This is a genomic window from Escherichia sp. XD33 (genome assembly GCF_019375075.1).
GTDB lineage: Bacteria > Pseudomonadota > Gammaproteobacteria > Enterobacterales > Enterobacteriaceae > Enterobacter > Enterobacter flexneri_A.
Genome location: NZ_JAENDM010000016.1, coordinates 1 through 100,958 on the forward strand (window position 1 = coordinate 1; position 100,958 = coordinate 100,958).

Below are 100,958 nucleotides of genomic sequence, written 5' to 3' on the forward strand. Positions count from 1 at the left end.
TGTAGGTGGGCCAGTTGGTGATTTTGAACTTTTGCTTTGCCACGGAACGGTCTGCGTTGTCGGGAAGATGCGTGATCTGATCCTTCAACTCAGCAAAAGTTCGATTTATTCAACAAAGCTCATTGGCGAACAAAGTATTTTGGAGTAATCATAAATCACTGCTTTTTAAAACTCTTGATGGAGATATCATATCTTTATTATCAGATTGGGGAGAGATGCTATTCCTTCTTATACTGTATTGTCTCGGCAGTATGATAATTGTCTTAATTTTTGATTTTATCGCTGAATATTTTTTATTTATGAAAGATATGAAAATGGATAAACAAGAAGTTAAAAGAGAATACAAGGAGCAAGAAGGAAATCCAGAAATTAAGTCTAAACGCAGAGAGCGCATCAGGAAATTCTTTCTGAGCAATTGAAGTCTGATGTCAGTAATAGTCGTTTGATGATTGCCAACCCTACTCACATTGCAATAGGGATATACTTTAAGCCACATCTTTCACCTATTCCATTGATTTCTGTAAGAGAAACTAATGAGGTAGCCTTAGCCGTAAGGAAATATGCAAAGGAAATCGGAATACCAATTATCACAGATAAAAAATTAGCACGAAAAATTTATGCTACCCATCGTCGCTACGATTATGTTAGCTTCGAAAATATAGATGAAATATTACGTCTTCTGCTGTGGCTTGAAGATGTGGAGAATGCTGGACAACCTGTTCCAGATGAACAGCTCTCTTCAGAAGATAAATTCATTGAAGGTGAAGAGAAAGAAATCGAGAATAAAGACGATAATTTAAAAAATTAAACGTCTGTCGTAGTCAGAAATTTATAAGAATCTACACGCAAAAACCGTGTAGATTCATTATTTAATGAGTTAAACGATCTTATGAAATGACAAGCAATTGATACATACTCATCTCTTTATAAGCTGGAACTGTAGTAACCTGTGCAAATTCGCGATATAGCTTTTGCTCCAGTTCTGCTGAAGATATATATTCCGGGTGTTCGCTAAAGAACTGTCTTGCATCTACTATCGCTTGGGATTCGCCACTTCTTTTATTTTGATTCTCCTTTAATGAATTTTCTCTGGTGCATGCAGAGAGCAACGATATCAGCGCGATGGTTATTATGATTTTACTATTATATCCTACTAATGACATATCAACTTTCTCTTACGCAAGATTGGAGTTTAAAATAATGTTTATCCCATTCACAGAGTGCTATAAACAACTCAACAGTACCTTTTATGTTAAGTTTATTTAGGGCTCTTATTTTGTGATATGATACTGTTTTATAATCAATTCCTTTAATAATGGCTATTTGTTTTAACGAGTAAGAAACACATAACCGCAGGATATCTATATCATCATGGGTAAGTGGTTCTTGTGTGGGATACACATTTTGTGTATGAAGATTCGAAATCAGGAAATGCGTTAAATCAGATAATCTAATATTCTTATTGATCCTGATGAAATTGTTGCTTAAAAGGATGTTTACAGGTTCTGTATTTGGTTTGAGATTTCGATGTTGATACTCATCAATAACAACGAACGAATGCCCAAGATCAACCAACGCAACTAAATTGCTGTAATATTCTTTTTGGGATGCTAATAATGCATTAGTGCCTACAGTGAAGTAGACATCACTGGAAAAGACTTGCATATGCCAACCTGTACTCTAAAATCATTTAGGGTAAATATTACGTGTAAAAGTTAAAATAAGAGTAATTGTTATATTTGCTTAACATTGAGGGAATAGGGTTTATACCTTAAATTGTAAATAAAGTTATGCATAGAGGCATTTAAAATAGTCCTCGAAATTATAATTTTTTATTCTGTATCATCATATTTTGGTCATGAAATTTCCGTCTTGTTACACTACTCTAAACTAGAGCTTATGGAATTAGCGGGGGGTATTCATGGAAAATAATGATAAATTCTTATCACAAGACTTATTGGAATCTTATGCCATTCGTTTGTTGAGCGGACCATTGAATGGATGCGAGTATGAAATACTTAATGGGCGTCTACTTGTTATCATTGGTAATGATGTTTCGTTAGGAAGAAGTGATGCTTTTTCTGAGTTACCAGAAAACACAATAGTCGTTCCTTATGGCGAGCTTACAGGTAGTTTTGAGATAATAATTACTACCGACCCTGATATAGTAGTAACAATCAGAGAATTAACAGCACAAGAACCTGAAGATAGAACGTTAACATTCAATCAGCAAGTAGAAGTTTTAGGTCTCAAATTTGCTGTAAAAGAAAAAAATGAAGTTTGGCAGTATTCATTGCCAGGCATTATTGAAAATAACATTATTTCTACAAAACAACATTTCTTTAGCAGTAAGCTGTTTAAGTATGTAATGCTTTTTTTTCTTTTTGCTATCATTTTCTTTGCTTTTTATATTGTTAATGCCAGTAATGATCCGCAGCTGAGACATATCGATAAAATTCTTGTAAACAAAAACAGGAATTATGAAATTTTATATGGTAGAGATCATGTTATCTATATCAATACCAATAGTTTGGATGAAGCAGTCTGGGTCAAACAAGCACTGGAAAAAAATCAACCTGGAAAGCCAGTACGGGTGATAAATCCTGATGATGAATCGATACGAATTTTTTCATGGCTTGCTGATAATTTCCCTGATTTACAATATTTTAAACTTCAGCTATTAGATGCCAGTAATCCCAGACTGACCGTGAGTAAGCAACGGAATGCTATCACACAGCAACTAATCGACAATCTTATTAAAGGGTTACTACAAACTATGCCATATGCCAGCAATATAAGTATTGCGGTATTAGATGATAATGTATTGGAAAGTCAGGCTATTGAAACATTGTCAGCGATAGGTCTTTCTTATGAAAAATATAAAACAGCTAACAATGTGTATTTCAATATCATTGGTACGTTAAGTGACAGTGAATTAAATAAAATTAATAACTATGTTGACGAATATTATAAACAATGGGGTAAACAATATGTAAGATTTAATGTGAATTTGAAAAATCAGGACACAAATAATAGTTCATTTAGCTACGGAGATAACCGATTCGAGAAGTCTCAAGGTAGCAACTGGACGTTTCAGGAATAATTGAGGAGGACTTATAGCAGATTGGAATGGTTATATTATGGATATCAGCAAACAATTTGATCAGGGCGTTGATGATCTGAACCAGCAAGTTGAAAAAGCGTTGGAGGTTTTAGCAACCAATCCCTCCGACCCGAAATTTCTTGCCGAATATCAAAGTGCATTAGCTGAGTATACATTATATCGAAATGCGCAATCTAACGTTGTAAAAGCGTATAAAGATCTTGATTCAGCAATCATACAAAACTTCCGCTAAACTGGATAAGGATTTTATTATGTCAGTAAGCAATATGCCACCTATTGATAGAGCTGAGCAATCAACTGCTCATGAAATACAGCAAGCGAAAGTGATTGATTTAAATGACCGGGTTCTCAATCTTGACAACCCGGGTGATAAAATGATCTCCGCTTTTGCCAACTATGCTGTACAAACTGAAAATTGGCAGCAAAATGCGTTACAAGCATTAAGGTCTGATAAAAAGGGGTTAACTCCTGAAAAATTATTAGTCTTGCAGGATCATGTGCTTAATTATAATGTCGAGGTTTCATTGGTGGGAACATTAGCAAGAAAGATTGTCGCTGCAGTTGAGACGTTGACCCGCTCATGAAATATATATCATTATTATTGTTTATCCTGCTGTTGTGCGGCTGCAAGCAGCAGGAATTATTGAACCATCTTGATCAACAGCAAACTAATGATGTCCTTGCTGTTTTACAAAGACATAATATTAATGCTGAAAAGAAGGATCAAGGCAAAACTGGATTCTCAATCTATGTTGAACCAACGGATTTTGCTTCTGCGGTGGATTGGCTAAAAATCTACAATCTCCCGGGTAAGCCTGATATTCAAATATCGCAGATGTTCCCTGCAGATGCACTCGTTTCATCTCCACGAGCGGAAAAAGCAAGGCTATATTCTGCTATTGAGCAGTGGTTAGAGCAATCTCTCAAAATTATGGATGGCATTATTTCTTCGAGAGTACATGTTAGTTACGATGTTGATAATGGCGATAGTGGTAAAACTGCTTTACCAATTCATATTTCTGTACTTGCAGTATATGAAAAAGATATCAACCCAGAAATAAAAATAAATGACATCAAGAGATTTATTGTTAATAGTTTTGCAAGCGTACAATATGAAAATATTTCTGTTGTATTGTCAAAACGAAGAGACATTATTGAGCAAGCACCAACATATGAAATTAGCGAACTTGTTTTTGCTTATGATAAGGCTATGCCGGTTTCTATCTTACTTGCATTAATATCCGTAGCGACTTGCTGGCTGTTATGGAAGTATAGGGCCATTCTAACTAATTTAGTCAGGTTGAAAATTAAGTAGACATATGAGAGCGTTATGAATCTTGCCCTAAGAAAGATTATATATGATCCAATTAGTTGTATTCATCCTCAACGAGTAAGCTTGAATAATACACCTATTAACAATCCGGTGCTTAGATCTATTACCAATGAAATGATTGTTCTGCAGTACAATCTTTCAGTTGAACATTTTAATCTGAATAGTTCACTTATTTAATACATAAACAATTGGAATTTATTTCCATTGATCTGTTTATTCAGTGGTTATCACTTTTATCGAGAAAGGTTTGCAGAACGCGGATTTTTTTATAAGGTTCCTGCTGTGCTAAGGGATTATTTATCAGCTATACCGGTGGAAATAAATGAAAAGGCACGATACAAACCCGGCATCGCTAACTATCACAATATCATCACATGTGGTTTTTCAACGTTGTTACCCTATATAAGGCAACAACCATTGGCAATGCAGCAATGATTTAATTTATTATTTCCTGATTTTGTTGATCACATACAATTGCCGTTACCACTTGCATCAACTCTTTTAGAGAGAAATACATTTTATGCGAAAAAAAATAGAGATGAGCTTGATAAAATCTCCTGCAAATGGTGTTGTGATTAAAAAAAATTTCTGATGGATTGAAAGAAATAGTTTCTCTTAAAGAAAATATCCTTATTGAAACCAACGCAAAAATTCAGAGCATTGAGGTAAAGAGAGAAGAAAAATTTATTCAAGGTTATTATGATGGCTATACAAAAGGCATTATTGATGTGATGGATAATTTTATACCCTTGATAAGCTTGTTGAGCTCAGAACTAGAAAAAAAAGAATAAACATGATAAACGATCTGAAGAGTATATTGTTAAAATCCTCAGAGGAAGTTGATGTTTTTATCAAAATTTTTGAAAGTTGGAGAAAAAAATTACCGGCAATATCAGGTCCTGTAAATCTCTATATACCTACCAGTTTCAAAGATAAGTATCTTGAAGTAGAGTCATATTTTGTCGACAAATCAATATGGAATGTCCATATTACATTTCATGATGATAAGCGTTTTGTGTTTTTTACCGATCAATTTATTGCTGAATTTAGTCCGCAGGAATTTGTGGATAATTGTGAGCAATATTTAATTAATAATCATTGTTTCTCCCCTGACAAGGTTAACGAAATCTGCGAACAAGCCAGACATTATTTAGTTGAAAAAATGTTTGAAACACATTCTTTGGATATGAATAATTCTGTTTTGGCAAGCCCTGAGGACTTATAGCTCACTGGCTCAGGTTTAATGATTTGAATATAATCTAATTGTAATATTTTAATCATCTCATTATTTTTTAATGCCTGTGGTATTTTTTTACGCAAAAATTTTATTTTTAATAATATTTCATTATTATTTCATCAATGTATTCTTTGGATTTTGCTTATAATAATGGAAGGGATGATTATAAATGAATACGTTAAAGCATTTACACTCAGGATGAATATATGGGAAAAATTAAAATTGTAGTTTCAGATCAGCAGCCGTTTATGATTGATGGGATAATTGGATTTCTCGGACATTATCCTGATTTATATGAGGTTGTTGGGGGCTATAAAGATCTGAAGAAAGCTATAGCGGAGTGTAACAAATCTACAGCCCAAATATTTATTTTAGGAGAATTTGCAGGTGGAATGATGGGGTCCGAACTCGTAAAATGGGTTAAATCGCATAAGATAGATGCTCATATTATTACATTTGTAGCAAAGATGCCGTATATTGATTCAATAAAATTGCTTGAAGCAGGTGCGAAAGGATGCGTATGGAAAACCAGTCACCCGGCGAAACTAAATCGTGCTATTGATTCGATTAGTAATGGTTACACTTATTTTGATAGTGTACATATGGATTGTGAAAAAATATCTTCCAGGTATTCCTCTGATAATCAACTTACAAATCGTGAGTCAGAAATATTACAACTCATAGCTGATGGTAAAACAAACAAAGAAATCGCTAATTTCTTGCAGTTAAGCAGGAAAACAGTCGAAACTCATAGACTCAATATCATGAAGAAATTAGATGTTCACAGTGGTATCGAGTTGATCAAAACAGCTTTACGTATGGGTGTTTGCACTATATAAAAAAAAGAGGCTTTAGGCTCATTTTGCTGAAGCCTTACGATTGTCTAGTTCATTAAGCCTGGTATATACAATATATATTTTGGGGCATATTGCTGTCTCTTTTTTTGGTTATCCATTGCAAAACCCGCATTATAAGTCCCCAGGCATTGCCACGTTACTCCACAACGTGAAAAATGGTTATATAAAATCTCGGTTCCTATTTTAATGTTCAGACAAGGGTTATCTAACAAATCTCGTTCATCTTTTATTATTCCACGTTTTTTTAACAGGGGAATATGCATCTGGTTTATCTGCATTAACCCATAATCTAAACTCTTTATATTGTTATTCTTATCTCTGTTCTTGCCTATGCTATCCTTTTTTAGATTGCTTTCAACAAGAGCGATAGCTTTAATTAAATTTGGTTCGATTCTGAACATTGTTCCTGCTTCATTAGAGCAAGAGTTGCTGGCGAAAGACTGTTTGTAATAAATATACAAAACGTGAAGATGGTTAAGAATTTAACTTTTGGTGAGTGCATATTTTTTCATGTGTGAGGATTGAATGAAAGGAACGAGATACTATTATAAAAGTATCTCGTTATGATTTATTTGGTCAATCGTCTACCATTCAATTTTATAGTAAGGTGAGATAGGATTATCTTCTGAATACATATCATTTTGAAAAGACGCCATCCATGTTGAAACTATAAATGCTTGTATTTGATCTGTATCAGTAGCACTGGTGTTGATGTGTTTATCTAATGATACGACTTCATCACCCGTTGCATTCGCTATATTTGAACTTTGAGATAAATTATTGATACCGATTGGATTAGTCATAAAGCTCCCTTTTTTAATTGTCCAGGCCAATGGTCTTTACATCATACTTTTAACTCTAGAGCATTTTAAATACCTTGCAATAAGGTGAATATCTTAGATATTTTTATCTCTGTTGTTTAAATAACAAGTTGCATACATCTAAATAATAAAATTGCGTCAATAAAAATTTATCGCATACAAATTCTCGTCAGCTGCTTTAATTTCAAAATGTTGTCAATTATAACTCGATGGCTTTCACTCTCAGTTTCTTTATAGTAGAGTTTAATGTTGTTTTTGAGCGGGTTAGGCACATACATATCTACACATTCTTTTATCACAACTGCTTTTCGTCTTCTGGGTTCGAGTTGTAGTGATTTGTCTATACAAATCCTTGCCTCTTCAATTTTTTCATTATGAAAGTGGACTAGTGCCCTATAGTAGTAGAGAGAGGCTATATCAGTTGAGTGTATCTTAGCCTGTTCAAATAAGATATGAGATACTTTTGCTTGTCCAGACAGACCAGTTATCAGTCCCATAATAGCTAAAATTTTTCCATCGACAGTGGTTATGTCTGATACATAATCTAAAAGCTCTAATGCTTTTTGAGCAGCAAGTTCAAGTTCACTTTTTCCATGAAGTGCCAAAGACATATGGCATTCCGCTAGAAGGCAATAACATTCTGTTTTTAGCGTCTGTATATCACTTTTATTTTGTAATCTATCAAATATAGTCATGGCCCTGTAAATGCTTTCAGGGGTGAAGTCGTAAAGTTCTTTCTTTCCGGCTAACATTTCATCTGATAAATAATGATTCTTATATCCTTGGTCCTGCTTAGCTAATCTTACAGATCGTTCTGGTTTATGTACCGTTTGAAGGATATTATCTATAATAAATTGTGATGTATTATGTAGTTCATCAACAGGGAGATGATTACTGGCGATGAGGAAAAGGTTTTTAGCGTCGATCAACTCAATGTATAAAGTGTTCACTGCATTATTCTGGTTTATTCTTCCTGTAACGAAATAATCTGGCTTGAATCTGCTCAAGAATGAATTTTGAGATATGTGATCATTACAAAAATTTGTCGCAGCCATCGGATAGGTATAGAGACCATCGATTTTTTTATTTGAAATGATTTGCACTAATTCCTGATTAAGTATTAATGGATCCAGTGTATTCAATGAAGTAGTGAAAGGGAATATAGCTATGGAATAGTCTGAAGTATTATCTTCATTAATTTTAGTTTTGAAAACCTGCCCGCTGAAACGATAACCTTTCCGGTAGATTGTTTCTATGCAACGATCATAGCCAATTTTTTCAAAAATGCAGCGCAAAGAATAGATACGTCTTGTCAGGGACTCGTCACTAACAATAATATTTTTCCATACTGATTCGATGATCATATCTTTCAGTACAACATGACCAGCGGATTCAAGTAATACTATTAATACACCTAACTCTTTCTGTGGAATATAAACTTGCTCATTTCCTTGAGTAAGAATTCCATCTTCCGTGAGCGTTAATCCCTCAAGAAAATGATATGAGAATTTATTTTCTAAGTCCATTAGTTAACCTCTATGAAAAAATTGGTTTCTTGCATCCTGCTTAAGCAATAGAAATTATGGCTATTCATATTTATGTGTCATTAACGCTACAGGAAATTACATTCGACATATCTATGGTTGTGTTCACTAATTTATCTTAGGGATTCAGTGATGTAATCTGAAATAGCCTTATTCAATTTTGATAAAGTAGATTGTTCTCTAGCGCATTGAAAAATAATGATTTATAGTATGCTCTTAACTGTTTTAAGATGCTGATTTAAGAAAACATAAGAGGTGCTGGTTATAGTGGTTAACTGCACTATAACCAGCAAATTTAACCAAATGATTGTAATGCTTAGCCATTATCTTCTGAATTATCGTTTAAGAGTTCAATATATGCCTGCGCTTTACTCTTAACACTATCATCCTCACAATTGTTAATAATGTGATAGAAACATTGCATTGCGTTATCGATATTTTTAGCCCCAATCTGACATTGACCCATACGATAAATAACTGAATAGTCATCATACGGGAAGTAATTGTAACTTAGTTTGTAAAGGTCATATGCTTGTTGATATTTCTTTTTGGGCTGACATACTGATGCAAAATCTTTTAGATACTCATGATTTTCGAACGCATAAATGCACAAGAATTTATAATAAATTTCTGCGTCCGTTATATTACCCTTTTCATGGTAGTCGAATGCATATGCATATATTCTATCAAGGATATCAGGAGTTAAACCATGTAGTAATGCCAGATTTTCTCCTTTCGATAATGCGTGTTTTAGTTGATTTGCCCATTCATCACTATTATTGAATATTTCAATTGTTTCTGTGCTCATAATATTCCTCTGTGATGTGTCTCGTGATGCCAAATTATTATTGATTGACTCATTGATATTTTTATATTTATCTTTTTTAAATTATGAGTTTTAAGCTTGCATTGCTTATGGTATATTTTTTATTATTGGTAAAAGTACTGTTCACTACAAACTAATAACATCATTAGTTGTTTTACTAATATTCACCTTATTAGTTATCTTAATTACGACATTACATAAATGCCTTAATGTGTATGACCTGGATTCATAGTATCAATTGCCATTTTTTCAATGAAAATTAAAAAGGGGATTTTTGAGAAGGGTAGAATGTCGTTTGTTTTTTTCTTTATTATGTCTGGTGACGCGGGGGGATAGAACGTCTGTGCATATAGTAGTGAATTTATTCAGGTCTACATTATTCTCTATTTTGGTCAGTTTTATGAGTTCATTTACAGCCATACTCATTAAATCATCTGTTATCGAAAATTTATATATGCTCATAGCAGATAATATTGCTTGCTGAATTATCTCTTCAGAAATATCCGCTATCTTTATTGACAAATCATGTGTTAGATATTTTCCTCCAAGAGATTCTTGTTCAATATAATTTAAACCAGACCCCATTGTGATTTTAACTGGATTAACGGATTTCTCTTCATTTTTCTTATTTTTGTTCTCCTGATCAGGAACTAATGGTTGCAGTGGTAGGCTATTATTAATATTTCGTGGCTTCATTTTACATTTCTCTCATTTGATTAGAGCAAAATCCGAATTCGCAGCTTCTGATAATGTCAAATATCACCTTTTCTCATGCTTTATTCTATCAAAAATCGCTCATTTTTACTTTTTTTACCATAATGTTACTAAGTAGCATCGGCAATTTACATAACTTACACGTTGTTTTTTATATCTCGAAAAAACAGATAGATAGTGTGCGCACTCGAAATGATATTGGTAACATAAATAGCTTTATTCGTGATAAACATCTCAAAAGATTTCCTTTATTATATTCGAAATTCATTTGATCAAGGTTATCACCTTATGGAGACGTTACGTAGAATGACTATATTTGTTATCGGCACATTAGGGGTATTAATTTTAGTATTGATGGAAGGTGATTATTGAACAGTAACATCGAGTCACGGTAAAAATGTGAGGTATACAATGGACATTGAATTTTCGCAGATTCATGAAATGGTCTATATGCATGATATTGTAAATTCGGACTCGAAAAAGAAACCAAGGATTCCGTTAAAAAAATTCCTTAATGCTGAGAATGTTCTCACGCAAACAACATCATGGACATTAAAATCAAGATATGTGAATGTTAATTCTGTCAATAAAGTCAACGTAAAGAGTAAAGTTAAAAACAGTTATATCTCACGATCTGTCAATGATGAGTTTAGTTTAACAGATGATGAAATCAATTCTTTTAAAGAAACGTTAGTCCTTTCCTCTATTGATTCACTGAGTAAACTGGTTCTTAATAATCCTCTTTCTGTATTGTTTACATCGACTGTACGAAGGAATAATAATCGAGCTAAGATGAATGTCGAGTTTGACTCATGGATTTGCACCAGATGTTGTTGATACATGATATTTTACATTGCAAGGAGATGTCTAAAATGAAAGATGTTGATCAAATCTTTGATGCTTTAGACTGCCATATACTGCGAGAATATTTAATTTTATTGTTTTATGATTAACGAGGTTCCATCTTTTTGTTATCTATTTTAGTTTACCTTGCACAATGCATTATTGCTCTGTTACCAATGCTCAAAATAAAAGCATGCTTACCTTGCTTTAGTATATTATAGCTTACACTTTTTTCTGGAAAGACATAAAAATCAGGAATAAGTTGTGCAAGTCTATCATCATCAACTTGATCCATAATCTCAAACTTATTAACTTTCTTTGATGTTAAATGGGCTGTGTCATAGTTTTCAATCCATGTGTATTCAATATTTCGCCGTATTGATTTACTTTCTCTGTTACCTTGTTGCCAGGTTCCACTCAACGCAACAGTTCCTGTTTTATTTTTTTTGTTATACATAAAGTCGATGGTAAGATTTGCTCGTCCCTGGTCATTAAAAATTACCCAATTTGCAGTGCATGTTTCGTTATATATCATTTTTTCTGCAGTGTAAGAATAGACAGTGAAGAGAATAAACCCACTGATAAAAACTAAAATAAATAATAAGTTTTTTTTATAATCAATCACGATTAACCTCACGGTAAGACAGGGTTAAACAGTTTGCCACTTCATGTTGGTTATAGTTTTTATTGCATGCCATAACAATCATCCCCGGTGAGGATTTTGCAAGAGGGAAGTATAACCACGGATGTTTTTTACAGTTAATCCCCGAATCCAGTATCCGTGTTTTATATTTATCGAACTCTTTCAACCCATCAATTGTATCTTCTGTTACATTAAAATGGCAGCCATTAATTTCCGCAACAGTCTTGTAATCCTTGAAAAATGGCTTCGGTTGATTATTATTCCATAGCCAATATGCAGAATATGCGCCTATGACAAATGCGCTCAACATAATTAGATGACTTTTTATATGTTTGAGGATTTTGTTATTGAAATTCTTTGCGCCACCAATGCTCTCTTTGTATCCCGCATTAACTTTTATGGCAGGTGGGGCATTGTGTGTATGTGCGTCTGTTGACGAGTTTATTACATGATTTTGTATGTTAATGTCATTATGGATCTTGAATCCTCTTCTCGGCACGGTTGCAATTAGCGAGTGGGTAGTATCACCAACAGCGCGAAATCCGCGTCTGATAATGGATATGTTCTGATATAACGTGTTAGTAGGCACACGCATACCTTCTTCTTCCCAGACTCTGGTGAAAAAATCTTGTTGTGCAACCACATCAGGAAAAGCTTCAAGTAGAAGTGATAAACATCGACTGGCTGGCGTTGTCAGAACGACGTTAAGATCGGCGTTATGTACCGATATTAATTTTCGGTGCTCAGGCCAGAACTCGATATTATCGTTAATAATCCAGTACATACGTCAATAAACACTAAATCAATCGAAATGGAGATCACATAGTTTGCTAAGTATATTGGTATTTACGGCATAAATATATATTAATTTTATATTTATCATGATGATTGAAATGAGGCTTTAATGTTGCAACGTAAAACTTTACGTAAATTAACATGGTTAACATTTATGCCACTATTGTTTGTAAATTCATATTTCGTAATGCTTCTGAATTTTTCGTGTGATGGTTTTAAATACTATGGTGTTTACTCTTGAGGGGACGGCCTATTTATAAAATACGGACATTTCAATAAATGCCCGTATAAACAGAGTATGATTCTGGCTGGTCGTTGAGTATCAATGTTGGACCGAATGTGAACGAATAAATAATTCGTTTATTTTACCACCCATTCTCTTTTCGATTCGTTGCTTGTACGCGTAGATGCTACGGATATCCATATCCAGAACTTCAGCAATCTGATATGGATTATAACCAGAAACCATATACCCCATTATGGTGAATTCCATCTGAGTTAATGTGTTACCTCTGGTAAATGATAAATAACGACCAATAAATAGTTGTCTGATCTTTTCATTGGCAACATCAAGACCATCATCATTATATATGACAGCAGATATTGCTGAGTTGTGTTTTCGCCAGTAATTAGCTAACGATTGCATATTGCGGTCGCTGACTAAAACAATCCCCATGTCAGTACTTGCAAGATAGTCAATCCAGTCTTTTTCAAGGAATAGACGTAAAAAACTTACTGAAAAATCGACAAAAATATATCCGCTTAATCTCGCATTGTGGTTTTTTGTTAAGATACCTTCTACCACACCACGATTAAAATATGAACTTTCTTCGGGCCACATACAAAAACACGAGTTTGCGCAATACTGCAAACGCGGTGACTCTTCTGGCATTATTTGGCAATGCATTGAGCAACTATTGCATGTAAGACTTTTATAACGACTACAAAGCCCCATGTTAAGAACCTCCCTATCCGCATATAATTGCATAATTTCATTGGTTATTGATGATGTCAATACACCATGATTTTGTAATTTTGCCGGGAAAAATTGCGATTAATCTGTATTTGCTATAATTCTGAGTAAGGCATTTAAAAATGCATTTCTCGTTATCAAATATGATTATGTTTCACTGATTTAATCTTGCATGGTTGAGAGCGGTCCAGATAACTATCTCATGGTATGAGAATATCTATATCGCAAATTGTTTTTGAATGACCAGAAGATATCTTGCGAATCTAAGTTATGCATCTTAAATAGTCTTATTTAAGATGTTCAGATCTCTTTGTGTGTTTAACTAACTGATAATACTAGGATATGACGAGAGAAGTGATAGGGTGGAATAATAACAAATGAATATTATGAAAAATGGAATGGTTCAAAATTGTAGCAATTTTGAACCATCCACAACTGATATTAGCTAAAGAACATTACCGATACGCACAGGATACCCACGATCAGCGTAATCAGATTTCCGATGGAACGCCAGGGTTTAAGCGCCGGGATGAGATACGTTGACAGCGTAGGCATGATGAAAAGTATCATGGCAATGAGCGGGCCGCTGATCGCGTAAATCATCGAAATCGCGTTCGGGTTAATGCAACAAACAATGAAGGTAATCAGCGATACCAACATAATTGATAGTGCGCGGTTAAATGCACGACTTTTCTTTACACCAACCTGCTGTAGTGTTGTTTTGACGACCTCTGTGGCACCTTCAATAACGCCAAAGTACGTACCCAGGAATGATTTCGACATCGCAACTACTGCGACAATAATCCCGGAAATTGACAACCATGCTGGGGCGTTCGGCAGCATAGAAAGCGTCGATAAAATGGTGACCCCTTCTTCTTTAGCAGCTTCAATATACGAAGGTGGAATAGAAAGCAGGCAGCTAAAGACAAAGAACAGTACACTTATGCAGATGATGAGATAAGCGACTTTCATAATTTTTTTGCATTTATCCATAGCGTGTTCGCCATATTTTTCACGTCTGTCTATGGCAAACGTAGAAATAATGGGCGTATGGCTAAAGGCGAAAACCATCACGGGAATCGATATCCATATCTGGTGAAGGGTATTCTGATTGAACTCTACCTGGGTTGTTAATAGATCAGGTTGCCAACTACCGACAAGGTAAATGGAAAGAAATAAGAAATAGGCAATCAATGGGAATACCAAAAATCCCATTACCCGAATAGTGGCATGACGTCCCATCAGAAAAATGAGATTCAGAATTAATACAACACCCAGACTCACCAACATACGGATGCGAAGATCAATAACCATATGCTTTGCCAGCTGTTCCGTAAGTGAGTTGGTAATTGCCACTGCATATATCAACACGACGACAAAAAAGGCGATGAAGTACAGCGTGGTAATCAGATTACCAATCTTCTTGCCATAGTAGTGTGTTACCGCGCCCGTTATCCCTTCACCTGCTGATGTTTTTGATGAGAGGATGAACTGGCACAAGGCTTTATGTGGCCAATATGTTAAAGGCCAGGCGACCAGAGCAGTAATAAACAGGACCACAGCCCCTGCCGAACCTAACTGAATAGGAAGGAAGAGCGTGCCTGCACCAACGGCTGTGCCGTAGAGCGCGAAACTCCACAGAGTTTCTTCTTTAGACCAAATATTAGACATTATCTGAACGTATCATCTACAAATTAAACAAAATGGAGGGCAATTTACCATAAACCAGGTTAAGTATGGGAGATTAACGCCCTATCTACCCCTCTATTGGTGGGTTAGTGGTTGCAAACCTTACGTGCCAGTTATGTCTCTGACTGCTGCTCAGGCATATTTCCTTTGTGATAAAAATCACTTTTTTTAAACAATTAAGATAACTGTAATTAACAATCATTTACTATTGCACTGTTAATTGGTGCGAGGTTGTGATGAAAGACGTTGTGATTGTCGGGGCGTTACGGACACCTATCGGCTGCTTTCGTGGTGCGTTAGCGGGTCATTCCGCCGTGGAACTTGGTAGTCTGGTCGTGAAAGCGTTAATAGAACGTACCGGCGTTCCTGCATATGCGGTGGATGAAGTAATTCTTGGTCAGGTGTTGACTGCAGGGGCAGGGCAGAATCCGGCAAGGCAATCGGCTATTAAAGGTGGTCTGCCTAATAGCGTTTCTGCAATCACTATTAATGACGTTTGCGGTTCCGGGCTTAAAGCACTGCATCTGGCTACTCAGGCGATACAGTGTGGCGAGGCTGATATTGTCATCGCCGGTGGCCAGGAAAACATGAGCCGCGCACCACATGTTCTGACTGATAGCCGCACCGGTGCACAGCTTGGCAATAGCCAGTTGGTTGACAGTCTTGTGCATGATGGGTTGTGGGATGCCTTCAATGATTATCATATTGGTGTCACCGCCGAAAATCTGGCTCGCGAATATGGCATCAGCCGTCAGTTGCAGGATGCTTACGCACTTAGCTCGCAACAAAAAGCGCGAGCGGCGATTGACGCCGGACGATTTAAAGATGAGATCGTCCCGGTAATGACCCAAAGTAACGGGCAGACGTTGGTTGTTGATACCGATGAACAGCCACGCACTGACGCCAGCGCAGAAGGCTTAGCCCGTTTAAATCCTTCATTTGATAGTCTCGGTTCTGTGACAGCGGGTAATGCATCATCCATAAACGATGGCGCAGCTGCGGTAATGATGATGAGCGAAGCCAAAGCACGAGCGTTGAATTTACCCGTGCTGGCCCGCATTCGCGCATTTGCCAGCGTTGGTGTAGATCCGGCATTGATGGGAATTGCGCCGGTGTATGCGACCCGCCGTTGCCTGGAGCGTGTAGGCTGGCAGTTGGCTGAAGTCGATCTTATCGAGGCTAATGAAGCGTTTGCTGCACAGGCGCTTTCGGTTGGCAAGATGCTTGAGTGGGATGAGCGTCGGGTCAATGTCAATGGTGGCGCGATCGCACTCGGTCACCCGATAGGCGCTTCCGGTTGCCGAATCCTGGTTTCTCTGGTTCATGAAATGGTGAAACGTAATGCCCGCAAAGGACTGGCAACGCTTTGTATCGGCGGGGGCCAGGGTGTGGCATTGACCATTGAACGTGACGAATAGCTCTGCATTTCCTCCTTACCGATAAATATCTGCCGTCATTAATCTGTTGAATAATGATGGCTGGCAAGTCGACATACATTTTCTGGGCTCCCTCATTTTTCCATTCTCATGACATATTCGTGATCGACACTGCACTTTTTTTAATCCTTAACTTAAAAATGAAACATTGTTTTATTTTTAATTGAAAACCCTAGCCCATGGGCATATCATCCCTTTATAGAGAAAACGAAACAGTGTTTCACTATCGTTTTCTATTTTCACGCTTCACTGATTATCGGAGGTTGATGTGGACGTAAGACAGAGCATCCACAGTGCGCACGCAAAAACGCTGGATACCCAAGGGCTGCGCAATGAATTTTTGGTTGAAAAGGTATTTGTCGCCGATGAGTACACCATGGTTTACAGCCACATTGACCGAATTATTGTTGGCGGCATTATGCCGATAACTAAAACGGTTTCCGTTGGCGGGGAAGTTGGTAAACAACTCGGCGTAAGCTATTTCCTTGAACGTCGCGAGTTAGGTGTTATCAATATTGGCGGTGCCGGTACGATTACTGTCGATGGCCAATGCTATGAAATCGGTCACCGCGACGCCCTGTATGTTGGTAAAGGTGCAAAAGAAGTTGTCTTTGCCAGTATTGATACCGGCACTCCGGCGAAGTTTTATTACAATTGCGCACCCGCGCATACGACGTATCCCACCAAAAAAGTCACACCGGACGAAGTATCTCCAGTCACGTTAGGCGATAACCTCACCAGTAACCGTCGCACGATTAACAAATATTTTGTCCCGGATGTACTGGAAACCTGCCAATTGAGTATGGGGCTGACGGAGCTGGCTCCGGGTAACTTGTGGAACACCATGCCGTGTCACACCCACGAGCGCCGGATGGAAGTTTATTTCTATTTCAATATGGATGATGACGCCTGCGTTTTCCACATGATGGGGCAGCCGCAAGAAACGCGTCATATTGTGATGCATAACGAGCAGGCGGTGATCTCCCCGAGCTGGTCGATCCATTCCGGTGTCGGAACCAAAGCTTATACCTTTATCTGGGGCATGGTCGGTGAAAACCAGGTCTTTGATGATATGGACCATGTGGCCGTTAAAGATTTGCGCTAGTTGTGGGCATAAACGAATAAGGTATTGTTATGATTTTAAGTGCATTTTCTCTCGAAGGTAAAGTTGCGGTCGTCACTGGTTGTGATACTGGACTGGGTCAGGGGATGGCGTTGGGGCTGGCGCAAGCGGGCTGTGACATTGTTGGCATTAACATCGTTGAACCGACTGAAACCATCGAGCAGGTCACAGCGCTGGGGCGTCGTTTTTTAAGCCTGACCGCCGATCTGCGAAAGATTGATGGTATTCCAGCACTGCTGGATCGCGCGGTAGCGGAGTTTGGTCATATTGATATCCTGGTGAATAACGCCGGATTGATTCGCCGCGAAGATGCTCTCGAGTTCAGCGAAAAGGACTGGGACGATGTCATGAACCTGAATATCAAGAGCGTATTCTTCATGTCTCAGGCAGCGGCGAAACACTTTATCGCGCAAGGCAATGGCGGCAAGATTATCAATATCGCGTCAATGCTCTCCTTCCAGGGCGGGATCCGTGTGCCTTCTTATACCGCATCAAAAAGCGGCGTGATGGGTGTGACGCGATTGATGGCGAACGAATGGGCTAAACACAACATTAATGTTAATGCGATAGCCCCGGGTTACATGGCGACCAACAATACTCAACAACTACGGGCAGATGAACAACGTAGCGCGGAAATTCTCGACCGCATTCCAGCTGGTCGTTGGGGACTGCCGAGTGACCTGATGGGGCCGATAGTGTTCCTTGCCTCCAGCGCTTCAGATTATGTGAATGGTTATACCATTGCCGTGGATGGCGGTTGGCTGGCGCGTTAATTCATTCTTCTTACTTTTATGACCCTGCCGCATGGCAGGGTTTTTTATACCTGTAGATCATCATAATCCATATCATGGTTATGAAATAATCCATATTAATTATCAATTAATGAACTTTATGAATTTTATCTGCTGTAAAATTAGGTGGTTAATAATAATCTCAATAATTCAACTTAATTTGAAAATTGGAATATCCATCACATAACGACATGTCGCAGCAATTTAATCCATATTTATGCTGTTTCCGACCTGACACCTGCGTGAGTTGTTCACGTATTTTTTCACTATGTCTTACTCTCTGCTGGCAGGAAAAAATGGTTACTATCAATACGGAATCTGCTTTAACGCCACGTTCTTTGCGGGATACGCGGCGTATGAATATGTTTGTTTCGGTAGCTGCTGCGGTCGCAGGATTGTTATTTGGTCTTGATATCGGCGTAATCGCCGGAGCGTTGCCGTTCATTACCGATCACTTTGTGCTGACCAGTCGTTTGCAGGAATGGGTGGTTAGTAGCATGATGCTCGGTGCAGCAATTGGTGCGCTGTTTAATGGTTGGCTGTCGTTCCGCCTGGGGCGTAAATACAGCCTGATGGCGGGGGCCATCCTGTTTGTACTCGGTTCTATAGGGTCCGCTTTTGCGACCAGCGTAGAGATGTTAATCGCCGCTCGTGTGGTGCTGGGCATTGCTGTCGGGATCGCGTCTTACACCGCTCCTCTGTATCTTTCTGAAATGGCAAGTGAAAACGTTCGCGGTAAGATGATCAGTATGTACCAGTTGATGGTCACACTCGGCATCGTGCTGGCGTTTTTATCCGATACAGCGTTCAGTTATAGCGGTAACTGGCGCGCAATGTTGGGGGTTCTTGCTTTACCAGCAGTTCTGCTGATTATTCTGGTAGTCTTCCTGCCAAATAGCCCGCGCTGGCTGGCGGAAAAGGGGCGTCATATTGAGGCGGAAGAAGTATTGCGTATGCTGCGCGATACGTCGGAAAAAGCGCGAGAAGAACTCAACGAAATTCGTGAAAGCCTGAAGTTAAAACAGGGCGGTTGGGCACTGTTTAAGATCAACCGTAACGTCCGTCGTGCTGTGTTTCTCGGTATGTTGTTGCAGGCGATGCAGCAGTTTACCGGTATGAACATCATCATGTACTACGCGCCGCGTATCTTCAAAATGGCGGGCTTTACGACCACAGAACAACAGATGATTGCGACTCTGGTCGTAGGGCTGACCTTTATGTTCGCCACCTTTATTGCGGTGTTTACGGTAGATAAAGCAGGGCGTAAACCGGCTCTGAAAATTGGTTTCAGCGTGATGGCGTTAGGCACTCTGGTGCTGGGCTATTGCCTGATGCAGTTTGATAACGGTACGGCTTCCAGTGGCTTGTCCTGGCTCTCTGTTGGCATGACGATGATGTGTATTGCCGGTTATGCGATGAGCGCCGCGCCAGTGGTGTGGATCCTGTGCTCTGAAATTCAGCCGCTGAAATGCCGCGATTTCGGTATTACCTGTTCGACCACCACGAACTGGGTGTCGAATATGATTATCGGCGCGACCTTCCTGACACTGCTTGATAGCATTGGCGCTGCCGGTACGTTCTGGCTCTACACTGCGCTGAACATTGCGTTTGTGGGCATTACTTTCTGGCTCATTCCGGAAACCAAAAATGTCACGCTGGAACATATCGAACGCAAACTGATGGCAGGCGAGAAGTTGAGAAATATCGGCGTCTGATTTCACGGGCCGGATGTGCTGTACATCCGGCCCTTTTTTCGTTAATAGAGATTGGGCACTTGGCCGTTGAGGCGTTTGTCTCGTTCCTTATTCAGCCTTGTTGCGGTAACACACATCAGGAGAGAGGAATGAAAACAATTGGTTTGCTGGGAGGAATGAGCTGGGAATCCACCATTCCTTACTATCGTTTGATAAATGAAGGCATTAAACAGCGGCTTGGTGGGCTTCACTCTGCGCAAGTGCTGCTACATAGCGTCGATTTTCATGAAATAGAAGAGTGCCAGCGTCGCGGGGAATGGGATAAAACCGGGGACATTCTGGCTGAGGCGGCGCTTGGCTTACAGCGGGCGGGCGCAGAAGGTATTGTGTTATGTACCAATACGATGCATAAAGTGGCGGATGCCATTGAGTCACGTTGCACTCTGCCTTTCTTACACATTGCGGATGCCACCGGACGTGCAATTACCGGGGCCGGAATGACTCGTGTGGCGCTGCTGGGTACGCGTTACACCATGGAACAGGATTTTTATCGCGGGCGGCTGACGGAACAATTTTCCATCAATTGTCTTATTCCTGAAGCGGATGAACGGGCGAAAATTAATCAGATTATTTTTGAAGAACTGTGTCTGGGGCAATTTACCGAAGCGTCACGCGCTTATTATGCGCAAGTGATTGCTCGCCTTGCAGAACAGGGCGCACAGGGCGTCATTTTTGGCTGCACAGAAATTGGTTTACTGGTGCCAGAAGAGCGCAGTGTTTTGCCTGTGTTTGATACCGCGGCGATCCATGCCGAGGATGCTGTCGCTTTTATGCTGTCGTAGCTGACGACAAAATAGCGTCAAGAGAAGTGACCAGTTTCGGTAACCCCGCTTGTAAATGCCCACTAAACGCCTGAACCAGCGCTGATGACGGGCGGTGCAGGGGGCGGATCAGGCTGACGGTGAACGGAACCGCAATACTGAACCGCCGCACCACTAAACCGCTTGCCGCATAATCTAGTGCGGTGAGCGGGTTAACCACCGAAACACCTACCCCCGCCCGTACCATTGCGCAGACTGACGCGGCGCTGTGGGTTTCTACGATCATGCGTCGTTTAACCTGATGTTCAGTAAATAGCTGATCCAGCAACTGGCGATAGCTGTCAGTACGGGAAAGGCTGATGTAGTTCTCACCCTGAAAATCATCCGGCGTTAATACCTTTTTTACCGCCAGCGGATGACCCGGAGGTAACACACACACTTCATCTAAAGAGAGTAATTCGGTACGTTCTGTTCCCGCAGGCGTATGGAGCGTTTCAGTGAGTCCTAAATCATGACGCTGGGCCGAGAGCCACTCTTCAAGTAGCGGTGATTCCTGGGGCACGATATTTAAGCTGACATCGGGATAACGTGCCAGAAAGGGTTGCAGGAGCTGCGGTAAAAAAGATTGCGAAAAGACCGGCAGGCAGGCAATAGACAGTTCTCCCTGGCGAAACTCGCGCAGACTTTCTGCGGCGCTGACAATGCGATCCAGTCCGTACCAGGATCGTTGCACTTCTTCAAACAGACGCAGTCCTTGCACGGTAGGATGTAATCGCCCACGTACGCGCTCAAACAATTTCAGCCCGATCACCTTCTCAAAGCGCGCAAGTTCGCGGCTGACGGTTGGCTGTGAGGTGTGTAGCAGGTGTGCCGCCTCAGTCAGGCTTCCGGCGGTCATTACCGCATGAAAAATTTCAATATGACGTAAGTTAACGGCGGCCATTAGCGCTCTCTCGCAATCCGGTAATCCATATCATTTTTGCATAGACTCGACATAAATCGATATTTTTTATTCTTTTTATGATGTGGCGTAATCATAAAAAAGCACTTATCTGGAGTTTGTTATGCCACATTCACTGTTCAGCACCGATACCGATCTCACCGCCGAAAATCTGCTGCGTTTGCCCGCTGAATTTGGCTGCCCGGTGTGGGTCTACGATGCGCAAATTATTCGTCGGCAGATTGCAGCGCTGAAACAGTTTGATGTGGTGCGCTTTGCACAGAAAGCCTGTTCCAATATTCATATTTTGCGCTTAATGCGTGAGCAGGGCGTGAAAGTGGATTCCGTCTCGTTAGGCGAAATAGAGCGTGCGTTGGCGGCGGGTTACAATCCGCAAACGCACCCCGATGATATTGTTTTTACGGCAGATGTTATCGATCAGGCGACGCTTGAACGCGTCAGTGAATTGCAAATTCCGGTGAATGCGGGTTCTGTTGATATGCTCGACCAACTGGGCCAGGTTTCGCCAGGGCATCGGGTATGGCTGCGCGTTAATCCGGGGTTTGGTCACGGACATAGCCAAAAAACCAATACCGGTGGCGAAAACAGCAAGCACGGTATCTGGTACACCGATCTGCCCGCCGCACTGGACGTGATACAACGTCATCATCTGCAGCTGGTCGGCATTCACATGCACATTGGTTCTGGCGTTGATTATGCCCATCTGGAACAGGTGTGTGGTGCTATGGTGCGTCAGGTCATCGAATTCGGTCAGGATTTACAGGCTATTTCTGCGGGCGGTGGGCTTTCTGTTCCTTATCAACAGGGTGAAGAGGCGGTTGATACCGAACATTATTATGGTCTGTGGAATGCCGCGCGTGAGCAAATCGCCCGCCATTTGGGCCACCCTGTGAAACTGGAAATTGAACCGGGTCGCTTCCTGGTAGCGCAGTCTGGCGTATTAATTACTCAGGTGCGGAGCGTCAAACAAATGGGGAGCCGCCACTTTGTGCTGGTTGATGCCGGGTTCAACGATCTGATGCGCCCGGCAATGTACGGTAGTTACCACCATATCAGTGCCCTGGCAGCTGATGGTCGTTCTCTGGAACACGCGCCAACGGTGGAAACCGTCGTCGCCGGACCGTTATGTGAATCGGGCGATGTCTTTACCCAGCAGGAAGGGGGAAATGTTGAAACCCGCGCCTTGCCGGAAGTGAAGGCAGGTGATTATCTGGTACTGCATGATACAGGGGCATATGGCGCATCAATGTCATCCAACTACAATAGCCGTCCGCTGTTACCAGAAGTTCTGTTTGATAATGGTCAGGCGCGGTTGATTCGCCGTCGCCAGACCATCGAAGAATTACTGGCGCTGGAATTGCTTTAACTGCGGTTAGTCGCTGGTTGCATGATGACTTGCCTCCAGCGACGGAGTTGACACTGAATGACGACGTACCAGCGTCGGACTAAAGACATTAGTGATTTCCGGGAGAGGGCGATTATCCGCCAGCGCCAAAGCCAGTTCGGCAGCCTGGGTCGCCATCGTCACGATTGGGTAACGCACGGTGGTCAGGCGCGGACGCACATAGCGTGACACCAGCACATCATCAAAGCCAATTAACGAAATCTCACCCGGTACATCAATACCATTATCATTGAGAACGCCCATCGCACCCGCCGCCATTGAATCGTTATAACAGGCTACCGCAGTGAAATTTCTTCCTCGTCCCAAAAGCTCGGTCATTGCCTGTTCGCCGCCGCTTTCGTCTGGTTCGCCAAATGTCACCAGCCGGTCATTGGCCGCAATACCACTTTCAGCAAGGGCATCGTAATACCCTTGCAGACGATCTTCGGCGTCAGAAATAGAGTGGTTAGAGCACAGATAACCAATGCGGGTATGACCTTGCTGAATTAAATGACGCGTTGCCAGCCAGGCACCGTAACGATCGTCCAGAGCAATACAACGGTTTTCAAAGCCAGGCAGGATACGGTTGATCAGCACCATACCGGGCATTTGTTTCATTAATGAGGCTAAATCAGCATCCGGGATCATTTTGGCATGGACGACCAACGCAGCACAGCGATGGCGGATCAGTTGCTCAATGGCCTGACGCTCTTTTTGTTCGTTGTGGTAACCGTTGCCAATCAATAAAAAATTACCGGTGTGATAAGCCACCTGTTCGACCGCTTTCACCATTGCACCGAAAAACGGATCGGAAACATCACCAACGACCAGACCGACCGTTTCAGTGGTCTGCTGCGCCAGCGCACGGGCGTTGGCGTTCGGGTGATAGCTAAGAGACTCCATTGCACTATGCACAGCCAGCCGGGAAGCTTCGCTGGCTTTGGGTGAATTATTAATGACGCGGGAAACGGTGGCGACTGAAACGCCTGCCAGTCGGGCTACATCCTTTATGGTCGCCATGAAAATACCTTAGTGGGTAAACGCTTACATTCTTTCAGTGTTACGGAAAACGCCCGTTGGTTCAAGGGGTGGCGTGTTTTCATCGTGGGAATGTGAGCCAAACGCAAATAAGTAAGACAAAAAAAGAGATTGCAAACCTTTGGTTACACTTTGCGAAACGCTGTTGCGATTGACCGCTGGTGGCGTTTGGCTTCAGGTTGCTAAAGTGGTGATCCCAGAGGTATTGATAGGTGAAGTCAACTTCGGGTTGAGCACATGAATTACACCAGCCTGCGCAGATGCGCAGGTTTTTTTTGCCGGTCATCAATCTGTAACAGTAACCGACAATTTACACACCTCGTTGCATTTCCCTTCATTCCTTTGCGTTTTCTCGCTGGCGAAGAGTCGTCGTGCAGACCACAATCAAGATCCCAGAGGTATTGATTGGTGAGATTATTCGGTACGCTCTTCGTACCCTGTCTCTTGCACCAACCTGCGCGGATGCGCAGGTTTTTTTTCGCACCTAATTTACTGTCGCTCGCGTTCTTTATCTCGTGTAATCTCCCTCCATTCGCTTTTACTGAATCAGAGCAAAGGGAGTTGGAATGCTTTTTAGCTTTTTTCGAAATTTGTGCCGTGTTTTGTATCGCGTTCGCGTTACGGGTGACACCCAGGCACTGAAGGGCGAGCGCGTTCTAATTACGCCTAATCACGTCTCTTTTATTGATGGCATTTTGCTTGGACTGTTTTTACCTGTGCGTCCAGTGTTTGCCGTTTACACCTCAATAAGCCAACAGTGGTATATGCGTTGGCTGAAATCATTTATCGACTTTGTTCCTCTCGACCCGACGCAACCTATGGCTATTAAACATCTGGTACGTCTGGTGGAACAGGGCCGACCAGTGGTGATTTTCCCTGAAGGACGCATCACCACGACAGGCTCGCTGATGAAAATCTACGATGGCGCGGGTTTTGTCGCGGCGAAGTCTGGTGCAACGGTTATTCCTGTGCGTATTGAAGGGGCGGAACTTACGCACTTCAGCCGCCTGAAAGGTCTGGTTAAACGTCGCTTGTTCCCGCAAATTACTCTGCATATTTTGCCACCAACGCAGGTGGCGATGCCGGATGCGCCGCGTGCCCGTGACCGTCGCAAAATCGCTGGCGAAATGCTGCATCAAATAATGATGGAAGCGCGAATGGCGGTGCGCCCGCGTGAAACGCTGTACGAATCTTTACTGAGTGCAATGTACCGCTTCGGAGCCGGGAAGAAATGTGTCGAAGACGTCAACTTTACCCCAGACTCCTATCGCAAATTGCTTACGAAAACGCTGTTTGTTGGACGCATCCTTGAAAAATACAGTGTTGAAGGCGAACGCATCGGCTTAATGCTGCCCAATGCAGGCATCAGTGCGGCAGTGATTTTTGGGGCCATCGCCCGTCGCCGCATGCCCGCAATGATGAACTACACTGCCGGGGTAAAAGGGCTGACCAGTGCTATTACGGCGGCTGAAATCAAAACCATCTTCACTTCCCGCCAGTTTCTCGATAAAGGCAAACTCTGGCATCTGCCGGAGCAACTTACTCAGGTGCGCTGGGTCTATCTGGAAGATTTAAAAGCAGATGTCACCACTGCCGACAAAGTATGGATCTTCGCTCATTTGCTGATGCCGCGTCTGGCACAGGTTAAACAGCAGCCGGAAGAAGAGGCGCTGATCCTTTTTACCTCCGGTTCTGAAGGCCATCCGAAAGGCGTCGTCCATAGCCATAAAAGCATTCTGGCGAATGTCGAGCAGATTAAAACGATTGCCGACTTCACCACCAACGATCGCTTTATGTCGGCGTTACCGCTGTTTCACTCCTTTGGGCTGACGGTAGGCCTGTTTACGCCACTGCTTACAGGTGCAGAAGTGTTCCTTTATCCAAGCCCGCTGCATTACCGCATTGTGCCGGAGTTGGTGTATGACCGCAGTTGCACCGTGTTGTTCGGCACCTCGACTTTCCTCGGTCACTACGCGCGTTTCGCCAACCCGTATGACTTCTATCGTCTACGCTATGTGGTGGCAGGCGCAGAAAAATTACAAGAAAGTACCAAACAGCTTTGGCAGGATAAATTTGGCCTGCGCATCCTTGAAGGCTACGGCGTGACCGAATGCGCGCCTGTCGTTTCTATCAACGTACCGATGGCGGCGAAACCCGGTACGGTAGGGCGTATTCTACCAGGAATGGATGCGCGCCTGTTGTCGGTCCCTGGTATCGAAGAGGGCGGACGCCTGCAACTGAAAGGGCCGAACATAATGAACGGCTATCTGCGGGTGGAGAAGCCAGGTGTACTGGAAGTGCCCACCGCCGAGAATGTTCGCGGCGAAATGGAGCGCGGCTGGTATGACACTGGCGATATTGTGCGTTTTGACGAGCAGGGCTTTGTGCAGATTCAGGGCCGCGCAAAACGCTTTGCCAAAATTGCAGGCGAAATGGTGTCGCTGGAAATGGTGGAACAACTGGCACTTGGTGTTTCGCCAGATAAAGTCCATGCCACTGCGATTAAGAGCGATGCCAGCAAAGGCGAGGCACTGGTGCTTTTCACCACAGATAACGAACTGACGCGCGATAAGTTGCAACAGTATGCCCGCGAGCACGGCGTGCCGGAGCTTGCTGTACCGCGCGATATTCGCTATCTGAAACAGATGCCATTACTTGGCAGCGGCAAACCTGACTTTGTCACGTTGAAAAGCTGGGTAGACGAAGCGGAACAACACGATGAGTGAGTCAGTGCACACTAACACTTCGTTGTGGTCGAAGGGGATGAAAGCGGTTATCGTGGCGCAGTTTCTCTCTGCGTTTGGCGATAATGCCCTACTGTTTGCCACTCTGGCGTTACTGAAAGCGCAGTTCTATCCGGAGTGGAGCCAGCCCATCCTGCAAATGGTGTTTGTAGGTGCTTACATTCTTTTTGCGCCGTTTGTCGGGCAGGTGGCGGATAGCTTCGCCAAAGGCCGGGTGATGATGTTTGCCAACGGCCTGAAGCTGCTGGGCGCAGCCAGTATCTGCTTTGGTATCAATCCGTTTCTCGGCTATACGCTGGTGGGTGTTGGTGCTGCAGCCTATTCACCGGCGAAATACGGTATTCTCGGCGAATTAACCACGGGTAGTAAGTTAGTGAAAGCTAACGGTTTAATGGAAGCTTCTACCATAGCGGCGATTTTGCTCGGTTCCGTAGCCGGTGGTGTGCTGGCTGACTGGCATGTCCTCGTCGCCCTGGCCGCATGCGCACTGGCCTACGGTGGTGCGGTCGTTGCCAATATCTACATTCCCAAACTGGCGGCGGCGCGTCCGGGGCAGTCCTGGAATCTCATCAACATGACCCGCAGTTTCCTGAATGCCTGCACCTCGCTATGGCGCAATGGTGAAACGCGTTTTTCGCTGGTGGGCACCAGTTTATTCTGGGGAGCGGGTGTCACGCTGCGTTTCCTGTTGGTGCTGTGGGTACCGGTGGCGCTGGGCATTACCGATAACGCTACGCCCACCTATCTCAACGCGATGGTAGCGATTGGTATCGTGGTTGGCGCAGGTGCGGCAGCGAAGTTAGTTACGCTGGAAACCGTGTCACGCTGTATGCCAGCCGGGATTTTGATTGGCGTGGTGGTACTGATTTTTTCCCTGCAACACGAGCTGCTGCCAGCCTATGCCTTGTTGATGCTGATTGGCGTGATGGGGGGCTTTTTTGTCGTTCCGCTCAATGCGTTGCTACAGGAGCGGGGTAAAAAAAGCGTCGGGGCGGGGAATGCGATTGCAGTACAAAACCTTGGCGAAAACAGCGCCATGTTGTTGATGCTGGGCATTTACTCGCTGGCGGTAATGATAGGCATCCCGGTCGTGCCCATTGGCATTGGCTTCGGTGCGCTGTTTGCGCTGGCAATAACGGCGCTGTGGATCTGGCAGCGCCGTCATTAATATTTAACGCCGGTTTTAACCGGCGTTAATCTTATGGTGCCGGATAAGTATAAACCTGATGCACCGCTTCAATTTCAGCTAATACGTCTTCGCTTAACTCCAGATGCAAACTTTCGATGTTAGTTTTCAGCTGATCCATCGTGGTTGCGCCCAGCAGAGTGCTGGCAACAAACGGTTGACGGCGTACAAACGCGAGCGCCATCTGAGCAGGGTCCAGGCCATGACGTCTGGCGATATCAACATACGCCGCGACGGCTTTTTGCGTTTGCTCACCGCTATAGCGGGTGAACCGACTAAAGAGCGTATTACGTGCGCCAGCGGGTTTTGCACCATTGAGATATTTCCCGGTCAGCGTGCCGAAACCCAGGCACGAATAGGCCAGCAGTTCGACCCCTTCATACTGGCTGACTTCTGCCAGACCTACTTCAAAACTGCGGTTTAACAGACTGTAAGGGTTCTGAATGGTGACAATACGCGGCAGATCGTGTTTGTCCGCCAGATGCAGGTAGCGCATTACGCCAAATGCAGTTTCGTTCGACACGCCGATATAACGAATTTTTCCCGCGCGTTGGTACTCTGCCAGTGCGTCCAGCGTATCCAGTAGCGAAACCGCAGGCGCAGAATCCGTCCAGCTATAACCGAGTTTGCCGAAGCAGTTGGTCGGGCGCTGCGGCCAGTGCACCTGATAAAGATCGAGGTAATCAGTCTGTAGGCGCTTGAGGCTGTCATGCAGCGCTTCGCGGATATTCTTCCGATCCAGCGCCTGATCCGGGCGGATGCCCTTGTCATTATTGCGCGACGGTCCGCTCACTTTGGAGGCGATAATTAACTTTTCGCGGCTGCCATGTTTCGCCAGCCAGTTGCCGACGTAGGTTTCGGTTAACCCTTGCGTTTCGGGGCGCGGAGGTACTGGGTACATTTCGGCAACGTCGATAAGGTTAATGCCCTGAGCGACGGCATAGTCGAGTTGTGCGTGGGCGTCGGCTTCGCTGTTCTGTTCACCAAACGTCATCGTGCCAAGCCCCAGCGTGCTGACTTCCAGCGAACTGTGGGGTATACGGTGATATTGCATAGCCGTTTCCTTTTTATAATCACGACATAAGGAATATAAAAATGGCAGAGGGAAGGGAAAAGGGAAAGAGAAAAATCTTAAGGCCAGCCGGATGCTGACCTTATTTGTTAACGTTCAATAATTTGCGAAACATCATCACGGTTAATTTGCATCGCGTTACCTTGCTGATCGTGATAACTCACCAGCCCGGTATCATCATCAATTTCAGGTTTTCCATCGGTCAAAATCATACGGCCATCTTTGGTCGCCATGACGTAATCACTGGAACACCCGGAAACAGCAAACGCCAGTCCGACTGCAGAAATTATTACTGCCCATTTTTTCATCCGGTTATCCTCATTTGGCCTACCTATGATAATAGTCTGTTTATAAACCGACGTTATATATCTTGAAAGCAGGAAAATCTTAAACTGTGAGGGTAAAAGGAGTGAGTACGCCCTCCCGCAGGAGAGCGTACGGAGTATCAGAGCGGATTCTTTTTGTTGCGAATCAAGTTGAGGCTTTCAACCGCAATAGAGAAGAACATCGCGAAGTAGATGTAACCTTTCGGTACGTGGATGTCGAAACTTTCCAGAATCAGGGTAAAGCCCACCAGAATCAGGAAAGAGAGCGCCAGCATTTTTACCGAAGGATGGCGTTCGACAAAATCACCAATCGAGCGCGCGGCGAACATCATCACGCCTACGGCAATCACCACGGCTGCCATCATAATAAACAGGTGATCTGACAGACCCACAGCCGTAATCACCGAGTCGAGGCTAAAGATAATATCCAGCAGCATAATCTGCACGATAGCGCCGAGGAATGATGAAACGCGTGTTTTCAGCCCTTCTTCTTCACCTTCAATGGATTCGTGGATTTCCTTGCTGGCTTTCCAGATAAGGAACAAGCCACCCAGAAGCAGAATCAAATCACGGGCAGAAATTTCCTGACTGAATATTGTAAAAAGCGGATTTGTCAGGCGCGTAACCCAGGCGATTGATGCCAGCAGCGCCAGACGCATAACCATGGCTCCCGCCAACCCCAGACGGCGCGCATGAGCACGTTGTGCTGTGGGAAGCTTTGCCACCACCAGAGAAAGGAAAATAATATTGTCGATCCCAAGAACGATCTCCAGCAGCGTCAGCGTACCGAGCGCAAGCCAGGCGTTAGGATCGGTTATCCATGCAAATAACATCTAAAAAGCCCTGCCAAAAAAATGAAGCGGTAATTATATGCCCGGAAAGCGGCAGGTCAAAGCGATGGCTACTGGATCAGAAAATGACGGGCCAGTAGTGCACTGGTGAAATTCTTCTTCAAATAAAAGCCGCGTGGCAGCGTCAGAATCCGTTCGCCCCGGGCACCAATGGCTTCGGTAAGCGCTTTCGCATTCGCTGCTTTCGGTCGTATCTGTAAATACTCCCCGTGACGAGCGGTAATCCGCTCAACCTGACCGAGAACAATCATATCCATTAATTCTTCCCAGTCTTCGCGTAGCTGCCGGTCTTCCTCTTCATTCGGGCTCCACAGCAACGGTGATCCAACGCGACGCTGCGCCAGCGGGATGCTGCGCTCGCCTTCAACCGGTATCCACAGTACGCGTTTGAGTTTGTGGCGCACGTGGCTGGTTTCCCAGGTCACCCCGCTATTGCCCGTTAACGGGGCAACACAAACGAATGTTGTTTCCAGCGGACGACCAAGACTATCCACAGGGATAGTTTTAAGTTCCACGCCCAGAGCAGCAAAATCTTGCTCAGGTTTACTCCCTGCGCTGGCACCTAGCCAGATCTCCAGTAACACGCCAATCCAGCCTTTATCGCGTTTTAAATTCTCTGGCGTAACCAGCCCGACAAGTGCCGCCAGTTCTCCCAATGTATAACCAGAAAGTTGCTGTGCTTGCGCTAACAACTGTTCTTCAGTTTCGGGAGGAGAGAGCAGTGGGCGAGGTTGGGACATGTCATGATACCTTGATTAAAAAACAAACAGCAATTATGTGCCGAATATTCGCAGTGTAACTTTTTCCACATGCGTTGTTCAATTCTCTGATTTATATTGCTTTTTAGGTTGCCGGTAATCGAGTTGCGCAACACTGCAACGGGTTTTCCAAATCTGGTCACTGAAAATAAACAGGATCTTACACCATGTTATCCACAGAAAGCTGGGATAACTGTGAAAAACCTCCACTACTGTTTCCATTTACAGCCTTGACGTGCGACGAAACTCCAGTTTTTAGTGGTTCAGTGCTTAACTTAGTGGCACATTCTGTGGATAAATACGGCATTGGTTGATCTTTCGCCAACCCGTAAATGAGAGGTGTGACCTGGGTCACGAATTACTCTTTTTCATTACTAAAATTACATGTAATGCATTGACTGATAATGAATATTTTAAAATGTCTATATCGGGCTTATTCAGAATGCTCCGGGTTTTCCCGTAGTAATTCCGTAGTTCTTCACAACTCTATCCACAGAAAAGGTGAATAAAAACGGCTATCCACCCCTTCCTCTGTTTATAACTCTGCACATAACTGTGAGTTATTCAATTGTTATTAGTGTGTAATGCCCTGCAGAGAGTGGTTTACCGTCTTCCTGGAGTATGAAACAATCATTCGTATATAAAGCTTTATTTTGAGGTAGTCCGGTGATTGATGACGATGGCTACCGCCCAAACGTAGGTATCGTGATTTGTAATCGCCAGGGGCAGGTAATGTGGGCCCGGCGATTTGGTCAGCACTCCTGGCAATTTCCGCAAGGCGGAATCAACCCCGGAGAATCCGCAGAGCAGGCGATGTACCGTGAATTGTTTGAAGAAGTAGGATTAAGCCGCAAAGACGTTCGAATCCTTGCTTCAACGCGTAACTGGTTGCGCTACAAATTACCGAAACGTTTGGTGCGTTGGGACACGAAGCCGGTTTGTATCGGCCAAAAACAAAAATGGTTTCTCTTGCAGCTGGTGAGCGGCGATGCAGAAATCAATATGCAAACCAGCAGTACACCAGAGTTTGACGGCTGGCGATGGGTAAGTTACTGGTATCCGGTCAGACAGGTGGTGTCATTTAAACGTGATGTCTACCGTAGGGTAATGAAAGAGTTCGCGAGTGTGGTGATGTCACTGCAGGAAAATACGCCAAAACCACAAAACGCATCTGCTTATCGACGTAAAAGAGGTTAAGTCACGCCAATTATGCTCACTCGCCTGCGCGAAATAGTCGAAAAGGTAGCCAGCGCACCACGCCTGAATGAGGCGTTAAATATTCTGGTTACCGACATCTGTCTTGCGATGGATACCGAGGTCTGTTCGGTCTACCTGGCCGATCATGATCGACGTTGTTACTACCTGATGGCGACCCGGGGGCTGAAAAAACCACGCGGTCGCACTGTAACGCTCGCGTTTGATGAAGGGATCGTCGGCCTGGTTGGCAGGCTGGCGGAACCGATAAACCTTGCAGATGCGCAAAAGCACCCCAGCTTCAAATACATCCCCTCCGTAAAAGAAGAACGTTTCCGCGCGTTTTTAGGCGTACCAATTATTCAACGTCGCCAGTTGCTTGGTGTACTGGTGGTACAGCAACGAGAGTTGCGCCAGTATGACGAAAGTGAAGAATCCTTCCTGGTGACGCTTGCCACCCAGATGGCAGCTATTCTTTCTCAGTCGCAGTTGACTGCCTTGTTTGGGCAATATCGCCAGACGCGAATCCGCGCATTACCGGCAGCACCTGGTGTGGCGATTGCCGAAGGCTGGCAGGATGCCACGTTACCTTTAATGGAACAGGTGTATCAGGCATCAACGCTGGATCCGGCTCTGGAACGCGAACGACTGACCGGGGCGCTGGAAGAAGCGGCAAACGAGTTTCGCCGCTACAGCAAACGCTTTGCCGCCGGTGCACAAAAAGAAACGGCGGCTATTTTCGATCTTTACTCGCACCTGCTTTCGGACACCCGGCTGCGTCGCGAATTGTTTGCCGAGGTTGATAAAGGCTCGGTGGCAGAGTGGGCGGTAAAAACGGTCATTGAAAAATTTGCCGAACAGTTTGCCGCGCTAAGTGATAACTATCTCAAAGAGCGGGCTGGCGATTTACGTGCGCTGGGTCAGCGATTGCTGTTTCATCTTGATGACGCTAATCAAGGGCCGAACGCCTGGCCGGAACGTTTCATTCTGGTGGCAGATGAACTGTCAGCGACAACGCTTGCTGAGCTGCCCCAGGATCGCTTAGTCGGTGTTGTCGTGCGAGATGGCGCAGCCAACTCCCATGCTGCGATCATGGTACGTGCGCTGGGGATCCCTACCGTGATGGGCGCGGATATTCAGCCTTCGGTGCTGCATCGTAGGACGCTGATCGTTGATGGCTATCGCGGTGAATTGCTGGTCGATCCGGAGCCGGTACTGCTGCAAGAATATCAGCGGCTAATTAGTGAAGAGATTGAGCTTAGCCGTCTGGCGGAAGATGACGTCAATTTACCCGCGCAGTTAAAAAGCGGTGAGCGTATAAAAGTCATGCTCAATGCTGGTTTAAGCCCGGAACATGAAGAAAAACTGGGCAGCCGTATTGATGGCATCGGTCTTTATCGCACTGAAATCCCATTCATGCTGCAAAGTGGTTTCCCGTCGGAAGAAGAACAGGTGGCGCAGTATCAGGGGATGCTGCAAATGTTCAATGATAAACCCGTCACCTTGCGTACGCTGGATGTCGGAGCAGATAAGCAGCTGCCTTACATGCCGATCAGCGAAGAGAATCCATGCCTGGGTTGGCGTGGGATTCGCATTACGCTCGATCAGCCGGAGATCTTCTTGATCCAGGTGCGGGCGATGCTGCGTGCTAATGCCGCTACGGGCAACCTGAATATTCTGTTGCCGATGGTCACAAGCCTCGATGAAGTTGATGAAGCACGCCGCCTGATTGAACGTGCCGGACGTGAAGTCGAGGAGATGATCGGTTACGAAATTCCCAAACCACGTATCGGCATCATGCTGGAAGTGCCGTCAATGGTATTTATGCTGCCGCATCTGGCAAAGCGGGTCGATTTCATCTCTGTTGGCACCAACGATCTGACTCAATACATTCTGGCCGTTGATCGCAACAATACCCGGGTGGCGAACATTTATGACAGTCTTCATCCTGCAATGTTACGAGCTCTGGCGATGATCGCCCGGGAAGCGGAAATACATGGAATCGATCTCCGTTTGTGCGGTGAAATGGCGGGCGATCCCATGTGCGTGGCAATCCTCATTGGGCTTGGGTATCGCCATCTGTCTATGAACGGACGTTCTGTAGCGCGGGCAAAATACCTGCTGCGGCGCATTGATTATGCCGAAGCAGAAAATCTTGCGCAGCGTAGTCTGGAAGCGCAACTGGCGACCGAAGTTCGCCATCAGGTTGCAGCCTTTATGGAGCGTCGCGGCATGGGCGGGCTGATTCGCGGAGGGTTATAGCGCGGATCATATACATATCTTTTAACGGTATCCGGCAACCAGCCAGGTCCCCTTGTGCTATTATTCGCACCTTTGGAGCGCCTGAAACCTGCGGCGCGCATTTCAATCGCTGTTCTCTTTCAGCGAAATAACAAGAACTTGTGGTGACAGATGACCAGTAGCTATCTGCATTTTCCGGAGTTTGATCCGGTCATTTTCTCAATAGGACCCGTGGCGCTTCACTGGTACGGCCTGATGTATCTGGTGGGTTTCATTTTTGCAATGTGGCTGGCAACACGACGGGCGAATCGTCCGGGCAGCGGCTGGACCAAAAATGAAGTTGAAAACTTACTCTATGCGGGCTTCCTCGGCGTCTTCCTCGGGGGACGTATTGGTTATGTTCTGTTCTACAATTTCCCGCAGTTTATGGCCGATCCGCTGTATCTGTTCCGTGTCTGGGACGGCGGCATGTCTTTCCACGGCGGCCTGATTGGCGTTATCGTGGTGATGATTATCTTCGCCCGCCGTACTAAACGTTCCTTCTTCCAGGTCTCTGATTTTATCGCACCACTCATTCCGTTTGGTCTTGGTGCCGGGCGTCTGGGCAACTTTATTAACGGTGAATTGTGGGGCCGCGTTGACCCGAACTTCCCGTTTGCCATGCTGTTCCCTGGCTCCCGTACAGAAGATATTTTGCTGCTGCAAACCAACCCGCAGTGGCAATCCATTTTCGACACTTACGGTGTGCTGCCGCGCCACCCATCACAGCTTTACGAGCTGCTGCTGGAAGGTGTGGTGCTGTTTATTATCCTCAACCTGTATATTCGTAAACCACGCCCAATGGGAGCTGTCTCAGGTTTGTTCCTGATTGGTTACGGCGCGTTTCGCATCATTGTTGAGTTTTTCCGCCAGCCCGACGCGCAGTTTACCGGTGCCTGGGTGCAGTACATCAGCATGGGGCAAATTCTTTCCATCCCGATGATTGTCGCGGGTGTGATCATGATGGTCTGGGCATATCGTCGCAGCCCACAGCAACACGTTTCCTGAGGAACCATGAAACAGTATTTAGAACTGATGCAAAAAGTGCTCGACGAAGGCACACAGAAAAACGACCGTACCGGAACCGGAACGCTTTCCATTTTTGGTCATCAGATGCGTTTTAACCTGCAAGATGGATTCCCGCTGGTGACAACTAAACGTTGCCACCTGCGTTCCATCATCCATGAACTGCTGTGGTTTCTGCAGGGCGACACTAACATTGCTTATCTACACGAAAACAATGTCACCATCTGGGACGAATGGGCCGATGAAAACGGCGACCTCGGGCCAGTGTATGGTAAACAGTGGCGCGCCTGGCCAACGCCAGATGGTCGTCATATTGACCAGATCACTACGGTACTGAACCAGCTGAAAAACGACCCGGATTCGCGCCGCATTATTGTTTCAGCGTGGAACGTAGGCGAACTGGATAAAATGGCGCTGGCACCGTGCCATGCATTCTTCCAGTTCTATGTGGCAGACGGCAAACTCTCTTGCCAGCTTTATCAGCGCTCCTGTGACGTCTTCCTCGGCCTGCCGTTCAACATTGCCAGCTACGCGTTATTGGTGCATATGATGGCGCAGCAGTGCGATCTGGAAGTGGGTGATTTTGTCTGGACCGGTGGCGACACGCATCTGTACAGCAACCATATGGATCAAACTCATCTGCAATTAAGCCGCGAACCGCGTCCGCTGCCGAAGTTGATTATCAAACGTAAACCCGAATCCATCTTCGACTACCGTTTCGAAGACTTTGAGATTGAAGGCTACGATCCGCATCCGGGCATTAAAGCGCCGGTGGCTATCTAATTACGAAACATCCTGCCAGAGCCGACGCCAGTGTGCGTCGGTTTTTTTACCCTCCGTTAAATTCTTCGAGACGCCTTCCCGAAATTTTGCAACGTCCTGCAACGGCGTAAATAGTCCGGAAGATGCGCCGAAGAAATAGAAACTGGCCCTCGTCTTTTTTTCTCCTCGCTCCATACTGCCGGCATGAAAACACAACGTGGTTATACGCTGATTGAAACGCTGGTCGCGATGCTGATTTTGGTCATGCTAAGCGCAAGTGGACTCTATGGCTGGCAATACTGGCAGCAGTCGCAACGGCTATGGCAAACCGCCAGCCAGGCGCGGGACTATTTGCTCTATTTACGTGAAGATGCCAACTGGCATAACCGCGACCACAGTATCAGCGTTATCAGGGAGGGGACGTTATGGTGCCTTGTGAGTTCCGCTGCTGGGGCCAATACCTGTCATGGCAGTTCACCATTGGTCTTTGTGCCACGCTGGCCCGAAGTCGAAATGAGCGACCTGACACCTTCGCTTGCTTTCTTTGGCCTGCGCAATACCGCATGGGCCGGGCATATTCGCTTCAAAAACTCAACGGGCGAGTGGTGGCTGGTGGTTTCGCCGTGGGGAAGACTCCGGCTTTGTCAGCAAGGAGAAACAGAAGGATGCCTGTAAAAGAGCAAGGTTTTTCTCTGCTGGAAGTGTTGATTGCTATGGCGATCAGTAGCGTATTGTTGCTGGGGGCGGCACGCTTTCTGCCTGCGTTACAGCGTGAAAGTTTAACGAGCACCCGTAAGCTGGCGCTGGAAGATGAAATCTGGCTGCGGGTATTTACCGTCGCGAAGCATCTCCAGAGGGCGGGTTATTGTCATGGCATCTGTACCGGCGAAGGGCTGGAAATTGTCGGACAGGGTGACTGTGTCATTGTGCAGTGGGATGCGAACAGTAACGGTATCTGGGATCGCGAACCGGTAAAAGAGTCCGACCAGATTGGATTTCGTCTGAAGGAGCATGTGCTGGAAACGCTACGCGGTGCGACATCCTGTGAAGGTAAGGGCTGGGATAAAGTCACTAATCCGGATGCCATCATTATCGACACTTTTCAGGTCGTACGTCAGGATGTCAGCGGCTTCTCGCCGGTGTTGACGGTTAATATGCGTGCTGCCAGTAAGTCTGAACCGCAAACCGTGGTGAATGCCAGCTATAGCGTGACAGGATTCAACCTGTGAACCGCGAAAAGGGTGTTTCGTCACTGGCTCTGGTCCTGATGCTGCTGGTTTTGGGTAGTTTGCTATTACAAGGAATGAGCCAACAGGATCGCAGTTTTGCCTCTCGCGTGAGCATGGAAAGTCAGTCATTGCGCCGCCAGGCCATCGTTCAGTCGGCGCTGGCGTGGGGAAAAATGCACTCCTGGCAGACGCAGCCAGCAGTTCAGTGCTCGCAGTACGCTGAAACCGATGCCCAGGTTTGTTTGCGTTTACTGGCAGATAATGAAGCCTTATTGATTGCCGGTTATGAAGGCGTTTCGTTGTGGCGAACAGGCGAAGTCATTGATGGAAACATTGTTTTTTCGCTACGCGGCTGGAGCGATTTTTGTCCGCTGAAAGAGAGGGCGTTATGTCAGCTTCCCTGAAGAATCAACAAGGCTTTAGCCTGCCGGAGGTAATGTTGGCGATGGTGTTGATGGTGATGATTGTCACTGCGTTATCGGGTTTCCAGCGAACATTAATGAACAGTCTTGCCAGCAGAAACCAGTACCAACAGCTCTGGCGGCATGGCTGGCAGCAAACGCAACTGCGCGCGATTTCGCCACCTGCCAACTGGCAGGTCAACCGAATGCAGACATCGCAGGCGGGATGTGTCAGCATCAGCGTTACGCTAGTTTCACCCGGGGGCAGAGAAGGCGAGATGACCCGCCTGCATTGCCCGAATCGTCAGTAGTCAGGAGCCGCTATGTTAAGGGTCTACCATTCCAATCGTCTGGACGTGCTGGAAGCGTTGATGGAGTTTATTGTCGAACGCGAACGGCTGGACGATCCTTTCGAACCAGAGATGATTCTGGTGCAAAGTACCGGTATGGCGCAGTGGCTGCAAATGACCCTGTCGCAAAAGTTTGGTATTGCGGCAAACATTGATTTTCCGCTGCCAGCGAGCTTTATCTGGGATATGTTCGTCCGGGTGTTACCGGAAATCCCCAAAGAGAGCGCCTTTAACAAACAGAGCATGAGCTGGAAACTGATGACTCTGCTGCCGCAATTGCTGGAGCGCGAAGACTTTACCCTGTTGCGGCATTATCTGACTGACGATAGCGACAAGCGAAAACTGTTCCAGCTTTCCTCAAAAGCGGCGGACCTGTTTGACCAGTATCTGGTCTATCGCCCGGAGTGGCTGGCACAATGGGAAACAGGACATTTGGTTGAAGGGCTGGGAGAAGCACAGGCCTGGCAAGCGCCGTTGTGGAAGGCGCTGGTGGAATATACCCATGAACTCGGACAACCGCGCTGGCACCGCGCCAATCTCTATCAGCGCTTTATCGAAACGCTGGAGTCCGCGACGACCTGCCCGCCGGGGTTACCTTCGCGCGTCTTTATATGCGGTATTTCCGCGTTACCGCCTGTTTATCTCCAGGCGCTCCAGGCGCTGGGTAAACATATTGAAATCCATCTCCTGTTTACCAACCCCTGCCGTTATTACTGGGGCGATATTAAAGATCCTGCTTATCTGGCGAAACTGCTGACCCGTCAGCGTCGACACAGTTTTGAAGATCGCGAATTGCCGCTATTTCGTGATAGCGAAAATGCCGGGCAGCTCTTTAACAGCGATGGTGAACAGGATGTCGGCAACCCGCTGCTGGCTTCATGGGGTAAGCTTGGGCGCGACTACATTTATCTCCTTTCTGACCTGGAGAGCAGCCAGGAGCTGGACGCCTTTGTCGATGTCACGCCAGATAACCTGCTGCATAACATTCAGTCTGACATTCTGGAACTGGAAAACCGCGCCGTTGCGGGTGTGAACATCGAAGAGTTTTCCCGTAGCGATAACAAACGCCCGCTTGATCCACTGGATAGCAGTATCACATTCCACGTTTGCCATAGCCCGCAGCGTGAAGTTGAAGTTTTACACGATCGCTTGCTGGCGATGCTGGAGGAAGACCCGACACTTACTCCGCGCGACATCATCGTGATGGTGGCTGATATCGACAGCTACAGTCCGTTTATTCAGGCAGTGTTTGGTAGCGCACCTGCGGATCGTTACCTGCCTTACGCCATTTCCGACCGTCGTGCGCGGCAGTCACATCCGGTACTGGAAGCGTTTATCAGCCTGTTATCACTGCCTGACAGTCGCTTTGTGTCAGAGGATGTGCTGGCGCTGCTGGATGTGCCGGTGCTGGCGGCGCGGTTTGACATCACCGAAGAAGGGCTGCGTTATTTACGCCAGTGGGTCAACGAATCCGGCATTCGTTGGGGGATAGATGACGACAACGTTCGCGAGCTGGAACTCCCCGCCACCGGACAACACACCTGGCGATTTGGCCTGACGCGTATGTTGCTGGGCTACGCGATGGAGAGCGCGCAGGGCGAGTGGCAATCGGTTCTACCTTATGATGAATCGAGCGGCTTAATTGCAGAACTGGTGGGGCATCTGGCTTCACTGCTAATGCAGCTAAACATCTGGCGTCGCGGGCTGGCACAGGAGCGTCCGCTGGAAGAGTGGTTGCCGGTTTGTCGCGATATGCTCAACGCCTTCTTCCTGCCGGATGCGGAAACCGAAGCGGCGATGACGCTGATCGAACAACAATGGCAGGCGATTATCGCCGAAGGTTTAGGTGCGCAGTATGGCGACGCGGTGCCGCTGTCACTATTGCGTGATGAACTGGCGCAGCGTCTGGATCAAGAACGTATCAGCCAGCGTTTTCTCGCCGGACCGGTTAACATTTGTACTCTGATGCCAATGCGTTCAATTCCGTTCAAAGTGGTTTGCCTGCTGGGAATGAACGACGGCGTTTATCCACGTCAGCTTGCGCCATTGGGCTTTGACCTGATGAGCCAGAAACCGAAGCGTGGCGACCGTAGCCGTCGCGATGACGACCGCTACCTGTTCCTGGAAGCGTTAATTTCCGCGCAGCAAAAACTCTATATCAGCTATATCGGGCGTTCCATTCAGGATAACAGTGAACGTTTCCCGTCGGTACTGGTGCAGGAACTGATCGACTACATCGGGCAAAGTCATTATCTACCGGGCGATGAAGCGCTCAACTGTGATGAAAGCGAGGCAAGGGTAAAAGCGCATCTTACTTGCCTCCATACCCGGATGCCGTTTGATCCACAAAACTACCAGCCAGGCGAACGACAAAGCTATGCTCGTGAATGGCTACCTGCGGCCAGCCAGGCTGGTAAAGCACATTCTGAATTTGTTCAGCCGCTGCCGTTTACCTTACCGGAAACCGTGCCGCTGGAAACGCTACAACGATTCTGGGCACATCCGGTGCGGGCGTTCTTCCAGATGCGTTTGCAGGTGAACTTCCGTACTGAAGACAGCGAAATCCCAGACACCGAGCCATTTATTCTGGAAGGACTTAGCCGTTATCAAATCAATCAGCAGTTATTGAATGCACTGGTTGAGCAGGATGATGCCGAACGCTTGTTCCGCCGCTTCCGGGCGGCAGGGGATTTACCGTATGGCGCTTTTGGTGAAATTTTCTGGGAAACACAGTGCCAGGAGATGCAGCAGCTTGCCGACAGAGTCATTGCCTGTCGCCAGCCGGGGCAGAGTATGGAAATTGATCTCGCCTGCAACGGTGTGCAGATAACTGGCTGGTTGCCGCAGGTGCAGCCGGATGGCCTGTTGCGCTGGCGTCCCTCTTTATTAAGTGTGGCGCAGGGAATGCAACTTTGGCTGGAACACCTTGTCTACTGTGCCAGCGGTGGTAATGGCGAAAGTCGCCTTTTTCTACGCAAAGACGGTGAGTGGCGTTTTCCGCCGCTTGCAGCCGAACAGGCTTTGCATTACCTCTCACAACTGATTGAGGGGTATCGTGAAGGAATGTCCGCGCCATTGCTGGTGTTACCTGAAAGTGGCGGCGCGTGGCTAAAAACCTGTTATGACGCGCAAAACGATGCCATGCTGGATGACGATTCCACGTTGCAAAAAGCCCGTACGAAATTCCTTCAGGCTTACGAAGGCAACATGATGGTGCGTGGCGAAGGTGATGATATCTGGTATCAACGGCTCTGGCGGCAATTAACACCAGAGACAATGGAGGCCATCGTTGAACAGTCGCAACGTTTCCTGTTACCGCTGTTTCGCTTTAATCAGTCATGAGTGCTGTATAAAAATTGCGCAATTCATTCGCTTACATTATGATGCGCACCAGTCACGGACTGATGGATATATAGACATAGGCTGACTCGTGCAGCACAAGATTAAATTCTGGCAGATGATTTGCGTTAACCTGTTGAATCTGGCCAGAAAATAAAGTTGATTATGAGGTCCGTGAATGCCCCGCAGCACCTGGTTCAAAGCATTATTGTTGTTTGTTGCCCTTTGGGCACCCTTAAGTCAGGCAGAAACGGGATGGCAGCCGATTCAGGAAACCATCCGTAAAAGTGATAAAGATAACCGCCAGTATCAGGCTATACGTCTGGATAACGGTATGGTGGTCTTGCTGGTTTCTGATCCGCAGGCGGTTAAATCGCTCTCGGCGCTGGTGGTGCCCGTTGGGTCGCTGGAAGATCCCGAGGCGTACCAGGGGCTGGCACATTACCTTGAACATATGAGTCTGATGGGGTCGAAAAAGTACCCGCAGGCTGACAGTCTGGCCGAATATCTCAAAATGCACGGCGGTAGTCACAATGCCAGCACTGCGCCGTATCGCACGGCTTTCTATCTGGAAGTTGAGAACGACGCCTTGCCTGGTGCGGTAGACCGCCTGGCCGATGCTATTGCTGAACCTTTGCTCGACAAGAAATATGCCGAACGTGAGCGTAATGCGGTGAACGCTGAATTAACCATGGCGCGTACGCGTGACGGGATGCGCATGGCACAGGTCAGCGCAGAAACCATTAACCCGGCACACCCCGGTTCAAAGTTTTCTGGTGGTAACCTCGAAACTTTAAGCGACAAACCTGGTAATCCGGTGCAGCAGGCGCTGAAAGATTTCCACGAGAAGTACTATTCCGCCAATTTGATGAAGGCGGTTATTTACAGTAATAAACCGCTGCCGGAGTTGGCAAAAATGGCGGCGGACACCTTTGGTCGCGTGCCGAACAAAGAGAGCAAAAAACCGGAAATCACCGTGCCGGTAGTCACCGACGCGCAAAAGGGCATTATCATTCATTACGTCCCGGCGCTGCCGCGTAAAGTGTTGCGCGTAGAGTTTCGTATTGATAACAACTCGGCGAAATTCCGTAGCAAAACCGATGAATTGATTACCTATCTGATTGGTAATCGCAGCCCAGGTACACTTTCCGACTGGCTGCAAAAGCAGGGATTAGTTGAGGGCATTAGCGCCAACTCCGATCCTATCGTCAACGGCAACAGCGGCGTATTAGCGATCTCTGCGTCTTTAACCGATAAAGGTCTGGCGAATCGCGATCAGGTTGTGGCGGCTATTTTTAGCTACCTCAATTTGTTACGTGAAAAAGGGATCGATAAACAATACTTCGATGAACTGGCGAATGTGCTGGATATCGACTTCCGTTATCCGTCAATCACCCGTGATATGGATTACGTCGAATGGCTGGCAGATACCATGATTCGCGTTCCTGTTGAGCATACGCTGGATGCAGTCAATATTGCCGATCGGTACGATGCTAAAGCAGTAAAGGAACGTCTGGCGATGATGACGCCGCAGAATGCGCGTATCTGGTATATCAGCCCGAAAGAGCCGCACAACAAAACGGCTTACTTTGTCGATGCGCCGTATCAGGTCGATAAAATCAGCGCACAAACTTTCGCCGACTGGCAGAAAAAAGCCGCCGACATTGCGCTCTCTTTGCCAGAGCTTAACCCTTATATTCCTGACGATTTCTCGCTGATTAAGTCAGACAAGAAATATGACCATCCAGAGCTGATTGTTGATGAGTCGAATCTGCGCGTAGTGTATGCGCCAAGCCGTTATTTTGCCAGCGAGCCAAAAGCCGATGTCAGCCTGATTTTGCGTAATCCGAAAGCCATGGACAGCGCCCGCAATCAGGTGATGTTTGCGCTCAATGATTATCTCGCAGGGCTGGCGCTTGATCAGTTAAGCAACCAGGCGTCGGTTGGTGGCATAAGTTTTTCCACCAACGCTAACAACGGCCTTATGGTTAATGCTAATGGTTACACCCAGCGTCTGCCGCAGCTGTTCCAGGCATTGCTGGAAGGCTACTTTAGCTATACCGCCACGGAAGATCAGCTTGAGCAGGCGAAGTCCTGGTATAACCAGATGATGGATTCCGCAGAAAAGGGTAAAGCGTTTGAGCAGGCGATTATGCCCGCGCAGATGCTCTCGCAAGTGCCGTACTTCTCGCGAGATGAACGGCGTAAAATTTTGCCCTCCATTACGTTGAAAGAGGTGCTGGCCTATCGCGACGCCTTAAAATCAGGGGCTCGACCAGAGTTTATGGTTATCGGCAACATGACCGAGGCCCAGGCAACAACGCTGGCACGCGATGTGCAAAAACAGTTGGGCGCTGATGGTTCAGAGTGGTGTCGAAACAAAGATGTAGTGGTCGATAAAAAACAATCCGTCATCTTTGAAAAAGCCGGTAACAGCACCGACTCCGCACTGGCAGCGGTATTTGTACCGACTGGCTACGATGAATACACCAGCTCAGCCTATAGCTCTCTGTTGAGGCAGATCGTACAGCCGTGGTTCTACAATCAGTTACGTACCGAAGAACAATTGGGCTATGCCGTGTTTGCGTTTCCAATGAGCGTGGGGCGTCAGTGGGGCATGGGCTTCCTTTTGCAAAGCAATGATAAACAGCCTTCATTCTTGTGGGAGCGTTACAAGGCGTTTTTCCCAACCGCAGAGGCAAAATTGCGAGCGATGAAGCCAGATGAGTTTGCGCAAATCCAGCAGGCGGTAATTACCCAGATGCTGCAGGCACCGCAAACGCTCGGCGAAGAAGCATCGAAGTTAAGTAAAGATTTCGATCGCGGCAATATGCGCTTCGATTCGCGTGATAAAATCGTGGCCCAGATAAAACTGCTGACGCCGCAAAAACTTGCTGATTTCTTCCATCAGGCGGTGGTCGAGCCGCAAGGCATGGCTATTCTGTCGCAGATTTCCGGCAGCCAGAACGGGAAAGCCGAATATGTACACCCTGAAGGCTGGAAAGTGTGGGAGAACGTCAGCGCGTTGCAGCAAACAATGCCCCTGATGAGTGAAAAGAATGAGTGATGTCGCCGAGACACTAGATCCTTTGCGCTTGCCCTTACAGGGTGAGCGCCTGATTGAAGCCTCTGCCGGCACAGGCAAAACCTTTACGATTGCGGCGCTCTATTTGCGCCTGTTACTTGGACTAGGCGGTTCCGCCGCCTTTCCCCGCCCGCTGACCGTTGAAGAACTGCTGGTGGTCACCTTTACCGAGGCTGCCACGGCAGAATTGCGTGGTCGTATCCGTAGCAATATCCACGAGTTGCGCATCGCCTGTCTGCGTGAAACCACCGACAATCCACTGTACGAACGCCTGCTGGAAGAGATCGACGATAAAGCGCAAGCCGCGCAGTGGTTGTTGTTAGCCGAACGGCAGATGGATGAAGCGGCAGTCTTTACTATTCACGGTTTTTGCCAGCGCATGCTCAACCTGAATGCCTTTGAATCCGGTATGCTGTTTGAGCAGCAGCTGATTGAAGATGAGTCTCTGCTACGCTACCAGGCCTGCGCCGATTTCTGGCGTCGCCACTGCTACCCGCTGCCGCGTGAAATAGCCCAGGTCGTCTTTGAAACCTGGAAAGGGCCGCAGGCGTTGCTGCGCGATATTAATCGTTATCTGCAAGGCGAAGCGCCGGTTATCAAAGCACCGCCGCCCGATGATGAAACGCTGGCTTCCCGCCACGCGCAAATTGTGGCGCGTATTGATACGGTAAAACAGCAGTGGCGCGACGCAGTGGGTGAACTGGATGCGCTGATCGAATCTTCTGGTATTGATCGACGCAAGTTTAACCGTAGCAATCAGGCTAAATGGATCGACAAGATCAGCGCCTGGGCAGAAGAAGAGACCAACAGTTATCAGTTGCCAGAGTCGCTGGAAAAATTCTCCCAGCGTTTCTTAGAAGATCGCACGAAAGCCGGGGGGGAAACCCCGCGACATCCACTGTTTGAGGCGATCGATCAACTGCTTGCAGAACCATTGTCGATCCGCGATCTGGTGATCACCCGCGCATTGGCTGAGATCCGCGAAACAGTAGCGCGTGAAAAACGCCGCCGTGGCGAATTGGGTTTTGATGACATGTTAAGTCGGCTCGATTCCGCGCTGCGTAGCGAAAGCGGTGAGGTGTTGGCAGCGGCGATCCGTACGCGATTCCCGGTGGCAATGATCGATGAATTTCAGGATACCGACCCCCAGCAGTACCGAATTTTTCGCCGTATCTGGCACCATCAGCCGGAAACCGCATTGTTGCTGATTGGCGACCCGAAGCAGGCCATATATGCATTCCGGGGTGCGGATATCTTCACTTATATGAAGGCGCGTAGCGAAGTTCACGCCCACTACACTTTAGACACCAACTGGCGTTCCGCACCAGGAATGGTGAACAGCGTGAATAAGCTTTTCAGCCAGACTGATGACGCGTTCATGTTTCGCGAAATACCGTTTATTCCAGTGAAATCAGCCGGGAAAAATCAGGCGTTACGTTTTGTATTTAAAGGTGAAACACAGCCTGCGATGAAAATGTGGCTGATGGAAGGCGAAAGCTGCGGCGTTGGCGATTATCAAAGTACCATGGCGCAGGTATGTGCTGCGCAAATCCGCGACTGGCTACAAGCCGGACAGCGGGGCGAAGCGTTGCTGATGAACGGCGACGACGCGCGTCCGGTGCGTGCTTCGGACATCAGTGTGCTGGTGCGCAGCCGCCAGGAGGCCGCCCAGGTGCGCGATGCCTTAACGTTGCTGGAAATCCCTTCCGTTTACCTTTCGAACCGCGACAGTGTTTTTGAAACTCTGGAAGCGCAGGAAATGCTTTGGTTGTTGCAGGCGGTGATGACGCCCGAACGTGAGAACACCCTGCGTAGTGCGCTGGCAACGTCAATGATGGGGCTGAACGCGCTGGATATCGAAACGCTGAACAATGACGAACATGCGTGGGATGTGGTAGTCGAAGAGTTCGATGGTTATCGGCAAATCTGGCGCAAACGTGGCGTTATGCCGATGCTGCGGGCGCTGATGTCGGCGCGTAACATTGCTGAAAACTTGCTGGCAACGGCAGGCGGTGAGCGGCGTCTTACCGATATCTTGCATATCAGCGAACTGCTACAAGAAGCCGGAACGCAGCTGGAAAGTGAACATGCGCTGGTACGCTGGTTATCGCAACATATCCTCGAGCCAGACAGTAATGCCTCCAGCCAACAAATGCGTCTCGAAAGTGATAAACATCTGGTGCAGATTGTCACGATCCACAAATCGAAAGGGCTGGAATATCCATTGGTCTGGCTGCCGTTTATCACCAATTTCCGCGTCCAGGAGCAGGCGTTTTATCACGATCGCCACTCGTTTGAGGCAGTTCTGGATCTTAATGCTGCGCCAGAAAGCGTCGACCTCGCGGAGGCCGAACGTCTGGCGGAAGATCTGCGTTTGCTTTACGTGGCGCTGACGCGTTCGGTTTGGCATTGTAGTCTCGGCGTTGCACCGCTGGTGCGCCGTCGTGGCGATAAAAAAGGTGACACCGACGTCCACCAAAGTGCGCTCGGGCGTTTGCTGCAAAAAGGGGAACCGCAAGATGCGGCAGGGCTTCGCACCTGTATTGAAGCATTGTGCGATGATGATATTGCCTGGCAAACGGCACAAATTGGTGATAACCAACCCTGGCAGGTTAATGATGTTTCTACAGCAGAGCTGAATGCGAAGACGTTACAACGATTGCCCGGCGATAACTGGCGCGTCACCAGCTACTCTGGTTTGCAACAGCGTGGTCACGGTATCGCCCAGGATTTGATGCCTCGGCTGGATGTCGATGCTGCAGGCGTTGCCAGCGTCGTTGAAGAACCGACGTTAACACCACATCAGTTTCCGCGCGGTGCGTCACCGGGGACGTTCTTGCACAGTTTGTTTGAAGACCTGGATTTTACCCAGCCGGTTGACCCGAACTGGGTGCGGGAAAAACTGGAACTCGGCGGCTTTGAATCGCAGTGGGAACCGGTATTGACCGAGTGGATCACGGCTGTCCTCCAGGCACCTCTCAATGAAACCGGCGTAAGCCTGAGTCAACTTTCCGCCCGCAATAAACAGGTGGAGATGGAGTTTTATCTGCCGATTAGTGAACCGCTTATCGCCAGTCAGCTTGATACGTTAATCCGCCAGTTTGACCCGCTATCCGCAGGCTGCCCGCCGCTGGAGTTCATGCAGGTACGTGGCATGTTAAAAGGCTTTATCGACCTGGTGTTCCGCCACGAAGGGCGTTATTACCTGCTCGACTATAAATCCAACTGGTTGGGTGAAGACAGTTCGGCTTACACCCAACAGGCTATGGCAGCAGCGATGCAGGCACACCGCTATGATCTGCAATATCAGCTTTATACCCTGGCGCTGCATCGTTATCTGCGCCATCGCATTGCTGATTACGACTATGATCGTCACTTTGGCGGCGTTATCTATCTGTTCCTGCGTGGCGTTGATAAAGAACATCCGCAACAGGGGATTTACACAACCCGACCCAATGCAGGGTTGATTGACCTGATGGATGAGATGTTTGCCGGTATGACCCTGGAGGAGGCGTAATGAAATTGCAAAAGCAATTACTGGAAGCTGTGGAGCACAAACAGCTACGCCCGCTGGATGTGCAATTTGCCCTGACCGTGGCGGGAGATGAACATCCTGCCGTCACCCTCGCGGCAGCCCTGTTAAGCCACGACGCCGGGGAAGGGCATGTCTGTTTACCGCTTTCACGACTGGAAAATAACGAGGCGTCGCATCCGCTGTTGGCGACCTGTGTCAGTGAAATCGGTGAGCTACAAAATTGGGAAGAATGCTTGCTGGCTTCACAAGCGGTCAGCCGGGGAGATGAACCCACGCCGATGATCCTCTGTGGCGATCGTCTTTATTTGAATCGCATGTGGTGTAACGAGCGGACGGTAGCGCGCTTCTTCAATGAGGTGAATCATGCCATCGAGGTTGATGAAGCTCTACTGGCGCAAACCCTGGACAAACTTTTTCCAGTAAGCGATGAAATTAACTGGCAAAAAGTTGCGGCGGCAGTGGCGCTGACGCGGCGGATCTCGGTGATTTCCGGCGGCCCAGGCACCGGTAAAACGACCACCGTGGCGAAGTTGCTGGCAGCGTTAATTCAAATGGCCGACGGCGAACGCTGCCGTATCCGTCTGGCTGCACCAACGGGTAAAGCTGCCGCGCGCTTAACCGAATCTCTCGGCAAGGCTTTGCGACAGTTACCGCTGAGCGATGAACAAAAGAAACGCATTCCGGAAGATGCCAGCACTTTGCACCGATTGCTGGGTGCGCAGCCGGGTAGCCAGCGTTTACGTCATCATGCCGGTAACCCGCTGCATCTTGATGTGCTGGTGGTAGATGAAGCGTCAATGATCGATCTGCCTATGATGTCGAGACTGATCGACGCCTTGCCAGATCATGCGCGAGTGATCTTTCTCGGCGATCGTGATCAACTGGCCTCGGTTGAGGCTGGGGCTGTGCTGGGCGATATCTGCGCTTATGCCAACGCGGGCTTTACCGCCGAGCGTGCCAGGCAGCTAAGCCGCCTGACGGGGACTCACGTTCCGGCAGGAACCGGCACAGAAGCGGCATCTTTGCGCGACAGTCTCTGCCTGCTGCAAAAAAGCTATCGTTTCGGCAGCGATTCTGGCATTGGTCAGTTAGCTGCGGCGATCAACCGTGGTGATAAAACGGCAGTGAAAACCGTTTTTCAGCAGGATTTTACTGATATCGAAAAACGGCTTTTACAGAGCGGCGAAGATTATATTGCGATGCTTGAGGAAGCTCTTGCGGGTTACGGACGTTATCTGGATCTGCTGCAAGCGCGTGCCGAGCCGGATTTAATCATTCAGGCGTTCAATGAGTACCAGCTTTTGTGCGCCCTGCGGGAAGGGCCGTTTGGCGTGGCTGGACTGAATGAGCGAATTGAGCAGTTTATGCAACAGAAGCGCAAAATTCATCGTCATCCGCACTCTCGTTGGTACGAAGGTCGACCGGTGATGATTGCCCGTAATGACAGCGCGCTTGGGTTGTTTAATGGCGATATCGGTATTGCGCTGGATCGCGGGCAGGGGACGCGCGTCTGGTTTGCGATGCCGGACGGCAATATTAAGTCTGTGCAACCGAGTCGCTTGCCAGAGCACGAAACTACGTGGGCGATGACGGTACATAAATCGCAGGGATCGGAGTTCGACCATGCGGCGTTGATTTTGCCGAGCCAACGCACGCCGGTAGTAACGCGAGAGCTGGTTTATACCGCGGTGACCCGCGCGCGTCGCCGTCTGTCGCTGTATGCCGATGAGCGCATATTAAGTGCGGCAATCGCCACTCGTACTGAGCGGCGCAGTGGTCTGGCGGCGTTGTTTAGTTCACGGGAATAAACGTAATTGCCGGATGCGACGTACGAGTGTTACGCATGTCGCATCCGACGATTTTCATCGCTTACCCTAAATCCGCCATCAACACTTTGGATTTACGCTGGTAGTTGTACAACTGCTTTTTGCTCTCGGGCAGTAAATCAATATCCACTGGGGTAAATCCACGTTCCTGGAACCAGTGAATACTGCGCGTGGTCAGCACAAACAATTTGCTTAAGCCGCTCTGCTTCGCCTGAGCGGCAATGCGTTCCAGCAGAACTTCACCCCTTGATGAACTGCGGTAATCCGGGTGAACTGCCACACAGGCCATTTCCCCAATCTTCTCTTCCGGGAACGGATAGAGCGCGGCGCAGGCAATAGTCGTGTTATCGCGCTGAATAATGGTGAATTTGTCGATTTCCATCTCCAGCTGCTCGCGAGAACGGCGTACCAGAATACCTTGCTGCTCCAGTGGGCGAATCAACTCCAGAATACCGCCAATATCGTTGATTGTTGCGCGACGAATCTGCTCGGCGCTTTCCATCACAATCTGCGTACCGATACCGTCGCGTGAGAACAACTCTTGCAACAGCGCGCCATCTTCCTGATAACTGATTAAATGACAGCGACGCACGCCGCTGCGGCAGGCTTTCACTGCGCCACGCAAAAAGCGCACCGTACCGGAGTTGTAATCGCCTTTCTCTTCCTGGGCTTCTACCCGCGCTTGCGCTTCGTTAGGGAAAAGTTCGGAGACAATATCACCGTCGTCATTAGTGACGCCCTGGGAAGAGCAAAAACCAATCATCTTTTCAGCTTTCAGTTTGATGGCCAGTTGAGTGGCAATCTCTTCCGAGGTCAGGTTAAAGCTCTCGCCAGTGACTGAAACAGCGACCGGCCCCATTAGCACTATTGCACCGCTGTCCAGTTGACGATGGATCGCGTCTTCATCAATCCGCCGGATACGCCCGCTATGGCAGTAATCCACGCCGTCATCGACGCCCAGCGGCTGGGCAATAATAAAATTGCCACTGACGACGTTGATATGCGCGCCCTGCAGCGGCGTGTTATTGAGACTCATCGACAGGCGAGCAGTAATATCCAGTTGCAATGTTCCCGCAGCCTGCTTCACCAGTTCCAGTGTTTTGGCGTCGGTCACACGTATATTCTTGTGATACAGCGGTTCGTGGTGATGCGCAGCCAGATTTGCGTCGATCTGCGGACGTGCGCCATAGACCACCACCAGACGGATGCCGAGGCTGTGCAACAACCCGATATCATTAACGATACTGGAGAAATTCTCATGCTCAATGGCTTCACCGCCGAGCATGATGACAAACGTTTTTCCCCGGTGGGTATTGATATAGGGAACCGAATGGCGGAATCCCTCGACCAACTCGGTTTTACGTTCCTTTACCACGGCACACCTCTTTGCATGATTATTCGAAATTAGTGTATTTTTATTCTGTTTTTTCGCAGGGTGCAAGTGTAAATTTTATGCGAGAGCGACTTTTTTATCAGTAATGCCGTGAATATAAAAAGAATGTTTACCGTTTATTAGATGACAGATTATGCGTCTTTCGCTAAAGTTTCCGGTCAAATTAGTCGTTTACTTGTTACACAGCTTAGATTTCTTTTGCTCGGGAGAGGCATGTCAGGATCCAACACTGCAATCAGCCGTCGTCGTTTACTGCAAGGCGCGGGTGCCATGTGGCTATTGAGCGTAAGTCAGGTCAGTCTGGCTGCGGTCAGCCAGGTCGTGGCGGTGCGCGTCTGGCCTGCGTCCAGCTACACCCGCGTGACGGTGGAATCAAATCGTCAGCTGAAATATAAGCAGTTCGCGTTGAGTAACCCTGAACGCGTGGTGGTGGATATCGAAGATGTAAACCTGAACTCGGTACTCAAGGGGATGGCGGCACAAATTCGTGCAGACGACCCGTTCATCAAGTCGGCGCGCGTCGGGCAATTTGACCCGCAAACCGTACGGATGGTTTTTGAATTAAAGCAAAACGTAAAACCGCAGCTGTTTGCCCTTGCGCCGGTCGCCGGGTTTAAAGAGCGTCTGGTGATGGACCTCTATCCGGCCAATGCACAGGATATGCAGGACCCGCTGCTGGCGCTGCTGGAGGATTACAACAAAGGCGACCTCGAAAAGCAGGTGCCGCCAGCGCAAAGTGGTCCACAACCGGGTAAAGCAGGGCGCGATCGTCCGATTGTCATTATGCTTGACCCTGGCCACGGTGGCGAAGACTCCGGTGCGGTGGGGAAATACAAAACGCGCGAAAAAGATGTGGTATTGCAAATAGCTCGCCGTTTGCGCTCTCTGATCGAGAAAGAGGGCAATATGAAGGTGTACATGACGCGCAATGAAGACATCTTCATTCCATTGCAAGTGCGCGTAGCAAAAGCCCAGAAACAGCGTGCTGACCTGTTTGTCTCTATCCATGCCGACGCCTTTACCAGTCGTCAGCCGAGCGGTTCCTCTGTGTTTGCGCTCTCAACCAAAGGTGCAACCAGTACTGCGGCAAAATATCTGGCACAAACCCAGAACGCCTCGGACTTGATTGGTGGCGTGAGCAAAAGCGGTGACCGCTATGTCGACCACACCATGTTCGATATGGTACAGTCGCTGACCATTGCCGACAGCCTGAAGTTTGGTAAAGCGGTACTGAATAAGCTCGGTAAAATCAACAAGCTGCATAAAAATCAAGTTGAACAGGCCGGGTTTGCCGTACTAAAGGCACCAGATATTCCCTCCATTCTGGTCGAAACGGCGTTTATCAGTAACGTTGAGGAAGAGCGTAAACTGAAAACGGCGACTTTCCAGCAGGAAGTTGCGGAGTCTATTCTTGCGGGGATTAAAGCGTATTTTGCCGATGGGGCGACGCTGGCGAGAAGGGGATGATAAAAAGGCGCTGAATGGCGCTTTTTTATGGGAGACCAGAAACAAAAAAACACCCGTTAGGGTGTTCAATAATTGGTTGCGGGGGCCGGATTTGAACCGACGACCTTCGGGTTATGAGCCCGACGAGCTACCAGGCTGCTCCACCCCGCGTCACCGTACTGCTTTTACTTCATCAAATTTGATTGGTTGCGGGGGCCGGATTTGAACCGACGACCTTCGGGTTATGAGCCCGACGAGCTACCAGGCTGCTCCACCCCGCGTCACCGTACTGCTTTACTTCATCAAATTTTAATTGGTTGCGGGGGCCGGATTTGAACCGACGACCTTCGGGTTATGAGCCCGACGAGCTACCAGGCTGCTCCACCCCGCGTCCGTGGATGCGCACTATACTCCGCTCGCGTTTTCATGCAACCTTTTTTTTACCCCGATCACGGATTTGGCATGATTTTGAACAAAAACAAATCACTAAAGCCTATTTTTTGTGCAACATTTGCGTCAGGGAGAGGCTGCTCATTTCATTAAACGCGGCGGTTTGTTATCTTCGTTGCGCCTTATTTTTTAACCTGAAGAAGAGAACAATGAAAGGACGTTGGGTAAAGTACCTTCTTATGGGCACGGTTGTGGCAATGCTTGCCGCCTGCTCTTCCAAACCAACCGATCGCGGACAGCAATATAAAGACGGGAAATTTACCCAGCCTTTCTCTCTGGTGAACCAGCCAGATGCCGTTGGCGCGCCGATTAACGCCGGTGATTTTGCCGAGCAAATTAACCATATCCGTAATTCGTCACCGCGTCTGTATGGCAACCAGAGTAATGTTTATAACGCGGTGCAAGAGTGGCTGCGCGCAGGCGGTGATACCCGCAATATGCGCCAGTTCGGCATTGATGCCTGGCAGATGGAAGGTGCCGACAACTATGGTAACGTGCAGTTTACAGGCTATTACACGCCGGTAATTCAGGCGCGCCATACCCGCCAGGGCGAGTTCCAGTATCCTATTTACCGTATGCCGCCAAAACGTGGTCGTCTGCCGTCTCGTGCGGAGATCTACGCGGGGGCATTGAGTGATAAATATATTCTCGCTTACAGTAACTCCCTGATGGATAACTTCATTATGGATGTGCAGGGTAGTGGGTATATCGACTTTGGTGATGGCAGTCCGCTTAACTTTTTCAGCTATGCAGGGAAAAACGGTCATGCCTATCGCAGCATCGGTAAGGTGTTGATCGACCGTGGCGAAGTGAAAAAAGAAGATATGTCGATGCAGGCGATTCGTCACTGGGGCGAAACACACAGTGAAGCGGAGGTTCGCGAGCTGCTGGAACAGAACCCGTCTTTCGTTTTCTTTAAACCGCAATCTTTTGCACCGGTGAAAGGGGCAAGTGCGGTGCCGCTGGTTGGTCGCGCGTCAGTTGCCTCTGATCGTTCCATTATTCCGCCAGGTACTACCTTGCTGGCAGAAGTGCCGTTGCTGGATAATAACGGCAAATTTAATGGTCAGTACGAACTGCGTCTGATGGTGGCGCTGGATGTCGGTGGTGCAATCAAAGGCCAACACTTCGATATCTATCAAGGGATCGGGCCGGAAGCCGGACACCGCGCAGGTTGGTACAACCACTATGGACGTGTCTGGGTGCTGAAAACCGCCCCGGGCGCAGGTAACGTCTTTAGCGGCTGATGTGATATTCTGTATGCCGTTTTTACGGATATGACAGGGTGAGGGGTAACCTCACATCCTGATTATTGACTAAGTGCGCGTTGTTCATGCCGGATGCGGCGTGAACGCCTTATCCGGCCTACAAATCATGCAAATCCAAAATATTGCAGGAGTTATGTAGGCCTGATAAGCGTAGCGCATCAGGCATTTATGCGTTTAGGGTGAGGGATAACCTCGCCCTTTTTAATTCTGAGGTGCTATGTCTGTGGTAATTAGTGATGCATGGCGTCAGCGTTTTGGTGGCACAGCGCGTCTGTATGGTGAAAAAGCGTTGCAACTGTTTGCTGACGCGCATATTTGTGTGGTTGGTATCGGTGGTGTCGGTTCCTGGGCGGCGGAAGCGCTGGCGCGCACGGGGATTGGCGCAATCACGCTTATCGATATGGATGATGTGTGCGTCACCAATACCAATCGGCAAATTCATGCCCTGCGCGATAACGTTGGGCTGGCAAAAGCGGAAGTTATGGCGGAGCGTATTCGCCAGATTAACCCGGAGTGCCGTGTAACGGTGGTGGATGATTTCGTGACGCCGGATAACGTAGCGCAGTATATGAGCGTGGGTTATTCGTACGTGATTGATGCCATTGATAGTGTACGGCCCAAAGCGGCGCTGATTGCTTATTGTCGGCGCAATAAAATCCCACTGGTCACAACCGGTGGCGCGGGTGGGCAGATTGAACCGACGCAGATTCAGGTTACCGATCTGGCGAAAACGATTCAGGACCCGCTGGCGGCGAAGTTGCGCGAGCGCCTGAAAAGCGATTTTGGCGTAGTGAAAAACAGTAAAGGTAAGCTCGGCGTGGATTGCGTGTTTTCTACTGAAGCGCTGGTGTACCCGCAGTCAGACGGTACGGTGTGTGCGATGAAAGCCACGGCAGAAGGGCCGAAGCGGATGGATTGTGCATCTGGATTTGGCGCGGCAACGATGGTGACCGCCACCTTTGGGTTTGTTGCGGTTTCTCATGCGCTGAAGAAGATGATGGCGAAAGCGGCGCGTCAGGGTTAAACAATCAGGTCGGATGAGACGCGAACGTCTTATCCGACCCGGTTCTGTGCTTAAACCTGCTTCGTCGCAGCGATAATCGCCTCGCTTAACGCATTTAACCCCTGGCTGCGTGAGGCGCTAAGCTGCGCACGTAATCCCAGCTCATCAAACAATGCCAGTGGTGACTGTGCCTGCAACTCGGCGGCGGTTTTCCCCTCAACGGCAGTCAACAACACCGCCAGCAGGCCGCGCACAATGCGCCCTTCGCTGTCGCCAAAGAAATGCATTTTGCCGTTTTCAGCCACTGTATATCCCAGCCAGACGCGGTTTTCGCATCCGGCAATCTCTTTAGCCTGCGCTTTTAACTCGTCTGGCAATGCCGGAAGCTGTTTCCCCAGCATGATCAACTGGCGATATTTATCTTCCCATTGCGTCAACGGTGCGAAGGTATTGCGTAACGTTTCTGCGGTTACGGTTGTGCCGAACGGATGTCCGGCGAATTGCGGGTTTGTCATTAATCCACCAATAATTCCAGCGCGCGGTCAACGGCATTCACCAGCGCATCCACATCACTCTTTGTATTATATGGCGCAAAAGAGGCGCGCAGTGTGCCGGTTACGCCTAATTCTGCCAGTAGCGGCTGAGCGCAATGCTGCCCGGCCCGCAGGGCAATACCGTACTCCGCCAGCAGCGTCACCATATCGCTATGATGAACGCCAGCAAAATCAAAGGCCAGCAGGCTGGAATCCTGGCAGCGGAATGAACGAAAGCCGGGACGTTTCGCCAGCGCATCTTCCGCCAGCGTTGCTAAGCTACGGCTCCAGCTTTCGGCCTGGTTGATATCGTAATCTGCCAGCCATTCCAGCGCCGCGCTTAATCCTATGACACCAGCGACATTTGGCGTTCCAGCTTCCAGTTTCCACGGCGCAGATTGAGTCGTGAAGCCGTCAAAACTCACTTCGTGAACCATTTTGCCGCCGCCCAGCCAGGGCGACATCGCCTCCAGCAGTTCTGATTTACCATACAGCACGCCGATACCTGTCGGGCCATACAGTTTGTGACCTGAAAAAGCATAGAAATCAATATCCAGTTGCTGAACATCCGCGGGGAAATGCACTGCCCCCTGAGCACCATCAACCATCACCACCATCCCGGCTGAATGAGCAAAGGTAATCGCTCGCGCCAGATCCGGGCAACCGCCAGTAACGTTCGACATCTGACCCAACGCCAGAATCCGACTACGGGGAGTAATCAGTTCTGGCAACAAATCGACATCCGGCAGTCGCTGCGCATTAAGCGGCAATTTCACCACTTTGGCTCCAGTTTGTTGGGCGACCATCAGCCAGGGGACGAGGTTGGCGTGGTGTTCTGCCACGCTGACAATAATCTCATCGCCCGGTTGCAGACGCGGACGCGCATAGCATTGTGCCACCATGTTGATGGATTCAGTGGTGCCGCGCGTCCAGACGATAGTTTTATCATCCGGTGCATTCAGTAATTGCGCCACTTTCTCTCGTGCAGCTTCATAACGCGCGGTCAGGCGTTGGGCTTCGGCAAACTGGCTGCGATGGACGTTTCCGGCGCTCAGACTGTAAAACTGTTGGGTGGCTTCAACCACGGCTTCAGGTTTAAGCGCGGTCGCGGCGCTGTCGAGATAGACGCCCGCATCCTGTAGTGCGGGAAACTGGGCGCGAAACTGCGCGGGATTAAAAACGTTCATGGTACTCCTCGGCTTGATGCACCGATCGTGACGCAAAATTCACTTTGATACAAGGAGAGTGCTAACCATCAGAATTATCTGGATATCCTGGCGAAGCCGCGTCAGTAACATATGCTGAATAGTGTTAGGCGTTAATTTTAGCCTGTTAATCAATACTATTAAGATTTATTAATCGCTTTAAGGAGAAGATGATGAAAAAGACTGCCGCAATTATTTCTGCCTGTATGCTGACTTTTGCCCTGAGCGCCTGTTCCGGTTCGAACTATGTGATGCACACCAATGACGGACGTACCATCGTCTCTGACGGCAAACCACAGACTGATAACGATACCGGTATGATTTCGTATAAAGACGCTAATGGCAACAAACAGCAGATCAACCGTACTGACGTGAAAGAGATGGTCGAACTGGATCAGTAATTCGCGATCGCAAGGTAAAAAAAAGCACCGCAATTAGGCGGTGCTACATTAATCACTATGGACAGACAGGGTAAATGTACAGGAAGTGAAAAAAGGTAGCTTTGCTACCATGGTCTGAATCGCAGACCAATTGCAAACACAACAACACAACATCACAACCGTAAGCCAAAAGTTCACCAGAACACGCATTCCGATAAAACTTTTCGTTCCGGCTCAGGAAGTGCCGCCACTATAGGTATTTGCTGGTAGAAGCTCAACGGACAATTTATAATGGCTCAGATTAAAAAAACTAATAGGTTACACAGTGTGATCTAATTGTTAAATTCATTTAACATCAAAGTTTAAAAGCCATGTCTAAACGATTACCACCGCTAAATGCCTTACGAGTTTTTGATGCTGCAGCACGCCATTTAAGTTTCACTCGCGCAGCAGAAGAGCTTTTTGTGACCCAGGCCGCAGTAAGTCATCAAATCAAGTCTCTTGAGGATTTTTTGGGGCTAAAACTGTTCCGCCGCCGTAATCGTTCACTCCTGCTGACCGAGGAAGGGCAAAGCTATTTCCTCGATATCAAAGAGATATTTTCGCAATTAACCGAAGCGACGCGTAAACTCCAGGCCCGTAGCGCCAAGGGGGCGTTGACGGTCAGTTTACTCCCCAGTTTCGCCATTCATTGGTTGGTTCCGCGACTTTCCAGCTTTAATTCAGCTTATCCGGGAATTGACGTTCGAATCCAGGCGGTTGATCGTCAGGAAGATAAGCTGGCGGATGATGTTGATGTGGCGATATTTTATGGTCGGGGCAACTGGCCGGGGCTACGGGTGGAAAAACTGTACGCCGAATATTTATTGCCGGTGTGTTCGCCGCTACTGCTGACTGGCGAAAAACCCTTGAAGACCCCGGAAGATCTGGCTAAACATACGTTATTACATGATGCGTCGCGCCGTGACTGGCAGACATATACCCGACAGTTGGGGTTAAATCATATCAACGTTCAGCAAGGGCCAATTTTTAGCCATAGCGCCATGGTGCTGCAAGCGGCTATCCACGGGCAGGGAGTGGCGCTGGCAAATAACGTGATGGCGCAATCTGAAATCGAGGCCGGACGTCTTGTTTGCCCGTTTAATGATGTTCTGGTCAGTAAAAACGCTTTTTATCTGGTTTGTCATGACAGCCAGGCAGAACTGGGTAAAATAGCCGCCTTTCGTCAATGGATCCTGGCGAAAGCCGCTGCTGAACAAGAAAAATTCCGCTTTCGTTATGAACAATAATTTACGTAGGGTACGACCATGACCAGCCGTTTTATGCTGATTTTCGCCGCCATTAGCGGCTTCATTTTTGTGGCTCTGGGCGCTTTTGGCGCGCATGTGTTAAGTAAAACCATGGGGGCCGTTGAGATGGGCTGGATCCAGACCGGTCTCGAATACCAGGCGTTTCATACGCTGGCGATCTTAGGTCTGGCGGTGGCAATGCAGCGTCGCATCAGTATCTGGTTTTACTGGAGTAGCGTTTTCCTCGCGTTAGGCACGGTGCTGTTCAGCGGCAGCCTTTATTGCCTGGCACTGTCCCATCTGCGTTTGTGGGCGTTTGTCACTCCGGTTGGCGGCGTGAGCTTCCTTGCGGGCTGGGCGTTAATGTTAGTTGGTGCTATCCGTTTAAAGCGCAAGGGCGTAAGTCATGAATAAGGTTGTATTGCTGTGCCGTCCGGGGTTTGAAAAAGAGTGCGCCGCAGAAATTACCGATAAAGCCGGCCAGCGGGAAATTTTCGGTTTTGCCCGCGTGAAAGAGAATGCGGGTTATGTCATTTATGAATGTTATCAACCTGATGATGGCGATAAGTTAATCCGTGAGCTGCCGTTCAGTTCATTAATTTTTGCCCGCCAGTGGTTTGTGGTGGGGGAACTCCTGCAGCATTTGCCGCCAGAAGATCGTATTACCCCCATTGTCGGCATGTTACAGGGTGTAGTAGAGAAGGGCGGTGAACTGCGTGTTGAAGTTGCCGATACCAACGAAAGCAAAGAGTTGCTGAAATTCTGCCGTAAATTCACCGTGCCGCTACGCGCTGCCTTGCGCGATGCTGGGGTGCTGGCGAACTATGAAACGCCGAAGCGTCCGGTTGTGCATGTATTCTTTATTGCACCAGGCTGCTGCTATACCGGTTACTCATACAGCAACAATAATTCGCCGTTCTATATGGGCATTCCGCGCCTGAAATTTCCGGCAGATGCGCCGAGTCGTTCCACACTCAAACTGGAAGAGGCATTTCATGTGTTTATTCCTGCGGATGAGTGGGATGAACGCCTGGCGAACGGGATGTGGGCGGTGGATTTAGGCGCTTGCCCTGGCGGCTGGACCTACCAACTGGTGAAGCGCAACATGTGGGTTTATTCCGTCGACAACGGCCCGATGGCGCAAAGTCTGATGGATACCGGACAGGTGACGTGGCTGCGGGAAGACGGTTTCAAATTCCGTCCGACGCGCAGCAATATCTCCTGGATGGTATGCGATATGGTTGAAAAACCGGCGAAAGTTGCGGCATTGATGGCGCAGTGGCTGGTTAATGGCTGGTGTCGTGAAACCATTTTCAACCTCAAACTGCCGATGAAAAAACGCTACGAAGAAGTGTCACACAATCTGGCGTATATTCAGGCACAGCTTGATGAACATGGCATAAATGCTCAGATTCAGGCGCGGCAGTTGTATCACGATCGCGAAGAAGTGACGGTGCACGTCCGCCGCATCTGGGCTGCGGTGGGTGGTCGTCGCGACGAGCGATAACAGGCAAGGCCGGGGCGTCGTCTCCGGCCTGCTACCCTTTCCGTCAGGCTATTACCAAAGAAGTTGCAACCTGGCGCTCATCAGAAATAATGTGCGTTACCTCATCCAGATGCCCGATGCGGGCTTCCCCTGAACGATTAAATTTACTTTTATCAATCAATAACAACGATTGCGCGGCACGTTTTAATAGCATCGATTTGTAATCAGCGTTGATGGCATTGGAGTCCCACAGTGCGCCGCTGCTATCGATCCCTTCACAAGAAAAAATAAACAGATCGATTTCCAGCGATTTAAGTTGGGAAATCAGCGAGGGATTGACGTAACAGCCATATTTGCGCTCAAGTGTGCCGCCGGAACTGATCAGTTGAATGCGTTCGCGTTTACCGAGTTCATGGCAAATCGGATGGCTATTGGTGAAGACCTGAATGTTGATGTCAGGCAACTGGCGTGCCAGATACCAGCAAGTTGAACTGGCGTCTAAGGCTATCACCATCCCTTCTTCAATCCACGCGAGCGCCTCGCGCGCGATATCTGCTTTATGCGCATAATGGCTTTTCAGCCTGATGTGAAAGGGATCGCCACTGTCTTGATTTTGACGGTGGATATATTTAGCGCGTCCATGATTGCGCAGAATTTTACCCTGCGTCTGTAATTCATTGAGATCGCGACGAATGGTTTCTTTACTGACCTTTAGCTGTTCAGAGAGAGCTTCCGTGGTCAGGCTGGTATGGTTCAGCAGCAGGTCGACTATCGCTTGCTGGCGTGCCGCTTTCATATTTTTCACCCCATCATTCGATAACCGCCCGCGTCATGCGGGCGTACCGGTATGAGATTACGGTGTTACCCCTTTTTTTAAAAGAATATTCCCGTACTTCGCTCGTTCGCCTGTGATAACGATCGCAAAGGCTTTTTGCGCCCGTTCATAAAACGCAAAACGATTGATGCGGATGATGTCAGGACACGGGGCTTGTAGTGAAAGCGCATTACGGTAACGTCGTTCTACTTCAGGATCGAGAGTGTCACCTTCTACCGCTGCCATCATCACCAGCGGCGGTGCGTAACTGTCCAGTTCAAATAACGGGATAATCGCCTGGAGCAAGTCGCTCACCAACAGGCCATCAGCGCGGATCACCTGCGGTCCCATCGAATGGGCGGGAAAGTGAGCATCGGAAAAAATAATTTCATCTCCATGTCCCATCTCTGCCAGCACTTTCAATAGTTCGGGAGAAATTAACGGCGAAATTGTTTTCAGCATTTCACACTTCCTCTATAAATTCAGGTTCAGTTTGCGGGTAGAAATAACGGTACTGATAATGAATCTGTGCACGGGCTTCTTCCGGGCTGTTAAATTCCCCTACGCCATACCAACCGAACAGCGCAGCTCCTGCGACGGTCGTTTCGGCATCGTCGAGAACTTTTACCGGAATATCAAGCATATTGGCTTTAATCTGATTCCACAATGTGTTGCGACTTCCTCCGCCGACTAACAATAATTCAGAGGCTTTAAAGTGCCCGATTTTTTCCAGCATCTGTAGATTGCGCTGTAATTGCGCAGTTAACCCTTCCAGCGCCGCGCGATAGAAATGCCCCCGCGTAGTATTAAGCGTCACTCCTTGCCAGCCAGCGTTCTGACACGACAATAAATCACACTGCATTTTCACGCCATCCGCGCCAGGCGCGATCAGACGAGCCTCTTCAATCAACATTTGCCAGGGTGTTTCAGCCGTCCAGAACAGTTTTCTCACCCATTCCAGCACGCCGGATGCCAGCCATTGCATACCTGGGTTATACAACCCTGCCTGGCTATCCAGTTCGCAGGTGGAACCGGCGTACTGACTTAACAGCGAAGTATCAACCTGGGCGCTGCGAACCATTAAAATTTCCCATGTACCGGAGGAGAGCACGGGTTCATTTTGTTCGGCACCTGCGCCAAAAAGGGCGAACTGGGTATCGTGACCTGCGGAAATCACCGGTATGCCAACGGGTAAGCCGAGCATTGCTGCGGCGCTGTTCTGTAGCGTACCAATCTGTTCACCCGCTTCCACCAGACGAGGGAAGAGTCGGCGTGGAATACCGGTGGCTTGTAAAATTTGCGGACTGAAATCGCGTTGCTGGATATCCAGCATCTGGCTGGTTCCGGCCATCGTGATATCAGTAGTGAATTCGCCGGTTAAACGGTGGTTAATCAGCGACGAAATGAAGAGCCAGGCGTGCGCGCGTTCCAGCAGTTGTGGATGATTTTCTTTCAACCACACCAACTTATATAACGTATTGAAACTAAAGGCTCCGACGCCAGAAATAGCCTGCAACCGCTGTGCGGAGATCAACTGTTCAATATTGTCCATAACCGCTGCTGTTCGCGGACATTTCCAGCTAATGATCGGATAGAGCAGATTGCCTTGCTTATCTACCAGAGCGCCATCCACACCAAAGGTGGTGACGGCGATACCGCGGATGTGGCATTCAGTCAGTTCACTATTGATTTGCCGACAGCAATCAGCAAAGCGTTGCAAAATGGCGTCTAAAGACCACTGGTGCCAGGTGTTGTTTTCCATCGCGATATCGCTGGCATTAGGCGTTGAGGCGCGGGCAACAATTTTGCCCTGCCGATTAACCGCGATGGCCCTGACATTGGTCGCGCCACAGTCGAGTACCAGGATAACTTCTTGTTTCATAATCGCTCCTGCAATATAGCCGGATAACATTGCTTATCCGGCTAACCACTCTTGCTTGTTCAGGCCCGGTAGCCGGAGCGACCGGGCATCACATCAGGGAGTAATGTATTAACGCTTGTACAACGGACCGTAGTTCTGGCAAGCGCGGTAATCCTGGCCTTCAATATCCATGCCGTGCGCAGCCCAGGCAGAAGGACGATACACTTTGGTCTCTTCAACGTTGTGCATACATACCGGGATACGCAGCATGGAGGCGAGAGTGATAAAGTCTGCGCCAACGTGGCCGATGGTCAGAACCCCATGGTTAGCGCCCCAGTTCGCCATTACCGAGTACACATCCGTAAACGGCCCTTTACCGGTGAGGCGCGGTGCAAACCAGGTGGTTGGCCAGGTTGAGTTGGTGCGTTTGTTGAGGATGTCATGCACATCCTTCGGCAATTCCACGCTCCAGCCTTCCGCGATTTGCAGTACCGGTCCCAGGCCTTTGATGATGTTGACACGAGTCATGGTGAACGGGACGCCGCCTTCGGTAAGGAAGCGGGAAGAGTAACCGCCGCCACGGAAGTATTCGTGGATCGCCGGGCACCATTCGGTAGCGGCGAGGCAAGCGTCAGCCTCTTGCTGAGAGATTTCCCAGTGTGGCTTCATCGTCGGGTTACCTTCGCTGTCGCGTTGTTTACAGGAACCGTCCAGCGCAGCAGAACCTGAGTTGATCAAATGGATGATGCCGTGTTCTGCCAGTCCATCGAGTTTATGCCCCGTTACACGCTCAATTGCTTCTGGTGACCAGTAGGTACGCACATCGGCAAATACCTGAGCGGTGCCGGTGAGCTGGTGACCCATTAGCATTGCCACGCCGTTAAGACTGTCGTTTTCGGTCGCCACGACAAAGGGTTCGCGCACGCCATTCCAGTCAAATGAACTGTTGAGGATCGCTTCGGCGGTGTCACCATTGGGATATTGATCGGTCCAGTGACGTTGCCCCTGGAAGCCCGCAGCGATGGCGTTGTAGCCAAGTGATTCTTCCACGCGACCAATATCGGCCAGTTTGCTGTTGCCTTGCATCATGTCGCGGATACACATCGCCATCAGTAAACTTTCGCGCAGAACTGCGCGGCTTTGCTCGGCATTACGTTGATACTGTTTGTTATTTTCATCTTCGCCATAGCGGAAGTTTTTATCAGCCCAGGCCAGCGCCATTTCCAGTTCGGCTTCGTCGTAAATCTGCTGATCGATACGGCGACGCAGTTCGGTCATATCCACCGCCTGGACTTTCATTCCCAGCCAGGATTCAAAGAAGTTGTGATCAACAATAGAACCGGCGATACCCATCGAAACGCCGCCCAGCGACAGATAGCTTTTACCTTTCATGCTGGCGACGGCCAAACCGGCGCGGGCAAAGCGCAGCAGTTTTTCTTCAACATCGGCAGGAATCGATGTGTCATCGGCATCCTGAACGTCATGACCGTAAATGGAGAATGCCGGGATGCCTTTCTGGCTGTGAGCTGCCAGAGCCGCTGCCAGGTAAACAGCGCCGGGACGTTCAGTGCCGTTAAAGCCCCAAATGGCTTTCGGGCGGGTTGGATCCATGTCGATGGTTTCACTGCCATAGCACCAGCAAGGCGTTACCGTAATGGTGAGGCCTACATTCTGACTGCTGAATTTTTCTTCGCAAGCAGCGGCTTCAGCCATACCCGCGATACAGGTATCGGAAATGACACACTCGACGGCAGCTCCGCAGGCATGGCGCAGTTTCTCGGTCAGCAGTGCGGCCGTAGCTTTCGCCATATTCATTGTTTGTTCTTCAAGCGACTCACGAACACCCATGCGACGACCGTCAATAACCGGGCGGATACCAATTTTCGGTAAGCTGATTTTTTTCATTACAGATTCCTCACTTTATTCGGAAAATATGTTCAGTTAGTTGCCGTTTGAGAACGGAAACGGGCAAAGATAAAGATGACCGCGAAGCAGAGTGCGGGGATCAGTTCAGCAGTGGGGATGTTGCCCGCCGCGTCACTGACAAAACCCATGACCGGAGTGACAATACCGCCGCCAATAATGGTCATAACGATGAAGGACGAACCATATTTGGTGTCCTGGCCGAGATTCTTAATGCCCAGCGAGAAGATTGTTGGGTACTGAATCGACATAAAGGCGCTGCATAAAGTCAGGGCTATTAAGCCCACATGACCGCCAGCGAAGGCTGAGATCAGGCACAGTGCCATAGCGATTAATGCGTAGGCGGCCAGGACTTTGTGTGGTGCGAAGCGACTGATGAGCCAGGTACCGGTGAAACGACCAATAAAGAAGCACACCATGGTTCCGGTTAAATAGTTAGCGGCAAAGCCTGCAGTCATACCTGGAATTTCTTCTACAGCGTAGCGAATCAAATAGCTCCAGCAGGCCGTTTGTGCGCCGACATAGCAGAATTGCGCTAATACCGCCCAGCGCCAGTGGCGAATACGCGCCAGGCGAGAAAGCGATGCGGAGAACGATCCTTGTTTGGCGTCACTGTGATTATCACTCTGCAATGCCGGGAATTTCGTCAGCATGATCAGCAGGGCGACCAGTAACACGATAGCCACGATGATCATATAAGGTGTCTGTACCGATAATACCAGGCTGTGTTTATACGCACTCAATTGCTCTGGAGACATTTTATCGAGAACGTCTTGCGATTGATGTGGCACGTTAGACAAAATAAGACTTTGCCCAAAGACAACCGCGATAATTGCGCCAAACGAGTTAAATGTTTGCGCAAGATTTAAGCGGAAGTGACCACTACTTTCCGGCCCTAATACCGTAACAAAAGGGTTTGCGGCAGTTTCCAGACAACCTAATCCGGCTGCAATAATAAATAGGCCAACTAAAAATAAGGTGTAGTTCATTATTTCTGCGGCGGGCCAGAATAATGCAGCACCCAAGGCATATAAAAATAACCCGGTAATAATCCCTGCTTTATAACTGAGTTTTTTCATCAATATCCCAGCAGGGATTGGGATAATGAAATAACCAAAGTAAAAGGCCGATTGGATCAGGCCAGCCTGGAAATTTGTCAGCGTAAAAGCCTGCTGGAATTGAGGTAATAAAATGTCGTTAAGGTTATTGGCTACCGCCCAAAGAAAAAACAGTGAGCACAGCAGCGCGAATGGAATAATGTAACTTCTGCTTTGCCCTGCATCTTTATCTACCGCACGGTAACTCTGCGTTTGTATTGATGTGTTTCCCATAGCATCCTCTTAGGTTCAGAAGCTTAAGCACGTAATCGGTTATGTTTTCAAAAGTGCAAAACCAGCGAGTTCGGGCTTCATATCAGTGAATATTTGCCTGTCTGAAATGAACTCATGGATTCATTTTCAAATAAAAAACGCTCTGTAATATGACGGCGGTCACACTTATTAGCTAGAAGGTGACTTTATGTGACTACCATCACTTTAATAATCGAAATTTCATGCCCGTTTCAGAAAATAAATCATAAAAAACACAAATCAGATGACCGTATTAATTGTTTGTGCCGAAAACGGTCATTCCGGGCTTGGAGGAATAGAAAAATGACCGTTTTGATAAATATTTTTAAGAGCGGTCATTTTTAATGGGGTTATAAAAAGAGAACTTGCAGTTATTTACTGTGATTAGTTGAACCAGGTCACAAAATATAAGCTTGTGAATTTCTTTCTTGTTAATCAGGAAGAAGATGGTGGGTAATTAAACGGCTAATTCAATAGTGTGAAAGGAACAACATTATTGCCCTGTTTTGAATCAGAGAGAGGTAGCTAATGGAACGAAATAAACTTGCTCGTCAGATTATTGACACTTGCCTGGAAATGACCCGCCTGGGACTGAACCAGGGGACAGCGGGGAACGTCAGTGTACGTTATCAGGATGGGATGCTGATTACGCCTACAGGCATTCCATATGAAAAACTGACGGAGTCGCATATTGTCTTTATTGATGGCAACGGTAAACATGAGGAAGGAAAGCTCCCCTCAAGCGAATGGCGTTTCCATATGGCAGCCTATCAAAGCAGACCGGATGCCAACGCGGTTGTTCACAATCATGCCGTTCATTGCACGGCAGTTTCCATTCTTAACCGATCGATCCCCGCTATTCACTACATGATTGCGGCGGCTGGCGGTAATTCTATTCCTTGCGCGCCTTATGCGACCTTTGGAACACGCGAACTTTCTGAACATGTTGCGCTGGCTCTCAAAAATCGTAAGGCAACTTTGTTACAACATCATGGGCTTATCGCTTGTGAGGTGAATCTGGAAAAAGCGTTATGGCTGGCGCATGAAGTTGAAGTGCTGGCGCAACTTTACCTGACGACCCTGGCGATTACGGACCCGGTGCCAGTGCTGAGCGATGAAGAGATTGCCGTAGTGCTGGAGAAATTCAAAACCTATGGGTTACGAATTGAAGAGTAATTTCGTAAAGCAACAAGGAGAAGGATGATGGCTAACAGAATGATTCTGAACGAAACGGCATGGTTTGGTCGGGGTGCTGTTGGGGCTTTAACCGATGAGGTGAAACGCCGTGGTTATCAGAAGGCGCTGATCGTCACCGATAAAACGCTGGTGCAATGCGGCGTGGTGGCGAAAGTGACCGATAAGATGGATGCTGCAGGGCTGGCATGGGCGATTTACGACGGCGTAGTGCCCAACCCAACAATTACTGTCGTCAAAGAAGGGCTCGGTGTATTCCAGAATAGCGGCGCGGATTACCTGATCGCTATTGGTGGTGGTTCTCCACAGGATACTTGTAAAGCGATTGGCATTATCAGCAACAACCCGGAGTTTGCCGATGTGCGTAGCCTGGAAGGGCTTTCCCCGACCAATAAACCCAGTGTACCGATTCTGGCAATTCCTACCACAGCAGGTACTGCGGCAGAAGTGACCATTAACTACGTGATCACTGACGAAGAGAAACGGCGCAAGTTTGTTTGCGTTGATCCGCATGATATCCCGCAGGTGGCGTTTATTGACGCTGACATGATGGATGGTATGCCTCCAGCGCTGAAAGCTGCGACGGGTGTCGATGCGCTCACTCATGCTATTGAGGGGTATATTACCCGTGGCGCGTGGGCGCTAACCGATGCACTGCACATTAAAGCGATTGAAATCATTGCTGGGGCGCTGCGAGGATCGGTTGCTGGTGATAAGGATGCCGGAGAAGAAATGGCGCTCGGGCAGTATGTTGCGGGTATGGGCTTCTCGAATGTTGGGTTAGGGTTGGTGCATGGTATGGCGCATCCACTGGGCGCGTTTTATAACACTCCACACGGTGTTGCGAACGCCATCCTGTTACCGCATGTCATGCGTTATAACGCTGACTTTACCGGTGAGAAGTACCGCGATATCGCGCGCGTTATGGGCGTGAAAGTGGAAGGTATGAGCCTGGAAGAGGCGCGTAATGCCGCTGTTGAAGCGGTGTTTGCTCTCAACCGTGATGTCGGTATTCCGCCACATTTGCGTGATGTTGGTGTACGCAAGGAAGACATTCCGGCACTGGCGCAGGCGGCACTGGATGATGTTTGTACCGGTGGCAACCCGCGTGAAGCAACGCTTGAGGATATTGTAGAGCTTTACCATACCGCCTGGTAAATGCGCTGATGTGATAATGCCGGATACGACGTTTGCGGCGTATCCGGCTCGCCGTTACCGTACCAACCGCAATTGCTGTAAATTGCCGTCGATATGCAAATCGGTTTGTAAGCGGGCAATATCGCGGCACAGAAACGCCATCTCTTTATGGGTTTCTAATTTTTTGCGCCACTTTTCGGCAACCGCATCCAGATTCTCATATATCCCTTCCAGACTCTGAAACTCGACCAGCAGCTGCGTGGCGCTTTTTGGTCCGATTCCCGCAACACCCGGTACCTTTGAACTGCTGATCCCCGCAAGTCCCCAGTAATCGGGCAACTGCTGCGGTTGAACGCCAAATTCTTTATCGATAAATGGCGCATCCAGCCAACGTTTCTGGAAGTAATCACGAATACGTAATGTCGGTGAAAGTAACTGACAGTAGCCTTTATCTGTCGAAACAATCGTTGCCTGATGCCCGGCCTGTGTCACTTTGACCGCCAGCGTGGCGGCTAAGTCATCGGCTTCGTTGCCGCTGGTTGACCAGCACGGGACGCCGCGTTGCTCAAAGGCGGCGCGTAATGCAGGCATCTCGTCGTGCAACTCTTCCGGCATTGGCGGTCGACCCGCTTTGTAATCTGGTAAACGCTGATGACGCCAGCCGCTACTGCGGTTTTCATCATCAAAAACGGCGACCGCGTGGGTTGGCTGGCTGTGCATAATGAGCTGATCGAGCGCATGCTGGCAGGTTTCGACACAGGGCGACCCCTGAACGGCATGAATGCGACGAATAAGATTCAGTGCATCGACAATAAGCAAATGAACAGCCACGATAACCCCCTTAAAGATCAGGCGATAAGGGTAACATTCGATGCCGGAACAGGCTACGGCTGGATGAGAAATCGGGAAGAGGCCTCGCAAAACGAGGCCTCTGGAGAGCGATTAATCGCAGGCAACGATCTTCATTGCCAGGCCGCCGCGAGAGGTTTCGCGGTACTTGGCGTTCATATCTTTACCTGTTTCGTACATGGTTTCGATAACTTTATCGAGGCAGACGCGCGGCTCGCTGGTACGGCGCAGCGCCATACGTGCGGCGTTCACCGCTTTTACTGCCGCAATGGCGTTACGCTCGATGCATGGCACCTGTACCTGTCCGGCGACCGGGTCACACGTCAGACCGAGGTTGTGCTCCATGGCGATTTCCGCCGCGATGCACACCTGCGCCGGGCTTGCACCTAACAGCTCTGCCAGACCAGCCGCCGCCATTGAGCACGCCACACCAACTTCACCCTGGCAGCCGACTTCAGCACCAGAAATTGACGCGTTCATCTTATAAAGAGAACCAATGGCACTGGCTACCAGCAGGTAACGAGCCAGTGAGTTAGCGTTCACTTCGCGGATAAACTTGTCGTAGTACGCCAGCACTGCCGGGATAATCCCGCACGCACCGTTAGTCGGCGCAGTCACCACGCGTCCGCCAGCAGCGTTCTCTTCGTTCACTGCCAGTGCAAACATGTTGATCCAGTCAACAACCGCCATCGGGTCAGTGGTGGTTTTATCCTGGCTGACCAGCATCCGGCGTAGTGCCGCAGCACGGCGTGGAACGCGCAGTTTGCCAGGCAACACGCCTTCGGTGGAAATACCGCGCTCAATACCGCCACGCATGACTTCCCATACGTTCGCCAGGTGCTGTTCCAGCTCTTCTTTGCTGTGCAGCGCCAGCTCATTTTTCATCATCAGGCCAGAGAGTGACAGCCCGGTTTCCTGACAATGTTTTTGCAGATCGGCTGCTGAACTGTACGGATAAGGAACTTCAACCGGTGCGCTATTCTGCTGGCCAAAATGCTCTTCATCAACGATAAAGCCACCGCCAATAGAGTAGTAAGTCTGGCTGTAAACGACTTTATCGCCCGCCAGCGCGGTAATGCGCATACCGTTTTCATGCAGAGAAAGGTTGTCTGCATGGAAGTTCATGCACTGATCAACCGGGAACTCCACTTCATGCTGACCGTTTGCCAGCATCAGGCGACCATGAGTATTCACATCCTGAATAAAACCAGGGATGGAATCGATATCCACGGTATCCGGCAGGTTACCCGCCAGGCCCATAATAATGGCGATATCAGTGTGGTGGCCTTTACCGGTCAGAGAGAGCGAGCCGTACACGTCAACCACCACGCGGGTCACGTCTTTAAGCAGATTATGGGCAATCAGATCGTCGGTAAATTGTTTACCCGCTTTCATTGGTCCAACGGTATGAGAACTGGAAGGGCCAATGCCGATTTTGAAAATATCGAATACGCTAATCATAGGAAATACATCGCGTTAAAACGGAGGAAGCGCCGCCCGAAAGCGGCGCGAAAGGACTTAGCTGAACAGAGAGTAGAAGATTGCGGAGATTGCAATCAGACCCATCACGACAACGAATACGTTGCTGATGTGACCGCTGTACTTACGCATTGCCGGTACTTTCTGAATTGCGTACATCGGCATCAGGAACAGGATCATCGCGATGATTGGGCCGCCCAGGGTTTCAATCATACCCAGGATGCTCGGGTTCAGGGTGGCAACAATCCAGGTCGTTACCAGCATGAACAGCGCAGTGATACGGTTCAGCTTGTTGATTTCGATAGACTTACCTTTACCACGCAGAGATTTAATCACCATACCGTTGAAGCCTTCACGTGCGCCCAGGTAGTGGCCGAGGAAGGATTTGGTGATAGCGATAATCGCGATAATCGGAGCCATCCACGCGATAACCGGTGCGTTAAAGTGGTTAGCCAGGTAAGACAGAATCGAGATGTTCTGCTCTTTAGCCGCAGCCAGGTCTGCCGGAGTCAGGCTCAGTACGCAGCTGAAGACGAAGAACATTACGGTCAGCACCATCATGATGTGTGCGAATGCAAGGATCTTCGAGCATTTCTGTTCTGCCATATCGCCGTACTCTTCACGCTTCGCAACGGCGAAAGAAGAGATGATCGGAGAGTGGTTGAACGAGAACACCATTACCGGAATTGCCAGCCACAGGGTCATCCACAGACCGTTCCCGGTTGCAGATGCAGTGTCCAGAGACAGCGTTTCCAGTGCTGCGCCGTTCCACTGCGGGATCAGGTACAGAGCCAGCAGCATCAGTACGCCAACAAACGGGAATACCAGAATACTCATCGCTTTAACGATCATCTGCTCACCGAAGCGAACGATGGTCATCATACCCACGATCAGGATCAGCGACAGAATCGCACGCGGCGGTGGTGTCATACCCAGCTGGTGAGACATGAAGCTTTCAACTGTATTGGTGATTGCTACGCTATAAACCAGCAGGATCGGGTAGATAGCGAAGAAATAGAGCAGGGTAATCAGTTTACCTGCGCCAATACCAAAGTGTTCTTCTACAACCTCGGTGATGTCTTCGCCCGGGTTTTTACCAGACAGTACGAAGCGAGTCAGGCCGCGGTGAGCAAAAAACGTCATCGGGAACGCAAGGATAGCCATGATGATCAGCGGGATCATACCGCCAACACCGGCGTTGATTGGCAGGAACAGCACGCCCGCGCCGATTGCCGTGCCGTAAAGGCCCAGCATCCACATGGTGTCTGTCTTGCGCCAGGCACTACGAGAGTCTTTCGACGCAATCGTGCTGGTTTGAGTCGTTTCCATCTATTTCTCCTGGAGGAATGCAAATAATTCAGCTTTTAGCCAGTTCAGCCCGGGAAGGTGCCTGACCGTAAAAATGAAATCTGTCTATCGGCGATGGCTTAATCATTTACCGCCGTAATAATTTGAGGGCGGAAAGATACACACAAGTTATGTATCTATCAGTGATCTTGATCCCAAATACAATAATCTACTTGGAAGATAGATTATCCCAACGCTTTACTCTGTAAATCAAAAGTAAAAGAGAATTTAAGGGCAATATTTGCCCATTAAACGACATCTGACTTCTTCCGGGGCGCGCAATATATGTAGGTTGAACTGAAAAAATCAATACTTTTAGTTAATCATGGCGATAATTTCTTTTTCATAGCGATAAAATACGGTTTATGAAAATAGGGAAACGTTTGCGTTGCAACATAAATTGTATGACATATTAACTGTGATGATATTTGTCGCGTGAGGGTGGTAAGAAACATTCATATAACAAATGAAATGAGTTGATGAGTAAGTGACCAAAAACGAGAAAACCCGGCAACAAACGTCACCGGGGGAGCGGAGATTACGTGCAGATTTCGTAGCAAGGGATGTAGGCTGAGCCTGGCAGCTTCATACGATGCTGGGCAACAAAACCCTGTAGCAGGTCGTCCATACGACGCATAATCTCTTTATCGCCGTTGATTTTGTAAGGACCAAACTCTTCAATGGCGCGAATACCGACTTCTTTTACGTTACCCGCCACAATACCGGAGAACGCACGGCGCAGGTCGGCAGCCAGCACTTCAACAGGTTGATCCGGGTAAAGCTTCAGATTAGCCATATTCTCGTGAGACGGCTCAAACGGCATTTGCAAATCTGGCGCAATGCGCATTGACCAGTTAAAGCTGTAGGCATCGCCTGTATCACGGCGATTTTCTTTCACCAGCGGCATCGATTTTTTCATCTGACGAGCGACTTCAGCGGCGTCATCAATGATGATGCGGTAATGGCGGCGCGCGTTTTCACCCAGCGTATGCACGACAAACTCGTCCAGTACGCGGAAGTAGTCGGCGCTCTCTTTCGGGCCGGTGAGGATCAATGGTAAAACCTGATCTTTGTTGGCCGGGTTCATTAAAATTCCCAGCAAATACAGCAACTCTTCTGCCGTACCCACACCGCCAGGGAAGATAATGATGCCGTGAGCGATACGGACAAACGCTTCCAGACGTTTTTCGATATCCGGCATGATGATCAATTCGTTGACCAGCGGGTTAGGCGGTTCAGCGGCGATAATCGACGGCTCTGTCATACCAATAAAACGACTGTCTTTGTAACGCTGCTGCGCGTGTCCGACCGCAGCACCTTTCATCGGCGCTTCCATCGCTCCCGGACCACAGCCGGTGCAGATATTCAGCTCACGCAGGCCCAGCTGGTTTCCGACGCGACGGGCATACAAATACTCGTTTTCGTTAATTGAGTGACCGCCCCAGCAGACCACCATATTTGGCGCTTCACCCACATGCAGCGCGCGAGCGTTACGCAAGATGGAAAAGACCAGGTTAGTGATGTGGACGGAGTTGTCGAGATTCAGGTTGGGAAAACGAACGGTGTTATGGATTTGCCCGTAAACGAAGAGAATGTCACGCAGGACCGCGAACAAGTTGGCCTGCAAAGCGCGAATAATTCGCCCATCGACAAAAGCCTCTTCCGGGGGATTAATCAGTTCCAGCTTTACGCCGCGTTCACGGCGCAAGACGTTAATATCGAAATTTTCAAAACGAGACAGCAATTCTTTGCTGTTATCGGTCAAACTACCGGAGTTCAGTACGGCAAGTGAACAGTTGCGAAACAGTTGATAGAGGTCGCTGCTGGCGGTGCGTTTAAGCATATCCACTTCCAGCTGCGACAACATATCCATGGAGCCAAGCGGGCTAATATGTGTAATCAAGAAAAACTCCTTATGGGACGAATATCGTCATTCCCTTTGATTACAATAGCCCTGCCTGATGACCTTTCACAACCTTCTGCGTGAATCCAGCACGCAAAATTGAGAAAAAATTTATTGCCGAACCAGTCTTGTGGTCGATGGGACAAAATCGCTATTACTGCGCCACGGGTTAATGTCCAGACCGCCACGACGGGTATAACGTGCGTAAACGCTCAATTTTTCTGGCTGGCAGAAGCGTAACAGGTCATTAAAGATGCGTTCCACGCACTGTTCGTGGAACTCGTTGTGATGACGGAATGAGACCAGGTAACGCAGCAGTTTTTCTCTGTCAATTTGGCGTCCACGATACTGAATTTGGAGCGAACCCCAATCTGGTTGATGGGTGATCAGGCAGTTTGATTTCAGCAGGTGGCTGACAAGCGTCTCTTCCACTACTTTTTCACCACAGGTGGCATTCTCCAGATAGTCAGTAGTGAATTCATAGTTATCGATAGTGATATCCTGGTCATCAATGCAAGTGCCATTAAAATGACCTATCGGCTGGCCTTCCAGTTCATCAAGACGATATAACGCCACGCTAATCTTACCCTGAGCGCAAGTGCTTAAGTCGCGCTCCAGCGTCTGGCGCACCTCATCCCAGTTATTAAAACGCGTCTGGTTAAAACTGTTGAGATAGAGCTTAAAACTCTTCGACTCAATCAGATTTACGCTGGTGTAATCAAGTTCAACATGACCGACAGCGACCTGCGGCAAACCTTTCGCATTCAGCCAGGAAAGTTCATACAGCGTCCAGATATCCGTACCGTGAAAAGGCAGGTTATCCGCTTTCAGACCCAGCGGGTCGCGATTCAGGCTGCGTGGAACGCCTTGCAGTAGGCTGGCGTCATAGGTATCCCGGTAATCGGTTGATTTTCCAAGAGTCAGGCCCGCAAGTGCCTGATGGTTTGCATAAGAAGACATGTTTCACCGTCATAAACCAGATAAACTAAACGACAAGTGTATCTGGTTTAAGTGAAGAGAGAAATTAGTGGACGATTTGACCGCACAAGCCCTGAAAGATTTTACTGCACGCTACTGCGATGCGTGGCATGAAGAGCATAAAAGCTGGCCGTTAAGTGAGGAACTGTACGGTGTTCCTTCACCGTGCATTATTTCAACTACCGAAGATGCCGTATACTGGCAACCCCAGCCGTTTACCGGGGAACAAAATGTAAACGCGGTTGAACGCGCTTTTGATATTGTGATACAATCCACAATTCATACCTTTTATACGACTCAGTTTGCCGGGGATATGCACGCGCAGTTTGGCGATATCAAACTGACATTGCTGCAAACCTGGAGTGAAGACGACTTCCGTCGGGTGCAGGAAAATCTGATTGGTCATCTGGTGACTCAGAAAAGGCTAAAACTGTCGCCCACGCTATTTATCGCGACGCTGGAAGAAGAGTTAGAGGTCATCTCGGTGTGTAATCTCTCCGGTGAAGTGTGCAAAGAGACGCTGGGAACACGTAAACGGACGCATTTAGCCTCAAATCTTGCGGAATTCCTTAATCAACTTAAGCCTCTTCTGTAATCCAAATACCCCATCTGGTTGTGAGAGATCTCTTACAGACTCTGTAGGAGATCGCCAGGAAATAAGCGAATACTTAAAAAGATAAGAATCGTTATTTTCATTTAAAATCAAAATGTTGATTGTTAATTCTTAACTTTCATATGAAATTTTCCTTAAGGCATTGTCTGTAAGCGCCTTGTAAGACTTCGCGAAAAAGACGATTCTATCTTCGTCGACAGGGAGTCAGACAACGAAGTGAACATCAGGATGATGACTCTTCTGCAGGACACACCAGGATGGTGTTTCAGGGAAAGGCTTCTGGATGAAGCGAAGAGGATGACGCAGGACGCGTTAAAGGACACCTCCAGGATGGAGAATGAGAACCGGTCAGGATGATTCGGTGGGTCAGGAAGGCCAGGGACACTTCAGGATGAAGTATCACATCGGGGTGGTGTGAGCAGGAAGCAATAGTTCAGGATGAACGATTGGCCGCAAGGCCAGAGGAAAAGTTGTCAAGGATGAGCAGGGAGCAACAAAAGTAGCTGGAATGCTGCGAAACGAACCGGGAGCGCTGTGAATACAGTGCTCCCTTTTTTTATTCCTGCTATCCTTCGCGGCAGTTTTTCTTATTGAGGTTGCTTTATGACCACTCATGACCGCGTTCGTCTCCAGTTGCAGGCGCTTGAAGCGTTACTGCGTGAACATCAGCACTGGCGAAACGATGAACCCCAGCCGCATCAATTTAATAGTACCCAACCGTTCTTTATGGACACCATGGAACCACTGGAGTGGTTGCAGTGGGTGCTGATCCCGCGAATGCACGATTTGTTAGATAACAAACAGCCGTTACCGGGCGCTTTTGCCGTTGCACCCTATTATGAAATGGCGCTGGCGACGGACCATCCGCAACGCGCGCTTATTCTGGCTGAGCTGGAAAAACTGGATGCTCTTTTTGCGGATGATGCGAGCTAATGCTGGAAATACTCTATCAGGATGAATGGCTGGTTGCGGTAAATAAACCCTCCGGCTGGCTGGTTCACCGCAGCTGGCTGGATCGCGACGAGAAAGTAGTGGTCATGCAAACCGTGCGTGACCAGATAGGCCAGCATGTTTTTACTGCTCATCGTCTGGACCGACCCACTTCTGGTGTGTTGTTGATGGGATTATCCAGCGAGGCCGGACGGCTGCTGGCACAACAGTTTGAACAGCACCAAATCCAGAAACGTTACCATGCGATTGTGCGCGGCTGGTTGATGGAAGAAGCGGTGCTGGATTATCCACTGGTGGAAGAACTGGACAAAATCGCTGATAAATTTGCCCGCGAAGATAAAGGCCCGCAGCCAGCAGTGACGCATTATCGCGGTCTGGCGACCGTAGAAATGCCGGTAGCGACCGGACGTTACCCGACCACGCGCTACGGCCTGGTGGAACTGGAGCCGAAAACCGGACGCAAACATCAGCTTCGCCGACATCTTGCCCATTTGCGTCATCCGATTATTGGCGATAGCAAACATGGCGATTTACGCCAGAATCGCAGCGGTGCTGAGCATTTTGGCCTCCAGCGGTTAATGCTACATGCCAGTCAGTTGTCATTGACGCATCCTTTTACTGGCGAGCCGCTGACTATTCACGCGGGCCTGGACGACACCTGGATGCAGGCGTTATCACAATTTGGCTGGCGCGGTCTGCTTCCTGAAAATGAAAGGGTTGAGTTCAGTGCGCCATCGGGTCAGGATGGAGAGATAAGTTCCTAATCCAGGGAGAAAACGGTATGGCGGAAATTGGTATTTTTGTCGGCACCATGTACGGGAATTCACTGTTAGTGGCCGAAGAAGCGGAAGCGATTCTGACCGCGCAGGGCCACAAAGCAACGGTATTTGAAGATCCTGAATTAAGCGACTGGCTGCCCTATCAGGATAAGTATGTTCTGGTGGTTACGTCCACGACCGGGCAGGGCGACCTTCCTGATAGCATTGTGCCACTCTTTCAGGGAATCAAAGATAGTCTGGGCTTCCAGCCGAATCTGCGTTATGGCGTGATTGCGCTCGGCGACAGTAGTTATGTGAATTTCTGCAATGGCGGCAAACAGTTCGATGCCTTGTTGCAGGAACAGAGCGCTCAGCGGGTTGGCGAAATGCTGTTGATTGACGCCAGTGAGAACCCGGAACCGGAAACGGAATCAAATCCGTGGGTCGAACATTGGGGCACGCTGTTGTCCTGATATGTTCAGCGAGCGGTAAATGCCGTTTTAGCAGTGCTGAATCGAATCTTTTCAGGCAAATGCCAGTAAAAACTGCTTCATAGTGCGGATTTTTACTGGCGTTTGCCTGGAGTCAAGCGATCCATTTCATACTCTTCTTTATTTCTTCGTTTTAACCCTTCCTTTCTTGTTCTTGTTTTCATTTCCGTGAAGTGGATTCCACCGTCCAGGGCTAATGCCAAAATCGGGCCTCATTGAACGCATTAATGTTGTGTTGTTGCACGGTGAGCCGCTATGGCGCGCTTTTTATACTGCTATTGCCAGATATAAACACGCGCCGTATTCGGCGAACGACCTATAAAAACGGCAAAAAACACCCTACGTCACCTCTGATTTCCTGGCGATGTCGCAGTCCAGAGTGAGCGTGGCTAACGCGAATTTTCAGGAGTGCAACAATGAGTTCTTTAAGTCAGGCTGCGAGCAGTGTGGAAAAACGCACAAATGCTCGTTACTGGATAGTGGTGATGTTGTTTATCGTCACATCCTTCAACTACGGCGACCGCGCTACGCTCTCTATCGCCGGTTCGGAAATGGCCAAAGATATCGGCCTTGATCCTGTGGGAATGGGCTATGTGTTCTCTGCTTTCTCATGGGCTTATGTTATCGGGCAGATCCCTGGTGGCTGGTTGCTGGACCGTTTTGGTTCAAAACGCGTCTACTTCTGGTCGATCTTTATCTGGTCGATGTTTACCTTGCTGCAAGGCTTCGTCGATATCTTTAGTGGATTCGGCATTATCGTTGCCCTGTTTACGCTGCGCTTCCTGGTCGGGCTTGCTGAAGCGCCATCTTTCCCCGGCAACAGTCGCATTGTTGCGGCCTGGTTTCCGGCGCAGGAAAGGGGAACGGCGGTGTCGATTTTTAACTCCGCCCAATACTTCGCAACGGTGATCTTCGCGCCGATTATGGGCTGGCTGACGCATGAAGTGGGCTGGTCACACGTCTTCTTCTTTATGGGCGGTCTGGGCATTGTCATCAGCTTTATCTGGTTGAAAGTCATCCACGAGCCAAATCAACATCCGGGCGTAAATCAGAAAGAGCTGGAGTATATCGCCGCGGGTGGCGCGCTGATCAATATGGATCAGCAAAACACTAAAGTTAAAGTGCCGTTCAGCGTGAAGTGGGGGCAGATCAAACAGCTGCTCGGGTCACGGATGATGATCGGCGTTTATATCGGTCAGTACTGTATCAACGCCCTGACTTACTTCTTTATTACCTGGTTCCCGGTTTATCTGGTGCAGGCACGCGGGATGTCGATTCTGAAAGCGGGCTTTGTGGCTTCCGTTCCGGCGGTTTGCGGTTTTATCGGCGGTGTGCTGGGTGGGATTATTTCCGACTGGCTGATGCGCCGCACGGGATCGCTGAACATTGCGCGTAAAACACCGATCGTAATGGGCATGTTGCTGTCGATGGTGATGGTGTTCTGCAACTACGTCAACGTTGAGTGGATGATCATCGGCTTTATGGCGCTGGCCTTCTTCGGTAAGGGCATCGGGGCGCTGGGTTGGGCAGTAATGGCAGATACCGCGCCAAAAGAGATCAGCGGTCTTTCCGGTGGCCTGTTCAACATGTTCGGTAACATTTCTGGCATCGTCACGCCAATCGCAATTGGTTATATCGTTGGCACGACTGGCTCGTTTAATGGGGCGCTGATTTATGTTGGTGTTCATGCCTTAATCGCGGTACTGAGCTACCTGGTGCTGGTGGGCGATATCAAGCGTATCGAGTTGAAACCTGTTGCGGGGCAATAAGATGGCGACACAATCCAGTCCTGTTATTACTGATATGAAAGTCATTCCGGTGGCCGGGCATGACAGCATGTTGCTTAATATTGGTGGGGCACATAACGCATATTTCACCCGCAATATTGTGGTACTCACCGATAACGTCGGGCATACCGGCATTGGTGAAGCGCCGGGCGGAGATGTGATTTATCAGACGCTTGTCGATGCTATTCCGATGGTTCTGGGCCAGGAAGTTGCGCGACTGAATAAAGTGGTCCAGCAGGTGCATAAAGGTAATCAGGCCGCCGATTTTGATACCTTCGGTAAAGGTGCCTGGACCTTTGAATTACGCGTTAACGCCGTGGCGGCGCTGGAAGCCGCTTTGCTTGACCTGCTAGGTAAGGCGCTGAATGTTCCGGTCTGCGAACTGTTAGGGCCAGGCAAGCAACGCGAGGCTATTACCGTCCTCGGTTATCTGTTTTATATCGGTGATCGGACCAAAACCGATCTTCCTTATGTGGAAAATACGCCGGGCAACCATGAGTGGTATCAGTTGCGGCATCAGAAAGCAATGAACAGCGAAGCCGTTGTGCGTCTGGCGGAAGCCTCACAGGATCGCTACGGCTTTAAAGATTTCAAACTTAAGGGCGGCGTGTTACCTGGCGAGCAAGAAATCGACACTGTTCGTGCATTGAAGAAACGCTTCCCGGATGCGCGGATTACCGTTGATCCCAACGGTGCATGGCTGCTTGATGAAGCCATTTCTTTATGCAAAGGGCTGAATGATGTTCTTACCTATGCCGAAGATCCATGCGGCGCAGAACAGGGCTTCTCCGGACGTGAAGTGATGGCGGAATTTCGACGGGCGACCGGCTTGCCCGTCGCGACTAACATGATCGCCACCAACTGGCGCGAAATGGGTCATGCGGTGATGCTCAATGCGGTAGATATTCCACTTGCCGATCCGCACTTCTGGACGCTTTCCGGTGCAGTCCGTGTGGCGCAGCTTTGCGACGACTGGGGGCTGACCTGGGGCTGCCATTCTAATAACCATTTCGATATCTCTCTGGCGATGTTTACCCATGTGGGCGCGGCGGCACCGGGTAATCCTACCGCTATCGATACCCACTGGATTTGGCAGGAGGGCGATTGTCGCCTGACCCAAAATCCGCTGGAGATTAAAAACGGAAAAATTGCCGTTCCTGATGCGCCCGGTCTGGGCGTGGAACTGGACTGGGAACAGGTACAAAAGGCACATGAGGCCTATAAACGTCTGCCTGGCGGTGCGCGTAACGACGCAGGTCCGATGCAGTACCTGATCCCCGGCTGGACCTTTGACCGTAAACGTCCCGTTTTCGGCCGTCATTGATTCTGAAAAAGGACATAAATATGAGTTCTCAATTTACGACGCCTGTTGTTACTGAAATGCAGGTTATCCCGGTGGCGGGTCATGACAGTATGCTGATGAATCTGAGTGGTGCACACGCACCGTTCTTTACGCGTAATATTGTGATTATCAAAGATAATTCTGGTCACACTGGCGTAGGGGAAATTCCCGGCGGCGAGAAAATCCGTAAAACGCTGGAAGATGCGATTCCGCTGGTGGTAGGTAAAACGCTGGGTGAATACAAAAACGTTCTGACGCTGGTGCGTAATACTTTTGCCGATCGTGATGCTGGTGGGCGCGGTTTGCAGACATTTGACCTACGTACCACTATTCATGTAGTTACCGGGATAGAAGCGGCAATGCTGGATCTGCTGGGGCAGCATCTGGGGGTAAACGTGGCATCGCTGCTGGGCGATGGTCAACAGCGTAGCGAAGTCGAAATGCTCGGTTATCTGTTCTTCGTCGGTAATCGCAAAGCCACGCCGCTGCCGTATCAAAGCCAGCCGGATGACTCATGCGACTGGTATCGCCTGCGTCATGAAGAAGCGATGACGCCGGATGCGGTGGTGCGCCTGGCGGAAGCGGCATATGAAAAATATGGCTTCAACGATTTCAAACTGAAGGGCGGTGTACTGGCCGGGGAAGAAGAGGCCGAGTCTATTGTGGCACTGGCGCAACGCTTCCCGCAGGCGCGTATTACGCTCGATCCTAACGGTGCCTGGTCGCTGAACGAAGCGATTAAAATCGGTAAATACCTGAAAGGTTCGCTGGCTTATGCAGAAGATCCGTGTGGTGCGGAGCAAGGTTTCTCCGGGCGTGAAGTGATGGCAGAGTTCCGTCGCGCGACAGGTCTACCGACTGCAACCAATATGATCGCCACCGACTGGCGGCAAATGGGCCATACGCTCTCCCTGCAATCCGTTGATATCCCGCTGGCGGATCCGCACTTCTGGACAATGCAAGGTTCGGTACGTGTGGCGCAAATGTGCCATGAATTTGGCCTGACCTGGGGTTCACACTCTAACAACCACTTCGATATTTCCCTGGCGATGTTTACCCATGTTGCCGCCGCTGCACCGGGTAAAATTACTGCTATTGATACGCACTGGATTTGGCAGGAAGGCAATCAGCGCCTGACCAAAGAACCGTTTGAGATCAAAGGCGGGCTGGTACAGGTGCCAGAAAAACCGGGGCTGGGTGTAGAAATCGATATGGATCAAGTGATGAAAGCCCATGAGCTGTATCAGAAACACGGGCTTGGCGCGCGTGACGATGCGATGGGAATGCAGTATCTGATTCCTGGCTGGACGTTCGATAACAAGCGCCCGTGCATGGTGCGTTAAGACAGAAAACCAAAACCGGCTCTATCTGGAGCCGGCTTGAGACTGATGCTAAACGCAAAATAGCCTGTTGTGCTATGTATCAGGTCTACATCATTTTTTAATTCATTGAATTTAATTGGTTTTGTAGGCCGGATAAGGCGTTAACGCCGCATCCGGCATAAACACAGGCACTTTGTCACCAATCTGAAACCAGCGTCATAAAAAGCCGATTGCTACTCGACAAGACATCCATTACCCGAGAATTTTGCTGGCTTCGCGCGCGACATTATCCATCTCGTCCAACAGTTCCAGCAGCTCCGGTTCCAAATCTTCTTCTTTAGTACCGCTACGTAGCTGTTGTTCGATCAGTTGGCAGAGATTCTTCATACGTGGCACACCGCTATAGCCGCAACTGCCATGCAGTTTATGAATCAAATCAACCAGGCCTTCCGGGTTTTCTCCAACCAGCTGTTCCTCAACTTTGTTGCGAACTTCAGGCAGGAAATCGAGTAACATTTGCAGCATATCGCGCGCTAAATCGGTTTTTCCTGCTGCCTGGCGTAGTGCCAGTTGCCAGTCGAGGGTCGCATTCGGGTTCACCACAATTTCGTTGACTTCGGGCGTCACGACGCGAGAGGAAATACCGCTGCCAGGCTTGTAGCGCAACAACAAATTATGCAATCGCTCTTCTTCAATCGGTTTCGCCAGATAATCGCTCATCCCTGCGCCAAGCAGCTTCTCTTTTTGCCCGGCCATTGCATGCGCCGTTACCGCGATAACCGGCGTTTGTTGCTGATGCGGGAGTTGGTGGATGAGTTCGCAGGCCCGAATGCCATCCATGTCCGGCATTTGAATATCCATTAAGATCAAATCGAACGGCATCTGTTTCGCCCGTTCAACCGCCTGATGCCCGCTATCGCAAAGTTCCACATGTTGCACCATATCTTCCAGCAATGCGCCGATAAGTTTCAGGTTAGCGGGGTTGTCATCAACCGCCATGACTGTCATTGCCAGCTTACTTTCATCGGTTACAGGCAAAAGCGTGTTTTGTTTGTGATGACAAAATTCCGTCAGGGCAGGCAACAGGCGTGTAGGTGTTAATGGTTTCAGCAGACACGCGCCGATACCATCTTGCTTGAGTTTTTCAGCATTGACTTGTGCATGGCAAGGAAGTGCCAGCATCAGGAAATCGGTCATCGATACCGCTTTCGCTAATCGCTCATGTTGCATTGTTAACGGCTCGCGGAAGGTCACCGCGATGCCTAACAACATCATGTCGTAATGCGCGGGAGGCAGCGCGGAGAACGTTGGGCTATAAACCACTTCCAGCGGCGTTTCACTTAAAATATCCAGCGTGCATTGCGCTGCTGCGGAGTTTGGTTCGACATAGGCCAGGCGCTTACCTGCGAGGCACTGGGTGGATGGCCCTTCGATAATAATGTTCGGGTTCAGATCGAGATTAATGTGGAACCAGAAAGTTGAACCGCGATTCGGCTGGCTATGGAACGAAATATCGCCGCCCATTTCATTAACCAGTTTTTGTGTAATCACCAGCCCCAGCCCGGTGCCACCATGACGGCGGGAAATACTGGCATCAGCCTGTCGGAAGGCCTGGAATAAGCGCGATTGATCGCGTTCAGGAATACCAATGCCGGTATCCCGAATCTGCACTTCAATCTGCACTTTGGTATTACTCAGCGCACGTTTTTCTACCAGAATATCAATGTTGCCATTCTCGGTGAATTTAATTGCATTCCCCACCAGGTTAGTGATGATTTGCTGTAATCGCAGCGGGTCGCCGATCACGTTATCAGGCACGTCGCTTTTAATATTGAGCGTCAGTTCTAACCCTTTATCGTGAGAAGAATGTGCCAGCAGAGTAACGACTTCATCCAGCGTGCTGCGTAGTGGGAATGGAATACTTTCCAGAATCAGCTTACCTGCTTCCAGTTTCGAGAAGTCGAGAACATCATTAATAATTGCCAGCAAATTATTTGCCGAACGTTCAATCGTATTCAGGTGATCGCGCTGCGTTGGTGTTAATTCTGTTTTCAGCGTCAGGCGGGTAAAGCCAATAACACCATTCAGTGGTGTACGCAGCTCGTGTGACATATTTGCCAGAAACTCGGATTTAATACGTGCCGCTTCCTGGGCGCGCTTTTTCGCCAGATCTAACTCAACGTTCTGAATTTCCATCTGCTCCAGCGTTTCACGCAGATCGGACGTCGCCTGGTCGATATTGTGCTGCATCTCTTCGTGATAAGCAGCCAGCGACATTGCCATCGAGTTGATACCGTTTTTCAGCATATCCAGCTCGCCGAGCATAAATCCTTCCACCCGGCTGTCGAGTTGCCCGCGACGGATGCGGTCGACGGTATTCACCATGTTGCGAATCGGACCGGTTACATCGCGCATTAAGCGCCAGCCAAAAATAAGCGCAATACCGATACAAAACAGCATCATCACGCTGGAAATAAAGATCTCTTTATATTGCTGCAAGCGAACCGATTTAAGATCCAGCTCCAGCGCAATATATCCCAACATATTTTGACTATTTTTGGCATCGCTACTGGGCGATTCGTCGGGGGAGTAACTCTCAGAAATAATCGGCGTGCGGAGGATCATAATATCGCCGTCACGAGTGACAGTGAGCTGGCGAGGAAACGGCACGTTGCTGCCGAGCTGCATTGATGAGGGATCAAGATGAAAATTGGAGGTGACAAAGAGTCGGTTATTTTCATCATAAACCGAAATCGCGCGAACAATATCGGAATGGCGACGATGCAGTACGCTTATTAACTGACCGATAGATTCGCGATTTTGCAGGCTCATGCCATATTCAGTAGAAACTGCAAGCGGCTCAATAATGCTGGCACCGGCATCTTCCAGTTGACGCTGCAAGTCGTTATAGCGATGCACGACGAAAAAGATACTCAGCAATAAACCAATAAGGACGGTCGGTGCCAGGATCAGAATCATCATGCGTGCGCGCAGGCTGTAGTTGGTCATGGAGTTCCGTTATGGGACAATTAAGGTCACACTGTTAAATTGAGAAAGTCTCGCCAATGGCGCAATTCTACTCTGCAAAACGACGCACGACGACGCGTCAGATCATAACCGTTTCAGTCAACGACCTCGACTCTTTTGGTCAGGGCGTGGCGCGACATAACGGCAAAACGCTATTTATCCCCGGATTATTGCCGCAGGAAAACGCGGAAGTTACTGTTACTGAAGATAAAAAACAGTATGCCCGCGCTAAAGTCGTACGCCGGTTAAGCGATAGCCCGGAACGCGAAACGCCACGCTGTCCTCATTTTGGCGTATGCGGTGGCTGTCAGCAACAACACGCCAGCGTGGATTTACAGCAGCGAAGCAAAAGTGCGGCACTCGCCCGATTAATGAAACACGATGTCTCTGAAGTGATCGCCGATGTTCCCTGGGGCTATCGCCGTCGCGCGCGTTTAAGTCTGAACTACTTACCGAAAACACAGCAACTTCAGATGGGGTTTCGCAAAGCGGGCTCCAGTGACATTGTCGACGTCAAACAATGCCCCATTTTAGCGCCCCAACTTGAAGCATTGCTGCCCAAAGTCAGGGCATGTCTGGGCAGCTTACAAGCTATGCGCCATCTTGGTCATGTTGAACTGGTACAGGCAACCAGCGGCACGCTGATGATTTTGCGCCATACCGCACCGCTAAGTTCGGCAGATCGCGAAAAACTGGAACGCTTTTCGCATTCTGAAGGCCTGGATCTGTATCTCGCCCCCGATAGTGAGATACTCGAAACCGTCTCTGGTGAGATGCCCTGGTATGACTCAAACGGGTTGCGCTTAACTTTTAGCCCGCGCGATTTTATTCAGGTCAATGCGGGTGTGAACCAAAAAATGGTAGCGCGTGCGTTGGAATGGCTGGATGTGCAACCTGAAGATCGCGTACTGGATCTGTTCTGCGGTATGGGCAACTTTACACTGCCATTGGCGACACAAGCTGCCAGTGTGGTGGGTGTAGAAGGTGTTCCGGCGCTGGTGGAAAAAGGCCAGCAGAATGCGCGTCTTAATGGCTTACAGAATGTGACGTTTTATCATGAAAATCTTGAAGAAGATGTCACAAAGCAGCCGTGGGCGAAAAACGGCTTCGATAAAGTGTTGCTGGACCCGGCGCGAGCAGGTGCCGCAGGTGTTATGCAGCAAATTATAAAACTGGAACCTATTCGTATAGTTTATGTATCCTGTAACCCTGCAACGCTGGCTCGGGATAGCGAAGCGTTATTAAAAGCAGGATATACCATTGCGCGACTGGCGATGCTGGATATGTTCCCACACACGGGACATCTGGAATCGATGGTACTTTTCTCGCGCGTTAAATAGTTGCGATTTGCCGATTTCGGCAGGTCTGGTCCCTAAAGGAGAGGACGATGGTTGCGGTAAGAAGTGCACATATCAATAAGGCTGGTGAATTTGATCCGGAAAAATGGATCGCAAGTCTGGGTATTACCAGCCAGAAGTCGTGTGAGTGCTTAGCCGAAACCTGGGCGTATTGTCTGCAACAGACGCAGGGGCATCCGGATGCCAGTCTGTTATTGTGGCGTGGTGTTGAGATGGTGGAGATCCTCTCGACATTAAGTATGGACATTGACACGCTGCGGGCGGCGCTGCTTTTCCCTCTGGCGGATGCCAACGTAGTCAGCGAAGATGTGCTGCGTGAGAGCGTCGGTAAGTCGGTCGTTAACCTTATTCACGGCGTGCGTGATATGGCGGCGATCCGCCAGCTGAAAGCGACGCACACTGATTCTGTTTCCTCCGAACAGGTCGATAACGTTCGCCGGATGTTATTGGCGATGGTCGATGATTTTCGCTGCGTAGTCATCAAACTGGCGGAGCGTATTGCTCATCTGCGCGAAGTAAAAGATGCGCCGGAAGATGAACGTGTACTGGCGGCAAAAGAGTGTACCAACATCTACGCACCGCTGGCTAACCGTCTCGGAATCGGACAACTGAAATGGGAACTGGAAGATTACTGCTTCCGTTACCTCCATCCAACCGAATACAAACGAATTGCCAAACTGCTGCATGAACGGCGTCTCGACCGCGAACACTACATCGAAGAGTTCGTTGGTCATCTGCGCGCTGAGATGAAAGCTGAAGGCGTTAAAGCGGAAGTGTATGGTCGTCCGAAACACATCTACAGCATCTGGCGTAAAATGCAGAAAAAGAACCTCGCCTTTGATGAGCTGTTTGATGTGCGTGCGGTACGTATTGTCGCCGAGCGTTTACAGGATTGTTATGCCGCACTGGGGATAGTGCACACTCACTATCGCCACCTGCCGGATGAGTTTGACGATTACGTCGCTAACCCGAAACCAAACGGTTATCAGTCTATTCATACCGTGGTTCTGGGGCCAGGTGGCAAAACCGTTGAGATCCAAATCCGCACCAAACAGATGCATGAAGATGCAGAGTTGGGTGTTGCTGCGCACTGGAAATATAAAGAGGGCGCGGCTGCTGGCGGCGCACGTTCGGGACATGAAGACCGGATTGCCTGGCTGCGTAAACTGATTGCATGGCAGGAAGAGATGGCTGATTCCGGCGAAATGCTCGACGAAGTACGCAGCCAGGTCTTTGACGACCGAGTGTACGTCTTTACGCCGAAAGGTGATGTCGTTGATTTGCCTGCGGGATCAACGCCGCTGGACTTCGCTTACCACATCCACAGTGATGTCGGACACCGCTGCATTGGGGCAAAAATTGGCGGGCGCATTGTGCCGTTCACCTACCAGCTGCAGATGGGCGACCAGATTGAAATTATCACCCAGAAACAGCCGAACCCCAGCCGTGACTGGTTAAACCCAAACCTCGGTTACGTCACAACCAGCCGTGGGCGTTCGAAAATTCACGCCTGGTTCCGTAAACAGGACCGTGACAAAAACATTCTGGCTGGGCGGCAAATCCTTGACGACGAGCTGGAACATCTGGGGATCAGCCTGAAAGAAGCAGAAAAACATCTGCTGCCGCGTTACAACTTCAATGATGTCGACGAGTTGCTGGCGGCGATTGGTGGCGGGGATATCCGTCTCAATCAGATGGTGAACTTCCTGCAATCGCAATTTAATAAGCCGAGTGCCGAAGAGCAGGACGCCGCCGCGCTGAAGCAACTTCAGCAAAAAAGCTACACGCCGCAAAACCGCAGTAAAGATAACGGTCGCGTGGTAGTCGAAGGTGTTGGCAACCTGATGCACCACATCGCGCGCTGCTGCCAGCCGATTCCTGGAGATGAGATTGTCGGCTTCATTACCCAGGGGCGCGGTATTTCAGTACACCGCGCCGATTGCGAACAACTGGCGGAACTGCGCTCCCATGCGCCAGAACGCATTGTTGACGCGGTATGGGGTGAGAGCTACTCCGCCGGATATTCGCTGGTGGTCCGCGTGGTAGCTAATGATCGTAGTGGGTTGTTACGTGATATCACGACCATTCTCGCCAACGAGAAGGTGAACGTGCTTGGCGTTGCCAGCCGTAGCGACACCAAACAGCAACTGGCGACCATCGACATGACCATTGAGATTTACAACCTGCAAGTGCTGGGGCGCGTGCTGGGTAAACTCAACCAGGTGCCGGATGTTATCGACGCGCGTCGGTTGCACGGGAGTTAGGCCGAAATTTGCTCGTATCTACAATGTAGATTGATATACACTGTATCTACATATGATAGCGGTTTGAGGAAAGGGTTATGATCCACAGTAGCGTAAAGCGTTGGGGAAATTCACCGGCGGTGCGGATCCCGACTACGTTAATGCAGGCGCTCAATCTGAATATTGATGATGAAGTGAAGATTGACCTGGTGGATGGCAAATTAATTATTGAGCCAGTGCGTAAAGAGCCCGTATTTACGCTTGCTGAACTGGTCAACGACATCACGCCGGAAAACCTCCACGAGAATATCGACTGGGGAGAGCCGAAAGATAAGGAAGTCTGGTAATGGTAAGCCGATACGTACCCGATATGGGCGATCTGATTTGGGTTGATTTTGACCCGACAAAAGGTAGCGAGCAAGCTGGACATCGTCCAGCTGTTGTCCTGAGTCCTTTCATGTACAACAACAAAACAGGTATGTGTCTGTGTGTTCCTTGTACAACGCAATCAAAAGGATATCCGTTCGAAGTTGTTTTATCCGGTCAGGAACGTGATGGCGTAGCGTTAGCTGATCAGGTAAAAAGTATCGCCTGGCGGGCAAGAGGAGCAACGAAGAAAGGAACAGTTGCCCCAGAGGAATTACAACTCATTAAAGCCAAAATTAACGTACTGATTGGGTAGTGTTACTAACTTACTTCTATTCTGGTCACAGGTTTCCACCTGACAGACCCGCAATTTTCAGGACAATTCAATGAATCAAATCGACCGTTTGCTCACTATTATGCAGCGCCTGCGCGATCCGGAAAACGGCTGCCCGTGGGATAAAGAGCAGACATTTGCCACCATTGCGCCTTACACCCTTGAAGAAACCTACGAAGTGCTGGACGCCATCGCCCGTGAAGATTTTGACGATCTGCGCGGTGAACTCGGCGATCTGCTGTTCCAGGTGGTGTTTTACGCGCAAATGGCTCAGGAAGAAGGGCGCTTTGACTTTAATGATATTTGCGCTGCGATTAGCGATAAATTAGAGCGTCGCCATCCGCATGTTTTTGCTGACAGTTCTGCCGAAAACAGTAGTGAAGTGCTTGCCCGTTGGGAGCAAATCAAAACCGAAGAGCGCGCGCAGAAAGCGCAGCATTCGGCGCTGGACGATATTCCTCGTAGTTTACCGGCTTTAATGCGTGCGCAAAAAATCCAGAAACGTTGCGCCAACGTTGGCTTCGATTGGACGACGCTTGGTCCGGTAGTCGATAAAGTCTACGAAGAGATCGACGAGGTGATGTACGAAGCGCGGCAGGCTGTTGTCGACCAGGCTAAACTGGAGGAGGAAATGGGGGACCTGCTGTTTGCCACGGTTAATCTGGCTCGCCATTTAGGGACGAAAGCAGAAATCGCATTGCAAAAAGCGAACGAAAAATTCGAGCGTCGTTTTCGCGAAGTGGAGCGTATTGTTGCCGCGCGTGGACTGGAAATGACAGGTGTTGACCTCGAAACAATGGAAGAAGTCTGGCAACAGGTAAAACGGCAGGAAATTGATCTCTAAGGGAATTACGCGGTCAAGCGCCATTTGTGTCATTTTTTAAATGACAAGCGCTTGATTTGCGTCAAAAACATTTACCCCAAAGGGGCTATTTTCTCACTCCTGATTTCAATAGTGCGCTGGCGAAGAGGAGGGATAATGAAAGTTTGTGGCACAGGTCATGTTCGGGTATACTGCTTTCCCGTCCTGGTTATTCCATCGTCTTTTCAACCTAACTTCTCAGGTTCAGCATGACAACGAACTATATTTTTGTGACCGGCGGGGTCGTATCCTCTCTGGGTAAAGGCATTGCCGCAGCCTCCCTCGCAGCCATTCTTGAAGCCCGTGGCCTCAATGTGACCATCATGAAACTGGATCCGTACATCAACGTCGATCCAGGTACTATGAGCCCAATCCAACACGGGGAAGTGTTCGTTACTGAAGACGGCGCTGAAACCGACCTGGACCTGGGGCACTACGAGCGTTTCATTCGTACCAAAATGAGCCGCCGCAACAACTTCACCACGGGTCGTATCTACTCTGACGTTCTGCGTAAAGAACGCCGCGGTGACTACCTCGGCGCAACCGTGCAGGTTATTCCGCACATCACTAACGCAATCAAAGAGCGCGTGCTGGAAGGTGGCGAAGGTCATGACGTAGTACTGGTAGAAATCGGCGGTACAGTAGGTGATATCGAATCCTTGCCGTTCCTCGAAGCGATTCGCCAGATGGCTGTTGAAATTGGCCGTGAGCACACTCTGTTTATGCACCTGACGCTGGTGCCGTACATGGCAGCGTCTGGTGAAGTCAAAACCAAACCGACTCAGCACTCTGTAAAAGAGCTGCTCTCCATCGGTATCCAGCCTGACATCCTGATTTGTCGTTCAGATCGCGCTGTTCCGGCGAACGAACGTGCGAAGATTGCATTGTTCTGTAATGTTCCGGAAAAAGCGGTTATTTCTCTGAAAGACGTCGATTCCATCTATAAAATTCCGGGCCTGTTGAAATCTCAGGGGCTGGACGATTATATTTGTAAACGATTCAGCTTAAACTGCCCGGAAGCGAATCTGTCCGAATGGGAACAGGTTATCTTCGAAGAAGCGAACCCGGTAAGTGAAGTCACCATCGGTATGGTCGGCAAGTACATTGAACTGCCGGATGCTTATAAATCAGTGATCGAAGCACTGAAACACGGTGGGCTGAAGAATCGTGTCAGCGTCAACATCAAACTGATCGATTCACAAGATGTTGAAACGCGCGGCGTTGAAATCCTTAAAGGTCTGGACGCAATCCTCGTACCTGGCGGTTTCGGCTATCGTGGCGTAGAAGGCATGATTACGACCGCGCGTTTTGCGCGTGAGAACAATATTCCTTATCTGGGCATTTGCCTGGGTATGCAGGTGGCGTTAATTGATTACGCTCGCCATGTTGCCAACATGGAGAACGCCAACTCTACGGAATTTGTGCCAGACTGTAAGTACCCGGTTGTGGCGCTGATTACCGAGTGGCGCGATGAAAACGGCAACGTTGAAGTTCGTAGCGAGAAGAGCGATCTCGGCGGTACCATGCGTCTCGGCGCACAGCAGTGCCAGTTGGTTGACGATAGCCTGGTTCGCCAGCTGTACAATGCGCCGACAATTGTTGAGCGTCATCGTCACCGTTACGAAGTCAACAACATGCTGTTGAAACAGATTGAAGATGCAGGTCTGCGCGTTGCGGGCCGTTCCGGGGATGATCAGTTGGTCGAGATCATCGAAGTTCCGAATCACCCGTGGTTCGTGGCTTGCCAGTTCCATCCGGAGTTTACTTCTACTCCACGTGATGGTCACCCGCTGTTTGCAGGCTTTGTGAAAGCCGCCAGCGAGTTCCAGAAACGTCAGGCGAAGTAAGTAAAAAAGTTAGAGCGGCAACGCGTACCCTGGGTACGCGTTGTTTGTCTGGAGTTTCAGTTTAACTAGTGACTTGAGGAAAACCTAATGTCCAAAATCGTAAAAATCATCGGTCGTGAAATCATCGACTCCCGTGGTAACCCGACTGTTGAAGCCGAAGTACATCTGGAGGGTGGTTTCGTCGGTATGGCAGCTGCTCCGTCAGGTGCTTCTACTGGTTCCCGTGAAGCTCTGGAACTGCGCGATGGCGACAAATCCCGTTTCCTGGGTAAAGGCGTAACCAAAGCTGTTGCTGCGGTAAACGGCCCGATCGCTCAGGCGCTGATTGGCAAAGATGCTAAAGATCAGGCTGGCATTGACAAGATCATGATCGACCTGGACGGCACCGAAAACAAATCCAAATTCGGCGCGAACGCAATCCTGGCTGTATCTCTGGCTAACGCCAAAGCTGCTGCAGCTGCTAAAGGTATGCCGCTGTACGAGCACATCGCTGAACTGAACGGTACTCCGGGCAAATACTCTATGCCGGTTCCGATGATGAACATCATCAACGGTGGTGAGCACGCTGACAACAACGTTGATATCCAGGAATTCATGATTCAGCCGGTTGGCGCGAAAACTGTGAAAGAAGCCATCCGCATGGGTTCTGAAGTTTTCCATCACCTGGCAAAAGTTCTGAAAGCGAAAGGCATGAACACTGCTGTTGGTGACGAAGGTGGCTATGCGCCGAACCTGGGTTCCAACGCTGAAGCTCTGGCTGTTATCGCTGAAGCTGTTAAAGCTGCTGGTTATGAACTGGGCAAAGACATCACTTTGGCGATGGACTGCGCAGCTTCTGAATTCTACAAAGATGGTAAATACGTTCTGGCTGGCGAAGGCAACAAAGCGTTCACCTCTGAAGAATTCACTCACTTCCTGGAAGAACTGACCAAACAGTACCCGATCGTTTCTATCGAAGACGGTCTGGACGAATCTGACTGGGACGGTTTCGCATACCAGACCAAAGTTCTGGGCGACAAAATCCAGCTGGTTGGTGACGACCTGTTCGTAACCAACACCAAGATCCTGAAAGAAGGTATCGAAAAAGGTATCGCTAACTCCATCCTGATCAAATTCAACCAGATCGGTTCTCTGACCGAAACTCTGGCTGCAATCAAGATGGCGAAAGATGCTGGCTACACTGCAGTTATCTCTCACCGTTCTGGCGAAACTGAAGACGCTACCATCGCTGACCTGGCTGTTGGTACTGCTGCAGGCCAGATCAAAACTGGTTCTATGAGCCGTTCTGACCGTGTTGCTAAATACAACCAGCTGATTCGTATCGAAGAAGCTCTGGGCGAAAAAGCACCGTACAACGGTCGTAAAGAGATCAAAGGCCAGGCATAAGACTGACTTTATCTGATTTAAAAATGCCAGCCTCCGGGCTGGCATTTTTTATGGTTGAGTTACCAGCGGCCGGATGCGCCGCCACCTCCAGAAGAACCGCCCCCGCCGCTAAATCCGCCGCTATCTGAGCCTCCAGCGGAACCGCTGTTGTCTGAATGATAACTTCTACCAGATGCTCTTTTCTGAAGTACACATAAACAGGTAAAGACCATAAATATGGTGAAAGTAAAAAAGAAGGAAAATACAGCAATGGAAAAAATTTTATCGGAGAACAGGAATAAATCTAAAAGATAGATTGCTGAAATACAGACTCCACTTTTACATGCGCGACAAAAATTACTGCCTTGATGAAAAAACCAGAAAGGGAAGAACATCACTGCAAATACCCAAAAAATAGCAAAGTAATAATGATCACTGGAAGACGCTGATTCACTTTCTGAAGGATTAGTCGGATATTGGTGTTGTGAAGTGAGTTGGTTATTCAAAGCGTTTATAGCTAGCTCTAATCCCTTAGCTAATTTTTGTTGTTTAAATGCGGGTATCATGTTGCTACGGATGATATCTCCAGCCAGAGCATCGGTTACCTTTTCTTCCAGCCCATAACCTACCTGGATGCGGACAGTGCGATCCGACCAGGCAACAACGATCAGTATCCCATCATTACGTTTGGCATCTCCTAAACGCCAATTGTCAAAAACTCTTGTAGCATATTGTTCAATTGTCTCGTCTTTGGTTGTGGGAACAATTAATACGGCAATTTGCACTTGGGTATTATTGAAAATAGATTCTAACTTGTGCGTCAGTTCTTTCTTTTCTTGTGAGTTTAAGCTACTCGTAAGATCCGTAACTTGTTGCTGTAATTGTGGGACAATAGTTGGTTGGGCTGCAACAAAGGAACATACGAAAGTGAACATTAGTATGAAATAGCGCATTATAAATTTCTCATTAAATCTGGATAAATAAATTGACGGCGGCATCGGTAATTTTATATTCGTTATCATTAAAAACTAATACAGAAAAAATAAATATAATTTTGGTGAATGTTTTGACATGATTAAATCCATTTTCTTTATTTTCTTCTGACATAATACGTTACTCCCTTTAATTATTAACGATATGTTTCGCATTTTTCTTTAAACCTGCCTGTAACAGAATGTTAATAAGACATGATTGTTGTGGCAGGATCTGCAATAATTAACAATTATCCACTTCACAGAGAATGCTATGCAGTACCCGATTAACGAGATGTTCCAGACCCTGCAAGGTGAGGGTTACTTTACCGGCGTTCCCGCCATTTTTATTCGTTTACAGGGATGCCCGGTTGGCTGTGCCTGGTGCGACACCAAACACACCTGGGAAAAGCTTGAGGATCGGGAAGTCTCCCTTTTCAGCATTCTGGCGAAGACCAAAGAGAGTGATAAGTGGGGGGCTGCGAGCAGTGAAGATTTGCTGGCTGTCATTGGTCGCCAGGGATACACCGCGCGGCATGTGGTGATTACGGGTGGTGAGCCTTGCATTCATGATTTGCTGCCACTGACTGATCTGCTCGAAAAGAACGGTTTTAGCTGCCAGATCGAAACCAGTGGTACTCATGAGGTACGCTGCACACCGAATACCTGGGTTACCGTATCGCCAAAGCTGAACATGCGCGGCGGCTATGAAGTGTTGTCACAGGCACTGGAGCGAGCCAACGAAATCAAGCATCCAGTGGGGCGCGTACGCGATATTGAAGCACTGGATGAACTACTGGCAACGCTGACCGATGATAAACCGCGAGTCATTGCACTGCAGCCGATTAGCCAAAAGGATGATGCCACACGTTTGTGCATTGAAACCTGCATTGCGCGTAATTGGCGTTTGTCGATGCAAACACATAAATATCTAAATATTGCCTGATTAAACATTTATAAGCGTTATAAATGGGTGGAACCTGTAAAGACTTCTACTCATTTATATTGTTTGTCGCCTCTGAAAACTCCTCCATTTTACCCATCCAGGGCTAATCATTAGCATTCTCTACAAATTCTGTGGCATTAATTTTTCGCTGGAGTGAAAATTATTGCGGTAAAGTTTGGTAGATTTTAGTTTGTATAGAGTTATTTTAAATATTTACCTTTTTAATCAATGGATTAAGTGCTCTTTAACATAATGGATGTGTTGTTTGTGTGATACTATAAAGTTGGTAGATTGTGACTGGCTTAAAAAATCATTAATTAATAATAGGTTATGTTTAGAGTGTTCCCCGCGCCAGCGGGGATAAACCGGGCGCTATTAATGGTGGGCGCGCGTGGCTGGAGTGTTCCCCGCGCCAGCGGGGATAAACCGTTTTGTGATTCAGTAATCGTTTGAGTATGTACGTGTTCCCCGCGCCAGCGGGGATAAACCGGGGTTCTATTTCCTCGGGATTTGCCGACACGCGTGTTCCCCGCGCCAGCGGGGATAAACCGAGCAGATACACGGCTTTGTATTCCGTGCGCCCGTGTTCCCCGCGCCAGCGGGGATAAACCGAATAGCAATAGTCCATAGATTTGCGAAAACAGGTGTTCCCCGCGCCAGCGGGGATAAACCGGAGCCTGACGAGACTACTGAGGCCGTTCTGTCGAGTTCCCCGCGCCAGCGGGGATAAACCACCATATAACCCGTTATCTCTTTCTCAAGTTTTTATATTAGCAGTACTTGTAATAAGCAACATGTCCACGTAACACCTCATGTTCAAAATAGTTCTCCATGCCAGAGAGGTTCACAATTATCGATACAAAAAATTAAATTTAATCAAAGTGTTATTTGTATGATTCTTAAATCGTTAAGAAATTTTAATCTATTATTTTTTTAATATTGAATTAATGCCTGTTAATTTTTTCTTTAGAATAACAGTATATTTTTTAAGCTTGTTATTCATTGGTTAAGTAATAAATCTGGAAGTTTGTCTTTGTTTTGAGGCTAATGAGTGGTTTTACATAACCGCCTCTATACGCTGTTGATGAATAGTTCTTATGAATAAAGATATCCAGTTCATACTTTAAGTGAAAATTGATAAAGTGCGATTCGTATTGTCTTTTATTCTAAAGACATCGAGTGTAGTTAATATTCCTTGTAAAAACAGGGATAAACCGAACTAGTTAAAGTTTTTATTATGTTCCCTGCATCAGCGGGGATAAACCGGACTTGTTATCATTTTTTAAGTTGTCGAACTTATGTTCCCCGCGTCAGCGGGGATAACCATTCAGGTATGTTCAGGCCGGGCAGTTTCCCGCCCGGCCTTCCTCACTTACGCATTCGACCAGCTCTGGATCGAATCCACATTCCCCAATTCCCCATGCATCACTTCATACGATTTTTTCAGGATCACATCAGTATGTTTGGTTAGGTCTTTGAAAATGCCTTTATTCATCGCGTCGTAGCGTTTGGCATTGCTCTCAATCGGTATAAAGATATCTTTCACGCGAACCATGTTATCGACAGCCGTTGCGTAATCCGGGTATAGCCCCAGACCTACCGCTGTATTAATCGCTGCCCCCAGGCTTGCACAACCGTTAATGGCGTTACGTCGTGCCGGAAGGTTGAACACGTCGGCAAAAATCTGCATAAACAGATCGCTGTTCGAACCGCCGCCAGTAATGATCACATGCTTCGCAAAGTGATTGATTTCATTACATATATTGTCGTAATTGTTCTTCAGCGTCAGCGCCACGCTTTCCAGTATCGAACGATATATCCATGCGTAATCCATGCTGGAATCAAAGCCGATCATAATCCCGCGTTTGTACGGTTCCCACGGATTGGTCAGCCAGTCCAGCACCGTCATCAGACCATTACAGCCTGGCGGCACACAAGAAGCTTTTTTGTTGAGTAAATCTTCCGGTGAAAGATCCTGCGCCCTGGCATCCTGAATTAACGACTCGCCTAGCATGTCGCGCAGCCAGCTCACCGTCCACATGCCTTTGCGAATACCGTAACCTTCATACAGCAATGTTTGCGGAATAGAAGACATAATCGGCCAGTACGCTACTGGATCTTTCGGCAGTGCTTTGCCGTTCATCATCAATGCGATGTAAGTGCCAAGAGAAATTACCGCCGTTTCATCATCCAGTAATCCGGCCCCCAGAGCTTCTACCGGTTTATCACTGGTGGTACAAACAACCGGCAGTCCTGCCGGGAAATGTGTCGCCAGCGCGGCTTGTGGTGTGATATGTCCGAGGACGGTACCAGGCATTTGCACATCAAACAGCATATGACGGGGGATATTAAACTTCTCCATGACTGCGGCATCTTCACTCCATGCCCAGCTCTTATAATCCACCGACCACTGACCAAAATAGTTGGCGATATTGTCTTGAAACTCGCCGGTTAAGCGATGCGTCAGATAAGCCGAAAAAGAGGTGACATACGCCACGTCAGGATTCGTATGTTCGTAAGGGCGTGTAACGCGTGCATCCTGCCAGCTAATCAACGGCGCAGCAGGCGTGCCATCGGCTTTCAATAACGCACGGCAGCAACGGATGGAGCCCAGACCAATACCGACAATATCTTCTTTATTTCCGGCAAACTGACTCATCAAATCGTGACCGGCAAAACATAATGATGCCCATAAATCGTCGTCAGGATGTTCTGCAGTATCGGCATCTGGCGTGTGCATCGGCTGCAATAAGCCTTTGCCTTCGCAAACCACGTTACCTTCCAGATCGTACATCACCACTTTTGTGCTCTGACTTCCGCCATCAATCCCTATGATGTATTTCTTCGACATGATTTTTCTCCTGTAATTTTCCTGGCTTACTTGCTGCTAGCCATTGCGGGGGCGCTATCAGCAGTACGAATTTTTTGGAACAGCAAAAAGGTAAAGACAATCACCATGACAAGCGCCGCCATGCCCATCAGCCACATATTGCGGTAGGCTTCTGCTGCGGGCAGGGTGTCTTGCCAGTGGCCGATAATTGGGTAAACGAAGACATCCGGCAGGAATCCAATCACCGAACAAATACCTACCGTGGTGCCCATAATGTAAGACGGTGTTCTCGCTTCGCCAGGGCAGGCCCAGTACAGCCCGCGTGAGGCGTAACAGGTGAATCCCAGCAGTAAAATCAGGCCAATCCCCATCGCGACCGATTGCGGGTTAGAGTTCGTGACGAGCAGGGCAGCTAACGCCAGCAGGCCGAGTACGGAAAGGATTTGGATCACGCGGGTAGGGGATTTCACTTTACTGTAGGTGGTGATAATGCCGCCAAGTGGGCCGCACAGCGCGCGGAAGATTTTGTTGATCACAATCCCCATGTAGCTCGCCGCCACCAGCGACATGCCGTACATTTCGGTCAGATAGTTGGTGGAGTAACTCAGAATGGCGTAGATTGTGAAGACACCAAAAATCACCATGCTGCAATACCAGGTGGTGCTGATGCGCAAAACGGCCAGGATGTCGCTAAGCTGGAATGACTGTTTTTCTTCGTTGTTGGCACTGCGCAGGTTGTTGTTATCGCTAACAAAAAACCAGCACAGAATCCCCAACAAGATGTAAAACACACTGTAGATGATAATGACCGTTTTCAGGCTGGCGCTGTCATCCGGTGCAAAGCGAGAAAAGACCCACATGGTAAACACCGCCAGCGACATTACACCGACGCCGCGCAGCCCTTCCATCCAGCCCATAATTTTCCCTTGCTCGCTATGATCGCCAAGCAACGATGCGGCTTTAATCGACACCGACCACAGCATTAAAATCGTTGTTATTGCAAAGGCGACCTGAATACAGAGCATTACCCACAGCGGTGGATACGTTGCCATTAACAGACCCAGTAATCCGGTAATGATCATCGCGGAAGTAATCATTTTGCGGTGTGAAAATTTATCGGCAATAACGCCGCTGGGGGTATAAAGAATAATAGCAGCAATACCAAAGGTACTCATTATTAAACCTATCTCGGTATTGCTGAATCCCATAAATTTCGCCATGGGAATTTGATAAATATAACGTAAATAAGCCAGGTCGAAACTAACGCCGCCGCTAAAACTAATTATCGCGAGGGTTATCCAACGGCGATATGAGTTGTGTTGCATATCGTATTCCCATTTGTAATAGACAAAAAAAAGAGAAAAGTAAGCCGCCCTTTCAGGTGGATTACTTTTCTCAGGTCTCTAGTAATTGAAATAATAAATAACATGGAAAGCAGAGGTGTTGTGTGAGAGTAATCACGCTTCTGCTTTTTAAAATTATTTGACAATACGAATATCACACTGTGATTACGATCACATTAGCAGCTTGATCTTACCCAGCAATAGTGGACACGCGGCTAAGTGAGTAAACTCTCAGTCAGAGGTGACTCACATGACAAAAACAGTATCAACCAGTAAAAAACCCCGTAAACAGCATTCGCCTGAA

Annotated in this window: 88 protein-coding genes, 3 tRNA genes, 4 pseudogenes and 1 CRISPR repeat array; of the genes and pseudogenes, 56 read left to right on the top strand and 39 right to left on the bottom strand. The window is 48.4% G+C overall.

Annotated elements, in window-relative coordinates; genetic code table 11:
* Window positions 1–88: hypothetical protein (locus K0778_RS27680; RefSeq protein WP_225526352.1), on the bottom strand; the 88-nt coding region annotated here is incomplete at its 3' end.
* A gap of 31 nt (window positions 89–119) precedes the next feature.
* On the opposite strand from K0778_RS27680, the pseudogene K0778_RS27685 reads away from it, so the two are divergent.
* Window positions 120–808: pseudogene (locus K0778_RS27685) on the top strand (EscU/YscU/HrcU family type III secretion system export apparatus switch protein); the annotation flags it as partial.
* 79 nt (window positions 809–887) lie between these two features.
* Here K0778_RS27685 and K0778_RS11480 read toward each other — a convergent pair.
* Together K0778_RS11480 and K0778_RS11485 are read right to left on the bottom strand one after the other, a co-directional pair.
* Window positions 888–1,163: a hypothetical protein gene (locus K0778_RS11480; protein ID WP_000060551.1), complete on the bottom strand. Its 276-nt coding sequence runs from the start codon at window positions 1,161–1,163 to the stop codon at window positions 888–890.
* Between the two features lies 1 nt (window position 1,164).
* Window positions 1,165–1,665 (bottom strand): LuxR C-terminal-related transcriptional regulator, encoded by a 501-nt coding sequence (locus K0778_RS11485; protein WP_063084682.1) that lies wholly within the window; start codon window positions 1,663–1,665, stop codon window positions 1,165–1,167.
* Between the two features lie 256 nt (window positions 1,666–1,921).
* Between K0778_RS11485 and K0778_RS11490 the strand changes: the two genes are divergently transcribed.
* The 8 genes and pseudogenes from K0778_RS11490 to K0778_RS11525 all read left to right on the top strand — a co-directional run bounded on the left by K0778_RS11490 (window position 1,922) and on the right by K0778_RS11525 (window position 6,533).
* A complete protein-coding gene (locus tag K0778_RS11490; protein WP_000429638.1) occupies window positions 1,922–3,103 on the top strand; it encodes a PrgH/EprH family type III secretion apparatus protein in 1,182 nt (393 codons plus the stop codon).
* 13 nt (window positions 3,104–3,116) lie between these two features.
* Window positions 3,117–3,356: a type III secretion system needle complex protein gene (locus K0778_RS11495; protein WP_000796273.1), complete on the top strand. Its 240-nt coding sequence runs from the start codon at window positions 3,117–3,119 to the stop codon at window positions 3,354–3,356.
* Between the two features lie 19 nt (window positions 3,357–3,375).
* Window positions 3,376–3,708 (top strand): type III secretion system inner rod subunit SctI, encoded by a 333-nt coding sequence (sctI, locus tag K0778_RS11500; RefSeq protein WP_153449079.1) that lies wholly within the window; start codon window positions 3,376–3,378, stop codon window positions 3,706–3,708.
* Complete coding sequence (locus K0778_RS11505) at window positions 3,705–4,439, top strand: EscJ/YscJ/HrcJ family type III secretion inner membrane ring protein (RefSeq protein WP_063084680.1); 735 nt, start codon at window positions 3,705–3,707, stop codon at window positions 4,437–4,439. Before sctI ends, K0778_RS11505 begins: the two co-directional genes overlap by 4 nt.
* 15 nt (window positions 4,440–4,454) lie before the next feature.
* Window positions 4,455–5,036: pseudogene (locus tag K0778_RS11510) on the top strand (type III secretion apparatus protein OrgA/MxiK).
* Between the two features lie 17 nt (window positions 5,037–5,053).
* Entirely contained in the window at window positions 5,054–5,248 is a 195-nt protein-coding gene (locus K0778_RS11515) for a hypothetical protein (protein ID WP_001352163.1), read from the top strand.
* A gap of 2 nt (window positions 5,249–5,250) precedes the next feature.
* Entirely contained in the window at window positions 5,251–5,682 is a 432-nt protein-coding gene (locus K0778_RS11520; protein WP_000606432.1) for a hypothetical protein, read from the top strand.
* Between the two features lie 218 nt (window positions 5,683–5,900).
* The gene (locus K0778_RS11525) at window positions 5,901–6,533 is read left to right on the top strand and encodes a response regulator transcription factor (protein ID WP_000516289.1); all 633 of its coding nucleotides are present in this window, start codon (window positions 5,901–5,903) and stop codon (window positions 6,531–6,533) included.
* A gap of 18 nt (window positions 6,534–6,551) precedes the next feature.
* On the opposite strand, the pseudogene K0778_RS11530 reads toward K0778_RS11525, so the two are convergent.
* The 5 genes and pseudogenes from K0778_RS11530 to K0778_RS11550 all read right to left on the bottom strand — a co-directional run bounded on the left by K0778_RS11530 (window position 6,552) and on the right by K0778_RS11550 (window position 10,438).
* Window positions 6,552–7,053, bottom strand: a pseudogene (locus K0778_RS11530) (lytic transglycosylase domain-containing protein).
* A gap of 82 nt (window positions 7,054–7,135) precedes the next feature.
* Window positions 7,136–7,354: a protein YgeI gene (ygeI, locus tag K0778_RS11535; RefSeq protein WP_000184092.1), complete on the bottom strand. Its 219-nt coding sequence runs from the start codon at window positions 7,352–7,354 to the stop codon at window positions 7,136–7,138.
* Between the two features lie 167 nt (window positions 7,355–7,521).
* Window positions 7,522–8,898, bottom strand: coding sequence for a HilA family transcriptional regulator YgeH (ygeH, locus tag K0778_RS11540; protein ID WP_001618817.1), 1,377 nt, complete (start codon window positions 8,896–8,898; stop codon window positions 7,522–7,524).
* 334 nt (window positions 8,899–9,232) lie between these two features.
* Entirely contained in the window at window positions 9,233–9,724 is a 492-nt protein-coding gene (locus K0778_RS11545) for a tetratricopeptide repeat protein (protein ID WP_000102780.1), read from the bottom strand.
* 224 nt (window positions 9,725–9,948) lie between these two features.
* Window positions 9,949–10,438, bottom strand: a pseudogene (locus tag K0778_RS11550) (hypothetical protein).
* A 429-nt stretch (window positions 10,439–10,867) separates the two neighbouring features.
* Here K0778_RS11550 and yqeK point away from each other — a divergent pair.
* Both yqeK and K0778_RS11560 read left to right on the top strand, forming a co-directional pair.
* Window positions 10,868–11,293, top strand: a complete 426-nt coding sequence (gene yqeK / locus K0778_RS11555; protein ID WP_001356275.1) for a protein YqeK — start codon at window positions 10,868–10,870, stop codon at window positions 11,291–11,293.
* Window positions 11,294–11,328: 35 nt separating this feature from the next.
* On the top strand, window positions 11,329–11,409 hold the full coding sequence (locus tag K0778_RS11560; RefSeq protein WP_000655820.1) for a hypothetical protein: 81 nt from the start codon (window positions 11,329–11,331) through the stop codon (window positions 11,407–11,409).
* A gap of 32 nt (window positions 11,410–11,441) precedes the next feature.
* Here the strand turns inward: K0778_RS11560 and yqeJ are convergent, their stop codons facing one another.
* From yqeJ to K0778_RS11580, 4 genes are all read right to left on the bottom strand, one after another.
* Window positions 11,442–11,924 carry a protein YqeJ gene (gene yqeJ / locus K0778_RS11565; RefSeq protein ID WP_000568339.1) on the bottom strand — a complete coding sequence of 161 codons (483 nt, stop codon included), beginning with the start codon at window positions 11,922–11,924 and terminating at the stop codon, window positions 11,442–11,444.
* Complete coding sequence (locus K0778_RS11570) at window positions 11,917–12,726, bottom strand: transcriptional regulator (RefSeq protein ID WP_001300710.1); 810 nt, start codon at window positions 12,724–12,726, stop codon at window positions 11,917–11,919. The genes yqeJ and K0778_RS11570 overlap by 8 nt, the downstream gene beginning before the upstream one ends.
* Window positions 12,727–13,059: 333 nt before the next feature.
* Entirely contained in the window at window positions 13,060–13,692 is a 633-nt protein-coding gene (locus K0778_RS11575) for a helix-turn-helix transcriptional regulator (protein ID WP_001305805.1), read from the bottom strand.
* A gap of 459 nt (window positions 13,693–14,151) precedes the next feature.
* Entirely contained in the window at window positions 14,152–15,381 is a 1,230-nt protein-coding gene (locus K0778_RS11580; RefSeq protein ID WP_063084679.1) for an amino acid permease, read from the bottom strand.
* Between the two features lie 254 nt (window positions 15,382–15,635).
* Between K0778_RS11580 and K0778_RS11585 the strand changes: the two genes are divergently transcribed.
* From K0778_RS11585 to ygeA, 5 genes are all read left to right on the top strand, one after another.
* A complete protein-coding gene (locus tag K0778_RS11585; RefSeq protein WP_000656030.1) occupies window positions 15,636–16,817 on the top strand; it encodes an acetyl-CoA C-acetyltransferase in 1,182 nt (393 codons plus the stop codon).
* 286 nt (window positions 16,818–17,103) lie between these two features.
* On the top strand, window positions 17,104–17,940 hold the full coding sequence (kduI, locus tag K0778_RS11590; RefSeq protein ID WP_000383237.1) for a 5-dehydro-4-deoxy-D-glucuronate isomerase: 837 nt from the start codon (window positions 17,104–17,106) through the stop codon (window positions 17,938–17,940).
* A 29-nt stretch (window positions 17,941–17,969) separates the two neighbouring features.
* Window positions 17,970–18,731: a 2-dehydro-3-deoxy-D-gluconate 5-dehydrogenase KduD gene (kduD, locus tag K0778_RS11595; protein WP_000603502.1), complete on the top strand. Its 762-nt coding sequence runs from the start codon at window positions 17,970–17,972 to the stop codon at window positions 18,729–18,731.
* Between the two features lie 314 nt (window positions 18,732–19,045).
* The gene (araE, locus tag K0778_RS11600; protein WP_000256438.1) at window positions 19,046–20,464 is read left to right on the top strand and encodes an arabinose-proton symporter AraE; all 1,419 of its coding nucleotides are present in this window, start codon (window positions 19,046–19,048) and stop codon (window positions 20,462–20,464) included.
* Window positions 20,465–20,592: 128 nt separating this feature from the next.
* Complete coding sequence (ygeA, locus tag K0778_RS11605) at window positions 20,593–21,285, top strand: amino acid racemase (RefSeq protein WP_000848664.1); 693 nt, start codon at window positions 20,593–20,595, stop codon at window positions 21,283–21,285.
* Here ygeA and lysR read toward each other — a convergent pair.
* Window positions 21,272–22,207: a DNA-binding transcriptional regulator LysR gene (gene lysR / locus K0778_RS11610; RefSeq protein ID WP_000741828.1), complete on the bottom strand. Its 936-nt coding sequence runs from the start codon at window positions 22,205–22,207 to the stop codon at window positions 21,272–21,274. The two genes, ygeA and lysR, sit on opposite strands and share 14 nt — an antisense overlap.
* Before the next feature lie 121 nt (window positions 22,208–22,328).
* On the opposite strand from lysR, the gene lysA reads away from it, so the two are divergent.
* The gene (lysA, locus tag K0778_RS11615; protein ID WP_001120711.1) at window positions 22,329–23,591 is read left to right on the top strand and encodes a diaminopimelate decarboxylase; all 1,263 of its coding nucleotides are present in this window, start codon (window positions 22,329–22,331) and stop codon (window positions 23,589–23,591) included.
* Window positions 23,592–23,597: 6 nt separating this feature from the next.
* Here the strand turns inward: lysA and galR are convergent, their stop codons facing one another.
* Window positions 23,598–24,629 (bottom strand): HTH-type transcriptional regulator GalR, encoded by a 1,032-nt coding sequence (galR, locus tag K0778_RS11620; protein ID WP_000201063.1) that lies wholly within the window; start codon window positions 24,627–24,629, stop codon window positions 23,598–23,600.
* A gap of 584 nt (window positions 24,630–25,213) precedes the next feature.
* On the opposite strand from galR, the gene aas reads away from it, so the two are divergent.
* Window positions 25,214–27,373 carry a bifunctional acyl-ACP--phospholipid O-acyltransferase/long-chain-fatty-acid--ACP ligase gene (gene aas / locus K0778_RS11625; protein ID WP_000899054.1) on the top strand — a complete coding sequence of 720 codons (2,160 nt, stop codon included), beginning with the start codon at window positions 25,214–25,216 and terminating at the stop codon, window positions 27,371–27,373.
* Window positions 27,366–28,559 carry a lysophospholipid transporter LplT gene (gene lplT / locus K0778_RS11630; RefSeq protein ID WP_000004616.1) on the top strand — a complete coding sequence of 398 codons (1,194 nt, stop codon included), beginning with the start codon at window positions 27,366–27,368 and terminating at the stop codon, window positions 28,557–28,559. Before aas ends, lplT begins: the two co-directional genes overlap by 8 nt.
* Window positions 28,560–28,590: 31 nt before the next feature.
* Here the strand turns inward: lplT and K0778_RS11635 are convergent, their stop codons facing one another.
* From K0778_RS11635 to mutH, 4 genes are all read right to left on the bottom strand, one after another.
* Entirely contained in the window at window positions 28,591–29,631 is a 1,041-nt protein-coding gene (locus K0778_RS11635) for an NADP(H)-dependent aldo-keto reductase (protein WP_001199295.1), read from the bottom strand.
* Between the two features lie 107 nt (window positions 29,632–29,738).
* Window positions 29,739–29,957, bottom strand: coding sequence for a lipoprotein YgdR (gene ygdR, locus K0778_RS11640; protein ID WP_000758655.1), 219 nt, complete (start codon window positions 29,955–29,957; stop codon window positions 29,739–29,741).
* Window positions 29,958–30,094: 137 nt separating this feature from the next.
* Complete coding sequence (locus tag K0778_RS11645; RefSeq protein ID WP_000895624.1) at window positions 30,095–30,808, bottom strand: TerC family protein; 714 nt, start codon at window positions 30,806–30,808, stop codon at window positions 30,095–30,097.
* 68 nt (window positions 30,809–30,876) lie between these two features.
* On the bottom strand, window positions 30,877–31,566 hold the full coding sequence (gene mutH, locus K0778_RS11650; protein WP_000082201.1) for a DNA mismatch repair endonuclease MutH: 690 nt from the start codon (window positions 31,564–31,566) through the stop codon (window positions 30,877–30,879).
* 185 nt (window positions 31,567–31,751) lie between these two features.
* Here mutH and ygdT point away from each other — a divergent pair, with 185 nt between their 5' ends.
* The 13 genes from ygdT to recD all read left to right on the top strand — a co-directional run bounded on the left by ygdT (window position 31,752) and on the right by recD (window position 50,593).
* The gene (gene ygdT / locus K0778_RS28320) at window positions 31,752–31,898 is read left to right on the top strand and encodes a protein YgdT (protein WP_000953278.1); all 147 of its coding nucleotides are present in this window, start codon (window positions 31,752–31,754) and stop codon (window positions 31,896–31,898) included.
* 352 nt (window positions 31,899–32,250) lie between these two features.
* Complete coding sequence (rppH, locus tag K0778_RS11655; protein WP_000564489.1) at window positions 32,251–32,781, top strand: RNA pyrophosphohydrolase; 531 nt, start codon at window positions 32,251–32,253, stop codon at window positions 32,779–32,781.
* 12 nt (window positions 32,782–32,793) lie between these two features.
* Window positions 32,794–35,040 carry a phosphoenolpyruvate--protein phosphotransferase gene (ptsP, locus tag K0778_RS11660; protein ID WP_000957910.1) on the top strand — a complete coding sequence of 749 codons (2,247 nt, stop codon included), beginning with the start codon at window positions 32,794–32,796 and terminating at the stop codon, window positions 35,038–35,040.
* A 150-nt stretch (window positions 35,041–35,190) separates the two neighbouring features.
* Window positions 35,191–36,066, top strand: a complete 876-nt coding sequence (gene lgt, locus K0778_RS11665; RefSeq protein ID WP_000204658.1) for a prolipoprotein diacylglyceryl transferase — start codon at window positions 35,191–35,193, stop codon at window positions 36,064–36,066.
* A 6-nt stretch (window positions 36,067–36,072) separates the two neighbouring features.
* On the top strand, window positions 36,073–36,867 hold the full coding sequence (gene thyA, locus K0778_RS11670; protein ID WP_000816232.1) for a thymidylate synthase: 795 nt from the start codon (window positions 36,073–36,075) through the stop codon (window positions 36,865–36,867).
* 183 nt (window positions 36,868–37,050) lie between these two features.
* Complete coding sequence (locus tag K0778_RS11675) at window positions 37,051–37,521, top strand: prepilin peptidase-dependent protein (RefSeq protein ID WP_000857051.1); 471 nt, start codon at window positions 37,051–37,053, stop codon at window positions 37,519–37,521.
* Window positions 37,512–38,075, top strand: coding sequence for a prepilin peptidase-dependent protein (locus K0778_RS11680; RefSeq protein WP_001144315.1), 564 nt, complete (start codon window positions 37,512–37,514; stop codon window positions 38,073–38,075). Before K0778_RS11675 ends, K0778_RS11680 begins: the two co-directional genes overlap by 10 nt.
* Window positions 38,072–38,479, top strand: a complete 408-nt coding sequence (locus tag K0778_RS11685; RefSeq protein WP_063084677.1) for a DUF2509 family protein — start codon at window positions 38,072–38,074, stop codon at window positions 38,477–38,479. Before K0778_RS11680 ends, K0778_RS11685 begins: the two co-directional genes overlap by 4 nt.
* Window positions 38,464–38,787, top strand: a complete 324-nt coding sequence (locus K0778_RS11690) for a prepilin-type N-terminal cleavage/methylation domain-containing protein (RefSeq protein WP_001276460.1) — start codon at window positions 38,464–38,466, stop codon at window positions 38,785–38,787. Before K0778_RS11685 ends, K0778_RS11690 begins: the two co-directional genes overlap by 16 nt.
* A gap of 12 nt (window positions 38,788–38,799) precedes the next feature.
* On the top strand, window positions 38,800–42,168 hold the full coding sequence (gene recC / locus K0778_RS11695; protein ID WP_000946947.1) for an exodeoxyribonuclease V subunit gamma: 3,369 nt from the start codon (window positions 38,800–38,802) through the stop codon (window positions 42,166–42,168).
* 175 nt (window positions 42,169–42,343) lie between these two features.
* On the top strand, window positions 42,344–45,232 hold the full coding sequence (ptrA, locus tag K0778_RS11700) for a pitrilysin (protein ID WP_063084676.1): 2,889 nt from the start codon (window positions 42,344–42,346) through the stop codon (window positions 45,230–45,232).
* A complete protein-coding gene (gene recB / locus K0778_RS11705) occupies window positions 45,225–48,767 on the top strand; it encodes an exodeoxyribonuclease V subunit beta (RefSeq protein ID WP_001285992.1) in 3,543 nt (1,180 codons plus the stop codon). The genes ptrA and recB overlap by 8 nt, the downstream gene beginning before the upstream one ends.
* Window positions 48,767–50,593, top strand: coding sequence for an exodeoxyribonuclease V subunit alpha (gene recD, locus K0778_RS11710; RefSeq protein WP_000775931.1), 1,827 nt, complete (start codon window positions 48,767–48,769; stop codon window positions 50,591–50,593). The genes recB and recD overlap by 1 nt, the downstream gene beginning before the upstream one ends.
* 61 nt (window positions 50,594–50,654) lie before the next feature.
* Here the strand turns inward: recD and argA are convergent, their stop codons facing one another.
* The gene (gene argA, locus K0778_RS11715) at window positions 50,655–51,986 is read right to left on the bottom strand and encodes an amino-acid N-acetyltransferase (RefSeq protein WP_000237947.1); all 1,332 of its coding nucleotides are present in this window, start codon (window positions 51,984–51,986) and stop codon (window positions 50,655–50,657) included.
* A gap of 231 nt (window positions 51,987–52,217) precedes the next feature.
* Here argA and amiC point away from each other — a divergent pair, with 231 nt between their 5' ends.
* Window positions 52,218–53,471: an N-acetylmuramoyl-L-alanine amidase AmiC gene (amiC, locus tag K0778_RS11720; protein ID WP_000016907.1), complete on the top strand. Its 1,254-nt coding sequence runs from the start codon at window positions 52,218–52,220 to the stop codon at window positions 53,469–53,471.
* Window positions 53,472–53,544: 73 nt separating this feature from the next.
* Here the strand turns inward: amiC and K0778_RS11725 are convergent.
* The 3 genes from K0778_RS11725 to K0778_RS11735 form a co-directional block, all read right to left on the bottom strand.
* A tRNA-Met gene (locus K0778_RS11725) sits at window positions 53,545–53,621 on the bottom strand.
* A gap of 33 nt (window positions 53,622–53,654) precedes the next feature.
* Window positions 53,655–53,731 (bottom strand) — tRNA-Met (locus K0778_RS11730).
* 33 nt (window positions 53,732–53,764) lie between these two features.
* A tRNA-Met gene (locus tag K0778_RS11735) sits at window positions 53,765–53,841 on the bottom strand.
* Between the two features lie 208 nt (window positions 53,842–54,049).
* Here K0778_RS11735 and mltA point away from each other — a divergent pair.
* Both mltA and tcdA read left to right on the top strand, forming a co-directional pair.
* Window positions 54,050–55,147, top strand: coding sequence for a murein transglycosylase A (gene mltA, locus K0778_RS11740; protein ID WP_000678646.1), 1,098 nt, complete (start codon window positions 54,050–54,052; stop codon window positions 55,145–55,147).
* Between the two features lie 238 nt (window positions 55,148–55,385).
* Entirely contained in the window at window positions 55,386–56,192 is an 807-nt protein-coding gene (gene tcdA / locus K0778_RS11745) for a tRNA cyclic N6-threonylcarbamoyladenosine(37) synthase TcdA (protein WP_001425990.1), read from the top strand.
* Window positions 56,193–56,242: 50 nt separating this feature from the next.
* Here the strand turns inward: tcdA and csdE are convergent, their stop codons facing one another.
* Both csdE and csdA read right to left on the bottom strand, forming a co-directional pair.
* Window positions 56,243–56,686, bottom strand: a complete 444-nt coding sequence (csdE, locus tag K0778_RS11750) for a cysteine desulfurase sulfur acceptor subunit CsdE (protein ID WP_000184261.1) — start codon at window positions 56,684–56,686, stop codon at window positions 56,243–56,245.
* Window positions 56,686–57,891, bottom strand: coding sequence for a cysteine desulfurase CsdA (gene csdA / locus K0778_RS11755; RefSeq protein WP_001300698.1), 1,206 nt, complete (start codon window positions 57,889–57,891; stop codon window positions 56,686–56,688). Before csdA ends, csdE begins: the two co-directional genes overlap by 1 nt.
* Window positions 57,892–58,082: 191 nt before the next feature.
* On the opposite strand from csdA, the gene K0778_RS11760 reads away from it, so the two are divergent.
* The 4 genes from K0778_RS11760 (at window position 58,083) to rlmM (ending at window position 61,085) form a co-directional block, all read left to right on the top strand.
* Window positions 58,083–58,310, top strand: a complete 228-nt coding sequence (locus K0778_RS11760) for a YgdI/YgdR family lipoprotein (RefSeq protein WP_000750398.1) — start codon at window positions 58,083–58,085, stop codon at window positions 58,308–58,310.
* A gap of 350 nt (window positions 58,311–58,660) precedes the next feature.
* Window positions 58,661–59,578: a glycine cleavage system transcriptional regulator GcvA gene (gcvA, locus tag K0778_RS11765; protein ID WP_000044401.1), complete on the top strand. Its 918-nt coding sequence runs from the start codon at window positions 58,661–58,663 to the stop codon at window positions 59,576–59,578.
* Between the two features lie 18 nt (window positions 59,579–59,596).
* Window positions 59,597–59,992: a DUF423 domain-containing protein gene (locus tag K0778_RS11770; RefSeq protein ID WP_000203905.1), complete on the top strand. Its 396-nt coding sequence runs from the start codon at window positions 59,597–59,599 to the stop codon at window positions 59,990–59,992.
* The gene (gene rlmM / locus K0778_RS11775; RefSeq protein ID WP_001045520.1) at window positions 59,985–61,085 is read left to right on the top strand and encodes a 23S rRNA (cytidine(2498)-2'-O)-methyltransferase RlmM; all 1,101 of its coding nucleotides are present in this window, start codon (window positions 59,985–59,987) and stop codon (window positions 61,083–61,085) included. The genes K0778_RS11770 and rlmM overlap by 8 nt, the downstream gene beginning before the upstream one ends.
* Before the next feature lie 43 nt (window positions 61,086–61,128).
* On the opposite strand, the gene fucR is transcribed toward rlmM, so the two are convergent.
* The 5 genes from fucR to fucP form a co-directional block, all read right to left on the bottom strand.
* Window positions 61,129–61,860: an L-fucose operon activator gene (fucR, locus tag K0778_RS11780; RefSeq protein WP_000642343.1), complete on the bottom strand. Its 732-nt coding sequence runs from the start codon at window positions 61,858–61,860 to the stop codon at window positions 61,129–61,131.
* A 57-nt stretch (window positions 61,861–61,917) separates the two neighbouring features.
* On the bottom strand, window positions 61,918–62,340 hold the full coding sequence (gene fucU, locus K0778_RS11785) for an L-fucose mutarotase (RefSeq protein WP_000920840.1): 423 nt from the start codon (window positions 62,338–62,340) through the stop codon (window positions 61,918–61,920).
* Window position 62,341: 1 nt separating this feature from the next.
* Window positions 62,342–63,760, bottom strand: a complete 1,419-nt coding sequence (fucK, locus tag K0778_RS11790; RefSeq protein ID WP_000808378.1) for an L-fuculokinase — start codon at window positions 63,758–63,760, stop codon at window positions 62,342–62,344.
* A gap of 108 nt (window positions 63,761–63,868) precedes the next feature.
* The gene (gene fucI, locus K0778_RS11795) at window positions 63,869–65,644 is read right to left on the bottom strand and encodes an L-fucose isomerase (RefSeq protein ID WP_000724176.1); all 1,776 of its coding nucleotides are present in this window, start codon (window positions 65,642–65,644) and stop codon (window positions 63,869–63,871) included.
* 32 nt (window positions 65,645–65,676) lie between these two features.
* Complete coding sequence (gene fucP / locus K0778_RS11800; RefSeq protein ID WP_000528603.1) at window positions 65,677–66,993, bottom strand: L-fucose:H+ symporter permease; 1,317 nt, start codon at window positions 66,991–66,993, stop codon at window positions 65,677–65,679.
* Window positions 66,994–67,539: 546 nt separating this feature from the next.
* On the opposite strand from fucP, the gene fucA reads away from it, so the two are divergent.
* The gene (gene fucA, locus K0778_RS11805) at window positions 67,540–68,187 is read left to right on the top strand and encodes an L-fuculose-phosphate aldolase (RefSeq protein ID WP_000440781.1); all 648 of its coding nucleotides are present in this window, start codon (window positions 67,540–67,542) and stop codon (window positions 68,185–68,187) included.
* A gap of 27 nt (window positions 68,188–68,214) precedes the next feature.
* On the top strand, window positions 68,215–69,363 hold the full coding sequence (gene fucO / locus K0778_RS11810) for a lactaldehyde reductase (RefSeq protein WP_000013588.1): 1,149 nt from the start codon (window positions 68,215–68,217) through the stop codon (window positions 69,361–69,363).
* Window positions 69,364–69,417: 54 nt separating this feature from the next.
* Here the strand turns inward: fucO and xni are convergent, their stop codons facing one another.
* From xni to queF, 5 genes are all read right to left on the bottom strand, one after another.
* The gene (gene xni, locus K0778_RS11815; protein WP_000268232.1) at window positions 69,418–70,173 is read right to left on the bottom strand and encodes a flap endonuclease Xni; all 756 of its coding nucleotides are present in this window, start codon (window positions 70,171–70,173) and stop codon (window positions 69,418–69,420) included.
* Window positions 70,174–70,284: 111 nt separating this feature from the next.
* The gene (sdaB, locus tag K0778_RS11820; RefSeq protein WP_000626368.1) at window positions 70,285–71,652 is read right to left on the bottom strand and encodes an L-serine ammonia-lyase II; all 1,368 of its coding nucleotides are present in this window, start codon (window positions 71,650–71,652) and stop codon (window positions 70,285–70,287) included.
* A gap of 57 nt (window positions 71,653–71,709) precedes the next feature.
* Entirely contained in the window at window positions 71,710–72,999 is a 1,290-nt protein-coding gene (gene sdaC / locus K0778_RS11825) for an HAAAP family serine/threonine permease SdaC (RefSeq protein ID WP_000450476.1), read from the bottom strand.
* Between the two features lie 556 nt (window positions 73,000–73,555).
* Window positions 73,556–74,920 (bottom strand): nucleotide 5'-monophosphate nucleosidase PpnN, encoded by a 1,365-nt coding sequence (gene ppnN, locus K0778_RS11830; protein ID WP_000627995.1) that lies wholly within the window; start codon window positions 74,918–74,920, stop codon window positions 73,556–73,558.
* Between the two features lie 111 nt (window positions 74,921–75,031).
* On the bottom strand, window positions 75,032–75,880 hold the full coding sequence (gene queF / locus K0778_RS11835; RefSeq protein WP_000100421.1) for an NADPH-dependent 7-cyano-7-deazaguanine reductase QueF: 849 nt from the start codon (window positions 75,878–75,880) through the stop codon (window positions 75,032–75,034).
* Between the two features lie 67 nt (window positions 75,881–75,947).
* Here queF and syd point away from each other — a divergent pair, with 67 nt between their 5' ends.
* The 7 genes from syd (at window position 75,948) to gudD (ending at window position 83,183) form a co-directional block, all read left to right on the top strand.
* Window positions 75,948–76,493 (top strand): SecY-interacting protein, encoded by a 546-nt coding sequence (syd, locus tag K0778_RS11840; RefSeq protein WP_063084675.1) that lies wholly within the window; start codon window positions 75,948–75,950, stop codon window positions 76,491–76,493.
* A gap of 621 nt (window positions 76,494–77,114) precedes the next feature.
* Complete coding sequence (locus tag K0778_RS11845) at window positions 77,115–77,444, top strand: YqcC family protein (protein WP_000206990.1); 330 nt, start codon at window positions 77,115–77,117, stop codon at window positions 77,442–77,444.
* The gene (gene truC, locus K0778_RS11850; RefSeq protein WP_000890001.1) at window positions 77,444–78,226 is read left to right on the top strand and encodes a tRNA pseudouridine(65) synthase TruC; all 783 of its coding nucleotides are present in this window, start codon (window positions 77,444–77,446) and stop codon (window positions 78,224–78,226) included. Before K0778_RS11845 ends, truC begins: the two co-directional genes overlap by 1 nt.
* A 17-nt stretch (window positions 78,227–78,243) precedes the next feature.
* The gene (locus tag K0778_RS11855; protein WP_000807751.1) at window positions 78,244–78,693 is read left to right on the top strand and encodes a flavodoxin; all 450 of its coding nucleotides are present in this window, start codon (window positions 78,244–78,246) and stop codon (window positions 78,691–78,693) included.
* A gap of 434 nt (window positions 78,694–79,127) precedes the next feature.
* Window positions 79,128–80,480: a galactarate/glucarate/glycerate transporter GudP gene (gene gudP / locus K0778_RS11860; RefSeq protein WP_000097082.1), complete on the top strand. Its 1,353-nt coding sequence runs from the start codon at window positions 79,128–79,130 to the stop codon at window positions 80,478–80,480.
* Window position 80,481: 1 nt separating this feature from the next.
* Window positions 80,482–81,822: an enolase C-terminal domain-like protein gene (locus K0778_RS11865; RefSeq protein ID WP_063084674.1), complete on the top strand. Its 1,341-nt coding sequence runs from the start codon at window positions 80,482–80,484 to the stop codon at window positions 81,820–81,822.
* A 20-nt stretch (window positions 81,823–81,842) separates the two neighbouring features.
* A complete protein-coding gene (gene gudD / locus K0778_RS11870; protein WP_000098255.1) occupies window positions 81,843–83,183 on the top strand; it encodes a glucarate dehydratase in 1,341 nt (446 codons plus the stop codon).
* A 231-nt stretch (window positions 83,184–83,414) separates the two neighbouring features.
* On the opposite strand, the gene barA is transcribed toward gudD, so the two are convergent.
* Window positions 83,415–86,171, bottom strand: coding sequence for a two-component sensor histidine kinase BarA (gene barA / locus K0778_RS11875; protein ID WP_000186450.1), 2,757 nt, complete (start codon window positions 86,169–86,171; stop codon window positions 83,415–83,417).
* A gap of 56 nt (window positions 86,172–86,227) precedes the next feature.
* Here barA and rlmD point away from each other — a divergent pair, with 56 nt between their 5' ends.
* The 7 genes from rlmD to eno all read left to right on the top strand — a co-directional run bounded on the left by rlmD (window position 86,228) and on the right by eno (window position 94,585).
* Window positions 86,228–87,529: a 23S rRNA (uracil(1939)-C(5))-methyltransferase RlmD gene (gene rlmD, locus K0778_RS11880; RefSeq protein ID WP_000046812.1), complete on the top strand. Its 1,302-nt coding sequence runs from the start codon at window positions 86,228–86,230 to the stop codon at window positions 87,527–87,529.
* 47 nt (window positions 87,530–87,576) lie between these two features.
* A complete protein-coding gene (gene relA / locus K0778_RS11885) occupies window positions 87,577–89,811 on the top strand; it encodes a GTP diphosphokinase (protein ID WP_000226815.1) in 2,235 nt (744 codons plus the stop codon).
* Window positions 89,812–89,888: 77 nt separating this feature from the next.
* Entirely contained in the window at window positions 89,889–90,137 is a 249-nt protein-coding gene (gene mazE, locus K0778_RS11890) for a type II toxin-antitoxin system antitoxin MazE (RefSeq protein ID WP_000581941.1), read from the top strand.
* The gene (mazF, locus tag K0778_RS11895; protein ID WP_000254738.1) at window positions 90,137–90,472 is read left to right on the top strand and encodes an endoribonuclease MazF; all 336 of its coding nucleotides are present in this window, start codon (window positions 90,137–90,139) and stop codon (window positions 90,470–90,472) included. Before mazE ends, mazF begins: the two co-directional genes overlap by 1 nt.
* A gap of 70 nt (window positions 90,473–90,542) precedes the next feature.
* Window positions 90,543–91,334: a nucleoside triphosphate pyrophosphohydrolase gene (gene mazG, locus K0778_RS11900; protein WP_001071648.1), complete on the top strand. Its 792-nt coding sequence runs from the start codon at window positions 90,543–90,545 to the stop codon at window positions 91,332–91,334.
* Between the two features lie 227 nt (window positions 91,335–91,561).
* Complete coding sequence (gene pyrG, locus K0778_RS11905) at window positions 91,562–93,199, top strand: glutamine hydrolyzing CTP synthase (RefSeq protein WP_000210878.1); 1,638 nt, start codon at window positions 91,562–91,564, stop codon at window positions 93,197–93,199.
* A gap of 87 nt (window positions 93,200–93,286) precedes the next feature.
* Complete coding sequence (gene eno, locus K0778_RS11910; RefSeq protein ID WP_000036723.1) at window positions 93,287–94,585, top strand: phosphopyruvate hydratase; 1,299 nt, start codon at window positions 93,287–93,289, stop codon at window positions 94,583–94,585.
* A 59-nt stretch (window positions 94,586–94,644) separates the two neighbouring features.
* Here the strand turns inward: eno and K0778_RS11915 are convergent, their stop codons facing one another.
* Together K0778_RS11915 and yqcG are read right to left on the bottom strand one after the other, a co-directional pair.
* Window positions 94,645–95,517 carry a YgcG family protein gene (locus K0778_RS11915; RefSeq protein WP_001268460.1) on the bottom strand — a complete coding sequence of 291 codons (873 nt, stop codon included), beginning with the start codon at window positions 95,515–95,517 and terminating at the stop codon, window positions 94,645–94,647.
* A gap of 13 nt (window positions 95,518–95,530) precedes the next feature.
* Entirely contained in the window at window positions 95,531–95,671 is a 141-nt protein-coding gene (yqcG, locus tag K0778_RS11920) for a cell envelope stress response protein YqcG (protein WP_001288228.1), read from the bottom strand.
* A 138-nt stretch (window positions 95,672–95,809) separates the two neighbouring features.
* Here yqcG and queE point away from each other — a divergent pair, with 138 nt between their 5' ends.
* Window positions 95,810–96,481: a 7-carboxy-7-deazaguanine synthase QueE gene (queE, locus tag K0778_RS11925; RefSeq protein ID WP_001199973.1), complete on the top strand. Its 672-nt coding sequence runs from the start codon at window positions 95,810–95,812 to the stop codon at window positions 96,479–96,481.
* Window positions 96,482–96,820: 339 nt separating this feature from the next.
* Window positions 96,821–97,215: a CRISPR direct-repeat array (repeat unit 29 nt; unit sequence GTGTTCCCCGCGCCAGCGGGGATAAACCG).
* A gap of 638 nt (window positions 97,216–97,853) precedes the next feature.
* Here queE and K0778_RS11930 read toward each other — a convergent pair.
* Both K0778_RS11930 and K0778_RS11935 read right to left on the bottom strand, forming a co-directional pair.
* Window positions 97,854–99,332 carry an FGGY-family carbohydrate kinase gene (locus tag K0778_RS11930; protein ID WP_063084673.1) on the bottom strand — a complete coding sequence of 493 codons (1,479 nt, stop codon included), beginning with the start codon at window positions 99,330–99,332 and terminating at the stop codon, window positions 97,854–97,856.
* A 26-nt stretch (window positions 99,333–99,358) separates the two neighbouring features.
* A complete protein-coding gene (locus tag K0778_RS11935; RefSeq protein WP_063084672.1) occupies window positions 99,359–100,636 on the bottom strand; it encodes a nitrate/nitrite transporter in 1,278 nt (425 codons plus the stop codon).
* Window positions 100,637–100,958 lie beyond the last annotated feature (322 nt).

Coding starts and splice junctions, on each gene's coding strand:
- K0778_RS11480 (WP_000060551.1), bottom strand. CDS start 1,163: ATGTCATTAGTAGGATATAATAGTAAAATCATAATAACCATCGCGCTG.
- K0778_RS11485 (WP_063084682.1), bottom strand. CDS start 1,665: ATGCAAGTCTTTTCCAGTGATGTCTACTTCACTGTAGGCACTAATGCA.
- K0778_RS11490 (WP_000429638.1), top strand. CDS start 1,922: ATGGAAAATAATGATAAATTCTTATCACAAGACTTATTGGAATCTTAT.
- sctI (WP_153449079.1), top strand. CDS start 3,376: ATGTCAGTAAGCAATATGCCACCTATTGATAGAGCTGAGCAATCAACT.
- K0778_RS11505 (WP_063084680.1), top strand. CDS start 3,705: ATGAAATATATATCATTATTATTGTTTATCCTGCTGTTGTGCGGCTGC.
- K0778_RS11520 (WP_000606432.1), top strand. CDS start 5,251: ATGATAAACGATCTGAAGAGTATATTGTTAAAATCCTCAGAGGAAGTT.
- K0778_RS11525 (WP_000516289.1), top strand. CDS start 5,901: ATGGGAAAAATTAAAATTGTAGTTTCAGATCAGCAGCCGTTTATGATT.
- ygeI (WP_000184092.1), bottom strand. CDS start 7,354: ATGACTAATCCAATCGGTATCAATAATTTATCTCAAAGTTCAAATATA.
- ygeH (WP_001618817.1), bottom strand. CDS start 8,898: ATGGACTTAGAAAATAAATTCTCATATCATTTTCTTGAGGGATTAACG.
- K0778_RS11545 (WP_000102780.1), bottom strand. CDS start 9,724: ATGAGCACAGAAACAATTGAAATATTCAATAATAGTGATGAATGGGCA.
- yqeK (WP_001356275.1), top strand. CDS start 10,868: ATGGACATTGAATTTTCGCAGATTCATGAAATGGTCTATATGCATGAT.
- K0778_RS11560 (WP_000655820.1), top strand. CDS start 11,329: ATGAAAGATGTTGATCAAATCTTTGATGCTTTAGACTGCCATATACTG.
- K0778_RS11570 (WP_001300710.1), bottom strand. CDS start 12,726: ATGTACTGGATTATTAACGATAATATCGAGTTCTGGCCTGAGCACCGA.
- K0778_RS11575 (WP_001305805.1), bottom strand. CDS start 13,692: ATGGGGCTTTGTAGTCGTTATAAAAGTCTTACATGCAATAGTTGCTCA.
- K0778_RS11580 (WP_063084679.1), bottom strand. CDS start 15,381: ATGTCTAATATTTGGTCTAAAGAAGAAACTCTGTGGAGTTTCGCGCTC.
- K0778_RS11585 (WP_000656030.1), top strand. CDS start 15,636: ATGAAAGACGTTGTGATTGTCGGGGCGTTACGGACACCTATCGGCTGC.
- kduD (WP_000603502.1), top strand. CDS start 17,970: ATGATTTTAAGTGCATTTTCTCTCGAAGGTAAAGTTGCGGTCGTCACT.
- araE (WP_000256438.1), top strand. CDS start 19,046: ATGGTTACTATCAATACGGAATCTGCTTTAACGCCACGTTCTTTGCGG.
- ygeA (WP_000848664.1), top strand. CDS start 20,593: ATGAAAACAATTGGTTTGCTGGGAGGAATGAGCTGGGAATCCACCATT.
- lysR (WP_000741828.1), bottom strand. CDS start 22,207: ATGGCCGCCGTTAACTTACGTCATATTGAAATTTTTCATGCGGTAATG.
- lysA (WP_001120711.1), top strand. CDS start 22,329: ATGCCACATTCACTGTTCAGCACCGATACCGATCTCACCGCCGAAAAT.
- galR (WP_000201063.1), bottom strand. CDS start 24,629: ATGGCGACCATAAAGGATGTAGCCCGACTGGCAGGCGTTTCAGTCGCC.
- aas (WP_000899054.1), top strand. CDS start 25,214: ATGCTTTTTAGCTTTTTTCGAAATTTGTGCCGTGTTTTGTATCGCGTT.
- lplT (WP_000004616.1), top strand. CDS start 27,366: ATGAGTGAGTCAGTGCACACTAACACTTCGTTGTGGTCGAAGGGGATG.
- K0778_RS11635 (WP_001199295.1), bottom strand. CDS start 29,631: ATGCAATATCACCGTATACCCCACAGTTCGCTGGAAGTCAGCACGCTG.
- ygdR (WP_000758655.1), bottom strand. CDS start 29,957: ATGAAAAAATGGGCAGTAATAATTTCTGCAGTCGGACTGGCGTTTGCT.
- K0778_RS11645 (WP_000895624.1), bottom strand. CDS start 30,808: ATGTTATTTGCATGGATAACCGATCCTAACGCCTGGCTTGCGCTCGGT.
- mutH (WP_000082201.1), bottom strand. CDS start 31,566: ATGTCCCAACCTCGCCCACTGCTCTCTCCTCCCGAAACTGAAGAACAG.
- ygdT (WP_000953278.1), top strand. CDS start 31,752: ATGTTATCCACAGAAAGCTGGGATAACTGTGAAAAACCTCCACTACTG.
- ptsP (WP_000957910.1), top strand. CDS start 32,794: ATGCTCACTCGCCTGCGCGAAATAGTCGAAAAGGTAGCCAGCGCACCA.
- lgt (WP_000204658.1), top strand. CDS start 35,191: ATGACCAGTAGCTATCTGCATTTTCCGGAGTTTGATCCGGTCATTTTC.
- thyA (WP_000816232.1), top strand. CDS start 36,073: ATGAAACAGTATTTAGAACTGATGCAAAAAGTGCTCGACGAAGGCACA.
- K0778_RS11675 (WP_000857051.1), top strand. CDS start 37,051: ATGAAAACACAACGTGGTTATACGCTGATTGAAACGCTGGTCGCGATG.
- K0778_RS11680 (WP_001144315.1), top strand. CDS start 37,512: ATGCCTGTAAAAGAGCAAGGTTTTTCTCTGCTGGAAGTGTTGATTGCT.
- K0778_RS11690 (WP_001276460.1), top strand. CDS start 38,464: ATGTCAGCTTCCCTGAAGAATCAACAAGGCTTTAGCCTGCCGGAGGTA.
- recC (WP_000946947.1), top strand. CDS start 38,800: ATGTTAAGGGTCTACCATTCCAATCGTCTGGACGTGCTGGAAGCGTTG.
- ptrA (WP_063084676.1), top strand. CDS start 42,344: ATGCCCCGCAGCACCTGGTTCAAAGCATTATTGTTGTTTGTTGCCCTT.
- recB (WP_001285992.1), top strand. CDS start 45,225: ATGAGTGATGTCGCCGAGACACTAGATCCTTTGCGCTTGCCCTTACAG.
- recD (WP_000775931.1), top strand. CDS start 48,767: ATGAAATTGCAAAAGCAATTACTGGAAGCTGTGGAGCACAAACAGCTA.
- amiC (WP_000016907.1), top strand. CDS start 52,218: ATGTCAGGATCCAACACTGCAATCAGCCGTCGTCGTTTACTGCAAGGC.
- mltA (WP_000678646.1), top strand. CDS start 54,050: ATGAAAGGACGTTGGGTAAAGTACCTTCTTATGGGCACGGTTGTGGCA.
- tcdA (WP_001425990.1), top strand. CDS start 55,386: ATGTCTGTGGTAATTAGTGATGCATGGCGTCAGCGTTTTGGTGGCACA.
- csdE (WP_000184261.1), bottom strand. CDS start 56,686: ATGACAAACCCGCAATTCGCCGGACATCCGTTCGGCACAACCGTAACC.
- csdA (WP_001300698.1), bottom strand. CDS start 57,891: ATGAACGTTTTTAATCCCGCGCAGTTTCGCGCCCAGTTTCCCGCACTA.
- K0778_RS11760 (WP_000750398.1), top strand. CDS start 58,083: ATGAAAAAGACTGCCGCAATTATTTCTGCCTGTATGCTGACTTTTGCC.
- gcvA (WP_000044401.1), top strand. CDS start 58,661: ATGTCTAAACGATTACCACCGCTAAATGCCTTACGAGTTTTTGATGCT.
- K0778_RS11770 (WP_000203905.1), top strand. CDS start 59,597: ATGACCAGCCGTTTTATGCTGATTTTCGCCGCCATTAGCGGCTTCATT.
- rlmM (WP_001045520.1), top strand. CDS start 59,985: ATGAATAAGGTTGTATTGCTGTGCCGTCCGGGGTTTGAAAAAGAGTGC.
- fucR (WP_000642343.1), bottom strand. CDS start 61,860: ATGAAAGCGGCACGCCAGCAAGCGATAGTCGACCTGCTGCTGAACCAT.
- fucU (WP_000920840.1), bottom strand. CDS start 62,340: ATGCTGAAAACAATTTCGCCGTTAATTTCTCCCGAACTATTGAAAGTG.
- fucK (WP_000808378.1), bottom strand. CDS start 63,760: ATGAAACAAGAAGTTATCCTGGTACTCGACTGTGGCGCGACCAATGTC.
- fucI (WP_000724176.1), bottom strand. CDS start 65,644: ATGAAAAAAATCAGCTTACCGAAAATTGGTATCCGCCCGGTTATTGAC.
- fucP (WP_000528603.1), bottom strand. CDS start 66,993: ATGGGAAACACATCAATACAAACGCAGAGTTACCGTGCGGTAGATAAA.
- fucA (WP_000440781.1), top strand. CDS start 67,540: ATGGAACGAAATAAACTTGCTCGTCAGATTATTGACACTTGCCTGGAA.
- fucO (WP_000013588.1), top strand. CDS start 68,215: ATGGCTAACAGAATGATTCTGAACGAAACGGCATGGTTTGGTCGGGGT.
- sdaB (WP_000626368.1), bottom strand. CDS start 71,652: ATGATTAGCGTATTCGATATTTTCAAAATCGGCATTGGCCCTTCCAGT.
- sdaC (WP_000450476.1), bottom strand. CDS start 72,999: ATGGAAACGACTCAAACCAGCACGATTGCGTCGAAAGACTCTCGTAGT.
- queF (WP_000100421.1), bottom strand. CDS start 75,880: ATGTCTTCTTATGCAAACCATCAGGCACTTGCGGGCCTGACTCTTGGA.
- K0778_RS11845 (WP_000206990.1), top strand. CDS start 77,115: ATGACCACTCATGACCGCGTTCGTCTCCAGTTGCAGGCGCTTGAAGCG.
- truC (WP_000890001.1), top strand. CDS start 77,444: ATGCTGGAAATACTCTATCAGGATGAATGGCTGGTTGCGGTAAATAAA.
- K0778_RS11855 (WP_000807751.1), top strand. CDS start 78,244: ATGGCGGAAATTGGTATTTTTGTCGGCACCATGTACGGGAATTCACTG.
- gudP (WP_000097082.1), top strand. CDS start 79,128: ATGAGTTCTTTAAGTCAGGCTGCGAGCAGTGTGGAAAAACGCACAAAT.
- K0778_RS11865 (WP_063084674.1), top strand. CDS start 80,482: ATGGCGACACAATCCAGTCCTGTTATTACTGATATGAAAGTCATTCCG.
- gudD (WP_000098255.1), top strand. CDS start 81,843: ATGAGTTCTCAATTTACGACGCCTGTTGTTACTGAAATGCAGGTTATC.
- barA (WP_000186450.1), bottom strand. CDS start 86,171: ATGACCAACTACAGCCTGCGCGCACGCATGATGATTCTGATCCTGGCA.
- rlmD (WP_000046812.1), top strand. CDS start 86,228: ATGGCGCAATTCTACTCTGCAAAACGACGCACGACGACGCGTCAGATC.
- relA (WP_000226815.1), top strand. CDS start 87,577: ATGGTTGCGGTAAGAAGTGCACATATCAATAAGGCTGGTGAATTTGAT.
- mazE (WP_000581941.1), top strand. CDS start 89,889: ATGATCCACAGTAGCGTAAAGCGTTGGGGAAATTCACCGGCGGTGCGG.
- mazF (WP_000254738.1), top strand. CDS start 90,137: ATGGTAAGCCGATACGTACCCGATATGGGCGATCTGATTTGGGTTGAT.
- mazG (WP_001071648.1), top strand. CDS start 90,543: ATGAATCAAATCGACCGTTTGCTCACTATTATGCAGCGCCTGCGCGAT.
- pyrG (WP_000210878.1), top strand. CDS start 91,562: ATGACAACGAACTATATTTTTGTGACCGGCGGGGTCGTATCCTCTCTG.
- eno (WP_000036723.1), top strand. CDS start 93,287: ATGTCCAAAATCGTAAAAATCATCGGTCGTGAAATCATCGACTCCCGT.
- K0778_RS11915 (WP_001268460.1), bottom strand. CDS start 95,517: ATGCGCTATTTCATACTAATGTTCACTTTCGTATGTTCCTTTGTTGCA.
- yqcG (WP_001288228.1), bottom strand. CDS start 95,671: ATGTCAGAAGAAAATAAAGAAAATGGATTTAATCATGTCAAAACATTC.
- queE (WP_001199973.1), top strand. CDS start 95,810: ATGCAGTACCCGATTAACGAGATGTTCCAGACCCTGCAAGGTGAGGGT.
- K0778_RS11930 (WP_063084673.1), bottom strand. CDS start 99,332: ATGTCGAAGAAATACATCATAGGGATTGATGGCGGAAGTCAGAGCACA.
- K0778_RS11935 (WP_063084672.1), bottom strand. CDS start 100,636: ATGCAACACAACTCATATCGCCGTTGGATAACCCTCGCGATAATTAGT.